At 63.5% G+C, this 113,099-nt stretch carries 102 protein-coding genes (1 of these 102 running past the window's edge); 47 read left to right on the top strand and 55 right to left on the bottom strand.

Annotation, left to right across the window (positions count from 1 at the left end; translation table 11 throughout):
- On the top strand, positions 1-136 hold the end of the coding sequence (locus AC1D0I_RS05825) for an aldehyde dehydrogenase family protein (RefSeq protein WP_477393647.1). The gene continues 1,304 nt to the left of window position 1, outside the view; 136 of the gene's 1,440 nt are visible here — the last part of the coding sequence; its start codon lies beyond the left edge, outside the window; the stop codon is at positions 134-136.
- 122 nt (positions 137-258) lie between these two features.
- On the top strand, positions 259-834 hold the full coding sequence (locus tag AC1D0I_RS05820; protein ID WP_477393645.1) for a DUF1349 domain-containing protein: 576 nt from the start codon (positions 259-261) through the stop codon (positions 832-834).
- Between the two features lie 21 nt (positions 835-855).
- Here AC1D0I_RS05820 and AC1D0I_RS05815 read toward each other — a convergent pair whose 3' ends face one another.
- The 4 genes from AC1D0I_RS05815 to AC1D0I_RS05800 all read right to left on the bottom strand — a co-directional run bounded on the left by AC1D0I_RS05815 (position 856) and on the right by AC1D0I_RS05800 (position 6,081).
- Positions 856-2,070 (bottom strand): glycosyltransferase family 4 protein, encoded by a 1,215-nt coding sequence (locus AC1D0I_RS05815; RefSeq protein ID WP_477393643.1) that lies wholly within the window; start codon positions 2,068-2,070, stop codon positions 856-858.
- A gap of 119 nt (positions 2,071-2,189) precedes the next feature.
- Positions 2,190-3,719: a mercuric reductase gene (locus tag AC1D0I_RS05810; RefSeq protein ID WP_477393641.1), complete on the bottom strand. Its 1,530-nt coding sequence runs from the start codon at positions 3,717-3,719 to the stop codon at positions 2,190-2,192.
- Complete coding sequence (locus tag AC1D0I_RS05805; RefSeq protein WP_477393764.1) at positions 3,709-5,040, bottom strand: glucoamylase family protein; 1,332 nt, start codon at positions 5,038-5,040, stop codon at positions 3,709-3,711. Before AC1D0I_RS05805 ends, AC1D0I_RS05810 begins: the two co-directional genes overlap by 11 nt.
- Positions 5,041-5,301: 261 nt before the next feature.
- Positions 5,302-6,081 carry a helix-turn-helix transcriptional regulator gene (locus tag AC1D0I_RS05800; RefSeq protein WP_477393639.1) on the bottom strand — a complete coding sequence of 260 codons (780 nt, stop codon included), beginning with the start codon at positions 6,079-6,081 and terminating at the stop codon, positions 5,302-5,304.
- Between the two features lie 160 nt (positions 6,082-6,241).
- On the opposite strand from AC1D0I_RS05800, the gene AC1D0I_RS05795 reads away from it, so the two are divergent.
- From AC1D0I_RS05795 to AC1D0I_RS05775, 5 genes are all read left to right on the top strand, one after another.
- Positions 6,242-8,371, top strand: coding sequence for a hydantoinase/oxoprolinase family protein (locus AC1D0I_RS05795; RefSeq protein ID WP_477393762.1), 2,130 nt, complete (start codon positions 6,242-6,244; stop codon positions 8,369-8,371).
- A 13-nt stretch (positions 8,372-8,384) separates the two neighbouring features.
- A complete protein-coding gene (locus AC1D0I_RS05790) occupies positions 8,385-10,589 on the top strand; it encodes a hydantoinase B/oxoprolinase family protein (protein WP_477393637.1) in 2,205 nt (734 codons plus the stop codon).
- Positions 10,586-11,071, top strand: a complete 486-nt coding sequence (locus tag AC1D0I_RS05785) for an acetone carboxylase subunit gamma (protein ID WP_477393636.1) — start codon at positions 10,586-10,588, stop codon at positions 11,069-11,071. Before AC1D0I_RS05790 ends, AC1D0I_RS05785 begins: the two co-directional genes overlap by 4 nt.
- Positions 11,072-11,148: 77 nt before the next feature.
- Complete coding sequence (locus AC1D0I_RS05780; protein ID WP_477393634.1) at positions 11,149-11,976, top strand: SDR family NAD(P)-dependent oxidoreductase; 828 nt, start codon at positions 11,149-11,151, stop codon at positions 11,974-11,976.
- 215 nt (positions 11,977-12,191) lie between these two features.
- Positions 12,192-13,505, top strand: coding sequence for an O-antigen ligase family protein (locus AC1D0I_RS05775; protein WP_477393632.1), 1,314 nt, complete (start codon positions 12,192-12,194; stop codon positions 13,503-13,505).
- Positions 13,506-13,894: 389 nt separating this feature from the next.
- On the opposite strand, the gene AC1D0I_RS05770 is transcribed toward AC1D0I_RS05775, so the two are convergent.
- Positions 13,895-15,160, bottom strand: a complete 1,266-nt coding sequence (locus AC1D0I_RS05770; RefSeq protein WP_477393630.1) for a polysaccharide biosynthesis/export family protein — start codon at positions 15,158-15,160, stop codon at positions 13,895-13,897.
- An 82-nt stretch (positions 15,161-15,242) separates the two neighbouring features.
- Entirely contained in the window at positions 15,243-15,920 is a 678-nt protein-coding gene (locus AC1D0I_RS05765; protein ID WP_184873244.1) for a sugar transferase, read from the bottom strand.
- 532 nt (positions 15,921-16,452) lie between these two features.
- On the opposite strand from AC1D0I_RS05765, the gene AC1D0I_RS05760 reads away from it, so the two are divergent.
- Entirely contained in the window at positions 16,453-16,797 is a 345-nt protein-coding gene (locus AC1D0I_RS05760) for an exopolysaccharide production repressor exox (protein ID WP_245331034.1), read from the top strand.
- Between the two features lie 17 nt (positions 16,798-16,814).
- Here AC1D0I_RS05760 and AC1D0I_RS05755 read toward each other — a convergent pair whose 3' ends face one another.
- The 6 genes from AC1D0I_RS05755 to AC1D0I_RS05730 all read right to left on the bottom strand — a co-directional run bounded on the left by AC1D0I_RS05755 (position 16,815) and on the right by AC1D0I_RS05730 (position 22,739).
- Entirely contained in the window at positions 16,815-18,659 is a 1,845-nt protein-coding gene (locus AC1D0I_RS05755; protein WP_477393628.1) for an ABC transporter ATP-binding protein, read from the bottom strand.
- An 8-nt stretch (positions 18,660-18,667) separates the two neighbouring features.
- On the bottom strand, positions 18,668-19,669 hold the full coding sequence (locus tag AC1D0I_RS05750; protein ID WP_477393626.1) for a phosphoenolpyruvate carboxykinase (ATP): 1,002 nt from the start codon (positions 19,667-19,669) through the stop codon (positions 18,668-18,670).
- On the bottom strand, positions 19,666-21,609 hold the full coding sequence (locus AC1D0I_RS05745) for a lasso peptide isopeptide bond-forming cyclase (protein ID WP_477393624.1): 1,944 nt from the start codon (positions 21,607-21,609) through the stop codon (positions 19,666-19,668). The genes AC1D0I_RS05750 and AC1D0I_RS05745 overlap by 4 nt, the downstream gene beginning before the upstream one ends.
- A complete protein-coding gene (locus tag AC1D0I_RS05740; protein WP_477393622.1) occupies positions 21,606-21,983 on the bottom strand; it encodes a lasso peptide biosynthesis B2 protein in 378 nt (125 codons plus the stop codon). The genes AC1D0I_RS05745 and AC1D0I_RS05740 overlap by 4 nt, the downstream gene beginning before the upstream one ends.
- Positions 21,984-22,107: 124 nt before the next feature.
- Positions 22,108-22,452, bottom strand: coding sequence for a PqqD family protein (locus AC1D0I_RS05735; RefSeq protein ID WP_477393620.1), 345 nt, complete (start codon positions 22,450-22,452; stop codon positions 22,108-22,110).
- A 134-nt stretch (positions 22,453-22,586) separates the two neighbouring features.
- Positions 22,587-22,739 carry a lasso peptide gene (locus AC1D0I_RS05730; protein ID WP_095082854.1) on the bottom strand — a complete coding sequence of 51 codons (153 nt, stop codon included), beginning with the start codon at positions 22,737-22,739 and terminating at the stop codon, positions 22,587-22,589.
- A 517-nt stretch (positions 22,740-23,256) separates the two neighbouring features.
- Between AC1D0I_RS05730 and AC1D0I_RS05725 the strand changes: the two genes are divergently transcribed.
- The 8 genes from AC1D0I_RS05725 (at position 23,257) to AC1D0I_RS05690 (ending at position 31,729) form a co-directional block, all read left to right on the top strand.
- Positions 23,257-24,387, top strand: coding sequence for a nucleotidyltransferase family protein (locus AC1D0I_RS05725; RefSeq protein ID WP_477393618.1), 1,131 nt, complete (start codon positions 23,257-23,259; stop codon positions 24,385-24,387).
- A gap of 90 nt (positions 24,388-24,477) precedes the next feature.
- A complete protein-coding gene (locus tag AC1D0I_RS05720) occupies positions 24,478-25,500 on the top strand; it encodes a glycosyltransferase family 2 protein (protein ID WP_477393617.1) in 1,023 nt (340 codons plus the stop codon).
- Positions 25,501-25,790: 290 nt separating this feature from the next.
- On the top strand, positions 25,791-26,195 hold the full coding sequence (locus AC1D0I_RS05715; RefSeq protein WP_477225205.1) for a hypothetical protein: 405 nt from the start codon (positions 25,791-25,793) through the stop codon (positions 26,193-26,195).
- Positions 26,196-26,346: 151 nt separating this feature from the next.
- The gene (gene exoK, locus AC1D0I_RS05710) at positions 26,347-27,210 is read left to right on the top strand and encodes an endo-1,3-1,4-beta-glycanase ExoK (protein WP_477393615.1); all 864 of its coding nucleotides are present in this window, start codon (positions 26,347-26,349) and stop codon (positions 27,208-27,210) included.
- A 67-nt stretch (positions 27,211-27,277) separates the two neighbouring features.
- Positions 27,278-28,609, top strand: a complete 1,332-nt coding sequence (locus AC1D0I_RS05705) for a UDP-glucose dehydrogenase family protein (protein WP_095082841.1) — start codon at positions 27,278-27,280, stop codon at positions 28,607-28,609.
- 67 nt (positions 28,610-28,676) lie between these two features.
- Positions 28,677-30,119 carry a GMC oxidoreductase gene (locus AC1D0I_RS05700; protein ID WP_477225207.1) on the top strand — a complete coding sequence of 481 codons (1,443 nt, stop codon included), beginning with the start codon at positions 28,677-28,679 and terminating at the stop codon, positions 30,117-30,119.
- A 14-nt stretch (positions 30,120-30,133) separates the two neighbouring features.
- Positions 30,134-30,583, top strand: a complete 450-nt coding sequence (locus AC1D0I_RS05695; protein ID WP_095082836.1) for a hypothetical protein — start codon at positions 30,134-30,136, stop codon at positions 30,581-30,583.
- 66 nt (positions 30,584-30,649) lie between these two features.
- Positions 30,650-31,729: a glycosyltransferase gene (locus tag AC1D0I_RS05690; protein WP_477393613.1), complete on the top strand. Its 1,080-nt coding sequence runs from the start codon at positions 30,650-30,652 to the stop codon at positions 31,727-31,729.
- A 64-nt stretch (positions 31,730-31,793) separates the two neighbouring features.
- Here the strand turns inward: AC1D0I_RS05690 and AC1D0I_RS05685 are convergent, their stop codons facing one another.
- Together AC1D0I_RS05685 and AC1D0I_RS05680 are read right to left on the bottom strand one after the other, a co-directional pair.
- A complete protein-coding gene (locus AC1D0I_RS05685; protein WP_477393611.1) occupies positions 31,794-32,816 on the bottom strand; it encodes a phosphoribosyltransferase in 1,023 nt (340 codons plus the stop codon).
- 53 nt (positions 32,817-32,869) lie between these two features.
- Positions 32,870-34,366, bottom strand: coding sequence for a lipopolysaccharide biosynthesis protein (locus AC1D0I_RS05680; RefSeq protein ID WP_477393609.1), 1,497 nt, complete (start codon positions 34,364-34,366; stop codon positions 32,870-32,872).
- Between the two features lie 186 nt (positions 34,367-34,552).
- On the opposite strand from AC1D0I_RS05680, the gene AC1D0I_RS05675 reads away from it, so the two are divergent.
- From AC1D0I_RS05675 to AC1D0I_RS05650, 6 genes are all read left to right on the top strand, one after another.
- Positions 34,553-35,761: a glycosyltransferase gene (locus AC1D0I_RS05675; protein WP_477393607.1), complete on the top strand. Its 1,209-nt coding sequence runs from the start codon at positions 34,553-34,555 to the stop codon at positions 35,759-35,761.
- Between the two features lie 25 nt (positions 35,762-35,786).
- Complete coding sequence (locus AC1D0I_RS05670; RefSeq protein ID WP_477393605.1) at positions 35,787-36,782, top strand: glycosyltransferase family 2 protein; 996 nt, start codon at positions 35,787-35,789, stop codon at positions 36,780-36,782.
- Complete coding sequence (locus tag AC1D0I_RS05665) at positions 36,782-37,723, top strand: glycosyltransferase family 2 protein (protein ID WP_477393603.1); 942 nt, start codon at positions 36,782-36,784, stop codon at positions 37,721-37,723. The genes AC1D0I_RS05670 and AC1D0I_RS05665 overlap by 1 nt, the downstream gene beginning before the upstream one ends.
- On the top strand, positions 37,713-38,663 hold the full coding sequence (locus tag AC1D0I_RS05660) for a glycosyltransferase family 2 protein (RefSeq protein WP_477393601.1): 951 nt from the start codon (positions 37,713-37,715) through the stop codon (positions 38,661-38,663). The genes AC1D0I_RS05665 and AC1D0I_RS05660 overlap by 11 nt, the downstream gene beginning before the upstream one ends.
- A 74-nt stretch (positions 38,664-38,737) precedes the next feature.
- Entirely contained in the window at positions 38,738-39,634 is an 897-nt protein-coding gene (locus tag AC1D0I_RS05655) for a UTP--glucose-1-phosphate uridylyltransferase (protein ID WP_095082814.1), read from the top strand.
- A gap of 235 nt (positions 39,635-39,869) precedes the next feature.
- The gene (locus AC1D0I_RS05650) at positions 39,870-42,263 is read left to right on the top strand and encodes a polysaccharide biosynthesis tyrosine autokinase (RefSeq protein ID WP_477393600.1); all 2,394 of its coding nucleotides are present in this window, start codon (positions 39,870-39,872) and stop codon (positions 42,261-42,263) included.
- A gap of 236 nt (positions 42,264-42,499) precedes the next feature.
- On the opposite strand, the gene AC1D0I_RS05645 is transcribed toward AC1D0I_RS05650, so the two are convergent.
- Together AC1D0I_RS05645 and AC1D0I_RS05640 are read right to left on the bottom strand one after the other, a co-directional pair.
- Positions 42,500-43,585, bottom strand: a complete 1,086-nt coding sequence (locus AC1D0I_RS05645; RefSeq protein ID WP_477393598.1) for an acyltransferase family protein — start codon at positions 43,583-43,585, stop codon at positions 42,500-42,502.
- Between the two features lie 91 nt (positions 43,586-43,676).
- Positions 43,677-45,584, bottom strand: coding sequence for a propionyl-CoA synthetase (locus AC1D0I_RS05640; RefSeq protein WP_477393596.1), 1,908 nt, complete (start codon positions 45,582-45,584; stop codon positions 43,677-43,679).
- Between the two features lie 114 nt (positions 45,585-45,698).
- Between AC1D0I_RS05640 and AC1D0I_RS05635 the strand changes: the two genes are divergently transcribed.
- Positions 45,699-46,496, top strand: coding sequence for a DUF2259 domain-containing protein (locus tag AC1D0I_RS05635; protein ID WP_477393594.1), 798 nt, complete (start codon positions 45,699-45,701; stop codon positions 46,494-46,496).
- A 301-nt stretch (positions 46,497-46,797) separates the two neighbouring features.
- Here AC1D0I_RS05635 and dhaK read toward each other — a convergent pair whose 3' ends face one another.
- The 14 genes from dhaK to AC1D0I_RS05565 all read right to left on the bottom strand — a co-directional run bounded on the left by dhaK (position 46,798) and on the right by AC1D0I_RS05565 (position 59,584).
- On the bottom strand, positions 46,798-47,784 hold the full coding sequence (gene dhaK / locus AC1D0I_RS05630) for a dihydroxyacetone kinase subunit DhaK (protein WP_477393592.1): 987 nt from the start codon (positions 47,782-47,784) through the stop codon (positions 46,798-46,800).
- Positions 47,785-47,829: 45 nt separating this feature from the next.
- On the bottom strand, positions 47,830-48,252 hold the full coding sequence (locus AC1D0I_RS05625) for a hypothetical protein (protein WP_477393590.1): 423 nt from the start codon (positions 48,250-48,252) through the stop codon (positions 47,830-47,832).
- Complete coding sequence (gene ptsP, locus AC1D0I_RS05620; RefSeq protein WP_477393588.1) at positions 48,249-49,865, bottom strand: phosphoenolpyruvate--protein phosphotransferase; 1,617 nt, start codon at positions 49,863-49,865, stop codon at positions 48,249-48,251. Before ptsP ends, AC1D0I_RS05625 begins: the two co-directional genes overlap by 4 nt.
- Positions 49,849-50,151 carry an HPr family phosphocarrier protein gene (locus AC1D0I_RS05615; RefSeq protein ID WP_184873274.1) on the bottom strand — a complete coding sequence of 101 codons (303 nt, stop codon included), beginning with the start codon at positions 50,149-50,151 and terminating at the stop codon, positions 49,849-49,851. Before AC1D0I_RS05615 ends, ptsP begins: the two co-directional genes overlap by 17 nt.
- A 22-nt stretch (positions 50,152-50,173) precedes the next feature.
- Complete coding sequence (gene dhaM, locus AC1D0I_RS05610) at positions 50,174-50,563, bottom strand: dihydroxyacetone kinase phosphoryl donor subunit DhaM (RefSeq protein WP_184873275.1); 390 nt, start codon at positions 50,561-50,563, stop codon at positions 50,174-50,176.
- Positions 50,560-51,162: a dihydroxyacetone kinase subunit DhaL gene (dhaL, locus tag AC1D0I_RS05605; protein WP_477393587.1), complete on the bottom strand. Its 603-nt coding sequence runs from the start codon at positions 51,160-51,162 to the stop codon at positions 50,560-50,562. The genes dhaM and dhaL overlap by 4 nt, the downstream gene beginning before the upstream one ends.
- 72 nt (positions 51,163-51,234) lie before the next feature.
- The gene (locus tag AC1D0I_RS05600; RefSeq protein WP_477393585.1) at positions 51,235-52,878 is read right to left on the bottom strand and encodes a dihydroxyacetone kinase subunit DhaK; all 1,644 of its coding nucleotides are present in this window, start codon (positions 52,876-52,878) and stop codon (positions 51,235-51,237) included.
- An 80-nt stretch (positions 52,879-52,958) separates the two neighbouring features.
- Positions 52,959-53,972: an ABC transporter ATP-binding protein gene (locus AC1D0I_RS05595; RefSeq protein WP_477393583.1), complete on the bottom strand. Its 1,014-nt coding sequence runs from the start codon at positions 53,970-53,972 to the stop codon at positions 52,959-52,961.
- Positions 53,965-55,077: an ABC transporter ATP-binding protein gene (locus tag AC1D0I_RS05590; RefSeq protein WP_457150033.1), complete on the bottom strand. Its 1,113-nt coding sequence runs from the start codon at positions 55,075-55,077 to the stop codon at positions 53,965-53,967. The genes AC1D0I_RS05595 and AC1D0I_RS05590 overlap by 8 nt, the downstream gene beginning before the upstream one ends.
- 2 nt (positions 55,078-55,079) lie before the next feature.
- On the bottom strand, positions 55,080-55,286 hold the full coding sequence (locus tag AC1D0I_RS05585) for a hypothetical protein (RefSeq protein WP_457150034.1): 207 nt from the start codon (positions 55,284-55,286) through the stop codon (positions 55,080-55,082).
- Positions 55,283-56,233, bottom strand: coding sequence for a carbohydrate ABC transporter permease (locus AC1D0I_RS05580; protein ID WP_095082780.1), 951 nt, complete (start codon positions 56,231-56,233; stop codon positions 55,283-55,285). Before AC1D0I_RS05580 ends, AC1D0I_RS05585 begins: the two co-directional genes overlap by 4 nt.
- A complete protein-coding gene (locus AC1D0I_RS05575; RefSeq protein WP_184873362.1) occupies positions 56,230-57,177 on the bottom strand; it encodes a carbohydrate ABC transporter permease in 948 nt (315 codons plus the stop codon). The genes AC1D0I_RS05580 and AC1D0I_RS05575 overlap by 4 nt, the downstream gene beginning before the upstream one ends.
- Positions 57,178-57,286: 109 nt before the next feature.
- A complete protein-coding gene (locus tag AC1D0I_RS05570; protein ID WP_477393582.1) occupies positions 57,287-58,618 on the bottom strand; it encodes an ABC transporter substrate-binding protein in 1,332 nt (443 codons plus the stop codon).
- A gap of 276 nt (positions 58,619-58,894) precedes the next feature.
- The gene (locus AC1D0I_RS05565) at positions 58,895-59,584 is read right to left on the bottom strand and encodes a PIG-L deacetylase family protein (protein ID WP_477393580.1); all 690 of its coding nucleotides are present in this window, start codon (positions 59,582-59,584) and stop codon (positions 58,895-58,897) included.
- A 28-nt stretch (positions 59,585-59,612) separates the two neighbouring features.
- Here AC1D0I_RS05565 and AC1D0I_RS05560 point away from each other — a divergent pair, with 28 nt between their 5' ends.
- The 5 genes from AC1D0I_RS05560 (at position 59,613) to nhaA (ending at position 66,536) form a co-directional block, all read left to right on the top strand.
- Entirely contained in the window at positions 59,613-60,503 is an 891-nt protein-coding gene (locus AC1D0I_RS05560; RefSeq protein ID WP_477393579.1) for a DMT family transporter, read from the top strand.
- A gap of 47 nt (positions 60,504-60,550) precedes the next feature.
- Complete coding sequence (gene hrpB, locus AC1D0I_RS05555) at positions 60,551-63,013, top strand: ATP-dependent helicase HrpB (RefSeq protein ID WP_477393577.1); 2,463 nt, start codon at positions 60,551-60,553, stop codon at positions 63,011-63,013.
- Between the two features lie 32 nt (positions 63,014-63,045).
- Entirely contained in the window at positions 63,046-64,371 is a 1,326-nt protein-coding gene (locus AC1D0I_RS05550) for an ActS/PrrB/RegB family redox-sensitive histidine kinase (RefSeq protein WP_457150039.1), read from the top strand.
- 85 nt (positions 64,372-64,456) lie between these two features.
- Entirely contained in the window at positions 64,457-65,020 is a 564-nt protein-coding gene (locus AC1D0I_RS05545) for an ActR/PrrA/RegA family redox response regulator transcription factor (protein ID WP_095082767.1), read from the top strand.
- A gap of 313 nt (positions 65,021-65,333) precedes the next feature.
- Complete coding sequence (gene nhaA, locus AC1D0I_RS05540; RefSeq protein ID WP_477393575.1) at positions 65,334-66,536, top strand: Na+/H+ antiporter NhaA; 1,203 nt, start codon at positions 65,334-65,336, stop codon at positions 66,534-66,536.
- A gap of 259 nt (positions 66,537-66,795) precedes the next feature.
- On the opposite strand, the gene AC1D0I_RS05535 is transcribed toward nhaA, so the two are convergent.
- Both AC1D0I_RS05535 and AC1D0I_RS05530 read right to left on the bottom strand, forming a co-directional pair.
- Complete coding sequence (locus AC1D0I_RS05535) at positions 66,796-67,296, bottom strand: MmcB family DNA repair protein (protein WP_477393760.1); 501 nt, start codon at positions 67,294-67,296, stop codon at positions 66,796-66,798.
- A gap of 177 nt (positions 67,297-67,473) precedes the next feature.
- Positions 67,474-67,980, bottom strand: coding sequence for a hypothetical protein (locus tag AC1D0I_RS05530; RefSeq protein WP_477393573.1), 507 nt, complete (start codon positions 67,978-67,980; stop codon positions 67,474-67,476).
- 759 nt (positions 67,981-68,739) lie between these two features.
- Between AC1D0I_RS05530 and AC1D0I_RS05525 the strand changes: the two genes are divergently transcribed.
- Positions 68,740-69,306, top strand: a complete 567-nt coding sequence (locus AC1D0I_RS05525; protein ID WP_095082764.1) for an NADPH-dependent FMN reductase — start codon at positions 68,740-68,742, stop codon at positions 69,304-69,306.
- Positions 69,307-69,519: 213 nt separating this feature from the next.
- On the opposite strand, the gene AC1D0I_RS05520 is transcribed toward AC1D0I_RS05525, so the two are convergent.
- The 3 genes from AC1D0I_RS05520 to cueR form a co-directional block, all read right to left on the bottom strand.
- Positions 69,520-69,810, bottom strand: a complete 291-nt coding sequence (locus AC1D0I_RS05520; protein WP_477393571.1) for a hypothetical protein — start codon at positions 69,808-69,810, stop codon at positions 69,520-69,522.
- Between the two features lie 88 nt (positions 69,811-69,898).
- Positions 69,899-70,240 carry a hypothetical protein gene (locus tag AC1D0I_RS05515; RefSeq protein ID WP_477393569.1) on the bottom strand — a complete coding sequence of 114 codons (342 nt, stop codon included), beginning with the start codon at positions 70,238-70,240 and terminating at the stop codon, positions 69,899-69,901.
- Between the two features lie 99 nt (positions 70,241-70,339).
- Positions 70,340-70,762, bottom strand: a complete 423-nt coding sequence (gene cueR / locus AC1D0I_RS05510) for a Cu(I)-responsive transcriptional regulator (protein ID WP_477393567.1) — start codon at positions 70,760-70,762, stop codon at positions 70,340-70,342.
- A 224-nt stretch (positions 70,763-70,986) separates the two neighbouring features.
- On the opposite strand from cueR, the gene AC1D0I_RS05505 reads away from it, so the two are divergent.
- A complete protein-coding gene (locus AC1D0I_RS05505; RefSeq protein WP_095082750.1) occupies positions 70,987-71,604 on the top strand; it encodes a L,D-transpeptidase in 618 nt (205 codons plus the stop codon).
- Between the two features lie 196 nt (positions 71,605-71,800).
- Here the strand turns inward: AC1D0I_RS05505 and AC1D0I_RS05500 are convergent, their stop codons facing one another.
- The 6 genes from AC1D0I_RS05500 to AC1D0I_RS05475 all read right to left on the bottom strand — a co-directional run bounded on the left by AC1D0I_RS05500 (position 71,801) and on the right by AC1D0I_RS05475 (position 79,686).
- Positions 71,801-72,370, bottom strand: coding sequence for a NifU family protein (locus AC1D0I_RS05500; RefSeq protein WP_095084295.1), 570 nt, complete (start codon positions 72,368-72,370; stop codon positions 71,801-71,803).
- Between the two features lie 192 nt (positions 72,371-72,562).
- Positions 72,563-73,054: a universal stress protein gene (locus AC1D0I_RS05495; protein ID WP_095082749.1), complete on the bottom strand. Its 492-nt coding sequence runs from the start codon at positions 73,052-73,054 to the stop codon at positions 72,563-72,565.
- Positions 73,055-73,158: 104 nt separating this feature from the next.
- Positions 73,159-74,226, bottom strand: coding sequence for a tryptophan--tRNA ligase (gene trpS / locus AC1D0I_RS05490; RefSeq protein WP_477393565.1), 1,068 nt, complete (start codon positions 74,224-74,226; stop codon positions 73,159-73,161).
- Between the two features lie 119 nt (positions 74,227-74,345).
- The gene (murJ, locus tag AC1D0I_RS05485) at positions 74,346-75,953 is read right to left on the bottom strand and encodes a murein biosynthesis integral membrane protein MurJ (protein WP_477393564.1); all 1,608 of its coding nucleotides are present in this window, start codon (positions 75,951-75,953) and stop codon (positions 74,346-74,348) included.
- A 46-nt stretch (positions 75,954-75,999) separates the two neighbouring features.
- Positions 76,000-78,801, bottom strand: coding sequence for a [protein-PII] uridylyltransferase (locus AC1D0I_RS05480; protein WP_477393562.1), 2,802 nt, complete (start codon positions 78,799-78,801; stop codon positions 76,000-76,002).
- A gap of 33 nt (positions 78,802-78,834) precedes the next feature.
- On the bottom strand, positions 78,835-79,686 hold the full coding sequence (locus tag AC1D0I_RS05475) for a glycosyltransferase family 25 protein (RefSeq protein ID WP_477393561.1): 852 nt from the start codon (positions 79,684-79,686) through the stop codon (positions 78,835-78,837).
- A 14-nt stretch (positions 79,687-79,700) separates the two neighbouring features.
- Between AC1D0I_RS05475 and AC1D0I_RS05470 the strand changes: the two genes are divergently transcribed.
- The 4 genes from AC1D0I_RS05470 (at position 79,701) to AC1D0I_RS05455 (ending at position 83,618) form a co-directional block, all read left to right on the top strand.
- On the top strand, positions 79,701-79,889 hold the full coding sequence (locus AC1D0I_RS05470; RefSeq protein ID WP_477393559.1) for a hypothetical protein: 189 nt from the start codon (positions 79,701-79,703) through the stop codon (positions 79,887-79,889).
- A complete protein-coding gene (locus AC1D0I_RS05465) occupies positions 79,886-82,249 on the top strand; it encodes a heavy metal translocating P-type ATPase (protein WP_477393557.1) in 2,364 nt (787 codons plus the stop codon). Before AC1D0I_RS05470 ends, AC1D0I_RS05465 begins: the two co-directional genes overlap by 4 nt.
- Positions 82,250-82,292: 43 nt before the next feature.
- Positions 82,293-82,685, top strand: coding sequence for a CopM family metallochaperone (gene copM / locus AC1D0I_RS05460; protein WP_477393555.1), 393 nt, complete (start codon positions 82,293-82,295; stop codon positions 82,683-82,685).
- A gap of 87 nt (positions 82,686-82,772) precedes the next feature.
- On the top strand, positions 82,773-83,618 hold the full coding sequence (locus AC1D0I_RS05455) for an aldo/keto reductase (protein WP_477393553.1): 846 nt from the start codon (positions 82,773-82,775) through the stop codon (positions 83,616-83,618).
- Here AC1D0I_RS05455 and mutS read toward each other — a convergent pair whose 3' ends face one another.
- Complete coding sequence (gene mutS / locus AC1D0I_RS05450; RefSeq protein WP_477393552.1) at positions 83,619-86,348, bottom strand: DNA mismatch repair protein MutS; 2,730 nt, start codon at positions 86,346-86,348, stop codon at positions 83,619-83,621. It abuts the gene before it with no gap.
- A gap of 213 nt (positions 86,349-86,561) precedes the next feature.
- Here mutS and AC1D0I_RS05445 point away from each other — a divergent pair, with 213 nt between their 5' ends.
- Positions 86,562-88,841 carry an NADP-dependent malic enzyme gene (locus AC1D0I_RS05445; RefSeq protein ID WP_477225242.1) on the top strand — a complete coding sequence of 760 codons (2,280 nt, stop codon included), beginning with the start codon at positions 86,562-86,564 and terminating at the stop codon, positions 88,839-88,841.
- Between the two features lie 248 nt (positions 88,842-89,089).
- On the top strand, positions 89,090-90,181 hold the full coding sequence (locus AC1D0I_RS05440) for a sensor domain-containing diguanylate cyclase (RefSeq protein ID WP_477393550.1): 1,092 nt from the start codon (positions 89,090-89,092) through the stop codon (positions 90,179-90,181).
- A 31-nt stretch (positions 90,182-90,212) separates the two neighbouring features.
- On the opposite strand, the gene AC1D0I_RS05435 is transcribed toward AC1D0I_RS05440, so the two are convergent.
- Positions 90,213-90,926 carry an antitoxin Xre/MbcA/ParS-like domain-containing protein gene (locus tag AC1D0I_RS05435; protein WP_477393548.1) on the bottom strand — a complete coding sequence of 238 codons (714 nt, stop codon included), beginning with the start codon at positions 90,924-90,926 and terminating at the stop codon, positions 90,213-90,215.
- A gap of 383 nt (positions 90,927-91,309) precedes the next feature.
- On the bottom strand, positions 91,310-92,302 hold the full coding sequence (locus AC1D0I_RS05430) for an adenosine kinase (RefSeq protein WP_477393547.1): 993 nt from the start codon (positions 92,300-92,302) through the stop codon (positions 91,310-91,312).
- A 306-nt stretch (positions 92,303-92,608) separates the two neighbouring features.
- On the opposite strand from AC1D0I_RS05430, the gene AC1D0I_RS05425 reads away from it, so the two are divergent.
- Both AC1D0I_RS05425 and AC1D0I_RS05420 read left to right on the top strand, forming a co-directional pair.
- On the top strand, positions 92,609-93,493 hold the full coding sequence (locus AC1D0I_RS05425; protein ID WP_477393545.1) for an EamA family transporter: 885 nt from the start codon (positions 92,609-92,611) through the stop codon (positions 93,491-93,493).
- Positions 93,494-93,869: 376 nt separating this feature from the next.
- Entirely contained in the window at positions 93,870-94,580 is a 711-nt protein-coding gene (locus tag AC1D0I_RS05420; protein ID WP_477393543.1) for a sulfate transporter family protein, read from the top strand.
- Positions 94,581-94,587: 7 nt separating this feature from the next.
- Here the strand turns inward: AC1D0I_RS05420 and AC1D0I_RS05415 are convergent, their stop codons facing one another.
- The 6 genes from AC1D0I_RS05415 to AC1D0I_RS05390 all read right to left on the bottom strand — a co-directional run bounded on the left by AC1D0I_RS05415 (position 94,588) and on the right by AC1D0I_RS05390 (position 99,182).
- Positions 94,588-95,586 carry a proline racemase family protein gene (locus tag AC1D0I_RS05415; RefSeq protein ID WP_477393541.1) on the bottom strand — a complete coding sequence of 333 codons (999 nt, stop codon included), beginning with the start codon at positions 95,584-95,586 and terminating at the stop codon, positions 94,588-94,590.
- Between the two features lie 12 nt (positions 95,587-95,598).
- Positions 95,599-96,402, bottom strand: coding sequence for an isocitrate lyase/PEP mutase family protein (locus AC1D0I_RS05410; RefSeq protein WP_457150061.1), 804 nt, complete (start codon positions 96,400-96,402; stop codon positions 95,599-95,601).
- Positions 96,403-96,483: 81 nt separating this feature from the next.
- Positions 96,484-97,338 (bottom strand): hypothetical protein, encoded by an 855-nt coding sequence (locus AC1D0I_RS05405; protein ID WP_477393539.1) that lies wholly within the window; start codon positions 97,336-97,338, stop codon positions 96,484-96,486.
- Between the two features lie 95 nt (positions 97,339-97,433).
- A complete protein-coding gene (locus tag AC1D0I_RS05400; RefSeq protein ID WP_477393537.1) occupies positions 97,434-98,096 on the bottom strand; it encodes an HAD family hydrolase in 663 nt (220 codons plus the stop codon).
- Positions 98,096-98,581: a dUTP diphosphatase gene (dut, locus tag AC1D0I_RS05395; RefSeq protein WP_477393535.1), complete on the bottom strand. Its 486-nt coding sequence runs from the start codon at positions 98,579-98,581 to the stop codon at positions 98,096-98,098. The genes AC1D0I_RS05400 and dut overlap by 1 nt, the downstream gene beginning before the upstream one ends.
- A gap of 130 nt (positions 98,582-98,711) precedes the next feature.
- Complete coding sequence (locus AC1D0I_RS05390; RefSeq protein WP_477393758.1) at positions 98,712-99,182, bottom strand: Lrp/AsnC family transcriptional regulator; 471 nt, start codon at positions 99,180-99,182, stop codon at positions 98,712-98,714.
- A 115-nt stretch (positions 99,183-99,297) separates the two neighbouring features.
- Here AC1D0I_RS05390 and AC1D0I_RS05385 point away from each other — a divergent pair, with 115 nt between their 5' ends.
- From AC1D0I_RS05385 to AC1D0I_RS05375, 3 genes are all read left to right on the top strand, one after another.
- A complete protein-coding gene (locus AC1D0I_RS05385) occupies positions 99,298-99,546 on the top strand; it encodes a DUF6356 family protein (RefSeq protein ID WP_457152761.1) in 249 nt (82 codons plus the stop codon).
- Positions 99,547-99,561: 15 nt separating this feature from the next.
- Positions 99,562-100,362: a class II glutamine amidotransferase gene (locus tag AC1D0I_RS05380; protein ID WP_477393533.1), complete on the top strand. Its 801-nt coding sequence runs from the start codon at positions 99,562-99,564 to the stop codon at positions 100,360-100,362.
- Positions 100,363-100,704: 342 nt separating this feature from the next.
- Positions 100,705-102,078: an amidase gene (locus AC1D0I_RS05375; RefSeq protein ID WP_477393532.1), complete on the top strand. Its 1,374-nt coding sequence runs from the start codon at positions 100,705-100,707 to the stop codon at positions 102,076-102,078.
- On the opposite strand, the gene AC1D0I_RS05370 is transcribed toward AC1D0I_RS05375, so the two are convergent.
- A complete protein-coding gene (locus tag AC1D0I_RS05370) occupies positions 102,072-103,145 on the bottom strand; it encodes an NAD(P)/FAD-dependent oxidoreductase (RefSeq protein WP_477393530.1) in 1,074 nt (357 codons plus the stop codon). The genes AC1D0I_RS05375 and AC1D0I_RS05370 overlap by 7 nt on opposite strands.
- Before the next feature lie 117 nt (positions 103,146-103,262).
- Between AC1D0I_RS05370 and AC1D0I_RS05365 the strand changes: the two genes are divergently transcribed.
- The 3 genes from AC1D0I_RS05365 (at position 103,263) to AC1D0I_RS05355 (ending at position 106,477) form a co-directional block, all read left to right on the top strand.
- The gene (locus AC1D0I_RS05365; protein WP_477393528.1) at positions 103,263-103,859 is read left to right on the top strand and encodes a TetR/AcrR family transcriptional regulator; all 597 of its coding nucleotides are present in this window, start codon (positions 103,263-103,265) and stop codon (positions 103,857-103,859) included.
- A complete protein-coding gene (locus AC1D0I_RS05360) occupies positions 103,856-104,785 on the top strand; it encodes a haloalkane dehalogenase (RefSeq protein WP_477393526.1) in 930 nt (309 codons plus the stop codon). Before AC1D0I_RS05365 ends, AC1D0I_RS05360 begins: the two co-directional genes overlap by 4 nt.
- A gap of 99 nt (positions 104,786-104,884) precedes the next feature.
- Entirely contained in the window at positions 104,885-106,477 is a 1,593-nt protein-coding gene (locus AC1D0I_RS05355) for a peptide chain release factor 3 (protein WP_477393524.1), read from the top strand.
- A gap of 159 nt (positions 106,478-106,636) precedes the next feature.
- On the opposite strand, the gene AC1D0I_RS05350 is transcribed toward AC1D0I_RS05355, so the two are convergent.
- From AC1D0I_RS05350 to AC1D0I_RS05340, 3 genes are all read right to left on the bottom strand, one after another.
- Positions 106,637-107,107 carry a VOC family protein gene (locus AC1D0I_RS05350; protein WP_477304904.1) on the bottom strand — a complete coding sequence of 157 codons (471 nt, stop codon included), beginning with the start codon at positions 107,105-107,107 and terminating at the stop codon, positions 106,637-106,639.
- Between the two features lie 39 nt (positions 107,108-107,146).
- Complete coding sequence (locus AC1D0I_RS05345; RefSeq protein WP_477393522.1) at positions 107,147-107,674, bottom strand: SRPBCC family protein; 528 nt, start codon at positions 107,672-107,674, stop codon at positions 107,147-107,149.
- A gap of 73 nt (positions 107,675-107,747) precedes the next feature.
- Entirely contained in the window at positions 107,748-108,092 is a 345-nt protein-coding gene (locus AC1D0I_RS05340; protein ID WP_184877243.1) for an ArsR/SmtB family transcription factor, read from the bottom strand.
- A 197-nt stretch (positions 108,093-108,289) separates the two neighbouring features.
- Between AC1D0I_RS05340 and ilvD the strand changes: the two genes are divergently transcribed.
- From ilvD to AC1D0I_RS05325, 3 genes are all read left to right on the top strand, one after another.
- Positions 108,290-110,134: a dihydroxy-acid dehydratase gene (ilvD, locus tag AC1D0I_RS05335; protein WP_477393520.1), complete on the top strand. Its 1,845-nt coding sequence runs from the start codon at positions 108,290-108,292 to the stop codon at positions 110,132-110,134.
- Between the two features lie 150 nt (positions 110,135-110,284).
- Entirely contained in the window at positions 110,285-111,577 is a 1,293-nt protein-coding gene (locus tag AC1D0I_RS05330; protein ID WP_477393518.1) for an amidohydrolase family protein, read from the top strand.
- 178 nt (positions 111,578-111,755) lie between these two features.
- A complete protein-coding gene (locus AC1D0I_RS05325; RefSeq protein ID WP_457152730.1) occupies positions 111,756-112,679 on the top strand; it encodes a DMT family transporter in 924 nt (307 codons plus the stop codon).
- Positions 112,680-112,685: 6 nt separating this feature from the next.
- On the opposite strand, the gene AC1D0I_RS05320 is transcribed toward AC1D0I_RS05325, so the two are convergent.
- Positions 112,686-113,099: phosphotransferase family protein (locus AC1D0I_RS05320; RefSeq protein WP_477393517.1), on the bottom strand; the 414-nt coding region annotated here is incomplete at its 5' end.

Here is a 113,099-nt window from a genome sequence, read left to right as displayed (position 1 = left end):
TCTGCCGACGGCGGGTGTCGACTTCCATGTCCCCTTCGGCGGCCGCAAGGGGTCGAGCTACGGCCCGCGCGAACAGGGCCGCTATGCCATGGAATTCTACACCACGGTGAAGACCGCCTATACGTTCGCAGGCTGATTGGCCTCCGCCGATCACGCCGGGCTGATCGGCCACTTCCGATCATGCCGGGCTGATCGGCCACCCGGGCCGATCATGCCGGCGACGCGGCAACATCAAGAACACCGGACCGGCGCGCGGCGATGACATTGCGAGACCTGACCTGGCTCAATCCGCCGCCGCACCATGCCATCGACGGCGATACCGTTCGTGTGCGCACCGGCAAGGAGACCGATTTCTGGCGCGAGACCTTCTATGGTTTCTGGCGCGACAACGGCCACTTCCTCTACAGTAAGGTCGAGGGCGATTTCACCGCCGAAGTCACGGTCGAGGGCCGCTACGAGGTGCTCTACGACCAGGCCGGACTGATGGTCCGGCTCAGCGAAACGCACTGGATCAAGGCCGGCATCGAATACACCGACGGCGTGATGTATTTTTCCGTCGTCGTCACCAACGATGCCTCGGACTGGTCGCTGGCCACCATTCCAGCCAGCCCGCACGGTGTGCGGATCCGCTTGACCCGTCATGCCGAGACGATCCGCGTCCAGTATCTCGATGCTTCCGATGGCCGCTGGAAGCCCGTGCGGCTTGCCTATTTTCCGATCTCGAAGGCGGTCGATGTCGGCATGATGTGCTGTTCGCCGCAACGCGAAGGTTTTGAGGTCACATTCTCCGGTTTTTCGGTCGGCCCGCCGATATCGCGGGAACTGCACGACTAAAACCGCCCTTCGGCGCCTCAATCACCCGCCAGCCTCGTCCAGTCCCAGTCCTTTGCGAACGGCGTCGCGGATGGCTTGCGGGCCGAACCTGGCCCATGCAGCCTGATGCGCGCGCATGCGCTGATTTGCTCTGCGTTCAGCGTCCAGGCAAAGTCCCACCGCCATCTCGGCTAGCGCCTCATCGCTGTCCGACAGCAGCAGCTCCTGGTTCTCGACAAAGCCAAGCCCCTCTGCGGCCAGCGGTGTCGCGATCACCGGCACGCCCCAGGCCATCGCCTCCAGGATCTTGATGCGCGTGCCTCCGCCTGCCGCAAGCGGGATGATGGTGAGATGCGCCCTGGACAGCAGCGGCGCCATGGTTTCCGGGTCTTCGACGAGCTCCACGCCAGGCAATCCGGCCAGCGCCCGCACTGCAGGCTTCGGCCTGCGCCCGGCAATAATCAGCGTCGCCGCCGGAAAAGCCGCCTGGATACGAGGAAATATGATGCCGGCTAATCTCTTGGCGGCATCGACATTTGGCGGATAGTCGAGATGGCCGACGAACAGGATCACCGGAAAGCCATTGTCGGCCGCAGCCTCGGCGGGCAGCGTTTCGGGGATATCGCTGACGTGGGGAATTCCGTTCGGAACCACATCGACCGGCACTCTGTGCGAGAAAAGGATCATCAGCCTTGCGCGGTCCTCGTTCGAGCACACCCAGACCCTGTCGACCAAGGAGAGCGCCTTTCCTTCGAGGCGCCTGATGGCAATGGCCGTGGCAAGCCTGGCCGCGGCGGACCGCGCCTTGTCGGCGCGATGCAATTGTCCCGCCAGGTCGGACTCGACATTGTGCATGTCGAGGATGAGCTGTTTCGTCAGGGGTCTCAAAGGCTGCAGCAGCTTGAACAGGCCTATGCCCTCGACCACAATTGTGTCCGGGCGGAAGTCTCGAACGAGGGCCTCGAGCCGCTTCAGGGCAGAGCGCGAAATGCGATGTTCTGCCCTTATGCGCCACCAGCCGATCGAGCCGGTGCGAGCTTCACCGTCGATCGATAGGGCTTCGATGCGGATCGGCGGATCGACGGCTTCCACAGCCTGCGGCCGCACCGACGCCAGGCAGACGGGTCCGAACGCCGCTGCCGCCACGGCATTGCGGTGGTTGCGCAGATCCGTGCCGGACTGCGGCGGAAAGGCCGGATCGTGCGACACGACCAGCACACGCCGTTCGGCGCTCCGAGGCTCTGTTCCAGACGGCATTCCAGACCGTTCCGCAATCACAAAAGGGGTTCGACTTGTTTAGCTGAACGGCGCTTTCGTCAAGCGCGTGATCCGCTGGGATGTCCGGTGCAAGCTTCATGCCGACGGCCCGCAAGGGGTCACCGCCTGGACCACGCCAGCCAGCGCGCCGACAACCGCTTCCACAGCGAGGTGAACCGGGTTCGCCGGTAGGCGTCTCCGGCCATCTTTATGCCTTGTGCCTGCGTCGGGAAGGGATGGATGACGTCGGCCAGCGCGTGCAATCCCATACCGGATTTGATGGCGAGCGACACCGCATTGATCATCTCGCCGGCATGGCTGGCGACGACCGTGGCGCCCAGAATGCGGTCGGACCCTTCCTTGACGTGGATTTTGACAAAACCCTCTTCCTCGCCGTCCATGACCGCACGCGCGACGTCGTGCATCAGCACCGTATAGGTCTTGACCGGGATGCCATCCTGGCGCGCCTGTGCCGGATAGAGGCCGACATGGGCAATTTCCGGATCGGTATAGGTGCACCACGGCACGACCAGCTGGCTCACCCTCTTGCGCCCGAGGAACAGGGCGTTCTGCACCACGATGCGGGCCGTTGCCTCCGCGATATGGGTGAATTTGTAGTCGAGACAGACATCGCCTGCCGCATAGACGCGCGGATTTGTGGTCCTGAGATAATCGTCGACCTTGATGCCGTTGGCATCGTATGCCACCCCGGCGTTTTCCAAGTCGAGACCGTCGACATTGGGCGAACGGCCTATGCCGGTGATGATCTCGTCGACGGAAATCGTCGTCGTGTCGTCGTCCCGCAGCAGGTCGGCGAGCTTCTTTCCGCCTGCCGTCCGTACCGCCACAACCTCGGTGTTGAGCCGAACCTCGACCCCTTCGCGCGCCAGCGCATCCGAAAGGACCTGGGCGGCGTCGCGCTCTTCGCCGGGCAGGAACATGGGGTCCCGCTGGGCCAGGATGACTTTCGCACCCAGCAGGCAGAAGGCCTGCGCCGCCTCGCAGCCTAGCGGTCCGCCGCCGATGACCAGAAGCCGTGGCGGGCAGGCCGTGAGGTTGAACACGGTCTCGTTGCTGAGATATCCGGCTTCAGCCAGCCCCGGAATTGTCGGCAGGCTCGCACGGGCACCTGTCGCGACCAGCGCCTTCTTGAAACGCAGCGTCTTGCCGGCGACAATGACCGCGTCCGGTCCGGCAAACCGCGCTTCGCCGAAAAAGACATCGATGCCTTCCGAGGCGATGGTCGCGGCCGAATCGGCGCGGCTGATCCGCTGCCGGATTTGCCGCATGCGCCGCATGGCCCGCTGGAAGTCGACGTGAAGACGCTCCGGCGTGTCGCCGCCAAAACTTTCGGCATCGCGCATATCGGCATAGAGCCTGGCCGTGCGGATGACCGACTTGGACGGGATGCAGCCGACATTGACGCAGGCGCCGCCGATCAGGTTGCGCTCGATCAGCGCGACCTTTGCGCCGAGGCCGGCCGCGTCGCGGGCGGCGGTCAGCCCGGCCGGCCCGGCGCCGATGACGACGAGGTTGTAGGGACCGTCCGGCCCCGGATTCTTCCAGTGCGGTGGATGGGCGTGCTGGATCAGCTCGATGTCATTGCGGTCGACAGGGAAGGCGGCAGCACTGGTCCGGTCAGGCGTCATCGCCGTGATCCCTCGACAGCCATCCACCCGTGAAGCCCGCCTTGCGCAAGCCTCGACGGATGTGCTGGTTGGAGCGCATCAGTTTCCAGACCAGGCGCGAACGGTGGTTCTCGATCATCATCACCACAATGCCCTGGTCCAGGCCGTAGTGGCCTTCCGACACCCAGCCGTTGCGGCCGAATTTTCGCCGGTTCGCCAGTGTCGGGTTGAAGCCGCTCGGCAGCCGGAAATTGTCGACCACCTCGGGGTAGCGATCCCCGAGATGGCGCAACGCCGCCAGGCAGATCTCCGGCGCGAACGGCAGTGACGCGGGATAGGACCATGGGGCGATCGTCCCGTCATCCGGCCCGAACGGAGCGCCACGCGCGGCATAGCCGGAAAACCGGCGACGCTGACGCTCTACGCTGGTACGAAAGCCGCCCGGTCCGTCGCCTGCCGAAAGTCCCCACAGGTTCTCGTCGTAGCCGCCATAGCCATAGGGGTTGTGCCGCGCATAGTCGCGGTGGAGGTAGGTCGAGCGGCGGCTGTTTTCGAAATAGTCCGAATTCTTCTCGCGCATGAAAGCGTCGCGGATGCCGGCGAAATCGATCCAGGCATGCGAGAACTGGTGCATGAACAGCGGTCCGCCATAGAGCACGTCGTAGCCGTAGATGTTCTCCCACTGGTAGGTGGCCGTCCAACCTTCGTAGCTGTCGCCGGAGGTCGGGCTGTCGGGCGAGGCCATCGACAGCACATAGAGGATCGTCGCTTCGTTGTAGCCTTCCCAGCCATAGTGGAGAAAGCCGCTCTTCGGCTTCCAGCCCTGCCGCAAGGTTGGACTGCTGCCTTGCGCCCACCGCCAGTCGACACGCCGGTAGAGTACCTCGGCCAGCCGGCGGATTTCGGCTTCCTCGTCATCGTCACCGGAGAAATAGGCGCCCGCCACCAGCACGCCGGCGATCAGCAATGCCGTATCCACCATCGACAGTTCGCAGCGCCAGACGCGCAGGCCGGTCCGCATGTCGAGAAAGTGGTAGTAGAAGCCTTTGTGGCCGGTGACGTCGTCGCCATTGCCTTGCGAGGAGGTCGAGAAGAAGCGCAGTGCCGCAAGGTTCAGCTTCACCGCCGCGTCGCGTGTCATCCAGCCTCGCTCGACGCCAATCGGATAGCAGGACAGGGCGAAACCGACGACCGCGATGCTGGCCGGTGAATTCGGCCGCGACGTATCGGCGACCAGCCCATTTTCGGGGTTCACGTTCTCCAGGAAATAGTCGAAGGCCGCACGCTGGTAGCGATCCAGAAGCTCGTCATCGGACAGCGCGGCGGGTTCGGCCCTAAGCAAACGATGCACACTCCAGCCTGACCGCCGCAGGTTCCGCCGGGCAGGTCATCGCGCATGCCGAACTGTCACTCGGTGTCATGGCTTTCCCATATCTTTCTTGCGTTCTCGTCGATTCGGACGTTGGCAATCATACGCGTGTTGCGCTCCCTTCGTTGCCCCCGTCACGCAGAATTGTAGCTGTATCCGCCGACGCAGGGAATGGTCCGATGGATGGCGCTGTCACATCGCCACCGACGGAAAGGCACGTCGACGCAGGAGCATCTATCGGTCCACCTGGTGCTGGAAGAACTGCAGGAACAGTTCCCGCTCGGTGGTGATGTCGAGTTTTTCGTAGATGCGGCGGCGATGGTTCTTCACGGTGCCGACGGTGATGCCGAGGCGCTCGGCGATGTTCGCCGTCGGGTGGCCGGCCAGGATCAGCTGGACCAGTTCCCGCTCGCGCAGCGACAGCTCCGGCCACAGGCTTGCCGGGATGGTCGGCTCTTGCCGGGGCGAGGCACCGGGGCCGGTCGGCGCCGAGGTGCGGGAGAACTCGGTTCCGCGCGCCTTGGTGTCGAGCGCATGCAACGCCTCGAACACCGGCAGCCGCTCGTCCAGCAGGGCGATCTCACTGTCCTTGAAGGTGGTGGTCGAGCGGTCGAGGAAGATGCCGAGGCACCAGTCGCCGCCATCGGCCAGCATGATGCCGACCTCGTCGCAGATTTCCGACTGCGCCAGGAAGCCGGCAATATACTGGCCGCGCTTGGCCGCGTCGTCGGCAAGCCGCTTCAGCGGCATGATACCGAGCCTTCGCTCGCGTCGCCACGAGGCGTAGAAGGGGTCGAACACGTAGTAGCTGGCGAGATAGCGCTGCACCATCTCGTCCGAGAAGCGCCGGTGCTTGACGAATTCCGGTGTCTGCGTCGCTGAATAGCGCGTCACGGTGACGAGGTCGTGCGCGATGTCCGCGCCGATCAGGTCGATCAGGCAGTCGACATGCCTGTCCGTGCCGGTGGCGGCGATCGCTTTGGCGAGCGGCGCCCAGATGGTCCCCATGCGCATGCCCTTTTCTCGGCGATGTCGGTCAGCCCGTCATTGTGTCTTTAGGCATATGGCGCGAGGCCACCCGTCGAATCTAGCCTAGCGACAACTTAGACCAGATTCCGAGGCGACCGTGACCCAGCCCAACCTCACCGGCCCCATCGTTGGCAATCAGCCGATCATTGGCAATCCAATTGTCATCGGTATCGACGCCGGCGGCACCATGACCGACACGATCCTTGTCGATCAGGACGGCCACTTCAAGATAGGCAAGTCGGCGACGACGCCGAAGAACGAAGCCGAAGGTTTCCTCGCTTCGGCCGAGGACGCGGCGGACGCCTGGGGCATCTCGCTGGAGCAGCTGTTTTCCGGCGTCAACGTGGTCCTCTATTCCGGCACCGGCATGCTCAACACGCTGCTGTCGCGCACCGGGCGCCGGCTCGGCCTGATCACCACCAAGGGCCTCGAGGACATGATCCTGATGGGCCGCGGCCTGCAGGCCTGGGCCGACTATTCCTATGCCGACCGGCTGCATGCGGTCACCCACCATCATCCCGATCCGTTGGTGCCGCGCCGCCGTACCCATGGCGTCACCGAACGCATCGACCAGTTCGGCGACATCGTGCTGCCGCTCTACGAGCATGAGGTCGCGGTGGCGGCGAAAAAGCTGATCGCCGACAAGGTCGAGGGGATCTGCATCATGACGATCTTCTCTCACGTCAATCCGGTGCACGAGAAGCGCATTGCCGAGATCTGCCGCGAAGAGATCGAAAAGGCCGGCGCCGAGATCACCGTTTACACCAGCCACGAGGTTCGTCCGGTCATCCGCGAACAGTCGCGGCTTAACTCGGTGCTGATCGAGGCCTACGCCACCTCGCGTGGCCGCAAGCAGCTCAAGGGGATCGAGGACGTCTCGAAGAAATACGGTTTCAAATATGGCGTGCAGACGCTGCTCTCCTTCGGCGGCCTGACCTCGATCAATCATCCGCGCCTGCATGAAACCATGATTTCAGGCCCGATCGGCGGCATCCTGGGTGCGGCCTATGTCGGCAAGCTGATCGGTAACGACTCGCTGATCTGTTCGGACATGGGCGGCACGTCCTTCGACATGGGGGTCATCACGCGCGGCCAGACGCGGATCGAGAACGAGCCGCTGATGGATCGTTTCAAGCTCAACGTGCCGACGCTGCATCTCGACACCATTGGTGCGGGCGCCGGCATGATCCTCAAGGTCGATCCGCTGACCAAGAAAGTCAGTCTCGGACCGGAAAGCGCGGGCTCCGATCCCGGCCCGATCTGCTTCGCCAGGGGCGGTACCGAGCCGACCATCGCCGATTGCGACGCCATTCTCGGTCGGCTGAACCCGTATTACTTCCTCGGCGGCAAGGTCGTGCTGCAGGTCGAGAAGGCCCGCAAGGCTTTCGAGGAAAAATGCGCCAACGTGCTCGGCGTTGGTGTCGAGGAGGCCGCCGAAGGCATGATCGACATGCTGGAGGCCGACGCCAACAACGCGCTGCGCCGCGTCATCTCGGGCCAGGGCATCCATCCGTCGGAATTCACGCTGCTGTCCTATGGCGGCTCTGGCCCGCTGCATCTGGCCGGCTGCTCCAGGGGCATCGGCTTCAAGGACATCATCACCTTCCAGTTCGCCGCCGCCTTCTCCGCCTTCGGCTGCACAACGGCCGATTTCATGCGCCGGCATTCGGTGTCGACGCAGCACGACATCCCCTCCCGTGCCGACGAGGCGACGCTTGCCGCATTCGGCGCCAAGGTCACCACGGTCTGGAACGATCTGACCAAGGCGGCGGTCGACGAGATGATCGCCGACGGACATGCGCGCGAGAAGATCAGGACCGTGCCGTTCCTGATGATGCGCTACACCGGCCAGCTCGAGGACGTCGAAGTGATGGCGCCGCTCGCCGAGGTCAACTCGGCCGACGACATGCGCAAGGTGCTCGACGAGTTCGAGGCGGTCTATGCCAAGGTCAACCACCGCGTGTCGCGCTATGGCGAGGCCGGCTTCACCATCACCGAGCTTGGCCTGATCGCCACCGCCGACAAGGTCAAGCCGGTGCTGCTCAAGCGGCCGCTCGGTGCCTCCAATCCGGCTGCCGCCCACAAGGGCGTGCGCGAGGCCTATATCGGTGGGCGCTGGCACAAGGCCAACCTCTACGAGATGGATCTCTTGCAACCCGGCCATGAGGTGATCGGGCCCGCCATCATCGAACATCCCGCCACGACGCTCGTCGTCCACCCGCAAGATCGCGTCCATGTCGATGAATGGACGCTGCTGCACTACACCCACGCTTGAGAGGGCGATCGCCATGTTGGACAAACCTGCCTCGGCCCTGCGCCTTCGCGAAAGACTGCTCGATTCCGAGCGGTTGATGGAAGAGACCGGCTGCTATGACGGCATCACGGAACTCACGCTGCGCAACCAGGATCCGCTGAAATTCGAGACGTTGCACACGAAGCTGCGCGCGTATTGCGTCTCTGCACGCGAAATGGCCCGCCGCATCTCGGCCTCGCCTGGCGTGCGCGAGGTCGGCGAAATGGTGGTCGCCATCTACACTCCCGAGGGCGACGCCATCGCGCTGTCCAACGGGATAATGGTGCATGTCCACACGATGAGCCGCTTCATCAAGTGGATGATCAAGAACAATTACGAGGAAAACCCGCGCATCCGCGAAGGCGATATCTTCGCCAACAACGATGCCTTCATCGGCACCGTGCAGGTGCCCGACGTCATGGACGTGGTGCCGATCTTCCATGAGGGCACGCTGGTCGGCTGGGCCGGTGCCGTCTGCCATGAGCTCGAGGCCGGCGGCATCACGCCCGGCGGCGACGTCTGCCTGGCGCAGGAGCGCTTCACCGAAGGCCTGTTCGTCTGCGCCGAGAAGATCGGCGAGAATGACGAGATCCGCCGCGACTATGTCATCCGCTGCGAGCGCAATCTGCGCATGCCGATCTACTGGGTGCTGGACGAGAAGGCCAAGGTCGCCTCCTGCATCGACATGCGCGAAAGCGTCAAGCAGCTGATTTCCGAGATCGGCCTCGACTATTGGATGAAGGTGTCGAAGGAGTTCATCGAGGAAGGCCGTCGTGCCCAGCTTGCCCGTACCCGCCAGCTGACCGTGCCCGGCATCTATCGCGGCCACACCTTCTATGGCCACGTCACGGCAGGCAAGCCCGGCTTCCAGCTGCTCGGCGATCCGGACTGGCTCTACAACATCCCGATCGAGATGGAGATCACCACCGACGGCAAGATCACCATGGACTTCGAGGGCACCCAGCCCTGGGGCTACCATTCGATGAACTGCACGCCGGCCGGCATGGATGGCGGCATGTTCGTGACCTTGACCCAGCACATGAATTTCGAAGGCCTGGTCAATGACGGCGCCTGGATGGCGACCGAGCTGAAACTGCCGCACGGCACCTGGACCAACCCCGACAACGAGATGGTGGCGACAGCCACATCGTGGGCGCTGCTGCTGCCGGCCTATGGCGTGTTCCAGCGGCTGCTGTCGCGCAGCTTCATTGCCCGTGGTTTCGTCGAGGAGGCATTCGTCGGTCAGGTCAACAGCCCGATGATAGAGATGGGCGGCGAAAGCCAGTACGGCACGCCGTTCGGCATGGCGCATTTCGAATGCGCCGCTGCCGGCTCCGGTGCGCTCGCCATCAAGGACGGTCTCGACACCGCCTATGTCGGCTGGAACCCGGAATCCGACATGGGCAACATCGAGGTCTGGGAACAGTCGATGCCGATGGTCTATATCGGCCGCTCGATCGTGCCGAATTCCGGCGGCGCCGGCAAATATCGCGGCGGCTGTTCCTTCGTCTCGACCTGGCTGATCAACAAGACTTCGCATCTACGGCTCCACACCTCGGAACACTCCTCGCGTGTGTTCGACAATGGCGGCATGTGCGGCGGCTATCCGGCGCCGACCTGTCAGAAGCACCGCGCCGTGCGCAATTCCAACATCCATGAACTGGCGGCCAGGGGCGAACCGCTGGCGCATGCGCCAGGCATCGACCCCCATGAGTCGGACTATGAGAAGAATATTGGCGGCGACCATGTCGTGGTCGAGGGCCCCTACATCACCTCGCCGCACAAGGAGGGCGATATCTTCAGCCATTCCTACAATGGCGGCGGCGGCTACGGCGACGTGCTGGAGCGCGATCCGATCAAGACGGCCTGGGATGTCGAGAACGGCTTTCTCACCCGCGAAGCGGCGGACAGCGTGTTCGGCATCGTGCTGAAGGACGATGAAGACGGTTATCCCACGGCCGATATCGATGCGACCGTGACGCGTCGCGCCGCCATGCGCAAAGAGCGTCTGGCGAAAGCAATCCCGGTGGCGGACTGGATCGCCACCGAGCGAGGTCGGGTCGAAAAGGCCGACTTCGCGCCGGAGGTGAAGAAGATGTACGCCAGCGCGATCAAGCTGTCGTCGCGCTTCACCAAGGATTTCAGTGATTTCTGGAACGTCGACGCCAGGTCGATCTTCACGCCGGGAGCAAAGCCATGACCTCGTACGGCAAGGAAGTCATCCGCGATCTGGCTGCCGGCCAGCTGCCCTGGCCGCAGACCCGGCGCATCATGAGCGCCTACAAGGACGATGACCGCTTCTTCAAGATGGTCGCCGTCTATCAGGATCGCGTCGCCTGGAAGGATACGATCCTGCTGCCGGTCTCGGATCACCTGTTCATCTGCCAGAGCGGCGATGAGCGGATAACCCGCTGCGAGTGCGGCCACTCCTTCGGCGACTACCGCAAGAACTGGAAGCTCAACGCCGCGATCAACGTGCGCAACACCGAGCAATCCCTGCGCGAGATCTATCCGAACAGCGATCTTCCCGATCCCGAATGGATGGAAATCCGCGAATTCATCTGCCCGCAGTGCGGTACCTTGCACGAGGTCGAGGCGGCGGCGCCGGGCTATCCGATCGTGCATGATTTCGAACCCGATCTCGAAGGCTTTTATCGCGAATGGCTGGGCAAACCACTTTGACGACACTGATCTTGTGAGGCGCATCGCAGGCAAGGTAGCCTGGTTGCCCGCACCGAATTGTCTGGAGACCATGCCTGATGACAAACCTTTCCGGCCGCAGCGCGATCATCACCGGCGGGTTTTCCGGAATGGGCTTTGCCATTGCCACGGCACTCGCTGAGGCTGGCGCCAATGTCGCCGTCGGCTCCTACATCGCGCCCGCCGGCGCCGACAAATCCGATGCCGCCTATTATCCCGGCGCCGACGAAATCGTGCGCGTGCGTTCGGCTCTTGCCGCCCATGGCACCAGCGTTCACGCCGCCCATCTCGACGTGCGCGACAGCGACGTCACCAACCGATTCGCGGCGGAAGCCGAAGCCGCTATCGGCCCCGCCGACATATTGGTCAACGCCGCCGGCACCACCGCCGAGCAGCCGGTCTGCGGCCACTCCGACGCGCTGTGGGACAAGATCGTCGACACCAATCTGACCGGCGCCTTCCGCGTCACCCGTGCCGTGCTGCCCGGCATGATCGGGCGCGGCTGGGGCCGTATCGTCAACATAGGCTCGACCGCCGCCTCCGTCGGCTGGAAGGACAACCCGGCGTATTGCGCTTCCAAGGCCGGCCTGCTCGGCCTGACCCGCTGCGTGGCGCTGGAAGGGGCGGCGCATGGCGTCACCTGCGTCATGATCAGCCCGACCTGGGTCGAGACCGAACTGATGCGCCGCAACGTGGCGCAGGTCGTCGAGCGCGAAGGCAAGGGGCGCACGGCGGAGCAAGCCATGGCCGAAATCGCCAACGGCAACCCGCAGCAGCGCCTGCTGCAGCCACAGGAGATCGCGGCTCTCGCCGTATTCCTTTGCTCGGATCTGGCCAAGGGCATCACCATGGAGAACATACAAATCACCGGCGGAGCACTGTGGTAGCGCTCATCCAGGCAGCTATGGCCGACAAGCGCCGGCCTGATCTCGGCAATCGCCTCGCTGTAAGACAAGGTGACCGGATTTGCCATTGAGCGCAGGGCGCGATAGGTTATATTGCACTGCACAATGGAGACGCCGTTTATTGCACGCCCTTGTTTGCGGATATGCCGACTGGCCCACGGCCTGCCGGCCTTGGGTCGCGCCGGCGGGACTCTGAGATGAAGATTCCAAAGTCCCTGCTGGTCGATCCCGAGAAGAATTCGGTCTATGGCAGTTTTGCCGTTGCCGTCTCGATCTGGGCGTTTTCCTATTCGGTCATTTTCGGCCAGATCCTGATTCTCGCCTACTACGCGGTCTGGCTGCCGCTCATCCTGGTCGACTACCGGCGGTTCCTGCGGCACCTGTCCAGTGCCTGGCTCCCGCTGCTGTTTGCCGCCTATGTCTGCTTCTCGGTCTTCTGGTCACAGGCGCCCGGCATCACCGCGAGGACGTCGATCCAATATTTTTCCCATATTGCCTGCGCCTACGTCGCGGCGCGCACCGTCAGTGTGCGCACATTGACCATAGGCGCCCTAATCGGGATATTTGTCGTCCTGCTCTATTCGCTGCGGGTCGGAAACTATTCCGAGGACGTTCTCGACGGGACCTACAACTTCGTCGGCGCTTTCGCCTCCAAGAACCAGATTGGCTTTGTCGCCTCGCTCGGCATCTACTTCTGCGTCGTTTTCGTTGCTTTTTACAGGCGCGGCTGGCGGAGCGTCATCCTGGCGGTGCCTATCGTGCTATTGTCGGCCTATCTGCTCGTCATTGCGCATTCCGCCACCTCGATGGCCTCGATACCGGCGGTCCTGGCGCTGGTCGCGCTTCTTACAATGAGCAAGCTGCTGTCGCGGCGCTATCGGCGGGTGATCTTCCTGATCGGCGCCGGCCTTCTGGTCGTGGTCGCCTTCGTCGCCTTGAATCTCGGGCTCATGGACTTCGTCCTTGGCCTCTTCGGCAAGGATTCGACGCTCACCGGGCGGACGTATCTGTGGGAACAGGGCTGGAACGCCGTGCAAAAAGCACCGATTCTCGGCCTCGGCTATGCTGCCTATTGGGTGCAGGGCTTCGCCGAAGCCGAGCGGCTGTGGAACGAATTCTACATCACCACCCGCACCGGCTTCCACTTCCACAACACCTATATCGAAGCCCTCGTCGAACTCGGCTTCGTCGGAGCGACGCTGGTCTCGCTGATCATGCTGCGCACACTCTACGGCCACGTCTCGGCGGTGATCTTCAAGGCATGGCAAGCGGATTCGGTGATTCTCTTCGGCGTGATGGTGCTGCTCCTGATCCGCTCCTTCGTCGAGGTCGAGATTCTCAACCCCTACATCATGGGCTCCTTCCTGATGTATTTCAGCTTCTTCAAGCTGGCGCGGCTGCCGGTCACCCGCACACGGTGGAGCCCCGCCTTCGAGCAGGCCGAGGCGGCCAAGAGAGAGGCCGCCTGGCCCCGGCATGTGAATGGTCCGGCGGCCGCCAACCCGTCCTGAGCGGCGCATGACGCTCAAAACTGCGCAGCGGTTTTGACATGCATCAAAAACAAAGGCTTCAAGCGCGTCGCACAAATCCCTTCAAACACGACGCGCTTTATCGTTTCGCAGGCTGAAGCCGGGCCAAGGGGGCTTCGCCTGGGAGCCTTCGCCCAGGCGGGCCTGGCGCAAGGCAGGATCCATCCCTGGCGGGAAGGATCGAAACGGCGGATCGTGCCAGGGTTTCCGGGGTCTGCTGGCTAGAACAATTCCAGGAAAAGTATGAAACGGTTTTCCCGGGAAAAGCGCGTAGCGCCTTGCCTCAGGGAATTGCGTCAAAGCAAAGAGTTAGGGCAGTTCGCCGTTTCGGTGAAACGGTGAACTGCTCAAGGGGTCTACTGGCTGGGGGTCTACTGGCTGGTCAGCGGCGCCAGCTTGACCTTGATCACGTCGCCGGGCAGCACCGGCGTATCTTCCTTCGCCGAGATTTCGCTGCTCTTGCCGTCGACGACCCGCACCAGTGCGTAGAGCAGGCTGGGTTGCTGGTCGGTGTCGCTGGCGGACCTCATCGAGGGATCGCTGGCCTGGGCCATCAGGCCTTTCTGCATATTCACCTTAAGCGCGGCCTCGTTGAGGTCGGCTTCGGTCTGCTGCCGGTCGGTGGCGAGATTTGAACTCAAGGTGTTCTGGGCATCGATGGCGTCCTGCGTCGCCTTGCTGATCGCCTGCTTGGCGGTGAGGATGGCCGTTTCGTAGTCCAGGATCTTGCCCTGCAAGTCGGCGACGGACTGCCGCGAATCCAGCAGCCGGGCGTTGGCGATCAGGCCTTTCTGCGCCAGCGGGCCGATGCTGGTGAGCTGCTGCTGTGCCAGGTCGACCTGCTGCTGCTGGTTGACGATCTTCTTCTGCAGCGACTCGATTTCGGACTGCAGAACCCCCTTCAGATCGCTGAGCGCCTCAAGCTTCAGCTTCAGCGCCTTTTGGTCGGACGTCAGGATCGTCATCTCGTCCGCGACGATGGCTGGCAGTCTAGGATCGCCCTCGGCCTCCTTCGGCACTTCGAAACTCGCCTTGCCGGCCATATCGGCGTCGATACGGGCGCGCTTGACGAGCAGCCGAATGCGCTGGTCGTCAGAGATATCGAAATTGCCCTTGGCGGTGACCAGGTCCTTGCCAAGCTGCGGGCCAAAGTCGGCGTTTCGCCTGATCCCCCCGGCGACACTGATGGCCTTCAGCACCGTCAGCTCTGGCACATAGGGAAATTGGCCGGGGTTCTGGACTTCGCCCGAAATGTAGAATGGCCGGTACTGCGCCATTTCGACAGAGGCTTCCGGCTTGTCCGAAAGAGCGAGCTTGCGCTGCAATGCCTGGCCGATTGCCGCTGCGATTTCGGACGTGGTCTTGCCGGATGCCGGAAGCTCACCGGCGAACGGCACCGACAGCGTGCCGGAAGGGCCAACCGTGTACTCGCCATTCACCGCCGACCAGTCACGGAATGTGCCTTCGACCGTCTGCCATTCGGCAACGCGGATGGTGAGCTTGTCCTGCGATCCGAGACGGTATTCGTCGGCCGCGGCGATGTGGGGGATGACCAGCGACATGGCAAGGCATGTGGCCAGCAAACGCGCCCGCCGCAGCCGGCCGGAAACCGGGCCGCTGCGAAGGGCTTTAAACATATCTGTTTTCAACTGAACGTTCCGATCCGCTTTAGCCCCATCGCCCGATGATGCTTGCCGCGAAAGCCTGGCATCGCGGCGGTCAGTAAGAGCCGCGTGACATCCAGACGGCGGGGACTGTCTTGATGATGATGCGAACGTCCTCGAACAGCGACCAGTTCTCGACATAGTGGCGATCGAAGGCGACGCGGCTGTCATAGGAGACGTCGTTGCGACCGCTGACCTGCCACAGACCGGTCAGGCCCGGGCGGGATTTCAGATAGTAGACGGCGGAGGTGCCATAGATCTCGAGCTCGTCGCGCACGACCGGACGCGGCCCGACAAGGCTCATGTCGCCCTGCAGGATGTTGATGATCTGCGGCAGCTCATCGAGGCTGAGTTTCCTCAAGACCGCTCCGACGCGGGTGACGCGCGGATCGTTCTTCAGCTTGCGGGTCGCCACCCATTCCGCGTTGGCGTCCGGGTTTGTGGCCAGATAAGCGGCCAGCACCTTGTCGCCATCGGGGACCATGGTGCGGAACTTCAGGCACGGAAAAATCCGTCCCCCGCGTCCGATTCGCCTGTGGCCGTAGAAAATCGATCCGCCGTCGGAAAGTTTGACGAGCAGAGCGATCATGACAAACAGCGGGCTGAGAGCGATCAAGCCAATCAGTGATCCGGTGATATCGAAGCTGCGTTTGAGCAGGCCGCCGATCGGCGGCGGAAAATCGATGTCGACCTGCGAAAAGCCCGCTGTGGCCGACTTGGCAACGTCCCTCATGCCGTAAACTCCATGCGTGAACGAATGGTTCGCCGCAAGATACCAAAAAAATGTTGCAGCGCAACACACAATTTACCAACCGGTTGAAATAGTCGCGTCATGAATTGACTAAATAATAAGCTAGCCATGCACAAATTTCGGGATATTTAGCACATTTGTGACAATAAATGGGCAAACCCCGAAAAATAAAGGCCTTTTTGGGGCGGTTCTTAGGCGGGCTGTCCTGCGGGGTAAGGCACGGAGCACAATAGTGCTTTAGCGGAGCTCGATACTCAAGGCAAATCCCGTAAAATACTACTTAATATTGTTTCTTTTACTCAAGAATGGCGATCATTCGAGGTCCGTTCAAATCCCCTTGCGTGCATTGCAGCATGGCCGAATCGATCGCAAAAGCTCAATCAAAAATATCCGGAGTTGCCCTTGCCGCCTACTGCTCGCCTTAATAGAATTGCAAATTATACCTGTCACAGTGGCGACAGGTAGAAAAGGCCGGAAGCAACCGGCCGAGAGCGGGCGACCTTAACAAGCCCGCATGACAAGGGACGGCGCTCGGGTGGGGCAATCGTTATATAGACCCGAGCCGGTTTATGGGCTGTTGGGTATGGCACTTCCAAAATTCATCGTCGGGATGATTTTCGCTCTTTCAATCGTCGTTGCCTGGTCCTGGCTAGGCGGCGCTTCGATCGGTACGACGCTGATCCGCGTGATCATCTGCGCAATTATCATTCAGGCGGGCTACTTCGTCCTCGTCTATGCCATGATCGCCAGGAGCCCGCCGACGCCGGCCGACATGGCTCGCGACGCGGAGAGAAAGCTGAATGCGCCCGAGGTGGCCGAAGGCGAGAAGCTGGGCAGCGCCAGGCGAAGCCTGCACTAACCAGAAGCCTGGCAGCCTCACGCAACGTTAGCGGGTTGGCTCTCRGACTGTTCGCCCAAAAGCATCCGCGACAATCGGCTGCCGGCTTTTTCCTTCAGCCGCTGATATTGCCCGACTTCGACAACGCGGCCGTTTTCCATCGCCACCACCCAATCGGCGAAGGCGATCATCGACGGCCGGTGCGCGATGGTCAGGATCGTCATCGTGCCGCGCAATCCGTCAATCGACTGGGCGATCAGCGACTGGTTCTGCCAGTCGAGCGCGCTGGTGGCCTCGTCCAGGATGAGCAGGGACGGCTTGCGCAGCAGCGCGCGCGCAAGCGCAATGCGCTGGCGTTCGCCGCCCGAAAGCCGCACGCCGCGGTCGCCGACCACCGTCTCGAGCCCGATGTCGAGCCGTTCGACGAAGTCGCCGGCGTGCGCCGAGCGCAGCGCGGTCCACAGATCGTCATCGCTGGCTTGCGGCGCGGCAAGGCGCAGGTTCGCCGCGATCGTGTCATGCAGCAGGAACACGTCCTGCGGCACATAGGCCACCCGATCGCGCCATCGACGGCGGTTGCCGGCATCGATCTCGACGCCATCGACGAACATCGTGCCGGCGGTCGGCTCGAGCAGGCCGAGCAGCATGTCGGCGATCGTGCTCTTGCCCGAGCCGGAGGGGCCGATCAGCGCGGTGACCTTGCCGGCCGGCAGGCCGAAGGTGATGTCCCTGACGACCATCTTGGCCGGGTCGTCGCCATAGCCGAAACAGACGTCCCTGATGTTGAGCCCGGTTGCCAGCGACAGCTTGCCGCCTTCACCGGCTTCGGCAACGCCCGGCTCGCGTTCGGCGTCGAAATGCGCCTGCATGACGCGCATCGCCGTATAGGCGGGCAGATTGATCAAGACCTGCTGGGCCTGCGTCTGCATGTCCATGAAGCGCGGCGCGATGCGCATAAAAACCAGCAGCAGGACGACGATCTCGGCCAGCGACAGGTTGAAGCGGACCAGTGCCACATAGATGAACAGGCTCAAACCAACGACGCTCGCCACCTGGAACACCGCGGTGCCGATCGTGCTGTTGCGCACATAGTCGACATTGTCGGCCTTCATCTTCTCGAGCGTCGCTTGCAGCTGTGCGAAATAGGTCGCCTCGACATTCAGGCTCTTGGCCACCTTGATGCCGCCCAGGAATTCCGAAACCGTCCGGTACTGATCCTGGCGATTGGCGGTCAGAACCCGGCCAAAGGCGGTGGCCCGCGATCGAAATGGCTGCAGGGCCACGAACATCACGATGCCGATAATGACCGCAAACAGCGTCATCACCGGCGAGATGAACACTGAAACCAGCAGATAGCCGGCCAGGAGCACGGCGATCTGCACCAGCATCAACAGCGAGAAGGCAGCGCCCTGGACGCGGTCGATATCGCCGGTCAGGGCATGGTCGAGATCGGAACTGCGCATGCGCGTGAAGACGCCCCAGCGTGCCTTGCCGATGCTCTCGAACAGGTTCATGCGCACGCGGTTGATGAAATCGAACAGCAGTTTGGCCATGTAGACCGACTTGAAGCGGTTGAACGCCGCCTGCACGGCAACAAGCCCGACCAGCAGGCAAAGCACGGTCGTCAGTTGCAGCGTTCCGTCCGGCACCAGCCAGCGTACGAAATCATTGTTCGGCAGCTTGACCGCAAAATCCTGGTCGGGGCGTCCGACCAGATGCAGCAGCGGCACCAGCAGCAGGATGGAGATGCCTTCGGTCAGGCTGCCAAGGATCAGGAAGAGCAGCGCCGTCCAGGTTCGCCGACCGCCGATCTGGGCAATGGCGGCGCCGAATGCGGCAACGTCTCGAAACAGCGACAGGCGAAGGATTGAGGACTTCGACATGATTGCGCTCACGGCCGCCAACGACCTGTCGTCGGATCTCCAGCCGCCAGATCCCTTTCGATCAGGTCCACGGCCTCACCGATCCTGTCGAGGCCCGTCGGGACTTCGAGGCGGCGAACGCCGACATGGTCCGCCAGCCGCGCGCATTGCCGAAGATGCACTTTTGCAAGATCGCTTGGCAGGGCCGCGCGGCCGAACCGCGTCACATAGGAGAATTTGATGATGGCCGGCAGGGCGGCGATGCCGGGCAACGGCGTGATGGCGGCCTTTTCGCCGCGCTCGAGGATATAAATCCTGGTCGCAGGCACCCTGTTGCCGGAAAAGGCGCCATTCAAGCGATGCTGCATCTTGTCGATTGCCGGATGCACTTGCGGCCGCACCTCGGCTTCTCCGAGCGAGATCGCCGCCGCGGCGTCGGCTGCCAGCTTGATCTGCGGAAAACCCGGAACGATCATCGGCTGATCCGGATTGGCGAGATCCAGCGCCACCACGTCATCGGTAAGCAGGTCATGTCCGGCCCGGATCATCGCGCTTGCCGTCGTCGACTTGCCGGCGCCCTTGTCGCCCATGAAAATGGCGCTCGTGCCGGCGACGGCAATGGCACTGGCGTGCAGGACGAGCAGGCCGCGCCGATGCAGCAGCAGCGCCATCACCGGACCCAGCAGCGGAAACGCGATCAGCATGTCGTCGACGCCGGGCGCCGGCTCGACGTCGATGCGGCAGCCATTGCTGATCAGGAATGCGCCGACGGCCTGCCATGCGAGATATTGCCGGTCCGCCTCGAAGCGAAACTCGGTCGCGGCTTCCAAGCCGGGTTTTGGCAGGTCGATCGGGCCGACGGCGATCACGACGTCCGCCGCCCCCGGCGCCGCCGGCTCCAGTTCGGGCAACGCCACCTCGGACGCGATGGTCAGGCCATAGGCGCGGTAGAAGCGGCGCTCTCTCGCGGTCCGGCCATCCGGACGGGGATGATCGCTGTATGCGGCGAGCGGCTCGTTGCGCAGCATCATGCGGGGCTCCCGCTGTGCTGGAGCTGCCGCAGCCAGAGCGACAGCGATGCCGAGCGCCAGACATACTGGACATCCAAAGGCGCCGCCCGATCGGGCTGGCGCTGCAGCCGCGCATAGGCAGCACTCACCTGGGGCAGATTGACGTAGGGCGCGATGCGGCTCGCATCCGAGATCAGCAGCTGTTCCAGGAGGTCGCGGTGGTTGCGCAGCATGCCGTTGACGAGATTGGCGGTGAAGTCGATCTTGTCGCGCCGCCACTGAACCGCCGCCGGCAGCACGCCTTCCATGGCGCGACGCAGCACATAGCGACCAAAGCCGTGGCTGAGCTTTTCCTCACCGGGCAGGCCCAGGCAGAACTCGACCAGCGGCTTGTCCCAGAGCGGATAGCGTGGCTCGACGCCGAAATTGGCGGCAGCCTTGTCGAGAACCTCGAAAGCATGCGGGACATAGCCATTCGACAGGATCCAGCGATGGCTCAAGGCGTCGCTGGCCTGGACGCCGGGCGGCATATATCCGGCGCGGTGAAATCGGTCCACAAGCTCGGTGCGCCTGGCCAGATCCGGATTGATCAAGTCGCGCCAGCCGCGGCCGCGCCGCGCCTGCGCCGGCCTGCGTATCCTGTTCAGGGCGCGATTTGCCAAATGTCTTAGCTTCGCGATCCGCCAGGCCGGCCCGTAGAGGGTCAGGAACTGGAAATACAGGCCCAGCGTGCTGTCGCCATAGGTGTCGGAGGCGCTGCGGATCTCACGCCACAGATCCATCCATCTGCCGGCGTTGGCGAGCTCATGCAGATGGCCATGACCTTGTGAAACGACCTCGTCGCCGCCATGGCCGTCCAGCAGCACCTTGATGCCCTTTGCGCCGGCAGTCCGGTAGATGCCGCGGGTTAGCGTCAGGCCCGGCGCCAGGAACGTCCCTTCCTGCTCTTCCAGCACCCGTTCGAACTCGGCGAATGGCGCATAGTTGCCGACTGGAATCAGCGTTCCGTCGACCTTCTGCTGATCCAGCACCGCATCGATGAACGGGCGCTCGTCCATCGACGAGCCCTTTTCGAAAATTAGCGAGAAGGTGGGCAGCCTCGGCTTGCGCTCGGCGGCGTTCTGCAGGCCGGCGACACAGGCGATCGAGGAGGAATCGAGGCCGCCGCTCAGCATCGCGCCGACCGCCGAGGTTCCCCGCATGCGATTGCGCACCGATTGCGAGAACAGATGGGCGAATTCCTCAGGCGCATCCGACCGTATCGGTCGTTGCGACGGCTCGATCTGCCAGTAACGGCGCAGCACCACTTGTTGGCCGGTGACGGTTAGGCTGTGGCGCGCCGGCAAGCTGAAGATGTCGCTGTAGGGTGTCGCCTGCGGGTCATCGGGAAGCCCGGCCAGAAACCCGGAGATCTGGTGCTCGGAGACATGTCCGCCAACCCCCTCGACGCCAAGGATCGGCCCGATCTCCGACGCAAAGGCAAAACGCCGATCCGCCGCATGGTAGTAGAACGGCTTGACCCCGAAATGGTCGCGCGCGCAAAACAGCAGCTGCCGCTCGGCATCCCAGATGGCGAATGCGAAATCGCCTTGCAGATGCACGGGGCAGGCTTCGCCCCAACGCAGATAGGCCCGCATCAGCAAGGTCGCATCGGCGACCGACCTGTCGCGGATGCCCAGCCTGGCCAGCAGTTCGTCGCGGTTGTCCAGCCGGCAATCGGCGGTGATGGCGAGCTTGCCGTCGGCCATCGTCAGCGGACCGGGGGCGGCTTCATCGGTGGTGTTGAGCCAAGCGTGGCCAAGCGCGATGCCGGTGTCCAGCCACCACGAATTTCCGTCCGGGCCACGATGGCGCATGCGCGCCAGCATCTGCTGGATATCGGCCGCCGCGACCGCCGGTGTGTGCCCCCGGGCCGCTGCCACGTGCCCCTGTCGAAGCAGAATTCCGGCCACGCCGCTCATCGGCTGCCGTGGTCGACCAGATGGGCGAAACCGTCGATCGATCCGCCAAGCACAATATGATTGTCGCTGACCAGCCAGGCATGCGCCTTGAGTTGCTCGCCCGTGCCGCGTTCGATGCCGATGCGTATCTTCGAGGCATTGCCCTGTCGAGCAAGCATGTATTGACCCGAAAGCGCCTGGGTCAGGCACGTGGCGTTGGGAACGAAACGGGCCGCCGCGGCAACCCCCCAGGCGACGCGTCGCAGTTCGCCCATGCTGGCGCACTGTCGCGCATCAAGCCGCGTCACCAGGCTGCGAACACGGTTGTAGGACAACAGTGTCAGCCCCAGCCGAACCGCCGCGACCACCAGCAGGCAGCGGCTAAGGAAGATCATTTCCGAGCCGCTCAGGGAGAGAATGCCAAACAGGCTTCGCCGGCCTTGCCGGCGCCTTCTCTGCTGGGGGCTCCTTTCGGTCGCGGGTTCCTGCCGCAAAACCATGGCCTTATGCGGAACCTGCTTAGACAAGTTCCTCATGATCAAGCCTCGCAAGCCCGTTATCGGCCAGGCCCTTCAGCAGTGCCTTGACGTCGGCCTGGCAGCGCTCCGGGTCGACGTTGTAGCGCGCAAGCACCGCACTGCGGATCTCCGCAATCGACCTGGGCTCCTGGATCAAATCCCAGATGAAGGCGCCGACGCCGTTCAGGCTGTAATAGATGTTGGATTTCAGATTGAGGAGCGCTAGGCCATCGCCGAACTCGCAAGCCACGGCATCCTTGGTCGCACTCACACGAGCGTGGTCGGCTGAATATCGGTCGGCCAAATCCTGGTCGGCCAACTCCTGGCCGGATTGCTTCCAGTTCATCCCAAAACCTCGCTTACACTACGCTTCGGCAGTTCCAGGCAATAAAAGGGGAGTCGGAGGCATGGCCCCCGACTCTCTTATTTTTTTAAACCCAGAGACCCAACGTCATCACTCTGGAGTAACTGCGATAGGCTTCAGGAAAACGTCAGGTCGCCGATCGGCGTATGCGCGGGGAAAGACGCGTCGATCGCCGTGCTGCCGCCGCCGCCCTGGGTGATGGTTTCGATCGAACCATGCACCGTCAGGCTTGGCGTCTCGTATTCTTGCTTTTCAACATTCTGTTCCATTTTACTCTCCAATATGGACTGGAAACGGCTTGTCGAGTGCCGTCAGCACTTGCATGCTGCAGCGCAATAGCTGCATGGCAGCATTTATGAGTCAAGCCTGATTTACCAGGCATTAATCAATTACGGGTTGCGCGAGCACCTTATGTGTGGGTCATGCCTAAAATATGACGTCTTCTAGACCGATTCCCTATGTTTGGCGACCATGTTGATGCCGATTCTTTAAGCATTTGATTTTGCTTGAATAAAACATTTGCCAAATGCTTTTATTTTAGGCATCCCTAATAGGGTGAACTGAGCCGGCAAATCTATGGTGAGGCAGCCTGAAAACGCCTTGTTAGGGGCGGTATTTCAACAGCGGTTTTGACCGGCTTTTCAGAAGTGTCGGTAAACGCTCAGGTTGCAAAATTCTGCACTGCAAAAGGAAAGGCTTTACGCCATCAAGGTTTTTGGTGATGCTTGCTTCGCAGTTGCAGCATACGCGCCGCGCAAATCGCTTTTTTGGGAGACTGTGCGCTAGATGGCCTTGCCGGATGGTTCATATGAACGACTGCGCGCCGCCGATTGTGCCGACGAGGTTGCCTATGTGCGGGCCTGCCTGCGGTTGTATTTCGCCGGGGCAGGAGCTACCGCGGGCGATGTATCGATGCCCGGCCTTGGCGGCGCCAATGTTGCCGACATCGCCAGGCTGAACAAGGTCGCGACCTTTGTCCTCAAGGCCCTGTCACGCGCGCCTGTCAGTGACAGACCGCCCGAGCTTTTCCATTGGCTGGACAGCTACCGCAGGAGGACGGTTTCGATGAACGCGTCCTGCATCATGGACTCCATGGCGATCCATGAGGTGCTGCGCGAAAGCCGGATCGATTTCGTCTTTCTGAAGGGTCCGTTCCAGCAGCAGCTTCTCTACGACGACCACTTCATGAAGCCCTCGGGCGATGTCGACATTCTGGTCTCGCCGGTCGGCTATTTCAAGGCGCGGGATGCGCTGCGCTCGATCGGCTATGAGGTCGCCGGCAAGTCGCGCTCCGTCTGGTGGGTTCGCTTCCTCGGCGAACAGCATATGACGCGCGGCGACGGACCGAGGCCTTCCACTGTCGATCTCCACTACCGCCTCCAGCAGCCCGGCTCGCCGAGCCCGCGCGACGCGGACGGGTTTCTGCGGCGAAAGCGGCAGGTCGAAATCGCCGGTGGGACGGTGCCGTTCACCTCGGCCGCCGACACGCTGCTTTTGTCCTGCATCAGCGTCGCCAAGGCGCTGTTCAACCGCGAACCCTGCGCGGGCTATGTCTGTGACGTTCGCGCCAGCGCCGGCCGCCTCGACGAGGCGGACCAGCGGCATGTGCTCGATGCCGCGGTAGCGCAGGGGCTGGACGATACGCTGCTGCTTGGTATACGCGCAGCCGATGTACTGCTCGGCGGTGCCGGCACGCTGCTGTCGGAGCGTGCGACGCGCATCCTGTCGCGCATCGGCAACGAGGACCTGCTCAACATGGTCATGGCGCCGTGGCTGTCGTCGCTTCGGTGGCCGCAGCGGCGAACGGTGCTGTGGGAACTGTGCGGTCGCGCGCCGGTCCGCTATCTGGCGGAAGCCGGTTGGGCAGCGTCCGCCGACATCAGCCGCCGCATCTTTGAACGGCCGGGCGGTCGTTGAATGAACACAGATCTGGCGCTGATGGCAATCGGGCATCGAACGGGTACGGGGCGAACTCAAATCGATATCACCTGTACGAGAGGCTAATCCATGTCGATGACGAAATCCCAGGTCTGCGTGATCATCGCGGCCAAGAACGCGGCCGCGACAATCGCCGTCGCCATCGCGTCCGCGTTGCGCGAACCGGAAGTGGCGGAAGTCGTCGTCGTCGACGACGCCTCCACCGACGACACCGCGGCAGTCGCGCGATCCGCCGACGACGGCAGCGGCCGGCTTGCGGTGATGCGCCTCGATGTCAATCGCGGCCCCTCCTACGCCCGCAACTCGGCGATCGCCAGTTCGAGATCGCCGTTCATCAGCATTCTCGACGCTGACGATTTCTTCCTCGAAGGCCGGTTTCGCAACCTGTTTGCTGGCGCCGACTGGGATTTCGCGGCGGACAACATCATGCTCATCAGGGATGATGCAACCGGCGACGCGACGAAAATCGTCGCCCCGCAATTTGCCGCGGATCCGGAATTCCTCGATTTCGAGCGCTTCGTCGAAGGCAATATCTCCCGGCGCCGCGTGCAAAGGGGCGAACTGGGCTTCCTCAAGCCGGTGATCAGCCGCGCCTTCCTCGATCGCCATGGGTTGCGTTACGACGAGAGCCTGCGGCTCGGCGAGGATTATGAGCTCTATGCCCGCGCTGTCGCCTGCGGGGCGCGCTTCAAGGTCATCCGCTCGTGTGGCTACGGCGCCATCGTCCGCGCCGATTCGCTCAGCGGCCGTCACAAGACGCAGGACCTGAAGCGTCTGGCCGATGCCGATCTCGCGCTGCTGGCGATCGACAGTCTGCCTGAAGGCTCGAAAGCGGTGCTGAGACGGCACGAGCGGCACGTGCGCGACAAATACCGGCTGCGCAATTTCCTCGACGTCAAGGCCGAGCGCGGGCTGGCATCGGCAGCGGCCTACGCATTTGCCAGCCAATCCAACCTCATCCCCATCGTCCAGGGCGTGGCGTCCGACAAGCTCGAGGCCCTGTTTCGTCGCGTCGGCCTTGTGTCCAGGCACAAGCACGTGCCGCCATTGCGTTTTTTGATGGCTGGCACCAGCACCGGCAAGGAGCGGTGAAACTGTCCGTTTCGTCCGGGTTGACCCGCCGGCGACAAGCTCATCGCGCAAACCATTTCGGTCGGATTTATGAGTTTACGAACTGGGTGGTTGCCTCGCGGCCCAGACGATGGCAGTCTATGTTGCGGTGCAGCAAATTGGACGACCAGCCGAACTGGCCCCCGATCGGATTGGTCTGATGTCTCTCCCTCGCAGGAGCAGGACAAAGCAGTATGAGTTTTTTGAGCCCCGGCTGCGGGGATCGGCCAGAAGCCCGGCCCATAGGCCGGCGATGACAGGAATCTGAGTTCATGGCTTCGATATTCGGTTTCAGATCCAGGGATCCGGCCCGTGACCGGCAGACCGATGGTTCACGCCTTGATCGCCTGGCAAAGCTGTTTGAGCAGATCGCGGTCGAGATCGAGGCCGAGAGAGCCGGGTTGGAGAATCGCTATCGGACGAAGGCGACCAACGCCGCTTTCCTGGTCGAAGCGATGGAGAACGGTTCCACCTCAGACCGCCGGTCATCCGAAGTCAGCGCACTGACGAAGTCGATCCTGAATTGCGAACGCCGCATCGCGGAGCTGTCGCGCCAGAACGGCATGATGAAAGAACTCCGTCATTCGCTGGATACGGTCTTCGACGAGAATGCGGCGTCCGATTCGGCCACCGCTGCCGCCGAGTACACCAGGCCGGCGGGCGCTGGCAGAGGTTGAAAGTGAAGGTTCGCAATTGCTGCAACAGATTTGATGCGAGGCAGGACAAGGTCAGGGGAGGGTCAAGCAGGAGGTCAAGGTTGGCCCGTTCAGGAAGTGGTTCGAACGTCGACTTTGGGTTGGGGATGCACAGCACAAAGGTGAGTTTGGTATGAATTCGAATCCGAAGACTACGTCCACCATCGCAACCGGCGGAACGCCGTTCACAAGCCAGACAGGACAAGCCGGCCTCAAGCGGCTGAGTGCGATCAGCGAGTTGCTGCTCGTCGCTCTTGGGAGCTTGGTGACGGCTCCCGCCCTCGCCCAGGACATTCAGTCGTCGCCTTCATTCGTCGATGATTTCGCCAGCTTCGATCGTGCACGCTGGTATGTTTCCGACGGTTGGTCGAACGGCAGTCATCAAAACTGCACCTGGTCGAAAGGCCTGGTCGCGCTGTCCGACGGCGTGCTGTCGCTCGGCTTCGAAAAGCAGAAGCTGAAGGACCGCGACTACGCCTGCGGCGAGATCCAGACCAAGCAGCGCTTCGGTTACGGCACCTATGAGGCGCGGATAAAGACCGACACCGGCTCCGGTCTCAATGCGGCTTTCTTCTCCTATATCGGACCGTCCGACAAGCAGCCCTGGGATGAGATCGACTTCGAGGTCCTGACCAAGGACACCTCCAAGGTGCAGGTCAACGCCTATATCGCCGGCAAGGGCAACAATGAGAAGCTGGTCGACGTGGCGGGCGGCACCGACAAGGCCTTCAACGACTATGCCTTCGTCTGGCAGAAAGATAGCTTGCGCTGGTATGTCAACGGCCAGCTGGTCAACACGATCACCGATCCGGCGAAATTGCCGACGCATGCCCAGAAGATATTCTTCAGCCTTTGGGGCAGCGACAAGATGACCGGTTGGATGGGAGCGTTCGCCGATCCAGGCCGCAAGCTCACGCTGCAGATCGATCGCGTGGCGTTCACGGCCTTGGGCGAGCCCTGTCAGTTTCCAGAATCGCTGGCATGCAGCATAAAGTAGTTGGGAAAGTCGATTTGAACTGGCCGGGCCGAGAGCGGTCCGCTGCCTTGCATGGGAATGAACTCGAATGAATTTGACGGTCTTTGGAATTGGCTATGTCGGTCTCGTGCAGGCAGCGGTGCTTGCCGAAGTCGGGCACCAGGTGGTGTGCGTCGACATCGACGCCAACAAGGTCGAGCGGCTCAACCAGGGGTTCGTTCCGATTTTCGAGCCGGGGCTCGAAAGCCTCGTCAAGGAGAACCATGCCGCTGGCCGCATCAAGTTCACCACCGACGCAGCGGCCGCGGTCAGGCACGGCGAAATCCAGATGATCGCGGTCGGCACGCCGCCGGGCGAGGATGGTTCGGCCGATCTCAAATATGTGCTTGCGGTCGCCGAGACCATCGGCCGTGAGATGGACACCCCCAAGATTATCGTTGGCAAGTCGACCGTGCCGGTCGGCACCTGCGAAAAGGTGAAGGCCAGGGTCGCCGAGACGCTGAAGAAAAGAGGGCGCGAGGACCTGTCCTTCGACGTCGCTTCGAATCCGGAATTCCTCAAGGAGGGTTCCGCGGTTGCCGATTGCATGAAGCCCGACCGCATCATCGTCGGCACCGACAGCGAGGGCACCGAAGCGGTGATGCGCGAGCTCTACGCTCCCTTCAACCGCAACCACGAGAAGATGATCGTGATGGACGTGCGCAGCGCCGAATTCACCAAATACGCCGCCAATTGTATGCTGGCGACCAAGATCAGCTTCATGAATGAGATGGCCAACCTGGCCGAGCAGCTCGGCGCCGACATCGAGGAGGTCCGCAAGGGCATCGGCAGCGACCCGCGCATCGGCTATCACTTCATCTATCCGGGGCTTGGCTATGGCGGCTCGTGCTTCCCCAAGGATGTGCGCGCGCTGATCAAGACCGCCGAAGGCGTCAAGTTCGACGCCAAGCTGCTACGCGCCGTCGAGGAGCGCAACAACGAGCAGAAATCCGTCCTGTTCGACAAGGTGAACCGCTATTTCAAGGGCAATCTCAAGGGCAAGACCTTTGCGTTGTGGGGGCTGGCCTTCAAGCCCAACACCGACGACATGCGCGAGGCGCCCGCCCGCACGCTGATGGAGGCGCTGTGGAACGCCGGTGCCAAAGTACAGGCCTATGACCCCGAGGCGATGCAGGAATGCCAGCACATCTACGGGCTGCGCGACGACCTGTTGTTGTGCGGCACCAAGGAAGCCGCGCTGCGCGGCGCCGATGCGCTGCTGATCGCCACCGAATGGAAGAGTTTCCGCGCGCCGTCCTTCGACGCGATGAAGGATGCGCTGACCACGCCGATCATCTTCGATGGCCGCAACCTCTATGACCCCAAGGTCATCGCCCGCCACGGCATCGAATACCACTCGATCGGCAGAATGGCGGCATGAGGCCGGGAGCGAACAGCCGGAAGCGGTATTCGGCGGGTGCGCCCGGCGCGGCAAGGAGTTGTGGCTGATGGTGCTGGACGTAAAGCCCGAGCAAATCACCAGCGATCATTTCGATCTCGTCGCGATCGGTTCCGGCTTCGGCTCGGCCTTCTTCCTGCACGAGTTCGCCAAGCGCCGAAAGGCACGCGTCCTGGTGCTCGAATGGGGCCGGCACAACACCCATGAATGGCAGCTCCAGCAGAATGCCAACACCGACATCGACGACGAGACGACCTACAAGACCAATTCCGACAAGCCGTGGAATTACACCATCGGACTGGGGGGTGGAACGAACTGCTGGTTCGCGCAGACGCCAAGGTTCCATCCCAATGACTTCAGGCTGAAAAGCACCTACGGCATCGGCAATGACTGGCCGATCAGCTATGACGACGTCGAACCGTTCTACTGCGACGCCGAAGACATCATGTCGATCTCCGGCGATCCCGACATGGCGGCGATGCTGCCGCGCTCGAAGCCGTTCCCGCAACCGCCGCATCGCATGTCGACGCCGGACCGGATGATGAAGGCGGCGCAGCCCGGTCAGCATTTCGTCATGCCGACGGCGCGGGCGCGAGTGCCGACCGCGCAGCGCACCTCATGCTGTGCCAACCTGCGCTGCTGGCTGTGTCCGGTCGACGCCAAATTCACCGTCAACAACGGCTTGATGCATGTCTTCGAGCATCCCGACATTTCGGTTTGCCTCGGTGCGGAGGTACGGCGGCTCGATCATGTCGGCGGCACGGTCCGCTCGGTCACGTTCATGCATGACGGCAAGGAATACCAGGTCAGCGGCGACCTTTTCATTCTCGGTGCCAATGCCATCCAAAGCGCGGCGATCATGCTGCGGTCCGGCCTGGGCGGCGAATTCGTCGGCCGCGGCCTGCACGAATCATACGGCTGGAACTTCGAGGTCTATCTCGACGGTGTCGACAATTTCGACGGCAGCACCATCACCACCGGCCTGAACTTCGGCCTCTATGACGGTCCGCACAGATCGGAGCATGCGGCGGCACTGGTCTATTTCGAGAACCGCTGGCAGCACGGAATGCGTGCCGAAAAGGGGCGGCTGCGCCAGGCGCTGCCGCTCGTCGTGGTCACCGAAAACCTGCTCGACCACGAAAATTTCGTCACCCTCGACGAAGACGACAACGCCTTCGTCAACTTCAAGGCGCCGTCGGACTACGCGGTCAAGGGCATGGCCCGCGCGCTGGAGAAATTGCCTGACCTTCTGGCTCCGCTGCCGGTCGAAAAGCTATTCGATCGCGGCATCCGGCCAACCGAATCGCACGTCCAGGGCACGCTGAGGATGGGAACCGGCCCGGCCGATTCGGTCATCGACAGCGACATGATCCATCACCAGTTGAGAAACCTGGTTGTCGTCGGCACCAGCACCTATCCGAGCTGTTCCTGCGCCAACCCGAGCCTGACCGCCGCGGCCCTCTCCCTGAGGGCGGCGAGCCGCATGGCGTGAGAGGAGGGCATCTGATGATCGAAGTTTCCAGACGCTCGGCCTTGGCCATCGTGGCCGGTGGGGTGGTGTCGACGGGCGTCGCCTTTGCCGCCGTCAGCTCGTTTTCCGATGAGGACCTGGTGCGCGTCACCCTCGAAAAATACCTCGGCAGGCTCAACATCCGCATCGAGCATCTGCAGCAGTTCGTGCTGGAGTTCCGCAACCGGAACCCGTGGATATTTCCCAGTGACAAGCTTAGCGACGCCGTCACCCTGGTCGAGGAGCTTAAATTGGGCGCCGTCCGCCGCCTGCTGCCCCAGGAGAAGCGGGAAGATCTGATCCAATTCGATCGCTGGGTCATCGCCGAATTCCATATGCTGACGGACTACGCATGGCGCAGTTCGCCCAATGACCCGATCCGGTTTACCGGCTGGCAATCCTGTACCAATCCGTTCGCGAATCTGGAGCCGCCGAAGCTTGCCTGACGTCGAAAGCGAGGCGCCGCCGGTTGCCTCGGAACGAAATACGATATGCGACAAGGAGCCCGATCCATGAAAGTCCTTTTTGCAGGTGGCAGCGGCTATCCACCCGAGTTCAGCGGCGGCGTTCAGTCGAGCACCCACCATCTGGCCGAACAGTTGATCGAACATGGCCATGAAGCCGCTGTGCTCGCCGCCCTGTTCGGCGATGGTGTCTTCGGCTTGAAGGCGCGCGCCAAGATGAAGCTGTTGCGGCAACCGGCGGTCATCGACAGCTATCCCGGCTATCCGGTGGTGCGGGCCTGGTTTCCCTGGGAGGCGGCGGCCTTTGCCGTCGACAGGCTGAAGCCGGACGTGGCCGTGGTCCAGTGTCACAAATCGGTTCCGATCGGCAAGGCGCTGCAGGCGGAGGGCGTGCCTTTGGTCGTCTATCTCCGCAACGTCGAATTCCATGAACTGGGCGGCGACCTGCGCGAGCTGCGTTCCGCGCTTTACATCGCCAATTCCGAGTTCACCGCGCGCACCTACAAGAACGAGTTCGACATCAACGCGACGGTGATCCCGCCGACCATCAATCCGGCGCATTACAGCACGCCGACGACGGGCCAGTTTGTCACGCTGATCAATCCCTATGAGGAAAAGGGTTTCGAGCTTGCGGTGCGCATTGCCGGCGCCTGCCTCGAGATACCGTTCCTGTTCGTCGAAAGCTGGAAGCTGGAAGACGATCATCGGGCGCGGATCGAACAGACGATCGCACCTTTGGGCAATGTTGTGTTGGAGAGCCGCACCAGCGACATGAAGACGGTCTACGGCCGCACCAAGATCCTGCTTGCTCCCAGCAAATGGGAAGAGGCATGGGGCCGCGTCGCGTCGGAAGCCCATTGCAGCGGAATCCCGGTTGTCGGCTCGCGGCGTGGCGGCCTGCCCGAGGCGATCGGCTCAGGTGGCGTGGTGCTCGACTACGATGCACCGCTCGCCGACTGGGTCGCGGCCGTCAGGCGGCTGTGGAACGACAGCCAGGAATATGACCGGGTCTCGGGCCTCGCGCGCAGCTTCGCCGGGCGGCCGGAACTGGAACCCGACCGCCAGTTCATCACCTTCTTCTCGATCGTGGACAGGGCGATACAGCAGCGCGCGCGGCAAGCCGCTTAACCCAGGCTCGCGGCGTCAGCCGCGTAGCAACCAACTCGCGGCAAGCCTCGCAGCGTCGTGTGGATCAGGCCGGGCGTTTGACCCGGCTCTTTAGCGTCTCGTAACCGCGCGCGCCGAGCAGGGCGCGGGCAAGAGTCTTGGCGGCGCTTTTGCGGCCCTCTTGCGAGTTGATCTGCCGCAGCCTTGCCGGCAGGTTGCGGGCCGCCTGGCCGAGCGCCGGCAGCGACAGCGCATCGGGAAAGCTCACCATATGCGTTTCGACGCACAGCACCGGCTTGCCAGACAGTTCGGTGATCTTCAGCGCCTGCTCGTGCTCGCTTTCGATGAACAAGATGGCATCGGATTTGCGGTAGAAATCGGCCTTGAAACTGCCATGCGCGCCAAGCCGCTGCCGCTCCGCCTTGCTCGGCAGATCGAGCATGATCAGCCGGTCGTATTTGATCTCGTGTTTGGCGAGCCATGCCTCGGTCAGCTCGCGATATTTCTCCAGCCGGCTGGTGACCAGCCAGCCGATCTTGTGTGTCGCAACATGGAGAGGCCGCGCCTCGCTGAGGAATTTCTCATAGGCCGGCCCATCGTCGTTTTCGGCTTCGGTCGGATCGAGGCACAGCACGCCGTCAATGTCGACGCAGCACTGCGCCAGGAATTTGTGATGCATGAAATTCCACTGGAACATGCGCGGATGCGGCACGACCTCGAAGACGACATCGGTTTCCTGATGTTGCGGCTGCAGGCCGAACACCGCGGCAAAGGTGAAATCGGCCTTGATGCCAGCCGTCTCGATGCGCGAGCGTGCATCGCGCATGGCGTTGCCGCCGGCGACGCTGTCGTCGATCACCAGCACCTTGCGCATTTCGGAGACCTTGCGGTCGAGTGCCGCCCGGCGCTTGGTGATGCCCGACGTGTAGATCCGCCCGGCCAGGAAGCTGTCCAGATCGGTCATCGGGATGTTCGCCGCCAGGCTCACCAGCGTCGCCGCGAGCACACCGCTTCTGGGAACGCCGACGACCAGGTCGATGTCGCGCGGCAGCCGGTGCAGGCCCCTGACGATGGCGTCGTTCATGTCGGAAATCGATCGGTAGTGCATAGGGTCAGACCTGGTCCTGGAGTGAATGTCCGCACCTGTCGAGGTCGCGCAAACTATTGCGCCTCGCGTGGTGCTGCTGCGGGCAGCCTTGCCGGCAGCATCTTCAAGGCCTCGCGCAGGGCTTCGCGGCCGGATGCGAATGCCAAGGCGACGACGATGGTGATCAGATAGGCGAGAACGGCGCCGCTGGCCAAGCCAATGACATGCTGCTGAGGCAGCAGCGGCTTGATGAACCAGATGGCGGCCAGCGCCAGATGGGCGCCAAGCACGAACGGCGTTGCCGCACGCAGCACGTGGTGCGCCTGGAGCGGACCGCTCTTGCCGACATAGAGCCACAGGAACGGCGTCCTCAGATACTCGCTGATCGCATAGGCAATCGCCACGCCCAGCGCGCCATAGGGCAGGCCGAGCGCGAAGGCCAGCACCGACGTCACGGCCGTTATGATGCCCCAGCGCATGAAATCGCCGGAGCGGCCCTGGCTGACGAAAAGCCATCCCGCCGGATTGTTGAGCGGCTGCAGCAGCCCGGCAAAGCCGAGCGCCAGGAAAATGTCGGCGCTCGCGCGCCATTGCTCGCCGAGCACGAAGGGGATCAGCACGTCCGACATCGCGGTGGCGAAGGCGACGCCGGGAAGCGCCACCAGCAGGATCAGCGGCATGACGCGCAGATAGGCACTGCGGTAGCGGTCCGGCTCGTCCTTCAGCCTGGACAGCGCCGGAACCATCACCTTCGACAACGGATTGGTGATCTGGCTCAGCGGAAACAAAAGCAGCTTGTAGGCGCGGTCATAAAGGCCGAGCTGGGCTTCGCCCCAGTATTTGCCGATCAGCACATTGTCGAGGTTGCGGGCAAAGAAATTGGCGAAGTTGAAGCCGGTGATGCCGGCACCGAAATGGATCAGTTCGCTGATTCCGGCGACCTTGCGCGGCAGGCCGGGACGCCAGCGCGAGCTTGCCCAGTAGCAGAGCGTCGGCAGCACGGAACCGGTCAGCGTGCCGGCAAACAACGCCCAATAGGAGCGGTCGATGAAGGTCCAGGCGATCGATACGGCGAGCCCCACGACGGCGCTGGCGACGTCGATGACGGCCAGCCGGCCGAACTGCATGCGGCGCGTCAAAAGCGCCAGGTGCTGCGCGCCCAGCCCATAGGCCATGATCTGCAGCCCGAACGCCGCCACCAGGCCGGCCACGCGCGGCTCGCCGTAGAAAGCGGCGACCAGAGGGGCGGCACCTGCGAGCACGCAGGCCAGAATCGCGCTGACGGCCACATTGATCCAGAAGAGGTAGTTCACTTCCTCATGCCGGATGCCGCTCTTCTGGATTGTCGCCTGGGTCAGGCCGAAATCCTGGAACAGCGCGATGAAGGCCAGCACCGGCGCGCACATCGCCACGACGCCGAAATCCTGCGGCGACAAAAGCCGCGACAGCACGATGACGGATATGATCTGTGTCGCGACGCGCACCGATTGCGCCATGGCCGTGACAACCGCGCCGCGCCCAACGGATTTGCGCAGGGAGCCTTCCGGCGGATCGAATGCATTGGCTTCCAAATTCAGGATTCCTGACTTTTGTGCGGATTTCCGACCCCGAAAAAATCCACCACCTCCGCCAACGACAAACTACGGCAATAATTTTGCAGTGCAACAGAAAAGGTGGATCGTTGCGCCAAAAATGTTGCGATGCAGCAAGAGCTGTACTAGGTTCTCCTTGGGTGGGCCAACAGCGGTCGAGTTTTCATGCTGCATGTCTTGTACCTTGTGCACGACGTCTCCGATCCGGCCGTGCGCCGGAGGATCATAATGCTCAGGGCAGGTGGGGCCGAGGTCACGTTGGCCGGCTTCCGTCGCACCACAAATCCGATTGCGGATATCGAGGGATTGCGGCCGATCGACCTTGGCGCGACGCGTGACGGGCGATTCGGCCAGCGGCTCGCGGCGGTCACCAAGGCGGCGGTTTCGATCGGCTCCAGGCTTGGCGGCATGCCCAGGCCCGATCTCATCATTGCGCGCAACCTGGAAATGCTTGCGCTTGCCCGTCGCGCCAGATCCGCCTTCGGTGCATCGGTTCCGATCGTATACGAGTGCCTCGACATTCATCGCCTTGTGCTTCGCAAAGATGTCCTGGGCAAGGCGTTGCGCGCCGTCGAACGCTTCCTGGCCAGGGACGTGAAGCTGCTGGTGACCAGTTCGCCTGCCTTCATCGCCAATTACTTCAAGCCGTTCGGACAGGTTGCGGCGCCGATCGAACTGGTCGAGAACAAGTATTTCGAGGCAGCCGCGATTCTGCCCGGCAGCCCTGAAGCGCCCGTTAGCCCTGAAGCGCCCGTTAGCCCTGAGGCGGTTGAGAGTCCCGTCGGACCGCCATGGCGAATCGGCTGGTTCGGCGCGCTGCGCTGCCGCCGCTCGCTCGAACTGCTGGCCGATTTCTCCCGCCGGATGGAAGGACGAGTCGAGATCGTGCTGCGGGGCCGTCCGGCTCTATCCGAATTCCCGGATTTCCATGCCTTCGTCGAATCAGAGCCGTGGCTCTCGTTTGGCGGGCCCTATCGCAACCCGGAGGACATGGCGTCGATCTATGGCGACGTCCATTTTTCCTGGGCGATCGATTTCTTCGAAGCGGGACAGAACTCCGAATGGCTCCTGCCCAACCGCCTCTACGAAGGCTGCCGCTTCGGCGCGGTGCCGATCTCGATGGGCGACACCGAAACCGGGCGGTTCCTCAGCAAGCAGGATATCGGCATTCTCTTGCCGGAGGCTTCGCCCGAGGCGCTCGAAGCGACGCTTGGCAAGATGGATGAGCATCGTTTCGCCGGGTTGAAGGCGCATGTTCTTGCCCGCAACCCGAGGATCTGGAGCTACGACCGCAGCGATTGCCGGGCGCTTGTCGAGCGGCTGCGCAGCCTGACCGCCGTATCGGGTTCATTTGCAGCCGAGGCGTTGGCATAAGATGGCTGAACATGGACAGAGGCTGATGACGCAGACTAAAAAAACTTCATCCAGCCTGATCGTTATTCCGTGCCTGAACGAAGCGGCCCATATCGGTGTGCTGCTCGATCAACTGCGTCCCGCCGCGGCAAGGCTTGGCGCCAGGATCATCGTCGCCGACGGCGGCAGCACCGACGGCACGCTGGCTATCGTCAAGGACATCGCAAGCAAGGATCCGCGCGTTATCCTGCTTCACAACGAACGGCGCATCCAGAGCGCGGCGATAAACCTCGCCGTCGGTACCTTCGGCGAAGGAGCAGACTATCTCATCCGCATCGATGCGCATGGCGGCTATCCCGACGACTATTGCGACCGGCTGGTTGAGGAGGCATTGGCCACCGGAGCGGATTCGGTTGTCGTTTCGATGCTGACCAGCGGCAGCAGCACCGTGCAGAAGGCTGCCGCGGCGGCGCAGAATTCCAAGCTCGGCACCGGCGGCTCCAAGCACCGGCACCGCTCCGCCGGAGAGTGGGTCGATCACGGCCATCACGCGCTGATCAGGATATCGGCGTTCGGTTCTGTCGGCGGCTATGACGAGACATTCAGCCACAACGAAGATGCCGAACTCGACTACAGGCTGAGACAGGCCGGCTACAAGATCTGGATGAGCGGCAAGACGCACATGATCTACTACCCGCGCACCTCGCTCAGCGGCCTCTATTTCCAGTATCTCGGCTATGGTCGCGGCCGCGCCAAGAATGTGCTGAAGCACCGCGTCATCCCGAAGGTCCGGCAGATGGTGCCGCTCCTGGTGTTTCCGGTCGTGCTGCTGGCGGCGCTCTCATTCGTGCACTGGCTGGCGGCGGTGCCACTGCTCCTGTGGGCCTCGGTGTGCCAGGGTTACGGCCTGTGGACGGCCATCCGCCAGCGCAATGCCGACATCGCGCTGGCCGGCGTCTCGGCGATGGTCATGCACCTTGGCTGGTCGATCGGCTTTTGGCTGCAGCTTCTCGGCCTCGGGTCGCGGCGCGGGGTGGCGTGATGGCCAAGAAGCTCAGCATTGACATCGGCGTGTGCACGTTCCGGCGGCCGGAGCTGGCCGACACCCTGCGCTCGCTCGACGGCATGCAGATGCCGGCCGGGTTCGATATCAGCATCATCGTCGCCGACAATGACGACACGCCGACCGCCCGCGACCTGGTGACGGCGCTGTCGCGGGAATTGACGGTGCCGGTCCGCTATCAACATTGCCCGGCGCGCAACATTTCGATCGCTCGCAACGCTTGCCTCGACGCCAGCACAGCGGATTTTGTCGCTTTCATCGACGATGACGAGACGGCCACGGCGCGCTGGCTGGCCGAACTGGTCGCGACGGCGCAAGCCAGCGGAGCGGCCGCCGTGCTCGGCCCGGTCCGGGCGCGTTATCGCGCGGATGCGCCGGACTGGATGCAGCGCGGCGATTTCCATTCGACCTTGCCCGTCTGGGTGCGCGGCGAGATCCAGACCGGCTACACCTGCAACGTTCTGCTCCGCATGGGATCAGACAGCCTGCGTGGCCGCCGCTTCAGCTTGGCACGCGGCCAGACCGGCGGTGAGGACACCGAATTCTTCGACCAGATGCACAAAGCGGGCGGCCGCATCGCCTTTTCGCCCGACGCCTGGGTCGACGAGGTGGTGCCGCGCTCGAGGGCGGCGTTCGACTGGCTCGGCCGCCGTCGTTTCCGCGTCGGGCAGACGCACGGGCATCTTCTGGGGCGCAACGCGCGCGGCATCGCCCTGGTCAAGCAGGTTGGCCTGGCGTCGGCAAAGGCCATCTATTGCTTCGCCTCTGCGCTTCCGGTCGTCGTCAGCCCGGTTCGAAGGAACCGCAGCGTGCTGCGCGGCATTATGCATATCGGTGTCGTCAGCGGCCTTGTCGGCATCCGCGAAATCCGTCTCTACGGCCAGCCTTCGCCGCAGGAAGGGGGCAAGCGTGCAGCCTGACGTCAGCTTTGTCATCGCCGCCTATAACGCCGAGGCGACCCTCGACCGGGCGATCACGAGCGCCATCGCGCAGAAAAACGTCAGCGTCGAAATCATCGTCATCGACGACAAGTCGCGCGACGCGACGCTCGACGTGGCGCGGGCCTATCCGCAAGATATCGTTCGCGTCGTCGCCCTGGCCAGCAATCGCGGTCCCGGCGGCGCCAGGAATGCCGGGCTCGATGTCGCCCGCGGCAGATGGATCGCGGTTCTCGATTCCGACGACGCCGTTTTTCCCGACCGCATCGCGGCCATGATCGCCCGCGCCGAAAAGGCGGGCGCCGAGATCGCCGTCGACAATTTGCAGGTCATTCGCGAGGACGGTGTCGTCGAGGACGCGATGTTTCCAACGCGCTATCTGGAGGATTTGAGCGAAATCTCGCTGGCCAGCTACATCGCCGGCAACGTCGTTTTCGAATCGAAATTCAATCTCGGCTACCTCAAGCCGATCTTCCAGCGCGCGTTCCTGAACGAAAACGAGCTTCGCTATGATGAAAAACTGAGCATCGGCGAAGATTACATCCTGCTCGCCAACGCCTTGGCCAAGGGCGGCAAATGCGTGGTCGAGCCGACGACCGGCTATGCCTATCATATCCGCAGCGGCTCCATCTCCCGGGTGCTCGAGCTTCACCACGTCGAAGCGATGCGCAAGGCAGATGCAGTGTTCGCTCAAACCCATTCGATGGACGAGGCCGCGCAAGTCGCGTTCGCCCGGCGCAGCCGCAGCCTGCGCAAGGCCGCATCGTTCCTGTCTATGGTTCAGCACATCAAGGCGCGGTCCCCGCTCAAGGCGATCCGGACTGCGCTCAGCGACCCGGCGGCGGTCAGGCATATGGGCATGCCGATCGCCGTGCGGTTGCGAAGAGTAGCGGCGCAGTTTGCCGTTGGGGTGGGGAGGTGAAGATGCAGGCACATGAAGGGATTTTTCGTGGCTTGTGAATGGACTGAAGTCGATCTCCTCAGAAGGAATTTGCGATGAAGAAAATCAGGAAGGCCGTGATACCGGTGGCAGGACTTGGAACAAGGTTCCTGCCGGCGACCAAGTCGATGCCGAAGGAAATGCTCCCCGTCGTCGACAGGCCTGTCGTGCAATATGCGGTGGACGAGGCCTTCGAGGCGGGCATCGAGCACATTGTGTTCGTCACCGGCCGCAACAAGGCGGTGATCGAGGACTATTTCGACCTGCATCCGGAATTGATCGGAACCCTGGAGCAGACCGGCAAGAAGACCCAGCTGGAGGCGCTCGAAAGCATGCTGCCGGTGGCCGGCGCCACCTCCTTCATCCGCCAGCAGTCGCCGCAAGGCCTCGGCCATGCCGTCTGGTGCGCGCGCGAAGTCATCGGCAACGAGCCCTTCGCCTTGCTGCTGCCGGACATGGTGTCGTTCGGTGGCCGCGGATGCCTGGCCGAGATCGTCGATCTCTATGCTGAAACCGGCGGCAACGTCATCGCCGTCGAGCGCTGCGATCCGACCGAGACCAACAAATACGGCATCGTCGGCCGTGGCGCCGATATCGGCGGCGGCTTCGAGGTGACGGCCATGGTCGAAAAGCCCGCGCCTGCCAACGCGCCGTCGAACTTCTACATCAACGGCCGCTACATCCTGCAGCCCGAGATTTTCGCGCTTCTGGGCAATCAGCAGCGCGGCGCCGGCAACGAGATCCAGTTGACGGATGCCATGGTCCGGCTGTCGCGGGATCAGGCGTTCTTCGCCCAGCCGTTCAAGGGCCGCATGTTCGACTGCGGTTCGAAGGAAGGGTTCATCCAGGCCAACATCGCCTTCGCGCTGGCGCGCGACGACATGAAGGGCCCGATTTTCGAGATGCTTCAGGAGTTCGTCCGGTCGCATGAACGCCAGGAAGAAGCCGCATAATGCCCATGTTTCGGGAGCATTTACAGATGGCYGGCGACGCGGGGCGATAGCTCCCGCRCCGCCTGGCACGAAGTTTGCGTTTTGTTGCGCAATGCTCCCGATCTTCGCGGCTGTGCAAGCCACGGCATGATCCCGAAAGATGACCACCGGTTTTCGGAAAAGATCATGCTCAAACGCTGAGATGGATCTCCATCCCGATCATCGGGATGGAACAGGCTCTGGAATTGGACCGAAGATGAATTATGCCAACTTTCCTCTCGACAAGAGGATGCCATTGCCGAATTCGGACGCAGGAGACGGCGAAGACTTCATCGACATCGAGCGGCTGCTTGGCATGGCCGCACGGCAAGCCAAGGTGGTTGCCGTGTGCGCCGTCATCGGTCTCTTTCTGGGCCTGCTCTATCTGCAGACCACGCCGCCCCAATATCAGTCGGTCTCAAGCGTGCTGATCGACGAGGGCTTGAACAAGATCGTCGATGACATCTCGGCGGCGTCGACAACCATGCAGACCGATTCCGCCATCCTGAGCCAGATCGAGATCCTGACCTCGACGCGGCTTGCCGCCGTGGTCGTCGACAAGCTGAAGCTCGACCAGAACGATGCCTTTCTGAATCCGCCTGTATCGGCTCTGGCAAGGGGCGTCGGTCTGATCCGGGGCCTGATCCAGTATGTTCGCCCGAGCCCCGTCATGCCGGGCGTCGGTGACATCAGCAAGCTCGACCCCGCCGCCCGCGATGCGCTGATCGCCACGTCCCGTCGCGACTACGCGATCCTCAAGCTGCAGAACGAGGTGCGGGCGGAGCGCACGGGGCGAAGCTACGTCATCGCCCTTGGCTATCAGTCGACGGATCCGGCGCTCGCCCATGCGATCACCAAAGCCTATGCCGATGCCTATCTCGCCGATCAGCTCGATGCCAGCTTCGACGCCACCGAGCGGGCGGCGGTCTGGCTGCAGGGCCGGTTGACGGAATTGCGCGAGAGCTCGCAGGCGGCATCGCTCGCGGTCGAGAAATTCAGGGCCGAACATGGCCTGGCCGCCAACAGCGATGGCCAGTTGATGAGCGACAAGCAACTGTCCGATCTCAACGCCCAGCTCATCGTCGCGCAGGCTGACACCGCACGCGCCAGTGCCCGCTACCAGCAGTACAAGGCGATTGTCGAAAGCGGCTCCGACAACGCTTTCAAGGATGCCGCCATATCAAGCGACCAGCCGAGCAGCTCGGTCATCGCGGCGCTCAAGACCCGCTACCTCACAGTCTCCAAGCGGCTGCAGGACGTCGAGGCGAATTTCGGCGCCCAGCATCCGCAGGCGTTGGCGCTTGCCAAGGAGAAGGCCGACATATCGACGCAGATCTTCGGCGAACTGAAGCAGCTGACCGAAAGCTATCGCAACGAATATGAAGTGGCGCTGGCGCGCGAGACCGCGCTCAGGGCCAATGTCGCGGCCGCGCAAGGCAAGAGTTCCGTCGACAACCAGACGCAGGTCAAGCTGCGGGAACTCGATCAGCAGGCGACGGCGCTCACCACGCTCTATCAGACATTCCTCGGCCGCTACGAGGAAGCCGCGCAGCAGCAATCCTTCCCGGTCGGCAAGATCCGCATCATCTCCGACGCCTCGATGCCGCTCACCGCGTCAAGCCCACGCACGATCATCGTGATTGGACTTTCGCTGGTGCTTGGCACGCTGATGGGCGCCGGCTTCGGCGGCCTGAATGAATTCAACGAACGTTTCTTCAGGACCGGCGAGGAGGTGCGCGACCGTGTCGGGCTGAAATTCCTCGGCTATCTGCCGACGATCGGCGGCAAGCTGAGCAAGGAAGAAAAGCCGGGCGATACCCAGGTGGATGCCAACACCGCCAGATCGCTGTCGTCCGCCGAAAGGCGGGCGCGCATGCGGGTGAGCATCGATTCGCCTGCGTCGATGTTCTCCGAAACGCTGCGCAGCGCCAAGATCGCCTTCGACGTCGTGATGGAAGGGCAAGGCAGCCGCGTTATCGGCATCGTCTCGGTGCTTCCCGGCGAGGGTAAGTCGACGGTTGCGGCAAATCTCGCCGGATTGCTTGCCGCCAACGGCGCCAAGACGCTGCTCATCGACGGCGACCTGCGCAACCCCGGCCTCAGCCGTGGTCTCGGCATGGAAGCCGAGCAAGGTTTGATGGAAGCCGTGGTCAACGGCCAGGCGTGGCAGTCCGTTGGCAAGATCGACCGGCAGACGAAGCTGGCCATCATCCCGGCCGTGTCGCGCGGTCACTTCTCGCACACCAGCGAACTTCTCTCCTCGGCCGGGATGCGGCGCTTCATCGATAACGCCAAGGAGACCTTCGAATACATCGTCGTCGATCTGCCGCCGCTCGGACCGGTGGTCGATGCCAAGGCATTCGCGCCGCTGGTCGACGGGTTTGTGCTCGTCACCGAATGGGGGCGCACGCCCCGCGCGATGGTGAGGTCGATGCTGGAATCCGAACCCTATGTTGCCAACAAGATCATCGGGGCGGTGCTGAACAAGGTCGATCTGAAGAAGCTGGCCAAATACGGATCATTCGGCGGCTCCGAGAAATTCTTCGACAAATACTCGACCTACTATCTGGAAAAGTCGGAAGTGCGCAGCAAGGCAAAGGCAACGGTCTGACGGTGTTCGAGTAGACCCTTTCGAAAGCGCATTGCGTTGAAACAGGGCCGGTCGACGCGCCCTGAATCTTTGCTTTATGCATGCCCCGAACGCCGCGCGCTTTGGGTGATGCATTAGGAGCGGGTCAGCCTCCAGAAGCACATGGTCAACCTTCTTCGCGGTGGCAGTCGGCCGTCCGCTCTGGAAGGCCGCAGTGCCGAGCCGGGCCTCGGAGGCCTGCGGATGAACAGTCGCGACTACGCGGCCTTGAGCCGATAGCGGAAAACGGTGTGGTCGAGCAGCAGCCGGATGCGTGGTTCGGCCTCGGTCGCAACCAGCCAGCTTGCCGCGATCATCGTCGCGCCGACGATCACCATCGAGAAGAGATGCGGCAGTCCCGTACGGACCAGGACGCCGAGCAGGGCCGCGCCGACGACGTCATGCAGGAGGTAGAGCGGATAGGTCATCAGTCCGATCCGGCGCCAGCCGCTCCAGGAGAGGTCGAGCCGAAGCGACCACGCCATCAGTGCGACCCCACCGAGGAAGATGAGGATCGGCGGCGCGAACGGCATCTCATGCCCGACCTTCAGGATGTGAACGTCGACCGAACTGGCGATCTGCAGCACGCCGCCGCCCAGGAACAGGGCGCAGAAGGCAAGGCGAGCCGTCGTCACCGCCTTGAAGCGCATCAGCCACAACATGACGCCGGTCGCGAAGAAAACGCCGTGATGCACCAGCAAAAGGTCGAGCGTGCGTGTCTCGGCAAGGTCGGCCCAGCCGAGTGGGTAATAGAGGCACCAGAAAAGCGTGCTGACCAGCCCGATGGCGACGGCCACCATTTCCATCTGATGGAAGCGGCCAAGCCGCAGCAAGGTCCAGACGATGGCATAGAAGGCGATCTCGATGCCGAGCGTCCAGTAGACGCTGTCCACCCAGGGTGCGTAGGGAACGAACAGGCCGGTGCGAACCAGCCTGTCGACGGCATCGGTCGGCCAGATCAGGCCGACGATCAGAAGCACGACCGCGGTGACGGGTGCGCAGATCCAGACCGCAGGCGCCAGTCGTTTCACCCTTGCTTCGAAAAACCGCAGCGGCGTCGATCTCTCGGCGCTGAAGGCGATGACGAAGCCGCTGATGACGAAGAAGATCTGGACGCCGACCCAGCCGGATTCGACCCAGGCGCCTATCGCCGGCTGCGCTGGAATACCGCCTGTGGCGCGTGCCGAAACGCCGTCCGGAAACGCCCACACCCAGAAGCCGTAGTGATAGACCATGACCATGACGGCGGCGAGGAACCGCAGGATGTCGACGCCGCCAAATGTGATTTTCTTCTGCTGAGCCATACCGCCTCGCCGGATGGCCCCCCGATCAGGGGTGTAAGGTGGATTGCTGCATTGCACAACAAAAGATTGCGCGCCTCCCTCGCCGATTTTCCTAAACGCCGATCCCTCGCTCCTTCAGGGCGGCGGTGATTTCGTCGAGAATCAGCGGATCGTCGATGGTTGCCGGCATCGTCCATTCTTCCTTGTCGGCGATCTTCTGCATGGTGCCGCGCAGGATCTTGCCCGAACGTGTCTTGGGCAGCCGCTTGATCGTCACCACCGTCTTGAAGGCGGCGACTGGGCCGATGCGTTCGCGCACCAGGCCGACCACTTCGCTTTCGATGGCACCGGTTTCGCGTGAAACGCCTGCATTGAGCACCACGAAGCCAAGCGGCACCTGGCCCTTCATGGTATCGGCGATGCCGATGACGGCGCATTCGGCGACATCGGGATGGGCGGAAAGCACTTCCTCCATGGCTCCGGTCGACAACCGGTGGCCGGCGACATTGATGATGTCGTCTGTGCGCGCCATGACATAGAGATAGCCGTCCTCGTCGACCATGCCCGCATCCGCCGTCTTGTAGAAGCCGGGGAACTCGTCGAGATAGGCTTGGCGGAACCGCGCATCGGCATTCCATAGCGTCGGCAGGCAGCCGGCCGGCAGCGGCAGCTTGACCACCACATTGCCCAGCGTGCCGCGCGGCACTTCGTGACCGGCATCGTCAAGCACACGAATGTCGTAGCCCGGCATCGGCACGCCGGGCGAGCCATATTTCACCGGCAACAGGCCCAGGCCGGCGGGATTGATCGTCATCGGCGAGCCAGTTTCGGTCTGCCACCAATGGTCGACCACCGGCACGTTGAGCTTCTGCTCCGCCCATTTGATGGTTTCGGGGTCGGCGCGCTCGCCGGCAAGGAACAGCGTGCGGAATTTCGACAGGTCGTATTTCGGAATGAATTCGCCCTTCGGATCCTGTCCCTTGATGGCCCGAAACGCGGTCGGCGCGGTGAACAGCGCGACGACGCCATGCTCTGATATCACCCGCCAATAGGTGCCGGCATCGGGCGTGCCGATCGGCTTGCCTTCGAACAGCACGCTGGTGCAGCCATGCAGCAGCGGCCCATAGACGATGTAGGAATGGCCGACCACCCAGCCGACGTCGGAGGCTGCCCAGAATACCTCGCCCGGCTTGACGCCGAACTCGTTTTCCATCGTCCATTTCAGCGCGACCATGTGGCCGCCATTGTCGCGCACGATGCCCTTGGGCTGGCCGGTCGTGCCCGATGTGTAGATGATGTAGAGCGGGTCGGTCGCAAGCACCGGAACGCAGTCGACATTGGCGCCGGCTGCCCGTTCGCGGGCGACGGCATCGGCATAATCGATGTCGAAATGCTCCTTCAAATCGCAGCGCAGCTGGTCGCGCTGCAGGATCAGGCAGCCGTCTGGCTTGTGGCGGGAAATCTCGATCGCTCTGTCGAGCAATGGCTTGTAGGCAACGACGCGGCCCGGCTCCAGCCCGCAGGAGGCCGAGATGATCAGCTTCGGCTTGGCGTCGTCGATGCGGGTGGCAAGCTCATGCGAGGCAAAGCCGCCGAAGACGACCGAATGCACGGCGCCAATGCGGGCGCAGGCCAGCATGGCGAAGGCGGCCTCCGGCACCATCGGCATGTAGATGATGACGCGGTCGCCCTTGCCGATGCCGCGGTTCTTCAGCACCGAGGTCAACGCGACCACCTCGCGCTTCAGCTCGGCATAGGTGAACCTCTTGATCGTTCCGGTGATGGCGCTGTCATGGATCAGCGCGATCTGCTCGGCGCGTCCGCCCGCGACGTGGCGGTCGACGGCGTTGTAGCAGGTATTGCAGGTCGCACCGGTAAACCAGCGGCCGCAGACGCCAGCATCGGCATCGAAAACCGTGTCATAGGGCGAATACCAGTCGATGGCATCGGCCGCCTCCGCCCAGAACTTTTCCGGATCGCGTTTCCAGCCGTCATAGACCTCGTGATAGCGTGAAGTCATCCGACACCTCCCCAGGAATGTTTTTCTTCCCACCAGATAGCGCGCTCTAACCTTGGCCGCAAATGTGCGCCATTGTGCGGCCGGCATCGATCTGGCGCTTGGGGGCAAGCTGCGATGAAATTGCGATATCGGATTGGAGCGGCCGTGCTGGCGGCGCTGTCATTGACGGCCGCGTCCGCCGCCTGGGCTGGCGATGCCTCGGCACGGCGCATTATCGGCTTTTCGCCCGACGGCAACTATTTCGCCTTCGAGCAATATGGAACGCTCGACGCCGGCGCTTCGAACTCCGGCTATTCGCAGATCGACATCATAGACACCCGTACCGACGCCTTCGTCGGCGGCAAGCCGATCCTCGTCGTCGACGAGTCCGAGGAGGCGACGCTGACCCTCGAACAGGCAAGGGCACAAGCCGCCGCCAAGGCGGCGCCCATCCTTGCCAAATATGCCATCGCATCGCGCGGCGAGCAGACGGCTTCCGACAAGTTCACCTTTCCCGATGAGATGGTTGCCTACAACGACATTTCCCGCCTCGAGCAGGTGTCGCAGAAATGGCTTTCGCCGCTCTATGACCAACTCGACATTTCGACCATCCAGCTCGACCAGATCCTGGCCGGCAGCACCACCGACTGTTCAGCGAGTTTCGACGCCACGCAGCAAGGCGACATATCGGGCAAAGCGCTCGGCTTCCGGCTGACGCTGCAAGGGCAGGCCGGCAAGCCGTTCAAGGTCTTGCACGAGGACAAGACCGTGCCGGGGTCGAGGAATTGCCCGACCTCCTACAGCCTGTCGGAATCCTACGAATTCACCCCGGCCGGCAAACCCGCCGTCATTGTGGTGCTGGTGCAGCGCTTCAGCCAGGGCTTCGAGGGCCGCGACCGCCGCTTCATTGCGGTGACCGGCCAACCGCGCTGACAAAGTCGATTGCCCTAGATCGGCAAAGCCACAAGCATGAGGCCGATGCCACCGAAGATCAAAATGGCTGTCGCCAGGGCTTTTCTGTGACGTTCGAAGCTCGTCGGAGCCCGCTCCCAATTGTAACGCATACGCTATCTCCCGAAGGCCCGAGGAGTCTTTACCTTACTTAGGGGAAGAAAAGCAACGGTCTGGCGCGGACGGCCCGTGTGCCCCCGCATCGCGAAGAAGACTATTTCTGGGACGATACCCTGCTGGAAGCCGGCGGCGGGCGCGTTCCAGTCGCCGGCTGGCAGGAAGTCTACATGCCCCAGCGCAGYGCCGCCGTATGCACCGGCGCATCCCAGAACGCGGTCGTTTCCGCGTCGAGCATGGTCAACGTGATCGAGCAGCCGGCCATGTCCAGGGAGGTGACATAGGAGCCGACCAGAGAACGGGTCACCGTCACGCCATGCTTCTCGAAAATCCGCCGCGCGCTATTGTACATCAGATAGAGCTCCATCAGCGGAGTGCCGCCAAAACCGTTGACGAACAGCAGCGCCGGGCCCTTGGCTCCGTCGCCGAGATCGCCAAGGATCGCGGCACAAATTTCCTCGGCAATGGCATCGGCGCTTTTCAATGTGTCGCGTCGCCGTCCGGGCTCGCCGTGGATGCCGACGCCGAACTCCATCTCGCCGTCGCCGATGTCGAAAGTCGGCTTGCCGGCGGCCGGCACGGTGCAACTGGTCAGCGCCACGCCCATCGAGCGGGTAGCAGCGTTGACGCGTTCGCCCAACGCCTTCAGCGGCGCCAGCGCCAGGCCATGCTCGGCCGCCGCGCCGACGATCTTTTCGACCACCAGCGTGCCGGCGACGCCGCGCCGGCCGGTCGTGTAGGACGAATTCTCGACGGCGACATCGTCATTGGTGACGATTTGCACGACGCCTTCCGACATTTCAGCCGCCATCTCGAAGTTCATCACATCGCCCTCATAATTCTTGACGATGAACAGGCAGCCGGCGCCGGTGTCGACGGCCTCCGCCGCCGCCAGCATCTGGTCCGGCGTCGGCGAGGTGAACACCTGGCCGGGGCAGGCGGCGTCGAGCATGCCGTGACCGACAAAGCCGCCATGCAGCGGCTCGTGGCCGGAGCCGCCGCCGGAGATCAGCGCTACTTTGCCAGGCCGCAAGGTCTTGCGGCGGACGAATTTATGTTCCTCGCCAAGCACCAGGATGTCGGCATGGGCGGCAACGAAGCCGTCGAGGCTTTCGGTCAGCACTGTGTCCAGCGAATTCATAAATTTCTTCACGGCCGTCTCCTCCCGAAATGGGCCTTGTTGAACCGCTCTGACGGATCAGCCACCCTTGCCGGTGATGCTGGTGATCTTCTGGATAAAATTATTCACTGCCCGATCGAGCGCTGCGTTCTGCTTGTCGTCGCCGAAATCGGGCACGATGAGTGAAACATGCCGTGTCTTGCGCATGCCTGCCGCGACAGACATTTTTCCCGGATGCGCCTGATGGTAGGCGGCAAGAAACTGATCGCGCTCGGCGGGGCTGAAATGGCAGACGGAAAAGATCGAAGGCAAATGCTTTGACGGTATCGGGATCGAATAGGCCGGGCTGGAAATCTGTGTGACGAAGCTGCGGTGCTTGCCAAGCGCATCGGCAAGCCGCTGGCGCATGCCGGACGGTCGCTGGTCGATGACATGCGACAGGATCGTCTTATAAGCGCGGATTGCCTCTTCGGAACCGGCTTCAGGCATTTTGTCGATCATGCCGGCTGCGCCTCGATCGTAACATCCGCGATCGCCGCCTTGGCCATGGCGAGTTGCGCCGGAGCGACGGACAGATCGCGCAGGCCGGCCTCGAGCAGCGACGGGATCGCGGCCGGGTCACCGCCGGCGTCGCCGCACAGGCTGACCGGGATTTCCTCGCGCAGGCCAAACGCGGTCACCGCAGCGATCAGCCGCAGCACGGCTGGATGGCGGACCGAATTGAGGTGCGCCACCAGAGCGTTGTCGCGGGCAGCCGCCATGACATATTGGGTCAGGTCGTTGGAGCCGATCGAGAAGAAGGCGGCCTCGGCAAAGGCCTCGGGCACGATCGCCACCGAAGGCACCTCGACCATGATGCCGAGCGGCGGCATCTGTTGCGCGATGCCGCGCGCGGCAAGCGCTGCCTGCTCTTCGGCGAACATCGCTGCTGCCTGTCTGTATTCCTCCACAATGGCGATCATCGGGAACATCACTTTCAGACTGCCATGGACGGCGGCGCGCAGCAGTGCCCGGATTTGTACACGAAACACTTCCGGCCGCGCCAGCGACAGCCTGATGCCGCGCAGGCCGAGAAACGGATTGCCTTCCTCGACGGTGAAGCCGGGCACTGGCTTGTCGCCGCCGGCATCGACGGTGCGGATCGTCACCGGCTTGTCGCCGGCCCATTCCAGCACCTTGCGATAGGCGCGATACTGCGTTTCCTCATCGGGCAACGTCTTGCCGAACAGGAATTCGGTGCGCATCAGGCCGACACCGTCGCAGGTGGCGATGTCGATGCCGTCGACGTCGGACGGGTCGGCGATGTTGACCTGCACCCGCACCGCTATGCCGGTCCTGGTCACCGCCGGCCGCGCCAGAAAAATCCCGGCCCGGTCGCGGCGCGCAGAGAACAACGACGACGATTGGCGAAAGGCGTCGATCTCGGCCTTGGAAGGCGACAGCACGATGCCGCCATGTTCGGCATCGAGCAGCGCGATGCCGGCAAGATTGGCGGGCGCGTTGCCAAGATCCATCGCCCCAAGCCCCACAACCATGGGTACGCCGCGCGAGCGCGCCAGCATGGCGACATGGCTCGCCGTGCTGCCCGCCTTCAGCGCGATGCCGCCACCGCCACTCCAGTCGGTTTCGAGAAAACGCGTCGGCGCGATGTCCTCGCCGTAGAGGATGGCGCCGGATGGTGCTTGCACCCCACCATCCTCGGTCAGCGCGCGCAGCACCTGGTCCTTGATGTCGCGTATGTCGGCCGCACGGGCGCGGAAATACTCTTGATCCGAGGTCTCGTAGCCAGCGATTTCCACATCCAGCGCCTGTCGCCATGCCGCATCGGCGGGGTGTCCAGAGGCAATCGCAGCAAAGGCCGGGCCGCTCAACGCGTCGTCCTCCAGCATGGCGATCTGAAATTCGAGGATGTCGGCGGCATCACCGTCAGCGATTTTGATCAATCCGGCGAGACGGCCCGTCGCGACATCGATTGCGGTCTCGAGCGCGGCCTTCTCGTCGGCGGCATTTTCCTTGCAGGCGTAGGCAATGGCAATCTGGTCGAGGTCAAACAGCGGTCCCTCGGCATAACCGGCCGAGGCCGAAATGCCTTGCAGCCTAAGCGGTTCGGACATGGTCCGCGCCTTCGTCGAAATCGCGCCGCACCAGTTCGACCAGCGCGTCGACCGCATCATTGGCGCCGTCGCCGCTGGCGCGAATGTGTAGCACCGTGCCCTTCGGCGCCTTGGTGGCCATCACCTTGACGATGCTCTTGGCGTCGAACCATGGCCCGTTGGCGGCCAGTGCTATTTCCACCTCGGCGGCGAAGGTCTTGGCGAGCTTGGTGAACTTCACCGAAGGACGCGCATGCAGACCCACCTCGTGGGTGATCAGGACGGTCGCTTCGGCGGATGCGGACATGTCTTTTAAAGTTCCCGTTCGTTCACGACGGCGACAATTCGTGCGCCGTCGCCACCACTTCGCGCAGCGAGGCGCCGCCGGACGCCTCGGTCGCCGCCATCACCGCGCCTTCGACGATCGGCGCGTTACAGACGATGATCTTCTGCGCACGCGGCTCGCCGATCATCTCCACCGCCATTTCGCTGTTGGTCTCGGCGCCGCCGAGATCGACCAGGATGGCGACGCCGGCTTCCGACCAGGCCCTGTCGATGGCGCTCATGATCGCCTCGACATTGGTGCCGAGCCCGCCATGGCCGTTTCCGCCGCACCATGCAAGCGGCACTTCGTCGCCCACCATCTGCCGCACCATGTCGGCCGTGCCCTCGGCTACGAGCGGCGAATGCGAAACGATGACGATGCCGACATTGCTCATGCGCTTTCCCCGACGGTTGCCGCCACTGTTCGCACCAGAAGCGCGGTCGAACGCGCGCCGGCATCCATATGGCCGATCGAGCGATCGCCAAGGAACGAGGCGCGGCCACGCAGGGCCTTCATCGGCACGGTCGCTTCGGCGGCCGCGTCGGCGCTATCGGCGATCTCCGCCGCCGTCTTTCCCTGAAGCAGCGCCTCATGCACAGGCTGCAGCACGTCGAGCATCGTCTTCTGCCCGACCTGCGATTTGCCCCGCGCCGCCACGGCTTCGATGGCCTTGCCGAAAGCCAGGGTCAGATTGGCGCGATCGGGCGCGGCGGAAATCTCCTTGCCGAGCGCCATGAACAAGGTGCCGAACAGCGGACCCGAAGCGCCGCCGACCGTCATCACCAGCTTGCTGCCGATCGCCTTGAGTGCCTCGGGCAGCGGCTTGGCGGCAAACGCCTCGGCCTCGCTGCGTACCGCCTCGAAGCCGCGCTTCATGTTCAGCCCGTGGTCGCCGTCGCCGATCGCCTGGTCCAGCGCTGTCAACTCCTCGGCGTGAGCGGCAATCGTATCTGCGGCCGCCACGATCAGCCTGGAAAGGTTCAACGCCGCCATGTCAGCCAAATTCCTGGTTCCTACCCTGCCGGCAGTAGCGAAAGAATTTTCATTCGACAACTGAAGCATGCGTCAGGCCGCTGCAAGCAGCGCGGCTGCGGCCGCAAAGGCCTCGGCCACCGCATGGGCGCCGGGGTCGGCCACGCCCTGCAGCTTGCTGCCGACATAGGCGGACCGCCCGGCTTTCGCCCGGTCCATGGCGGACGTGGCCTCGGCACCGCGTCGAGCCGCTGTTGCCGCTTCCTCCAGGCCGACGGCGTCGAGCGCTTTCAGGGCAGGCTCGAGGGCATCGATCATGGTGCGGTCGCCGACTTCTGCGCCGCCATAGAAAGTCATCCGTTCGAGACCGGCAAGCAGCGCCTTGGCCACGTTGGCGCCGCCGTCCAGGGCCTGCGCCGCCGCGGTGAAGAAGATCGACAGCAGCACCCCGCTGGAGCCGCCCATGGACGCGCTCAGAATGTCGCCCACAGCGCCAAGGGTGGCCGCGGGATCGGCAAGTGGCAGCGTATCAAGCCGCTCGAGCACGCTGCGCGCGCCTGTCGCCACCGTCGAACCGGTGTCGCCGTCTCCCGCCTTGGCGTCCAGCCCGTTCAAAGTGCCTTCGAGCGCGATCAGCCTTTCACAGATGGCGGCGACAAGCCGTCGGGTGCGAGCATCCTGGCTGGGTTTGCGCGCCGCGCCTTCAGCAGCTGGTTTCGCGATGGGCACGACAGAGGGCGATACAACAGGCTTTGCCGGCATCCAGGCGTGCGGAGCAACCGGCGCCAGCAGGGCTTTCTCGCGCACGGCGTCGAGCCGGATCAGCGACAGCGAGAAGCCGTTCATGTTGAGCGCCGTCATCAGCGGTCCTGGGCCGATCGTGAGCTTGATGGTCTTGGCCACCGGCGAAGCAAGCACCGCATTGGCGACAAGCGACATTTCGAGCGGCGGCACGGAGCCGAGATTGTTGATCAGCAAGGCATGGCTGGCCGCAGGATCGAGCCGTGCCGCAAGCCGCTCCGCCATGATCGCGACCAGCCTGTCGGCGCTTTGCACGGCAATCCGCTCGACGCCCGGCTCGCCATGAATGCCGAGGCCGAGCTCGCCATCGTTTTCGCCAAATCTGTCTTCGTGCGGCTGGCCAGGGATCGAGCAGGACGACAGCGACATGCCGAGCGACACGATGTCCTTCGCTGCGGCTCGCGCGGCCGCCGCGATATCAGCCAGATCGTGGCCGGCTTCCGACAGATGGCCTGATATCTTGTGCACGAACAAGGTGCCGGCAACGCCGCGCGGCTGGGCGATGTCGGGGAGCGCGATATCGTCGGCGACGATCACCATCTCGACGCGAAAACCTTCGGCGCGCGCCTTCTCGGCTGCCAGGCCGAAATTGAGGCGGTCGCCGGTGTAGTTCTTGACGATCAGCAGGCAGCCGGCCGGGCCGGTGACCGCGCGAATGGCCGCCAGCACCGCCTCGACGCTTGGCGAGGCAAAGATCTCGCCCGAGACAGCGGCCGTCAGCATGCCCTTGCCGACGAAGCCGGCATGTGACGGCTCGTGCCCGGCGCCGCCGCCTGAGACGACGCTGACGTTGGTCTTGTCCCAGTCGGCGCGCAGGACGACCTTGACCTCGGGATAGCCGTCGAGCCGCGCGAGGTCGCCTGCGCCAATGGTCCGCAAGAGGCCGTCCAGCGCCTCGGTGACGATCGTTTCCCTGCGATTGAAAAAGTGCTTCATCGAATTCGTCCAGTCACTTGTCTGCAGTCATCAATCAGAAGCCGGTGTTGACCCCTTGGCAGGGAAACACCGAAAACCGTTCATATCAGCCTTTGTCCGTCGGCACCAAAATAGAGCGGCGACCGGTAGCGGATCACCACCCTGTCGCCTTGCCCCAGATCCGTTTCGGGATCGGTCAGCGTCACCAGCTTCCTGGCCCCCACCGTCACATGCAGGTGGTTCTGGTCGCCAAGATGCTCGACCCAGTCGACGACGCCGTCGGCATGGCCATTCGCGGCCTTCTCGATCGACAGATGTTCGGTGCGTGCACCGATCGTCTTGGTGCCGGCCGGTGCGCCGCCATCGGGCAGCAGCCCGGTTGGCAATAGATTGATCGCCGGCTGGCCGAGCCTGGCCGCGACATGCAGGTTTGCCGGCTCCGAATAGATCGTACGGGGCGAGCCGATCTGCACCAGCACGCCATCGGCAAGGATGCCGATGCGGTCGGCCATCGTCATCGCCTCGATCTGGTCATGCGTGACATAGAGCATGGTGGCGCCGAGTTCGGCCTGGATGCGTTTCAGTTCGAGCCTGAGATCCGCCCGCAACTTGGCATCGAGCGACGACAGCGGCTCGTCCATCAGATAGATGGAAGTCTTGCGCACCAGCGCACGGCCGATGGCGACGCGCTGCATTTCGCCGCCCGACAGCTTGGTCGAGCGATTGGCGAGCTTGTGGTGGATGCGCACCATTTTCGCCACTTCCTCGACCCGGCGGCGAATCTGCTCTTTCGGCATCCTTCGTGCCGGCGAGCGCAGCGGGAAGGCAAGGTTGTCGAACACCGACAAATGCGGATAGAGCGAGTATTGCTGGAACACGAAGGCGGTGTCGCGCTCGGCCGGCGACAGCGTCGTGGCATTGTGGCCGCCGATTTCGATCGTGCCGGCATCCGGCCGCTCCAGCCCGGCGATCAGCCGCAGCGTCGTCGTCTTGCCGGCGCCGGTCGGCCCGAGCAGCACGACGAACTCACCATCGGCGATGGTGAGGTCGAGACCGTTGACGGCGACATGGTCGCCAAAACTCTTGCTCACATTCTTGATGTGCACGTCAGCCATGCTGTGCCCTCCGCTCCGAGGCGGCATCGTGGATCGCGGTTCTCACCGCGCGGCCCGATCCTTTCTCGAACAGTGACAGCCGCGCGCTGCTCAGCGTCAGGCCGACATGGTCGCCGGTCGAGAGCCGGATTTCGGCTGGCACGCGGGCCTTGATGATGCCGTCCGCCGTCTCCACCGCGACGATCTGCGTGGTGCCGAGATATTCGGTGCCATAGATGGCGCCACGCAGCTTGGAGTTGTCGTCGAAGCGGATATGTTCCGGACGGATGCCCAGCGCCATGTCGGCCGGGGCGATATCCTCGCGCACTTCCGGCACCGCGACCTTCGCGCCCTGGACGATGATTTCCTTCACGCCCTTTGCCAGTCCACCGCCGAAGCCCAGGAAATTCATCGGCGGCGAGCCGATGAAATCGGCGACGAACATGGTCGCCGGCCGGTCGTAGATCTCGCGCGGCGTGCCGAACTGTTCGATGACGCCATGGTTCATCACCGCGATCTTGTCGGCCATCGACATCGCTTCCATCTGGTCGTGCGTGACATAGACGGTGGTGGCGTGGATGCGGTTGTGCAGTTCGCGCAACTCATGGACCATCAAATCGCGGAACTCGGTATCGAGGGTCCCGAGCGGCTCGTCCATCAGGAAGCACTTTGGCCGCCGCACGATGGCGCGGCCGAGCGCCACCCGCTGGCGGTCGCCACCGGCGAGGCCTGAGACGGATTTGTTGAGCAGATGGTCGATGCGCAGAAGCTTGGCCGTCTCTTCGACGCGCTGGCGAATCTCGGCTGACGGCATGCCTTGCGCCAGCAGCGGGAAGCCGATGTTCTTGCGCACGTTCATGTGCGGGTAGAGCGCGAACAGCTGGAAGACGAAGGCGATGTCGCGCTCGCGCGCCCGCAGCATGGTGACGTCGTCTCCGCCAAGCAGGATCTGCCCGCCTGTCGGCAGTTCGAGCCCGGCGATCATGCGCAGCGTCGTCGTCTTGCCGCAGCCCGACGGTCCGAGCATGACGAAGAACTCGCCATCCTCGACGACGAAGTTGGAATCCTGCACGGCGACGAAATCGCCGAAGGCCTTTCTCAGGTGCTGAACGCGAATTTCGGCCATGGCTATTCCGGGAACTTCGAGACGATGATGAACATCACGGTGCCGGCGAGCATGGTGATGAAGGAATAGGTGTAGAGCGACAGCGCGAAGGGCTGGAACAGCATCAGGAAGCCGAGGGCGATCAGCACCGTGGCGATGTTTTCCATCAGCCCGCGCCTGGCCCAGACCGGCCAGCGCGATTTGCGTTTCTGAGGGCTGGTCAAGCTCATTTGCGCACCGCGCCGAAGGTGATGCCGCGCAGCAATTGCTTGCGAAGCAGGATGGTGAAGACGAGGATCGGCACCAGGAAGATGGTCGTGCCGGCCGCCACCGCCGGCCAGTCCTGGCCGCCTTCGCCGATGATGGTCGGGATGAAGGGCGGCGCGGTCTGCGCCGTGCCCGAGGTCAAAAGGGCAGCGAAGGCATATTCGTTCCAGGCGAAGATCAGGCAGAAGATGGCGGTGGCGGCAATGCCGGTGGTCGCTTGCGGCAGCACGGTGCGCCAGAAGGCCTGCAGCCGCGTATAGCCGTCGATCATCGCCGCCTCCTCATATTCGCGCGGGATCTCGTCGATGAAGCCTTTCAAGAGCCACACCGCCAGTGAAACATTGACCGCTGTATAGAGCAGGATCATGCCGAGCGCGGTGTCGGACAGGCCAAGCTCGCGGTACATCAGGTAGATGGGAATCGCGACGGCGATTGGCGGCATCATGCGCGTCGACAGGATGAAGAATAGGAGGTCGTCGGCGAGCGGCACCTTGAAGCGCGAGAAACCATAGGCCGACAGCGTGCCAAGGAAGACGGCGCAGAAGGTCGAGCCAAAGGCGATGATCAGCGAATTGACGAAGCGCGGCAGGAAGTTGGACGGGCCGGCGATCACCATGTTGCGCTTGCGCGTGGTCTCGTCGCAGAAGCCCGTCGCCGGACCCAGCGAGTTGATGTATTCCGGCGTCTGCCGGGTGCGCGTCGTGAACAGGTTGCAGTAGCCCTCAAGGCTCGGCTGGAACAGCAGTTTCGGCGGATAGGCAATCGAGTCCGGCGGCGTCTTGAAGCTGGTGGCGAAGATCCACAGCAGCGGCACGATCGAGATCAGCGCGTAGGCGATGATGATCGCGCCGGCGATGCGCTTCGAATTTGCCGAAGGTGCGACGACCGAGTGGGCAGTGGTCAGGCTCATCTCTGCTTCACCTTGTTGAGCGCCTTGACGTAGATGTTGGCGAGACCGAACACCGCGACGAACAGGATGATGGCGAAGGCCGAGGAATAGCCCGTCCGCCAGCTCTCGAAAGCCTGGCGTTTCAGCGTGATCGAGGCGACCTCGGTGGTCGAGCCCGGCCCGCCGCCGGTGAGCAGATTGACCATGTCGAACATCTTGAAGTTCTCGATGCCGCGAAACAGCACCGCCAGCATGATGAAAGGCAACGCCATCGGCAGTGTGATCGACCAGAACTGCCGCCAGTTGGAGGCGCGGTCGACCTCGGCCGCCTCATAGATGTATTCGGGGATCGAGCGCAGCCCGGCGAGGCAGATCAGCATCACGTAGGGCGTCCACATCCAGGTGTCGACGATGATGATCGACCATGGCGCCAGCGACACGTTGGAGAGCATCTGGATGTTTGTTGGCGGGATGCCGGTGACGAAGGAAATGGCATAGGCGAACAGGCCGATCTGCGGCTCGTAGAGGAAGCGCCAGAAATTGCCGACCACCGCCGGCGACAGCATCATCGGAACCAGGATGAGGGTCGTCCAGAACGCGTGGCCACGGAACTTTCTGTCGATCAGCCACGCCAGCGTGAAGCCGATGAGCGTCTGCAGCAGGATGGTCCAGAACACGAAATGCGCCGTCGTCTGCATGGCGATCCAGATATCCTTATCGGCGAGGATGCGCTGGTAGTTGGCAAAGCCGAGATTCTTCACCACCTCGTTCGGGCGGTTGGCCCGAAAATTGGTGAACGACAGATAGATCGCCCAGAACAGCGGGAAGATGTTGATGGCGAGCAGCAACAGGATCGTCGGCGAGATGAACAGCCAGGCGAGGCCCTTGTCGCTGATGCCCCGGACCTTGCGGGCCAACGGCTCCGGGGTCGCCCGGGCAACGTTCTCCGCGGTCCGATTGAGCATGGTCAGTCCTGCTTCGGTCACTTGGGTCGTCTCTGTCATGGAATTTATCTGAACTGCGTCCCGTGCCAAGGTGGCACGGGACGCCTGGGCCTAGCTCGGGAGGAGCCTGTTACATCTTGCCGTCGTCCTGGAAGACCTGCGTCCAGTCCTTGACCAGGCCGTCGAGGGCATCCTTGGCCGAACCCTGGCCGGCAACGACATAGTCATGGAAGCGCTTCTGCGACGCCTGCAGCAGCGGCGCATAGCTGGGCTCGGCCCAGAAGTCCTTCACGATCGCCATCGAGTCGAGGAAGGTCTGCGCATAGGGCTGGCTGGCCGGGAACTTCGGGTCCTTGACCACCGCATTGAGGCAGGAATAGCCACCGAGCGACCACCATTTGGCCTGCACATCCTTGTTGGCGAACCACTTGATGTATTTCAGCGCCGATTCCTGCTTGTCGGAATAGGACACCACGGAGATGCCCTGGCCGCCGAGCTGGGCGAACTGATCGCCGTCAGGCCCCTTGGGGTTGACGAAGTAACCGATCTTGTCGCCGCCGACATTCTCGTCCTTCTGCAGGCCCGGCCATGTGAAGGCGAAGTTCATGTGCATCGCCACCTGGCCGGATTTGAAGGCATCGACGCCTTCGCCCATGTAGCTGTTCGAGGCGCCCGGAGGGGTGCAGCAATCATAGAGCGCCTTGTAGAACTCCAGCCCCTTTACCGACTTGTCGGAATTGACGAAGCCTTCCATTTCGTAGGGCTTCTTCGGGTTCTCGTACTGGAAGCCGTAGCTGTAAAGCACGTCCATGGCGCCCATGGTGATGCCTTCCGAGCCGCGCTCGGTGTAGATCGAGGCGCCATAGACGGTCTTGCCGTCGACCTGCCGCTTCTGGAAGAACTCGGCAATCTGCTTCAGCTGGTCGAAGGTGGTCGGCGGGCCGAGATCCCAGCCATACTTCTCCTTGAATTCCTTCTGCAGCTCCGGCTTGGAGAACCAGTCCTTGCGATAGGTCCAGCCGACGACGTCGCCCATGGCCGGCAGCGCCCAGTAGTTCGGCGTGTTCTTCGGCCATTCCGAATAGCCGACGACGGTTGCCGGCACGAAGTCGTCCATGCTGATCTTCTCCTTGTCGAAGAAGTCGTTCAGCTTGACGTAGTGGCCGTTCTCGGCGGCGCCGCCGATCCACTGGCTGTCGCCGATGATCAGGTCGCACAGCTTGCCGTGCGAGTTCAGCTCGTTCAGGAAACGGTCGGCATAGTTGGTCCACGGCACGAATTCGAATTTCATGCCGATGCCGGTTTCCTTGGTAAAATCCTTGGACAGTTCGACAAGTGCGTTCGCCGGGTCCCAGGCGGCCCAGCACAGCGTCAGGTCTTCAGCGTGCGCGACATTCGAGACGGCTGTCGACGCTGTAATCGCCGAGGCCAGTCCCAACGCCAGTTTCAAGCTCGATTTCATGCCTTCCTCCCATTTGCGAAACGCGTCCGGATGACGGTTTCAAGAGCTCCAAACCCCTCTCCTCAGGGGCCCAAACATGGCGGCGCGGCAGCGCTGCAGATGTTTAGTAATTTGTTTAGTGATGCAATTTTTACTAAACAACGCAAGCGAATTCGTTGCTGCGCCGCAGCATGGTCGCGGCGATGCCTGAAAACGTTGGGAAAAGCATGGATCGCGGGTCCGATTGTGGAAGTCGCGCAGGCCGGGCCCGGCCAGACTCGAAGGTCGTCTCGGCTCTCAGTCGACCCGTTTGGTGCTCACCATGACCGGCCGGATCGCCGGTGCCGGTGGCAGCAGCGCCCGGATGTCGGCGAAGGGAAACACAGGCTCGAAGCGGAAGGCCTCGGCCAATGAACCCAGCGCGCCGTTGCACTGGCCTGAACGAAAAAGGTTCTGCGTTCGGGCGCCGTCGACGAAGCGCTCCGGATCCTGCGACTGATGCATGCGGATCGCCTTAGCCTTGACGTCGGCATGCGCGGAAATATCGATATAATGCGTCGGCGAAAAACCGGTGCCGCCGAGCGTGTCGGCATGCAGCACCGGCACCGCGAACGAAGCCGCGATGCGCACGCCGTCCGACAGCGCGCGGTGGTCGCCATGATAGTCGTTCGGCGCATGGGTGATCGCCAGGTCCGGGCCGACCTCGCCGATCAGCGCTTTCAGCGCCGCGATCAGCACCGCATCGGCCACCAGCGCGCCGTCCGGGAAGTCGAGAAAACGTGGCGTGACCCCAAGCAGGCCTGCCGCTCGGCTCGCCTCCTTGCGCCGCGCCCGGGCAAGCGCGCCGGGATCGCCCTTGCCGCCCTTGGCCCCATCGGTGGCTATGGCAAAAGTGAGTTCTGCGCCTTGCGCGGCATAGGCGGCCATCGTACCGAACATGAAGATCTCGATGTCGTCCGGATGCGCACCGAGCGCCAATATCTTCAAGCCACTCTCTCCCCGGAAATCAAAAAAAGTGACGAACGGAATCCTGCTCGCCCTGATCGCCTATGCAAGCTATTCGGGCAGCGATGCCGTTGTCAAAAGCCTCGGCGGACAGTTCACGGTATTCGAGATCGGATTTTTCACGACGCTGTTTGCCGGCTTCTTTCTTTTCTTCACGCGGCCGGCGGGCGAGCGCTGGCGTGACTTCTGGCGCACCAGGCGGCCCTGGGCGGTGCAGGCGCGCGCCTGGGCGGGCATCGCGTCCGGCGTGCTCAGCGTCTACGCTTTCACCACCATCCCGCTGGCGGAAGTCTATGCGCTGGTCTTTCTTGCGCCGCTCTGCGTCACCATCCTGTCCACCGTCATCCTCAAGGAGAAGGTCGGTCCATGGCGCTGGCTGGCGGTGGTCGCCGGTTTTGCCGGTGTCATGCTGGTGGTGCGACCAGGGTTTCGCGAGCTCAATCTCGGCCATCTTGCCGCCTTCGGCGTTGCCTTCCTCGCCGCCGCCAGCGTCATCCTGATGCGCTCGCTGGCACAGCAGGAAAAGCGCACGACCATGTTGGGTGTGCTGATCGGCTACGGCCTGTTGTTCAACGGCGTTGGGGCCGCCGCCACCTCATTCACCGTTCCGGACGGCAAGCAGCTGGTGTGGCTGGTGATGGCGGGTGCCTTCACCGCTTGCGGGCAGCTGCTGCAGCTGCTGGCTGTCAAATATGCGCCCGCCAACCGGATCGCGCCGACGCATTATTCGCAGATCGTCTGGGCGGTCATCCTCGGTGCGTTGTTCTTCCAGGAATACCCCGACTGGCTGTCGCTGGTAGGCCTCGCTGTCGTCGGCGGGTCCGGCCTGCTGACCATGGTGCGCGAGGAAGCGCGGCTCGGCACGGTGCGCTGGAACCCGTTTTCGCGCACCCGGCTTTGAACCTGTCCCGGTTGCACGGCGACCGCGACCGCTGATATGCGGACGCGATGACGACAAAACCCTTGCCGGAGCTTCCCGTATCCGCCGTGCTGCCGGCGCTGAGTGAAGCGCTGGCCGAACGCAACAGCGCCGTGCTGGTGGCGCCGCCCGGCGCCGGCAAGACGACGCTGGTGCCGCTGGCGCTGCTCGGTGCGCCTTGGCTGGGGGCCGGCAAGATCGTCCTGCTCGAACCGCGCCGGCTTGCCGCCCGCGCCGCCGCCCGCCGCATGGCCGAATTGCTCGGCGAGGAACCCGGCGCCACCGTCGGCTACGCCATGCGCATGGAGAACCGCACCTCGGCCAAGACCAGGATACTGGTCGTCACCGAAGGCGTGCTGGCGCGCATGATCCTCGATGACCCCGAATTGCCCGGCGTCTCGGCTGTGATCTTCGACGAATTCCACGAGCGCTCGCTCGATGGCGATTTCGGCCTTGCGCTGGCGCTCGATGTGCAAGGCGCGCTACGGCCGGATCTGCGGGTGCTGGTGATGTCGGCGACGCTCGACGGCGCCCGCGTCGCGAAGCTGCTGTCCGACGCATCGGTGATCGAGAGCGAGGGCCGCGCCTTCCCAGTCGACATCCGCTACGACGAGCGTCCGGCCGGCGTTGCCATCGAGGACGCCATGGCCAGGGCGATCCGTGTGGCGCTTGCCGACGAAAGCGGCAGCGTGCTCGCCTTCCTCCCCGGCCAACGCGAGATCGAGCGCACCGCCGAGCGGCTTGCCGGCAAGGTTGGCGCCGACACCGATATCGTGCCGCTCTACGGCATGCTCGACGGCAAGGCGCAGGACGCTGCGATCAAGCCGGCGCCTGCCGGCCGCCGCAAGGTGGTGCTGGCCACCTCTATCGCCGAAACCTCCATCACCATCGACGGCGTGCGCGTCGTCATCGATTCCGGCCTGTCGCGGCTGCCACGCTACGAGCCGGCCAGCGGCCTCACCCGGCTGGAAACCGTGCGCGTCAGCAAGGCGTCCGCCGACCAGCGCGCCGGCCGTGCCGGGCGCACGCAGCCAGGCGTCGCCATGCGGCTGTGGCGGGCCGAGCAGACCGCGGCGCTCCCCGCCTTCACGCCACCGGAAATCCTCGAGGCCGACCTTTCCAGCCTGTTGCTCGACTGCGCCGCCTTCGGTGTCGCTGATCCCATCAGCCTCGCCTTCCTCGATCCGCCGCCCGCTCCGACGCTCAACGAGGCAAGGCTGCTGCTGCGCGCGCTGGATGCCGTCGACGAGGCCGGCCGCCTGACGGAGGCGGGCATGGCGATGCGCAAGCTCGCTCTGCCGGTGCGGTTGGCGCATATGGTCGCCGAGGCCGCCAGGAGCGGCCATGCCGACGAGGCGGCCATGCTTGCCGTGCTGCTGACGGAACGCGGGCTTGGCGGCGACGGCGCCGACCTGGAGCGACGGCTGATGCGCTTTCGCTCTGAGCGATCGCCGCGCGCAACGGCGGCGCGCCAGCTTGCCGAACGGCTGGCGAGACAGGCCAGCGGGGCGAAGAGCGGCGGGACTGTTTCCGCCGGCACGCTTCTGATCCACGCCTGGCCCGACCGCGTCGCCAAGGCGCGCGGCGAGCGCGGCCGTTTCGTGCTGGCCAACGGTTCCGGCGCCATGCTCGACGCTGCCGACCCGCTGGCCGGCGAGCCATTTCTGGTCGTCGCCGACCTGCAGGGCAAGGCGCAGAATGCGCGCATCACGGCGGCGGCGGCAATCGGCGAGGACGATGTCCGCACAGCACTTGCCGACAGGATCGAAACGCGCAGGCAAACCAGCTTCGACCGTGACAAGCGCGCCGTGCGTGTGCGCGAGACCGTGCGCCTTGGCGCCATCACCCTTTCCGAGCGTATGCTGCCGCCGCCAACCGGCGCTGACGCCGATCGCGCCATCCTTGACGCCTTGCGCGAGCATGGGCTGTCGCTGCTGACCTGGGGCAAGGAGGCGCAAACGCTGCGCCAGCGGCTCTCCTGGCTGCATCGCGGCCTCGGAGCGCCGTGGCCCGATATGTCGGATACCCCCCTCATCGAGCGCCTCGACGACTGGCTGCTGCCGTTCCTGTCCGGCGCGGCATCCTTTGCCGCCATCGATCCGGGCGTCGTCGCGGCGGGGCTGGCCACTCTCGTGCCGCATGACTTGCAGCGCAGGATCGAAGCGCTGGCGCCAACCCATTTCGACGCCCCGTCGGGCAGCCATGTACCGATCCGCTATGACGGCGAATGGCCGGTGCTGGCTGTGCGCGTGCAGGAGCTGTTCGGCCTCGACCGCCATCCTTCCATCGCCGGCGGCACCGTGCCGCTGACACTCGAGCTCTTGTCGCCGGCGCACCGGCCGATCCAGACGACGCGCGACCTGCCCGGCTTCTGGCGCGGCTCCTGGGCCGATGTGCGCGCCGACATGCGCGGCCGCTATCCCAAGCATGTCTGGCCGGAAAATCCGCTGCTCGCGGCCGCTACCGCCCGCGCCAAACCGAGAGGTACCTAGCGTTCACCGTCCCGCGGCTGTAATCCATCACCATGATCAACGTTTTGCGTTCGCCCGATTTCCAGCAGAGCCAGAGACTGCGCCTCAACACGCTGATCAGGCTGCGCTGGCTTGCCATCGTCGGTCAGAGCGTGACGGTGCTCGTCGTCGCCTATGGCCTGAAGTTTCCGCTGCCGGTCAGCCTTTGCTTCGCCCTGATCGCCTGTTCGGCCTGGATGAACCTGTTTCTCGCCTTTCGCTTTCCGGCGGCGCACCGGCTCACCCCGCTCGCGGCCTTCGGCATCCTCATCTTCGACAGCCTGCAGCTTGCCGGCCTGCTCTACATGACCGGTGGCCTTACCAACCCGTTCTCGCTGCTGATGACCGTGCCCGTCGTCATTTCGGCCACCTCGCTGCCCCTGCGCCTGACCGCAATCCTCGGCGGACTGGTGATGACGGCGGCGACCTTGCTGGTCTTCGTCCATCTGCCGCTGCCCTGGCATGAAGGCGCGCCGTTGGAGATGCCCTTCATCTACGTCGCCGGCATCTGGATGGCGGTGCTGTCCTCGATCGCCTTCACCGCCATATATGCTTTCCGGGTGGCTGCCGAAGCGCGGCTTCTGGCCAATGCGCTTGCCGCCACCGAACTGGTGCTGCAGCGCGAGCAGCACCTGTCGGCGCTGGACGGGCTGGCTGCGGCCGCCGCGCACGAGCTTGGCACGCCGCTCGCCACCATCACGCTTGTCGTCAAGGAGATGGAAAAGGCGCTCGGCAACGATCCCAAATACGGCGAGGACGTCAAGCTGCTGCGCTCGCAGAGCGAGCGATGCCGCGAGATCCTCAAGCGCCTGACCAGCCTTTCGTCCGAGGGCGAGGCGCATCTTTCCCGGTTGCCGCTGACCTCGCTGGTCGAGGAGGTCACCGCCCCGCATCGCGACTTCGGCATCTCGATCAAGCTTCGGCCTGGCGAGCGCATCGGCCCCGAACCGGTCGGGCGCCGCAATCCGGGCGTCATCTACGGCCTTGGCAACCTGGTCGAGAACGCCGTCGATTTCGCCCGCAAGAGCGTCACCGTGAGCTGGAGCTGGGACGACACCACTGTGGCCTTCTCGATCATCGATGACGGGCCGGGCTTTCCGGCCGAGATCATCGACCGTATAGGCGAGCCCTATATGTCGACGCGCCAGGGCACGGAAGCCGGCGGTGGCCTGGGGCTGGGCCTGTTCATCGCCAAGACGCTGCTCGAACGCTCCGGTGCAACGCTTGATTTCCGCAATTCGAGCGGCCTGGGCGAGGGCGCCGTGGTACAGATATCGTGGCCGCGTGGCGTGTTCCTCAATCCGGAAATCACCTCGGCCAGCATGTTCGACACCGCCTGAGAGCCTTGCAAGGGTTCGAAAAATTGGACAATCAGGCTCAGGAACTATATCTGCGTGGAATTAAGGCAGCAGGAATTTTGAGACCATGACAGGCGACGAAAACATTGGCGCAATGGTGGAAGGCGAGGACACCTCGCTGCTCATCGTCGATGACGACAAGCCGTTCCTCACGCGCCTGGCCCGCGCCATGGAAACCAGGGGCTTCGTGGTCGAGACGGCCGAGAGCGTCGAGGAGGCGGTCGGCAAGGCGCGCGCCAACCCGCCCGCCTATGCCGTAGTCGACATGCGGCTCGGCGACGGCAACGGTCTCGACGTGGTTGCCGCCATCCGCGAGAAGCGCGACGATTCCCGCACCATCATCCTGACCGGCTACGGCAACATCGCCACCGCGGTGACAGCGGTGAAGCTCGGCGCCGTCGATTATCTCTCCAAGCCGGCCGATGCCGACGACATCTTCGCCGCGCTCACCCGCACGGCGGGGGAGCGGGCAGCGCCTCCGGAAAACCCGATGTCGGCCGATCGCGTCCGCTGGGAGCATATCCAGCGCGTCTATGAGATGTGCGAGCGCAACGTCTCCGAGACCGCGCGCCGGCTCAACATGCATCGCCGCACCTTGCAGCGGATCCTGGCCAAGCGCGCGCCGCGTTAAGATTCCCGCAATACGCGGGGCAAATGGCTTCGGATCAATGACGGTTTCCAACTCGTGGCCGAGGCCGCCAATTGTCGAAGTAAGCTCCGCCCCTCATTGCCCTTCCGGGCATTTCTCCCCGTATCGTGACGGGGAGAAAGGGGCCGGCCGCAAAGCCGGTGCCTTTCTTGCAACCCTGATAAATTGGCGAAACCATTGATGACAGCGTCCTCTCCCCGTCACTATACGGGGAGAGGATGCCGGCAGGCAGGTGAGGGGCGGCGCCAGCGCTCGGAAAATGACGCCGGCCAATAGGCGGCACGACGGAGGCGACATGCAGGACTTGAAGCAGCGGCCGGTTTCCGTCTTCCGCGAATTTCTCGATAGCGAGGCGGCCGGCGGCATCGTCCTGATGGCGGCGGCCGCACTGGCCCTGATCGTTGCCAACTCGCCGCTCTCCGAAACCTATTTCTCCGCTCTCCACGCCTATCTCGGCCCGCTCAGCGTCTCGCACTGGGTCAATGACGGGCTGATGGCGGTGTTCTTCCTGCTCGTCGGGCTGGAGATCAAGCGCGAGGTGCTGGACGGCCAGCTCTCGACCTGGCCGCGCCGCGTCCTTCCCGGCATCGCCGCAGCCGGCGGCATGGTGGTTCCAGCACTCGTCTACGTCGTGATCAACCGTAACAATGCCGCCGCACTGTCCGGCTGGGCGATCCCGACCGCCACCGACATCGCCTTCGCGCTCGGCGTGCTGTCGCTGCTTGGCAGCCGTGTGCCGGCCTCGCTGAAAGTCTTCCTTACCGCGCTTGCCATCATCGATGATCTCGGCGCCGTCATCATCATCGCCATCTTCTACAGCAGCGGCCTGTCATCAGCTTATCTTGGTGCCGCCTTCGCCGTCATTGCCGTGCTCGTCGTGCTCAACCGCATGCGGGTGATGACGCTGCTGCCCTATCTCGCGCTCGGTGCGATCCTGTGGGTGCTGGTGCTGAAATCGGGCGTCCATGCCACGCTTGCCGGCGTGGCGCTGGCGTTGACCATTCCGCTCGAACGCTCCGCCGGGATCCGCCACGATCTCGACCATTCGCCGCTGCACCGGCTCGAGCACGGCCTGCACAGGATCGTGCCCTTTGTCGTCATCCCGATCTTCGGCTTTGCCAATGCCGGCGTTTCGCTCGCCGGCCTGAGCTTTGGCGCGCTGGTCGAGCCGTTGACGCTCGGCGTCGCCGCTGGCCTTGTCGTCGGCAAGCTGGTCGGCGTCTTCGGCTCCTCGGCACTTGCCATCCGCTTCGGCCTTGCAGACCTGCCGGCCCATGCCGGCTGGGTGCATTTGATCGGCATCTCGCTGCTGTGCGGCATCGGCTTCACCATGAGCCTGTTCATCGGCCTGCTCGCCTTCGCCAGCGACGCCGCACTCCAGGACGCGGTCAAGGTCGGCATCCTCGCCGGCTCCTTCATCGCCGCCCTCCTTGGCGCCGCCGTGTTGTTGAGGGCGCCGGCGGCGGCGGCGAGTGGGGTGGACGAGAGCGACGAGTAGAGGCGGTCGGTTTCGCTTCGAGGCTGCGCTTTTCTGTCAGTCTTGGCGCTGCCCCTCATCTGCCTGCCGGCATCTTCTCCCCGTGAACGGGGAGAAGGGGCTGGCCGCGGCGCGGCGCTCTTTCTTGCAGCGTTGGGGGTTAGCGAAATCGTCGGCGAAAGCGTCCTTCTCCCCGTCACTATACGGGGAGAAGATGCCGGCAGGCAGATGAGGGGCATCGCCAACGTTGGCAGTACTTGGTCCTGTGGCCCGTTCGCCGCTACTCGCTCTCCCCCTCCAGCGCCGGTACCGACACGCCGGCAAGCTCGGCCGCCAGCAGCCGCGAGGCGCCGGCTCGCGCGATCCGCAGCATCAGCGCCTTGCGCGTTGCCGCCGCCATGCGGTGCTCCGGCGCATTGCGCAGGATTTCGGCGCCGTAGCCGTCGGAGAGGATGAAGCCGCACTCCTCGGGAAAGATCTCCGAGGGCACGCCGGGATGGGTGGCGAAGAAGAAGCGGTCGGAGTGCAGCCGGTAGTCTGGCCATTTGCGGTCGACCCGGAAATCCTCGATCGACGACTTGATCTCGATGATCCAGATGTCGCCCTGCCGCGTCAGCGCGACGAGGTCGGCACGGCGGCCGGTGGCCAGCGACAGTTCGGGCAGCACATGCGCCCCCATCTCCATCAAAAGCCGCTGCACGCCGCGCCGTACCAGCATGGCGCGCTCGGACTGGCGGCCGTCGACAAGCGGGTTTTGCAGAATCGGCGAGATGATAGGTATGGCGGCACCATGCCAGATTTTGTTCACGGTTTGAACCTATTTTATGGAGGCGATTATCCGGTGTCACGCCCGAAATGATCGCGGTCGGGATAAAATTGCTGATTGCTTGGGAACCGTTCTATGACGCCGATGAAGAGGTTGTGGAGCGCATCGTTCGAGATATGTTGGCAGCGGCACCTACAAAACTCTCGGATGGTTCGGATTCCGCGTCATTTCGATGATGTGGCCGCTCATAATATCAATGGTCGAGATGAAGATGAACCGCGCCATGCCGGGTGGCAGCGGGCGCTCCTCCTGAAGGTCGTCCGGGCTATGACGGAATATGCGCCTCTGAAGACCAAGCGCCTCGCAGAAAGTCCGAATTTCAGGCGTGTCAAACGTGGTGGGCCGCGCCCAGTGCGCAAATCGATTACGAATTTTCCCGATGGTCGCAATATCTTTGCGGAATTCCTTCGAATAAAAGCCCAATAAATAGCCAACATCGCACTTGGTGCCTAGTGTACCAAGTGGCTTTCCTGGGTCAAACAGTTTGTCTGTTGTGTCCTTATCTTGCCGCAGATGAGCAAGAATTAATTCCGTTAACTTATCTTCTAGAAACGAAGCGGCCACTATTGCCTGTGTTCGCTCGGAGGCATTTTGCATTTCATTCCAAATAGCTTTCGCCTCTGGCGTATCGATTTGCATGGTGCCCCCATCAATGCCGTAGCAGCCAATGCTGCTACCGCGGATGAGTCAAGGCTTCGCCTCTTTCCGTTGGCGCCGCAGAAGCTCTTTTATCTTCGGCGCATGAGCGATCTTATCCACTGCGGCGTCGCTGCGGCAACAAAGATTGCCACCCGATAGACCCTCGCGAGGTCAGGGAGACGAAAGACGGCTATTACGTCAGGTCGCCTCGCCCCGCATGAATGAGCCACAAGAGCCGGAGTGGTTTATCCCTAGAGAGCGTGCCCAAGCCTCCCCCGATGACCGCTACCATCTCTGTGAGCATTTAATGACGTTCTATCGAACGATCATTCCCCATATGAAGTTCGAGGCCTACCAGAGATACAGRTGGCGGTGTTTCTTCGTGCCCAAGGGCACGAGTTCAATCGAGRAAGGCCGMTAGAAGSTCKTCAGGTGTTTCGTTGGTAGAGGCGCTACGATGAATGTCGGCCTAGCCAATTCCCCCCGGCCCTATGGGAGTGGCCGGTACGGTCGGGGTGCTTGGTGTTGGGGTAGGCCGCACCGGCCACTGCGGGATCAGGCTTTTGGGATCGTCCCCCGCACTGCCCAAGCTATAGGCACATTAGCGATATCTCAACTAAGACTGAAGTCCCAGACACGCCCTGCCCAGCCGTAGGGCAGCCGCTACCCACGATACGCGTGCATTGATCGGCCTTGGGGTGTACCCTTCAGGACTGCGCTGCCAGCCGCATACTGGCTTTCTCCCGAGGAGGCATTCTTATGACCGCGTACAAAGTCGGTTATCTCATTGGCAGCCTCGCCAAGGGCTCAATCAACCGGAAGCTGGCCAAGGCGCTCGTGAACTTGGCGCCAGCCGAACTCTCGATGGCCGAAATCCCGTTCAAGGACCTGCCGCTGTACAGCTACGACTACGACGCGGATTTCCCTCCGCCGGCAAAGGCATTCAAGGAAGCGCTCGCCGGGATCGAAGCCGTGTTGTTCGTCACGCCCGAATACAACCGCTCAATCCCAGGTGGGCTCAAGAACGCGATCGACTGGGCGAGCCGACCCTACGGCCACAACTCGTTCACCCGAAAACCGTCGGCGGTCATCGGCACCTCGCCGGGTTCGATCGGCACCGCGCTGGCGCAGCAAAGCCTTCGCGGCGTTCTTGGCTTCTGCAACTCCCCGCAGATGAACTCGATCGAGGCTTACATCCAGTTCAAACCCGGCCTGATCACCGATGAAGGCGAGGTCACCGACGCCGGGACCGAGGAGTTCCTGCGCGACTACATGCTGCAATTCCACGGCTTCATCACTCGGGTCTATACCGCCCTGGCCACATAGGTCACAGGATACCGCGCGGCTGGAGGCCCCAGGCCGCGAATCCATAGATTGGAGAATGCCCTCCTTTCCATGCCGATACCGGTCCGGTAGCTTATCTGGATGGACGTTCTGGATTGGTTGGCCCGCTGGTATGAAGCACAACCGCTAAGCTAGGGGCGTCCGATGAGCGAGAAAGCTGATCTTATGATCTAACCCGGATGCACCCAAAAGAAGTCAGGCATTGGTCCTTGAAAGCCTGAACTTGTGGAGCCTATCGTCGGTTCCATGGGGACGGGTGACGCGACATCGAACAGCAACGAAGGCGAACAGCTGTGGGCCTTCGACCTTGACGCTCTGCGCGAGGCCTTCGGAAAGTCTGTCCAGGAACATAAAATCACGGCGGATGATTGGGCGGAACACGCCAATCAGTTCCTCGAAAAACAAAGAGATCGTCCGCGCGAACCAACTTGATTGGCCGCCGCCCGTCTCCATCAAAAGCCGTTGCACGCCGCGCCGCATCAGCATGGCGCGCCCGGACGTCTGACAGACCCACTATCGGCCAATTGAGAGGCAGTCCTCAATCATCCAGCCAGTATGCTCGAAAACAGCCAAATTAGGGCGCGATCCCACGCCGCCGTTTGGCGTCGAATTCCATCTCGGACAGTGCCTGGGGTGAGTTGTTCCCGGTGACATCTGGCACGATGGTGTACCCTTCCGCGACCAACTGCAGGCACATTTCCTGGTAGTGCCTTTTGAAGCCGTTCTTGATCTTGTTCCGCGGATACCGCCGCCCGTGCATGCATTCCTGGCTCAGGATGTCGGAATACCGCAGGGCGCTGGCCATTCTTACTTTTTCTTCGAAGATCGGCTTGTAAGGCTGTTTGTCCTTGGACCAGCATCGTCCTGCCGACGCGACCAGCGCCGCGGCCACCAGGCCTGCCAGGAACTTCCCCACTCAGGTCCCTTCCGACCAAGGAGATGTGCATTAGCCCCGGTTAATATTACGGCAAATCCTACTGGTTTCCAAATGATGCTCCCGCTGGACGCATAGCGCCTATGCGGCCGTCGTAGCATCCTTGGCGCTGGGCAGCGCAGCCCCGGCCATGTCATCCAGGATCGGGCAGTCCGGCCGGTCGTCGCCGTGGCAGGCGTGGATCAGCGTCTGCAGGGTCGAGCGCATCGACTGCAATTCGCGCACCTTTTCCTCGATCGCCCTGACATGGGCGGCGGCGATCTCGCGCACGTCGTGGCTGGCGCGGCTCCGATCCTTGTAGAGCGCCATCAACTGGCGGCAATCGTCGATGGAAAAGCCGAGGTTGCGCGCGCGGCGCAGAAAGGCCAGCCGGTGGATGTCGTCACCGGAATAGTCGCGGTAGCCGTTGGCGGCACGTGCAGGGGCGATCAGGCCGATCTCTTCATAGTAGCGGATGGTTTTGGCCGGCAGGCCTGAATGGTGGGCGGCGTCACCGACGTTCATGACGATTTTCCTTGATTTTTAAGTGGCTTACGGACGGGGCCATTGATTTTGCTTCACAATCCTGTGAGGCCTGTTGCCGAAATGCCATAGTAATGCGCCTACCAGCACGTAAGTCCCTGCATATAGGCATCGGGTGCTTGGCAAGCAAAGAAAATGCCAGCATGAATGATCGTGAAGCGGCCGACTCGTGCTGCTGACGTTGGGGCGGGGCACCGGATCATCTTATGCGCATGAAGTCGTTTGCAATCGTCGCCGCATTGGCGCTTTCCACTGCTATCGCCGGTTGCAGCAGCATCGGCATGCGGATTTTCTCCAACGACTACGGTGCGGTCACCGACGCCGGTTACCAGCTGCCGCGCATCCCGATCGAGAAGGTGCCGATGAGGTATCATCGGCAGGAGGTGGACTACGACACCAAGGAAAAGCCGGGCACCATCATCGTCGATACGCAGAACAAGTTCCTCTACTTCGTCGAGGGTGATGGCCTGGCGATGCGCTACGGCATCGGCGTGGGTCGCGAAGGCTTCGAATGGCACGGCACCGCCCACATCGCGCTGAAGCGCGAATGGCCGACCTGGACGCCGCCTTCGCAGATGATCCACCGCCAGCCGGAACTGGCCAAGTTTGCCGGCGGCATGGAGCCGGGCCTGAAGAACCCGCTCGGCGCCCGCGCCATGTATCTGTTCAACAAGGGCGGCGACATGGGCTATCGCCTGCATGGCAGCCCGGAGTGGAATTCGATCGGCAAGGCAATGTCGTCAGGCTGCATCCGCCTGATGAACCAGGACATTATCGACCTTTATGACCGCACCTCGGTGGGCGCCAAGGTCATTGTTCTTTAGGCCATGATCCCGAAAACCGGTACCGGTTTTCGGCAAAATCATGATCAGATACAGACGCCATTCATGCGCGGACCGTCTAGGCAACAACGGACGTCCCAAACAGAAAACCGGGCAATTCGGCCCGGTTTTTTGTTTTTTGCGCCCGTTTTTTGCGTTTTATCGAATCTGTTTTGCCGGCAAAGCGTCCGGCGGACAATCAGGAAACCTGCTCGACCTGCTGCACTTCCGGCACGAAGTGGCGCAGGAGATTCTGGATGCCGTGCTTCAGCGTCGCCGTCGATGACGGGCAGCCTGCGCAGGCGCCCTTCATGTGCAGGAACACCGTGCCGTTCTCGAAGCCGCGGAAGGTGATGTCGCCGCCATCCTGGGCGACCGCAGGGCGCACCCGCGTGTCGAGCAGTTCCTTGATGGTGATGACGAGTTCCTCGTCGGCCTTGTCGTAGAACTCACCCGTCAGGCTGGTCTCGGCGGCAGGGCCGGCTTTGACCATGACCGGCGCGCCGGACATGAAATGCTCCATGATGGCGCCGAGAATCGCCGGCTTCAGATGCTGCCAGTCGGGGCCGTCCTTGGTCACGGTTATGAAGTCGTAGCCGAAGAAAACACCGGTAACGCCGGGAATCTCGAACAGCCGGCCAGCCAGCGGCGAGGCGGTGGCGGCGCTGTCGGCATCGCGGAAATCGGCGGTGCCTTCCAGAAGCACTTCCTTGCCGGGCAGGAATTTCAGCGTCGCCGGATTTGGCGTCGATTCGGTCTGGATGAACATGGCCGTCTCCGTGCCCATTTCGGGCAACCAGTTTGGAATAGTTCTAAATAGGCTCTATTGGCTGGACATTCAAGCGAAACGCATCGCCGGAACAGCTGGCTGGCGGAATGTTTTTGCGACCTGCGATGCGCTTTGAGGTGCGATTCAGGTCTGGCCGCTTGCAGGTCGGCATCACCCGAATATCGATACATCTCAGGCGAGGCTGTCGATCTCCTCGTCCGACAGGTTTTGCGGCACCACGGTCACCGGGATCGGGAAGGCGGCACCCTTGCCGGCCACGGCGCCGACCAGCGGTCCGGGACCTTCCTTGCCGGCGCCGGCGGCCAGCACCAGGATGGCGATGTCCTGGTCCTCCTCGATCAGCTTGTGGATCTCTTCGGTCGGCTTGCCTTCGCGCACCACCATCTCCGGCTCCATGCCGAGCTTCTGGCGCACCTTGTTGGCATAACCGTCGAGCGCGGCGCGCGCCGTGGCGTTGGCCTCTTCGCGCATGATCTTCTCGACACCCAGCCAGTGCTGGAAATCGTCCGGCTCGATCACATAGAGCAGCACCAGCATGCCGTTGGTACTCTGCGCCCGCTTCGAGGCGTAGGCGACGGCGCGCTCGCATTCCGGCGTGTCGTCGATGATCGCCAGGAATTTGCGGCGATGGCCGGCTTCGCGGCTGAGGCGTTTGGAGACCATGTCTACGTACTCGGTGTCATTGCGGCCGCAATCTGCCACTGCCGCAGACCGGCGGCAAGCCGCCGGCCTTATGCCAGTGTGGTGCAGTGCACCCGATGTTGGGATCAGCCCTGCAGCAGCCCGATGATGTCGCGCACGGTTTTCATCGTTGCCTCTGCGAGCACGCCGGCGCGCTCGCCGCCATCCCTCAGCACCGCGTCGACATAGGCGCGGTCATCGGAAATGCGGCGCATCTCGCTGGCGATCGGCGCCAGCTTCTCCACCGCAAGGTCGGCCAGCGCCGGCTTGAACACCGAAAACTGCTGGCCGGCGAACTCTTTCAGCACGTCTGCCTTCGACATATCGGCAAGACCAGCATAGATGCCGACCAGGTTTTCCGCCTCGGGCCGGCTGGCCAGCCCGTCCAGCTCGCTCGGCAACGCTTCCGGGTCGGTCTTGGCCTTGCGGATCTTCTTCGAGATGGCGTCGGCATCGTCGGTCAGGTTGATGCGCGACAGGTCCGACGGATCCGACTTCGACATCTTCTTCGAGCCGTCGCGCAGTGACATGATGCGCGCCGCCGGCCCGCCGATCACCGGCTCGGTCAGCGGGAAATAGCCGTTGACGGTCTCCTCGCCGACCTGCATCTCGACGCCGACGCCAAGGGCTGCGATGCGGTCGGAAAAGTCGTTGTTGAATTTTTGCGCGATGTCGCGGGTCAGCTCCAGGTGCTGCTTCTGGTCCTCGCCCACCGGAACGTGGGTGGCGCGATAGAGCAGGATGTCGGCAGCCATCAGGCTCGGATAGGCAAGCAGGCCCAGCGAAGCGTTCTCGCGGTCCTTGCCGGCCTTGTCCTTGAACTGCGTCATGCGGTTCATCCAGCCGATGCGCGCCACGCAATTGAAGATCCAGGCGAGTTCTGCATGCTGCATGACCCGCGACTGGTTGAAAACGATGTGCTTCTTCGGGTCGATGCCCGAGGCCAGGAACGCCGCGGTGATCGACCGCGTCTGGTCGGCGAGGTCGTCATGGACGAGCTGTGCCGTCAGCGAGTGCAGGTCGACGACGCAATAGATGCAGTCGGAGGTTTCCTGCAGGGCGACGAATTTCTTGATGGCGCCGAGATAGTTGCCGAGATGCAGATTGCCGGTCGGCTGGACGCCGGAAAAGACGAGTGGCTTGAAGGCGGTCATGGTTGTTCCCTTGGCTTGTGGAGGGCCGTTTCGCGCGCGGCGAAAGTCTTGCGACGGCGCGCTTATGGACGAACACGACGATCCGATCAAGACCGGTTTTGCCGTCGAGTTATCCGGCCCTACTCGTCCGGGGCGGTCTTTGGGGCCGGAGGCGCCGCTTTCCCCGATCCCCGCTTGACGTTGCGCCGGATCATGCCGAAATCGGCGCCGCCGGTGGCGAAGGCGGTGATGAAGTAAAGCAGCGCCCCGCCGGCGACGAGCGCCAGAAGCGTCGTCGCCTTGACGACCAGCGGCGCACCCCGGCCGAGCCTGAGGGCGAACCAGTGTTCGGCAAAATAAAGTGCCGCCCCCATCACGATCGCCGACAGCACCAGCCGCGGAATGCGTTTCATCAGCGGCACGTCGCGGCCCCAATGGCCACGCCGGATCAAGACGCCGAGCAGCATCAGGGCGTTGACCCAGCCGGCGACAGCCGAGGCGACGGCGATGCCGGGCGCGCCCATTTCCGGAAACAGCGTCAGCGCCGTGGTGACGTTCACCGCCACCGAGATGGCGGCAAACATCATCGGCGTGCGGGTGTCCTCGCGGGCGAAATAGCCGGGGGTGAACGCCTTGATAAGCACGAAGGCCGGCAGGCCGAGGCCGAAGATCGCCAGGATCGCCGCCACTGTCGGCGTCGAGTTGTTGGCGGCAAAGGCGCCGCGCTCATAGACCAGCCGCACGATCGGCTCCGACATCACCCACAGTGCCACGGCGGCCGGCAAGGTGAGGAACAGCGTGAACTCGACCGAGCGGTTCTGCAGGTTGGCCGCTTCGATCAGGTTGCCCGACTTCAGCGCCCGCGACAGTTCGGGCAACAGCACGATCGCGACCGCGACGCCGACCACGCCGAGCGGCAGCTGGTAGATGCGGTCGGCATAGGCGAGCGAGGACACAGCGCTGTTCTGCGCCGAGGCGATCGCCGTGCCGATCAGCTGGTTGATCTGCGTGATGCCGCCGGTGATCGCCGCCGGCAGCGCCAGGATCAGCAGCCGCTTGACCGCGGGCGTCATTTTCGGACGGCGGAAGCCGATCGAGATGCCGGCATGGCGCACCGCCACCCAGACGATCGCCAGTTGCACCAGTCCGGCGGCCAGCACGCCCCAGGACAGCCCGTAGCCGACGGTGAGCGCGTCGGAGCCCTTGTACCAGGCATAGGCGAGCACGCCGATCAGGATGATGTTGAGAAACACCGGCGCCACCGCCGCCGCGAAATAGCGGCGCAGCGAATTCAGCATGCCCGCCATCATGGCGCCCAGCGACATGCAGATCAGGTAGGGGAACATGATCGTCGCCAGCGTCACCGTGGTGTCGAATTTTCCCGGTATGCCGGCAAAGCCTGGCGCCACCAGGTAGCGCACGATCAGCGGCATCGACAATTCCATGACGATGGTCAGCGCCAGCAGCGCCGTGAACAAGACGCCGAACACTTCCTCCGAGAAGCGCTTGGCGCCTTCGGTGCCGTGTGTCTCGATCTCCTTGGCGAACAGCGGCACGAAGGCGGCGTTGAAGGCGCCCTCGGCGAACAGCCGGCGAAAGGTGTTGGGAAACTGGAAGGCGGCGTTGAAGGCGTCGGCGACCGGTCCGGTGCCCAGCGCTGCCGCCATCAGCATCTCACGCCCGAAGCCGAGCGCGCGACTCATCAGCGTGCCGGAAGCGACCGTTGCGAATTTCTTGACGAGGCTCATGCTTTTGGGAACTGCCTGCGGAATTGGGACAAAGTGATGGTCGCTGTCACTCGGCGGCGGCCTTGGCCTTGCCGCCACGCTCGGGCGCGACGCCTTCAAGAGCCGCCATCAGCCTGTTGCGGATGGTGGCGATGCGGGTCGGGTTGTCGATCTTCTGGCCGGTGAGGTCGGTGACGTAGAAGGTGTCGATGACCTTTTCGCCGAAGGTGGTGATGTGGGCCGATGCGATGTCGAGCGACAGGTCGGATAGCGTTCCGGTGATCTCCGACAGCAGGCCCGGCCGATCCAGGCCCTCGACCTCGACGACCGAAAAACGGTTCGACAGTGCGTTGCGGATCTCGGCGCGCGGCGGGATTCTGAACACCTTGGCGCCGCGCCGCGGCTTGGTCCGTTTCTCGATCATTTCCGGCAGCCAGCTCTTGCCCGACAGCACGTCCTCGATCAGCCGGCCGACGCGCTCGGCACGCCGGCGCTCGTCCTCGTCGCGGTCGAATTCCCTTGAAATCAGGATCGTGTCCAGGGCCCGGCCGTCCGACGTGGTGAAGATCTGTGCGTCGACGATGTTGCCGCCGGCTCCGGCGCAGGCCCCGGCGATGACCGAGAGCAGGCGGGGATGGTCCTGCGCCAGCACGGTGATTTCGGTCACCGCCTCGAACTGGTGGGTCTTGACCATGGTGGCGAGCTTGTTGCCCGAAGCGTCCGCTTCGCGGATGAACTCGGCATGGCGCAGCTGATCGGCGAGATCGACGGTCAAAAGGTAATTCTCGTAGTGCAGGGCGACATAGCGCTTGCGGGCCTTGTCCGACCAGTTGGCGAGCGCCTCGGCCAGACGCTCGCGCGCCGCCGCCGTCCGCTGCGCGCGCGACACTTCCGAAAAGCCGCCGGTCAAAAGCAGTTCGGTCTCGTAGTAGAGCGTGCGCAGCAACTGGCCCTTCCAGCCGTTCCACACACCGGGTCCGACGCCCCTGATGTCGCAGACGGTGAGGATCAAAAGCAGCTTCAGCCGCTCGACCGATTGCACGATCGCGGCGAAATCCTCGATGGTCTTGCGGTCGTTGAGGTCGCGGGTCTGCGCCGTCATCGACATTACGAGGTGGTTCTCGACCAGCCAGGCCACCGTTTCGGTATCGGCTGGTGACAGCCCCATATGCGGGCAGATGCGCCGGGCGATCCTGGCCCCGGCCTCGGAATGATCCTCCGGCCTGCCTTTGGCGATGTCGTGCAGCAGCACGGCGACATAGAGCGCCTCGCGGCTCTTCTTCAGGCCCGGCATCAGCGTGTGGGAGAGGGGATGGACTTTCTCGCCATCGCCGCGCTCGATCTCGGCCAGTACGCCGATGCAGCGGATCAGGTGCTCGTCCACCGTGTAGTGGTGGTACATCGAGAACTGCATCATGGCGACGATCTTGCCGAAATCCGGGATCAGCTTGCCGAGCAGCCCGGCCTCGTTCATGCGCCGCAGATTGAGTTCGGCATTGCGGTCCGAGGTCAGGATGTCGAGGAACAGCCGATTGGCCTCCTCGTCGCGCCGCAGCGACTTGTTGACCAGGCCGAGCGAGCGCGTCAGCAGCTTCAGCGCATCGGGATGGAACTCCAGACCGTGCTTGTCGGCGAACCAGAACAACCGCAAGAGATTGACCGGATCGCGCTCGAACACCTGGTCGTCGGCGACGTTGATGCGGTGGTTGTCGACGATGAAATCGGAGGTGCCGGCAAGCTTGCGCTTGCGTCGCGAGAAGGTGAGGAAGATGCGGTTGAAGCCTGGCACGTGCTTGGCTTGCTCTTCCTCGAGCGCGGCGCAGAAGATGCGGGTCAGGTCGCCGACATCCTTGGCGACGAGGAAGTAGTGCTTCATGAAGCGCTCGACCGCCGACAGGCCGGGATGGCTGGTGTAGCCGAGCCGCTCGGCAATCTCGCGCTGGATGTCGAAATGCAGCCGTTCCTCGGCCTTGCCAGTGAGGAAATGCATGTGGCAGCGCACCGCCCACAGGAAATCCTCGGCCTTCTGGAACTCGCGATATTCGCCCTCGGTGAAGACGCCCTTGTCGACCAGTTCCTCGCCGGTGCGCACCCGGTAGAAATACTTGCCGATCCAGAACAGCGTCTGCAGGTCGCGCAGGCCGCCCTTGCCGTCCTTGACGTTGGGCTCGACGAGATAGCGGCTTTCGCCGGCCTTGGCATGCCGGTCGTCGCGTTCGGCAAGCTTGGCCTGGACATATTCGGGGCCGGTCGTGCGCACCACCTCATGGTCGAAGCGCAGCATCAGCTCGTCATAGAGCTTGAGCTCGCCCCACAGGAAACGCGCCTCGAGGATCGAGGTCCGGATGGTGACGTCGGTGCGCGACAGGCGCAGGCATTCGTCGATGTTGCGGGTGGCGTGGCCAACCTTCAAGCCCAGATCCCACAGCATGTAGAGCATGTACTCTACGGTCTGCTCGCCCCATGGCGTCTGCTTGTAGGGCAGCAGGAACAGGAGGTCGATGTCAGAGCCGGGCGCCAGCGTGCCGCGGCCATAGCCGCCGACGGCGACGACGGCCATGCGCTCGGCCGAGGATGGATTCTTGACCCGGTAGACATGCGTGACGGCGAAATCGTAAAGCGCCCGGATGATCTCGTCCATGAGGTGCGACAGACGCGCCGCACAGGCACGGCCGCCGCCGTCGTCCCTCAGCATGCGTTCGGCAATGGCGCGTCCGTCCGCCAACCGCCCCTTGAGAAGCTGTAGCACGCCGCTGCGCGCGGCCTGTCCGGAGCCGTCCCCGGCGGTGGTCGCGGTCAGCGCCGTCATCTCGCGGCGCAAGGCTTCGCCGTCGATCAGTTCGTCGAGTTTCAGGGAGATTTTCGCCATAGGTACCGGTTGGCCTCGCCTTTTCGGCGGCGTCTATAGCGCCTTTTCGCGCTTGTGGGTATGGGCAGGACGGACACGTTCGCCGTGGCGATAGAACGCTATGAGCCTGTTTCTCTGCTTCAGCAGGCAGAGGTCGACGATCCTGCTCAGCAATTTCCTGGCCTCAGCCCCGATTCTCATCGTCAGCGTCTTGGTCGTGCGCGACCCGGATTGGACACCGGCAAGCCACTGGTCCCGCCGTTCCTCAAGAAGCAGGCTCGGCAGTGCGGCGGCCCGCAAGAAGCGTTCCTGCGCGCACAGGGCCGGAATCAGCTGATAGATCGCCTTGCCGGGTGAGGGGGCGAATCTTGGATTGAAGATGACCTGGTCGACGGGACTGCTGAGCTCCGCGGTGCCGTCGATGAGATCGCGCGCCGCCTGCCTCGAGAGTATGTAGCCGGCCGCGCCGACGTGAGCTCCGTGCAGTCTGGACGTGGAAAAGCCGTGCCCGGCCGGAGAGCGCCGCCATGCGAGCCGGGTCTTCTTGAAGAACGTCTCCAGCTTGACGATCTCGGCATCAGCCGGGATCCAACTGGCGTCGGCAAGCATCGCGCCGGCATTTTCCGAAAAGACGACATCGTCTTCAAAAACGACGCCGTAGGCATCGTCGCCATCGGCGATCTTTGCCCAGCAGGCCTTGTGGCTGAGGAAACAGGCGATCTCGGTATTGGTCAGATGCAACTGCGTCAGCGGATTGAGCCGCATCGGTGTTTGCGGGAGCTCGGATCTGTCCTGGGCGTCGACCGCCGCGACGCGTTCGAAGTCAATGCCGATACGGGCAAACTCCGACGTCATATGCGCGAGCCGGTCCTGGGACCGGTCGAGGTTTATAACCAGGCACTTCATTGGAAATGGAATCGATGCATTTGGATGCGTTTGGATTGTCGATCGGCGGGTCCATAGCACAAGAAGCCGCCGCGCATCCGACTTTCTTGATGGTGGCCGGCGCCGGCGACGGCATACTGAAAAAGAAAATTTTGCCCTTGACCTTCCAGTTACTGGAAGCACTACCTCCGCATCTCGACGAGGCATCGAGGCATTTTGAATGACGCATTCAGACCACCATCATCATACGCATGACGGCTGCTGCGCGGCGAAAGCCGCGGCCGGGGAGGCGGCCGTGGTGCGGGATCCTGTCTGCGGCATGACCGTCGACCCTGCGACGGCCAAGCACTCCGTCCGTCATCAAGGTCGGGACTTCTACTTCTGCTCTGCCGGCTGCAAGGCGAAATTCGAGGCGGAACCGCAGAAATATCTTGGCGACAGGGCCGCACCGCCGCCGATGCCCAAGGGCACGCAATACACCTGCCCGATGCATCCCGAAATCATCCGCGACAAGCCCGGCTCCTGCCCGATATGCGGCATGGCGCTGGAGCCGATGGGCGTGCCCACTGGTGATGAAGGACCAAATCCCGAGCTGGTCGATTTCACCAGGCGATTCTGGGTCAGTGCCGTGCTGTCGCTGCCGCTGCTGTTCATCGCCATGGCGCCGATGCTCGGCCTGACGTTCGAGGTATTTGTCGACGACCGCACAATGGCCTGGCTGGAACTGGCATTGGCCAGCCCCGTCGTGCTGTGGGCGGCGCTGCCCTTCTTCCATCGCGGCTGGGATTCGCTCGTGAACCGCAGCCCCAACATGTGGACGCTGATCTCGCTCGGCGTCGGCGCGGCCTATCTCTACAGCGTCGCAGCCACGCTGTTCCCGGACATTTTTCCGCATCAGTTCCGCAGCCACGGTGGTGCGGTGCCGGTCTATTTCGAGGCCGCCGCCGTCATCGTCGCGCTGGTCTTCCTCGGCCAGGTGCTGGAATTGCGCGCCCGTGAAAAGACCGGGTCGGCGATCCGCGCTTTGCTTGATCTCGCGCCGAAGACCGCGCGGCTGATCGGTTCCGACGGCTCCGAAGGCGACGTGCCGCTCGACGCGGTCAAGGTGGGCGACCGCCTGCGTATCCGTCCCGGTGACGCCGTGCCGGTCGACGGCACCGTGTTGGAAGGCCGTTCCTCCCTCGACGAATCGATGATCACAGGCGAACCGTTGCCGGTCGAAAAGGCCGAAGGCGATACCCTGACCGCCGGCACGCTCAACAAAAACGGCTCGCTGATCCTGCGTGCCGAGCGGATCGGCGCCGAGACCACGCTGGCGCGCATCGTCGAACTCGTCGCCAAGGCGCAGCGCTCGCGCGCCCCGATCCAGGGGCTTGCCGATCGCGTTTCCTTCTACTTTGTCCCGGCTGTGGTGCTGGTCGCGATCGCGGCTTTTGTCGCCTGGGCAGTTCTTGGCCCCGAACCCAGCCTGATCTTCGCCATCGTCTCGGCGGTGTCGGTGCTGATCATCGCGTGCCCCTGCGCGCTCGGCCTCGCCACGCCGATGTCGATCATGACCGCCACCGGGCGTGGCGCCCATGCCGGCGTGCTGATCAAGGAAGCCGCCGCGCTCGAACGCTTCGCTTCCGTCGACACACTGATCGTCGACAAGACGGGTACGCTGACCGAAGGCCGGCCGAAACTGACCGATGTCGTTGCCGCAAACGGCTTTTCCGAAGACGAATTGCTGGCCCTTGCCGCCGGCCTGGAAAAGGGCTCGGAGCATCCGCTGGCTGAAGCCATCGTCGAAGGCGCGGGCACGCGCGGCCTGGAGATCGCCGATGCCAGCGGCTTCGAGGCCGTCACCGGCAAGGGCGTTTCCGGCACTGTGTCGGGAAAGAAGGTTGCGCTCGGCAATGCGGCGATGATGACCGATCTCGGCATCGACACCGCGTCCGTCTCCGCCAGGTCCGAAACGCTGCAGACCGAAGGCAGGACCGTGATGTTCGTTGCCGTCGGCGACAAACTGGCCGGCATCGTCGCTGTCGCCGATCCGGTCAAGGCGACCACCGCCGAGGCGATCAGGGCCCTGCACTACAGCGGACTGAGGATCGTCATGGCGACCGGCGACAATGAGCGCACGGCAAAAGCGATCGCCAGGAGCCTCGGCATCGATGAGGTTCGCGCCGGACTGCTGCCGGAACAGAAGGCAGCCCTGGTCGAAGAGCTGCGTGCCAGGAGCAAAGGCGTCGCCATGGCCGGCGACGGCGTCAACGACGCCCCCGCCCTTGCCGCCGCCGATGTCGGCATCGCCATGGGCACCGGCGCCGATGTCGCCGTCGAAAGCGCCGGCATTACTTTGGTCAAGGGCGACCTCAACGGGATCGTGCGGGCGCGTACGCTCGCCCAGGCGACGATCCGCAACATCCGCCAGAACCTGTTCTTCGCCTTCCTCTACAACGTGCTCGGCGTACCCGTCGCCGCCGGTGTGCTCTATCCGCTCACCGGCACGCTTTTGTCGCCGATGCTGGCGGCGGCGGCGATGAGCCTGTCCTCGGTGTCGGTGATATCCAACGCATTGCGGCTGAGAGCGTTGAAACTCTGAGCAAAGCCCCCAAATACGAAACCCACTCAACAGGAGACCATGAATGACCTTGGCTAAAAAACTCGTCCTTTTGCTGATGGCTGCCGGAATGCTGCTTGCCGTCTTCCTCGAAAGCGTTCCGGCGCAGAGCGAAGAGATGAAACACGACATGGGTGCCATGTCGGCGGATGCGACCAGCCCTTCGACCGAAGGCTACAAGGCGGCGATGGGCAAGATGCATGCCGACATGATGGCGTTGCAAAATACCGGCAATGCCGATGTCGATTTCGTCCGTGGCATGATCCCGCACCATCAGGGTGCCATCGACATGGCCAAGGTCGAGCTTGCCAACGGCAAGGACCCAGAGATCCGCAAGCTGGCCGAGGGGGTCATCGCCGCGCAGGAAGCCGAGATCAAGCAGATGCAGGGCTGGCTCGCAGCCCATCCGGTGGAGTAAGCCTTTCGCGAAGCTAGGATTCGGCGAGAACTCCCTCTGGATTTCCCGCCGAGCCTGTATTGCGATCCGCCCTCAACTGGAGCCGCCATGCCGTCGACGATCAGAACCACCACGCTGCCTTCCGGCGAAGCCGTTCAGGTGCTTGGTCAGGGCACGTGGAAAATGGGCGAGGATATCAGCCGCCGCGCCGATGAAGTCAACGCCCTCAAGCTCGGCCTCGACCTTGGCATCACGCTCATCGATACCGCCGAAATGTATGCCAGCGGCGGTGCCGAGGAGGTAGTCGCCGAGGCCATCGCCGGGCGCCGCGACGAAACGTTCCTGGTTTCGAAAGTGCTGCCGTCAAACGCTTCGCGCACCGGCGTGCAGCGCGCCTGCGAAAACAGCCTGAAGCGCCTGCGCACCGACCGCATCGATCTCTATCTGCTGCATTGGCCCGGCAGCGTGCCGCTGACTGAAACCGTAGCGGCCTTCGAGGCGCTGAAAGAGGCCGGCAAGATCCGCCACTGGGGCGTCAGCAATTTCGACACCGACGAAATGGAAGAACTGGTCGGCTTGCCCGACGGCGGCAACGTCCAGACCAACCAGGTGCTCTACAATCTGGTCCGGCGTGGCCTCGAATTCGATCTGGCGCCCTGGAGCCGCCAGCGCGGCATCCCCTTGATGGCCTACTCACCGGTCGAGCAGGGCGCGCTGGCACGCAATACCAGGCTTGGCGCCGTCGCGGCCCGCCACGATGCGACCCCGGCGCAGATTGCCTTGGCCTGGGTCATGCACCAGGAGGGTGTCATCGCCATTCCCAAGGCCAGCAGCCAGCAGCATGTCCGCCAGAATTTTGCAGCGCTCGACATCGAACTGACGACGCAGGACATCGCCGAACTCGACCGCGCCTTTCCGCCGCCGACCCGCAAGCACGGTCTGGAGATGATTTGACTACTTTCCCGCCAGCACCTTCAGCCGATACAGCGCCTCAAGCGCCTCGCGTGGCGTCATCTCGTCGGGGTTGATGTCGCCGAGTGCGGCACCCAGAGCATCGTTCTTGACCGGCTTCGGCGCTTCGCGCTTCACGGCCACCGAAAACAGTGGCAGGTCGTCGACCAGACGGTTGGTCTTGCCCGAAACCTCGCCCTCCTCCAGCTGGTGCAGCACTTCCTTGGCCCGGTCGACCACTGCTTCCGGCAATCCGGCCAGTCGTGCCACCTGCACGCCATAGGAGCGGTCGGCGGCACCCTTGCCGACCTCATGCAGGAAGACGACGTCGTTTTCCCATTCCTTGACCCGCATGGTGACGTTGTGCAGCCGCGCCAGCTTGCCGGCCAGCGAGGTCATTTCGTGGAAATGGGTGGCGAAGATCGCCCGGCAGCGGTTCTTCTCGTGCAGGTATTCCACCGCCGCCCAGGCGATTGACAAGCCGTCGAAAGTGGCCGTGCCGCGGCCGATCTCGTCGAGGATCACCAGCGCACGCTCGCCGGCCTGGTTGAGGATCGCCGCCGTCTCGACCATCTCGACCATGAAGGTCGAGCGGCCGCGCGCCAGATCGTCCGAGGCGCCGACACGCGAGAACAGCCGGTCGACGACGCCGATATGGGCCGATGCCGCCGGCACGAACGAGCCGGTTTGCGCCAGGATGGCGATCAGCGCGTTCTGCCGCAGGAACGTCGACTTGCCGCCCATGTTGGGGCCGGTCAAAAGCCAGATCGCGCCATTCTTGGCGCTGCCCTCGGGCGACAGGTCGCAATCATTGGCGACGAACGGCCCTTCGCCGGAGCGCCGCAGCGCCTGCTCGACCACCGGATGCCGGCCGCCCGAAATTTCGAAGGCAAGGCTCGAATCCACCACCGGCCGGCACCAGGCTTCGCTCTCGGACAACAGTGCGAGCGCCGCCGACACGTCGAGCACGGCCAGCGCATCGGCGCCGGCGCGGATCTTTTCGGCCTCGCCGACCGCTTCCGCCGTCAGCGCCTCGAAGGCTGCAAGCTCGATGCCGAGCGCCCGGTCGGCGGCATTGGCGATCTTGGTCTCCAGTTCGGCGAGTTCGGTCGTCGTGAAGCGCATGGCGTTGGCCATGGTCTGGCGATGGATGAAGCGCGCCTTCGCGCCGTCGCTGCCGGTCATCACCGCATGATGGTTGGCGGTCACCTCGATGTAATAGCCAAGCACATTGTTGTGCCGGATCTTCAGCGAACGGATGCCGGTCTCGTCGATTAGCGAGCGCTCCAGCCCGGCGATGACCTTTCGCGATTCGTCGCGCAACGCCCGCATCTCGTCGAGCTCGGCGTGGTAGCCGCCGCGAACGAAGCCGCCGTCACGCTTGAGCAGCGGCAGTTCATCGCCAAGCGCCTGCGTCAGGTGCTGGGAAAGCGCCCTGGGCAGCGCCTGGATGGCGCCCAGCGCCGCCGTGAGTTCCTGAGGCAGGGCGGTCTCGCCGAAGGTCCCGGCGATCGCACCGGCCGCTTCGAAACCGGCGCGCAGTGCGCCAAGGTCGCGCGGCCCGCCACGGTTCAGCGCCAGCCGGGACAGAGCGCGCGGCATGTCGGCGACGCTCTTCAGGCTTGCCCGCACCGCTTGGCAGAGCCGCGTTTCGGAGCGGAAGAAGGACACCGAGTCCAGCCTGGCGCCGATCGCCGCCGGATCGGTCAACGGCGCCATCAGCCGGTCGGCCAGCAGCCTTGCTCCGCCGCCAGTCACCGTGCGGTCGATCGCCTTGAACAGCGAACCTTCGCGGCTGCCGGACAGCGTGCGCAGCAGTTCCAGATTGCCGCGCGTCGCCGGATCGATGAACAGGGTCGAGCCCTGCTCCTCGCGCTCCGGCCGCGACAGCGGCGGACGCTCGGCCTTCTGCGTCTTCTCGACATAGGCGATGGCGCCCGAGATCGCCGACAGTTCGGCGCGCGAAAACGCCCCAAAGCTGTCCGGCGTCGCCACGTCGAAGAAACGGGCGATGCGCCCCGTGGCCGAGGCCGAATCGAACAGCGAGGGCGGCTGCGGATTGGCGACGCGGCCGAGCACGTCGAAGACCGGTTTCAGTTCGGCATCGTAGAACACCGGCTCGGCAACGATCAGCTCGCGCGGATCGACGCGGAAGATGTCGGCGAGCAGCCGGTCGGCGGTGGTCTCGGCGACGCGGAAAGCCCCGGTCGAGATATCGATCCAGGCCAAGGCAAAAGAGTGGTCCGCCCCACCTTTCACCCTTCCCAACGCCATCAGGAAACTAGATTCCGACGGCGCCAGCAATTTGTCCTCGGTGATGGTGCCCGGCGTCACCAGCCGCACCACGTCGCGGCGTACCACCGATTTGCCGCCGCGTTTCTTGGCTTCGGCCGGATCCTCGATCTGCTCGCAGACGGCGACGCGAAAACCCTGGCCGATCAGCTTCTGCAGATAGTCGTCGGCGGCATGCACCGGCACGCCGCACATCGGGATGTCGTGGCCCTGGTGCTTGCCGCGCTTGGTCAGGACGATGCCCAGCGCCCGGCTCGCCTTCTCGGCGTCGTCGAAGAACAGCTCGTAGAAATCACCCATGCGGTAGAACAACAGCGAATCCGGGTTCGCCGCCTTGATCTCGATGAACTGCTCCATCATCGGCGTGACGGCGGCAGCGGCTGTCGGCAGGGGCGCCATCGCCTCGGGGGCGTCCGGCTCGTTCGGGCTATGCATGTTCATGCGCGGCACGCTAGCAGATGTGGTCGCGCGGTTTAATGCCGGCGCCTCGAAAAACAGGGGACGACTGACACGGCCAGATGCCCGCAATCGCCAGCACCAGCGCGATTCCCGAACTCTGGCGGTTTACACGCGGCGGTGCGTGGTCTTAATTCGGAACCTCACAAAGCACCCGCCCTAACGATGTGCTGCACCGGCGAGGAAATCAAAAGCATCATGGCCAAAAAAACCGAGAACAACGGTCCGTCCGTCAGTGCGCAGGAAGCGCTCGAATTCCACGCCATGGGCCGCCCCGGCAAGCTGGAGGTTGTCGCCACCAAGCCGATGGCGACGCAGCGCGATTTGAGCCTCGCCTATTCGCCGGGCGTCGCGGTTCCTGTTCTGGCCATCGCCGAGGACCCCAGCCGCGCCTTCGACTACACGACGCGCGGCAACATGGTCGCCGTCATCTCCAACGGCACCGCCATCCTTGGCCTCGGCAATCTCGGCGCGCTGGCCTCCAAGCCGGTCATGGAAGGCAAGGCGGTGCTGTTCAAGCGCTTCGCCGATGTCGATTCCATCGACCTCGAGGTCGACACCGAGGACGCCGACGAGTTCATCAACTGCGTGCGCTTCCTCGGCCCCTCCTTCGGCGGCATCAACCTTGAAGACATCAAGGCGCCGGAGTGTTTCATCATCGAGCAGCGCCTGCGCGAACTGATGGACATCCCGGTCTTCCATGACGACCAGCACGGCACCGCCATCATCTCGGCCGCCGGCCTGATCAACGCGCTGGAGATCACCGGCCGCGACATGAAGACGACGAAGATGGTCTGCAACGGCGCTGGCGCCGCCGGCATCGCCTGCATCGAGTTGATGAAGGCGATGGGCTTCGCGCCCGAAAACATCATCCTGTGCGACACCAAGGGCGTCGTCTTCCAGGGCCGTACCGAAGGCATGAACCAGTGGAAGTCGGGACATGCGGTGAAGACCGAGGCGCGCAGCCTCGCCGAGGCGCTCGACGGTGCCGACGTCTTCCTCGGCCTCTCCGCCAAGGGCGCGCTGACCACTGCCATGGTGCAGTCGATGGCCAAGAACCCGATCATCTTCGCCATGGCCAATCCCGACCCGGAAATCACGCCGGAAGAAGTCGCCGAGATCCGCACCGACGCCATCATGGCGACCGGGCGTTCGGACTATCCGAACCAGGTCAACAATGTGCTCGGCTTTCCCTACATCTTCCGTGGCGCGCTGGATGTGCGGGCCACCACCATCAATGACGACATGAAGATCGCCGCCGCCCAGGCACTGGCAGCGCTGGCGCGCCAGGATGTGCCCGACGACGTCGCTGCAGCCTATCAGGGCAACCGGCCGAAATTCGGCCCCAACTATATCATCCCGGTGCCGTTCGACCCGCGCCTGATCTCGGCCATCCCGATCGCGGTCGCCAAGGCGGCGATGGATTCCGGCGTCGCCCGCAAGCCGATCCTCGATCTCGACCGCTACGCGCAGGAGCTGTCCGCCCGCCGCGACCCGATCGCCTCGACCTTGCAGCGCATCTACGACCGTGTGCGCCGCCAGCCCAAGCGAATCGTCTTTGCCGAGGGCGAGGAGGAGCAGGTGATGCGCGCCGCCGTCTCCTATGTGAACCAGCGGCTCGGCACCGCCATCCTGCTCGGCCGCGACGACGTCATCAAGGAGAACGCCAAGCACGCCGGCATCGACCTCAACAAGCAAGGCATCGAGATCATCAATGCCCGGCTATCGCGCCGCAACGGCATCTACACCGACTATCTCTACGAGCGCATGCAGCGGAAGGGCTTCCTGTTCCGTGACTGCCAGCGGCTGATCAACAACGACCGCAACCACTTCGCCGCCTGCATGGTGGCGCTGGGCGATGCCGACGGCATCGTCACCGGTGTGACCCGCAACTATTCGACCGCGCTCGACGACATCCGCCGCGTCATCGACGCCAAGCCCGGCCACCGCGTCATCGGCGTTTCGATCGTGCTGGCGCGGGGCAGGACCGTGCTGGTCGCCGATACCGCCGTGCACGACATGCCGAACGCCGAGCAGATCGCCGACATCGCCGAGGAGGCGGCAGGCTTCGCCCGCCGCATGGGCTACGAGCCGAGGCTTGCCATGCTCGCTTATTCGACCTTCGGCCATCCGCAGGGCGAGCGCTCCGAGCGCGTCCAGGAAGCCGTGCGCATCCTCGACAAGCGCCGCGTCGATTTCGAGTACGACGGCGAGATGGCCGCCGACGTCGCGCTCAATGCGCGGGCCATGTCGCAGTATCCGTTCATCCGCCTCACTGGTCCAGCCAATGTGCTGATCATGCCGGCGTTCCACTCGGCCTCGATCTCGACCAAGATGCTGCAGGAACTCGGCGGCTCGACGGTGATCGGCCCGCTGCTGGTCGGGCTGAACAAGCCGGTCCAGATCGTGTCGTTGAACGCCAAGGATTCAGACATCGTCAACATGGCCGCGATTGCGGCGTATACAGCGGGGGCTTGAGCGGCGGACGAAAGCCCCGTGAACGCCTTTCGAGTGATGCTAGGCCCAGGCCCTGGTCGAGGGCCGCACCACTCCACCTGAATGTGTGCAATCGCAGGAATCCCGCGATTCAAGCCGAATTTATGGGAAAATCGCTGCGATCCATAAGATATTGATAATATCCGGTTGTTATACCAGAGAGCTGTCATCGATGTGCCAGAGGGGCATTTTGGACAGACCGGGGTGGTGACAATCATGGATTTGCAGCCGTGAAGCACGATACGATTCCCGCATCCGTGGTCGGCGAGCGAGCTTATCACGACGAGCGCCTTGACGCGCTGCTCAGCATTACCGGCCGCATGGACGGCTACCTCTACCGCTGCCGCAACGATGCGTCCTACACCATGCTCTACATCAGCGACGGCGTTCTCACCGTCAGCGGCTATCCGCCAACGGATTTCGTGCACAACGCCGTGCGCGACTACGTTTCGGCCATCCATCCGGACGACCTCGCCTCGGTCTATGCCGCCGTCGACGCCGCGCTCGAAGCGCGCTGCAACTGGAACGTCGACTACCGCATCGTGCCGAGTGCCGGCGAACCGCTGTGGGTCCGCGAGATCGGCGGCGGTGTCTGGGACGACGCCGGCGAACTCGAATTCCTCGAAGGTTTCGTCGTCGACATCAGCGACCGCAAAGTTGTCGAGGACCTCAATTCCCAGCTGCTGCTGGATCTGAAGACCGCCAACGAGGAGCTATCCGCGCAAAAGCGCGAGATCGAACTGGCCAAGCAGCAGAGCGACCATTCGGCCAACCACGATCTGTTGACGGACCTGCCCAACCGGCGTGCCTTCCACAACGAGCTCAAATCGGTGGTCGCCCGCTGCGGCGCCACCGGCGAGGCCGCCGGTCTTCTGTTCATCGACCTCGACCGCTTCAAGGAAGTCAATGACACGCTCGGCCATGAGGCCGGCGACGCGCTGCTGCAGCGCGTCTCGAGCCAGCTTCGCTCGATCCTGCGAAGTGCCGATTTCGTCGCCCGGCTTGGTGGTGACGAGTTCGCCTTCCTGTTCTCGGGCGCCGCCGATCTGGCACGGCACAAGGCCGTGCGCGTTGCCGAACGCATCCTGGAAAGGTTGCAGATCAAGGTTCCCACACCGGATGGCGCCATCCAGGTTGGCTGCACCGTCGGCGTAGCCATGTATCCGGCGGAAGCCGCCGATTCCGAAGCGCTGGTCGCGCTCGCCGACCGGCTGATGTACATCGGAAAAAAGAGTGGCCGCAACCGGTTGGTCACCGCCACGGAAATGGCGTCGCAACAGCCATCGTCCGCGCCTCGTCCCTCAATCCGCAGGACTGCCTAGGCACGTCTATCAAGGGCGTGCACCGAAGCGGTCAAGCCGGCGCGAACACGCGTGCGGCCTCGACGACCTGCTCGATCTGATCCTGCCGGAGCAGGTCGATCGGAACGCGGCCATCGAGTTGTGCCGACGGGCGTGTCAGCCACAGCCAGGCCAGCCTGGGATTGCTGATCAGGGACAGCACGTCATGGATGCCCGCGACCGGCCTGCCGTCGACGAACTGCGCCAGCGGGAAGACATGCTTGCGACCGCCCTTGCGCAGGGCGATGACCTCACCCCGCCTTTGCCAGCGATGCAGGGTCGAGCGGGCGATGCGCATGTTCTCTTCCAGATAGGTCGATCCGGCGACGCGGCCGGCCCAGTCCTCGATCAGCATCGATTCGAGGTCGTCGGCGCGCGACGACGGGGAAGCAGGTCCATCGAAATCCACGGGGGATGCCGGCGGCAGCCCCGTCGCGCCGCCTGTGCCCGCCTCGCTGCGGCGCGCGGCTTCCGCCGCCAGCGCGCGGACGAATTTCGATGCAAGGCCGGGAAGGTCGGCATGGATGGCGTCGATGGCACGCTGATGCTTCGGCGACAGCAAGGTGACGGCGGAAGCTATGCTGCCGGCGATCTTGCCGACCGAGACCATGGTGGGTCTGTTGATGGCCTCGTCATAGTGGGCAAGCGCACGTTCGACGTGCTCCGCGACCATCTCCGCGAAGTCGTCCTGCTTGATGCTGGTTGCCTGGATTTGAAATCTGTTCATGCATCTGTCTCTTGGGCCGGGCGCTCCTCCCACAGCTGCGGCCGATTGTTGAACGGCTACAGCGGAGAGCGGAGTTCGCGGCGGCAACAGATGCAGCGGCCCGACAGCATGCTGTCTTGCATTTTATGACACCCCAACTGACTGCAGGCGTCCCGAAATGTCAGTCCCAGGTCGCCTCGATTGCGTGTAGGAGGGATGTATGACAACCGCGCGACGGTGAGAGGCGGTCGGCCTTCCCTTCTCCCCTTGTGGGAGAAGGTGGATTGGCGCGCAGCGCCAAGACGGTTGGACGGAGTGTTGCCAGTACCAAGCTGGAACACCCCTCATCCGGCCGAGCTTCGCTCGTCCACCTTCTCCCACAAGGGGAGAAGGGAAAACCTAACCTACAGCAACCCGGCCTGCTCAGCCTCGCGGCGCAGGTTCTGGCGCGGGCGTGGGCCGATCTGCTGGATCACCAATCCGGCCGCCAGTGAGCCAAGGTCGCCGCAGGCCTTGAGGTCGCGGCCTTGCGTGTAGCCGTGCAGGAAACCGGCGGCATAGAGGTCGCCGGCGCCCGTCGTGTCGACCAGTTCCTTGATCGCGGTCGCCTGGATGAGCACGGTCTCGTCGCCGCGCACGATGACCGAGCCTTTTTCCGAGCGCGTCACGGCGGCGATCCGGCAATCCTTGCGGATCTGCGCCAGCGCCTCGTCGAACGACGATGTCTGGTAGAGCGACTTGATCTCGTGGCTGTTGGCAAAGACGATGTCGACGGTGCCCGAGCGCATCAGGTCGAGGAACTCGTCGCGGTAGCGATCGACGCAGAACGAATCGGAGAGTGTCATCGACACTTCGCGGCCTGCCGCGTGCGCCAGCTTGGCCGTCTGCCGGATCGCTTCCTTGGCCCGCGGCGGGTCCCACAGATAGCCCTCGAAATAGGTGACCTTGGCGCCGGAAGCCTTGTCGGCCTCGACATCCTCCGGCCCGAGTTCGATGGCGGCGCCGAGATAGGTGTTCATCGAGCGCTCGCCGTCGGGGGTGACGAAGATCATCGAGCGCGCCGTCGGTGGCTCGCCCTTGAGCGGCCTAGTATCGAAGGCGACGCCCTGCGCATGGATGTCGTGCGCGTAGATTTGGCCCAGCGCATCGTTCGAAACCTTGCCGAAGAAGGCGGCGCGGCCGCCGAAGCTGGCGACGCCGGCCGCCGTGTTGCCGGCGCTGCCGCCGGACGCTTCGATGGCCGGGCCCATGCGGCTGTAGAGCAGTTCGGCGCGCTGGGTGTCGATGAGGTTCATCGCGCCCTTGATGATGCCGTTGGTCTCGAGGAAGTCCTCGTCGCACTGGGCGATGATGTCGACAATGGCATTGCCGATGCAAAGCACGTCATAATCCGGCATCAATGTCTCCGCCAAAAACCCGAGCCGGCTTCTTGCCATGCCCGGGCGGGTCTACAGCAAGACTCCGAAAATTGGCAACCGATTTTCTGTCGTTGCCGGCGTGGCGGCGATGACCGTTCCCTTGCAGAGGAAGGCGCGGAGCCGCGGTTCTTGCAAATCAGGTGCGCCTCCGCGACGAGGCGCTATGACAATTCGACCGTGGCCGAAGCATTTCGTCGCGGCGCTGCTTACAAGCCTGGCCAGCCGATCATTTTTCTAAGGCGAGCCACCCCCATGCCTACAAAAAACAGGCCGACAAGCAACGATATGACCACCGACCTGACGCTGCTCGCCGTGCTGGCGGTGCTTTGGGGCGCCTCCTATACCTTCATCAAGATCGGAGTCGAGACGATCCCGCCGGTCACGTTCATTGCCGCGCGCACACTGATTGCCGGCGGAATCCTCTTCGCCATCATACGCTGGCGCGGGCTCGCCATGCCGGGCGATGCTGCAAGCTGGCGCCGCTTCGCCTTCCAGGCATGTCTCAACAGCGTCGTGCCGTTCACGCTGATCGCAGCCGCCGAGCGCTCGGTTGACGCCGGTCTCGCCACCATCCTCAACGCGACCTCGCCGATCTTCACCTTCCTGCTGACCGCGCTCATCACCCGCCACGAGCCGGTCACGTTTCGCAAACTGATTGGTGTCGGCGCCGGCATTGCCGGCATCTGCCTCATCATCGGCACCGAGGCGTTGGGTGGTCTCGGTCATGAGCTCTGGGCCCAGTTGGCAATCGTCGCGGCGACGATCTGCTATGCCGGTGCGGCGATCTTCGGCCGTGGCTTCAAGGGCCTCGACCCAATGCTGCCCGCCGCCGGTTCGATGCTGTGCGGCGCCATCATCCTGGTGCCGCTCAGCGTGATGGTCGACCAGCCATGGACGCTCGCGCCATCGACGGCGTCGATCCTGGCCTTGCTCGGCCTGTCGGTGTTTTCGACCGCGCTGGCCTTTGTCATCTATTTCCGCCTCATCCACACGCTCGGCTCGGTCGGCACCACCTCGCAAGCCTATCTGCGCGTGCCGATCGGCGTCGGCATCGGCGCCGTCTTCCTCGGCGAAAGCCTCGGCCCGACGGCATGGCTGGGAATGGGTTTTGTCGTCGCAGGCGTCGCAGCCATGACCATCCCGATTCGAAAGCCGGCGCTCGCGCGATAGGCAGGGCAATCGCTTCGAAAATAGTCTCCGACTTGTGGCGAAGACCACCAATCGTCGAAGTCGGCGCCGCCCCTCATCGCCCTGCCGGGCACTTCTCCCCGTATAGTGACGGGGAGAAGTGGCTGGCCGCAACCTTGGCGTCTTTCCTGCGTCTTTGGGAATTGGCGAAACCATCGACGAGAGGGCCCCTCTCCCCGTCACTATACGGGGAGAGGATGCCGGCAGGCAGGTGAGGGGCAGCGCCCACGTCCGGAAGGGGGGTGGGGCGAGTTCGAAACCTGAAACGATTGCCTTGGTCCGAAGTGATCCGCGCTTGTGGCGGGCGGGCGGGCCGCCTATCTCCGGACGATCCGTTCGACGTGAGGTTGGAAGCACCGTGATCTCTGACGCCGCCCGCGCCGCCGCCGGCCAGTTGTTCTCGCCTGAACTCCGTTCGGTGTTCATCAAGACGCTCGGGCTGACCTTGCTGGCGTTGGTGGCCTTGTGGTTCGGCCTCATCAGCCTCGCCGAGTGGCTGGCCCTGCCGTGGCTCCAAACGCTGTTGCCCGGCATGCCGTCTTGGGCCGGCTGGCTGGGCGGCATCATCGCCGCCATCGCTCTTGCCTTCGGCATGGCGTTGCTCATCGCCCCGGTCACGGCGATCATCGCCGGCCTGTTTCTCGACGACATCGCCGAAGTCGTCGAACGCACCGACTATCCCGGCGACCCGGCTGGACGCGCCATGCCGGCGCTGCGGTCGCTGGTCTTGTCAGCCAGGTTCCTGGGCGTCGTCATCCTCGGCAACATCGTCGCCCTGCTGCTCCTCCTGGTGCCGGGCGTCAACATTGCCGCCTTCTTCATCGTCAACGGCTATCTGCTCGGGCGTGAGTTCTTCGAATTCGCCGCCATGCGTTTTCGCCCGGAAGAAGAGGCCAGGGCCTTGCGCAGGCACTATGCCGGCACGGTGTTCATCGCCGGGCTGGTCATATCAGCCTTCCTCGCCGTGCCGCTGCTCAACCTGGTGACGCCGCTTTTTGCCGCCGCCATGATGGTGCATCTGCACAAGGCGATTGGCGGGCGGGAAGCGGCTCGCGTCTCGCGGGGGTGAGCTCTGTTCAGCGCAACAGGAATCCGCGCCCCAACTCATCATCGGCTTCGACGATGAAATCTGCTCGCCCGGAATAGTAGGCGCGGCCGCCGACGCGGGCGATGATTGCTTCGTGCGGGCCAGCCGTCGCCGTCCGCACCACCGTCCCGGAAAAGCGCGAGCCGGCGATGCTTTCGAATGTGCGCGTCTGCCCGATGTCGATCTCGCCCTTGGCATGCATGGCCGCCAGCCGGGCGGTGACGCCGGAGCCGGTCGGCGAGCGGTCGACCTCGGCCTCGGCAAAGACGCAGACGTTCTTGGTCACGTCGCCGGAAAACGCGTCGCGGCCATCGGTCAGGATGGTGCCATAAAGGAAGGCAAGGTCGGCATGGTCGGGATGCGACAGCGGCAGCTCGGCCTTGAGCCTGTTGGTCAGCGCGGTCGCCGCATCGACGAAATCGCGCACACGGTCGCGGCCGAATTCCAGCCCGAACTGGTGACAGTCGGCCAGCGCGTAGAAGGCGCCGCCATAGGCGATGTCGAAGCCGATCGTGCCATAGCCTTGCAGCTCGATCGCCTGGTTTCGTGCGAACAGGAATGCCGGAACGCTTTCGAACGAGACAGCACCGGCCTTGCCATCCCTGACCTCCACCGAAGCGACGACCAACCCGCACGGTGCCTCGATGTTGACGGTCGTCACCGGCTCGCGTTTCGTCACCAGCCCTTCGTCGACGGCGTAGCGGCCGAGTGCGACGATGGCGTGGCCGCACATGGTCGAATAGCCTTCATTGTGCATGAACAGCACGGCGAGGTCGGCGCCGGGCAGATCCGGCTCGACCAGCAAGGCGCCATACATGTCATAATGGCCGCGCGGCTCGAACATCAAAATCTTGCGCAAATGATCGAGATGGTCGCGCACATAGGCGCGCTTTTCCAGGATGGTGCCATTCGGGATATCCGGGTAGCCGCCGGTAACGATCCTGAGTGGCTCGCCGCCCGTATGCATGTCGACGACAGTCAGCGTCATGCGACAGGCCTCTTAATCTGGGGATTTGCCAAACAAGGCCTGCAATTTGCCGAACGGCATGGCGGCGCGGGTGAAGCCGAACGTGCCGTCCTGCTGGATCTCGCGTGCCGCCGTTTCCAGCATGCCATAAGCGAAATTGGTCAACCACGGCCCGAGCGAAATGCGCTTGACGCCGGCCGTGGCGAGATCGGCGACGGTGAAGCCGGGCCTCGCCATGACGTTGACCGGCTTGCTGACCGCCGAGCAGATCGTGCGCACCATCTCTATATCGCCGATGCCTGGCGCATAGAGCACATCGGCGCCGGCCTTCTCGAAGGCCTGCAGCCGCTTGATGGTGTCGTCGAGATCGGACCTGCCCCACAGGAAGTTCTCGGCCCGCGCGGTGAAGACGAAATCGCGCTTCAACGCCCGCGCCGCCTCCACGGCGGCCGCGACGCGCTCGACGGCGTGCGAGAAATCATAGATCGGCTTGTCCGGATCGCCGGTGTGATCCTCGATCGAGCAGCCGGCAAGGCCTGCCGCTTCGGCCGCGAAGATGGTTTCGGCGGCGCGCTCGGCGCTGTCGCCCTTGCCTCTCTCGAGGTCGGCCGAGACCGGCAGGCTGGTCGCCGCCGTCACGTCGCGGCAATGGTGGATCATCGCCTCGAAGGTCACGGCGCCGTCCGGCAGGCCGCGCGAAAAGGCAAAGCCGGCGCTGGTCGTCGCCAGCGCCTTGAAGCCGAAAGAATCCAGCAGCTTCGTCGTGCCGACATCCCAGGGATTGGGCATGACGAAGGTCGAGGCATGCAGGTCACGAAAGATCTTGCCCTTGTCCATGGTAATTCCCCCCATCATGTGCGGCGTGGCGGAAAGGATTCTATCCTGCCCTCCCTGGCCGGGCAAACGAATGCCATTGGTTCAGAAGCGTTTGGCGTTCTCTCCTGCCAATTTTTCCAGCGCGTCGGAGTCCTTGGCGTAGTGCGGGGCCTTGGTGTCCCAGTGGTAGGTGACGGAAATGTCCTGCGACGCAGCCGCGGGCGGCGCGTCATCGCAGCTTTCGCCGTTCGGCACCGTGGCATCGGTCACCGTCACCTTGATGGCGGCAAAAGGCCGGTCGTCGGCGATGGCCTGGAAGGCCACGTCCTGCTTGCGGCTGTAGCTGCACAGGTTTTCATCGAACGTATAGATCATGTCGATCAGTTCGAACTTGTCGCCGCGGACCATGATCAGCGGCGTGGCCACATAGTTCTGGTTCGAATTGAAATGTGCGCTCATGGTGATGAGGATGTCATCGTTGGCGCTGACGGAAAGCTTGCCGGGTTCGCGGAAATAGGTGCCACGGTCGACCGCGACATTGACGGCGTCGAGCAGCTTTGGCTTGGCCGAAGTGTCGTACAGCGCCAGCACCGCATAGCCTTCGGCACTGTCGGGAGAATCGCCAAGGTCGAACAACATTGCCAGCCGGTCCTTGCCGCCAGCCTTGATGGCCAGCACCGCGGCATTTGAAAAGCCTGATGTCTCGGGCGGCGAACCGCCGCTGTCAGGTCCCTCGATGTGGCGCATGTCGATCGGCAGCCCACCCTTGTAGAAGCCGTCCTTGTCCACGGCGAGATCGGGGATGACCATCCTCGCCAGGTCGAGATAGGTGACGTCCTGGTGGCCGGGCAGCGCGCTGCCGAGTTCCGGAAAGCTGACGGCTTGCGCGCCGGCGGCTGTCCAGAGAAATGGCAGCAGCGTCAAGGCGAGGAGGAAGCGAAGCAGGTTCGTTGTCATAGGCGCGCCTTGGTCTGTCGGGCGCGCGGAACGTAGCATAGCGGTCCGGGACGTCCAATCCGTCCGTCAAACCCGGCAGATCGGTGGCCGGCAGGTTAGTGGATCGGCACCAGCCCGGCCAGCTCGCGCATGTCGTTGAACAGGATGCCGCCGGCCTGGATCAGGCCGTCGCGGTCGGAATAGGGGTCGCGATGATAGGAAAACACCCGCATGCCGGCGGCAATGCCGGCTTGCGTGCCGGCGACGCTGTCCTCGATGACGACGCAGTCGGCGGGCGCGAAGCCCATCGTCTTGGCCGCATGCAGGAACAGGTCGGGGAATGGCTTACCGCGCCCGACCATCGTCGAGCTGAACATCGCGTGTTCGAACAGCGACAACAGCCCGGTCTGGCCGAGTGTGATGTGCATCTTCGACACCCTGGCCGAGGTGGCGACGCAATAGGCGATGCCGGCTGAGCGCACGGCTTCGACAAACTCGCGGACGTAAGGGATCGCCTCGACCCCGTGGGCGAACAGATCCGGCAGGCCGGCATTCCAGCGGTCGACGAAATCGGCGCCGAGGCGGACACTGGCCTCCTCTTCAATCTGTTTTTGCACCGACGCCATGCTGCGGCCGGAAAAATGCTTGCGGCAATATTCGAAGCTCGTCGGATAGCCGGCGGTAACAAGCCATTCGGCGAGGCGTCGATTGGCGAGGTTCTCTGTATCGACCAGGATCCCGTCGCAGTCGAAGATGACGAGTTTTGGCAGTTCGGGCATCAGGCGGTGCCGGTCGATCCGAACCCGCCCGAACCTCGCGCCGTGCCCCCAGCCAGGCTGCGCTCTTCCACGGCCGCCTGCGTCACCGCTGCGAAAACGATCTGGGCGATGCGCATGCCGCGCGTCACCGCAAAATCCTCGTCGCCGAGATTGATCAGCAGCACCTTCACCTCGCCGCGATAGTCGCTGTCGATGGTGCCGGGTGTGTTGAGGACGGTAAGACCATGCTTGAAAGCAAGGCCGGAGCGTGGCCGGACCTGGCCTTCCATGCCTTCGGGRATTTCCAGGATCAGCCCGGTCGGCACCAGAGCGCGTTTTCCMGGCAGGATCAGCAGCGGCCGGTCGTCGGGCACCGCCGCGCGCAGATCCATACCGGCCGCGCCGGGGCTTTCATAGGCGGGGAGAGGAAGTCCTTCACCATGCGGCAACTTGACGAAGCCGACGGTCGGACCGATGACGGAGGGATTTTGAAGGGCTGCGCGCATAAAATCGATCCTATCGGCGCGAACGACGATTCAGTCAACTCAGGTCTAGCGCTATCAACGGCTTTCTTTCGGGCATCACTATGGCCTCCGGCATCCAGGTCAGTCCGACATCACCTGAATCCGAGCAGACCTAGCGCAGTTCCATTGGAACCACGGTGGTCTCCTTGATCTCCTCCATCACAAAGGAGGCCGAAACGTCCGACAGCGCCACCTTGGCGATCAGCCGCTGGTAGAGCCGGTCATAGGCCTTCACGTCGGCGACCCGGGCGCGCAGCACGTAGTCGAGGTCGCCCGACATGCGATAGACGCCGGTGATCTCGGGAAAGCCGGTCACCGCCGCCCGGAACTTCTGCAGCCAGTCCGGGTCGTGGTTGGACGTGCGGATCAGGACGAACACCGAGAGGCCAAGCCCGAGCTTTTCGGCATTGACCAGCGCCACGCGGCCGGTGATGACGCCGTCCTCCTCAAGTCGCTTCACCCGGCGCCAGCAGGCATTGCGCGACAAGGCCACCCGTTCCGACAGCTGGTCGACCGACAGCGTGCCGTCGCGTTGCAGTTCGGTGAGCAATTTTCGGTCGATTTCGTCGATTTCCAGCACCATGTGGGATGTTTGTCCCATGGAGTGCCCAAATACAAGGACATTTTGAGACCAATGAACCGGCGAAGCGTGTCAGGATACTCATATCAAGAACACCAAGCGCTGAAAGGGGAACAGCATGTCGCTCGCAACGATCTTCACCTCTCATCCGGCCAAGGTCGGTGAAACCTATTTCGGCCATATGGCCTTTGCCGCCTGGTTCTCGTCGCGGTTGTTGATGGCGGCGGGTGCCGCGCTCGTTCACGCTTTCTTGCCATTTCTGTTCGAGACTACCGCCAGCCGAATCGTCCGCGAGCTTTACGAGCGGACGCACAACAGAGGCTCGCACGGGACCAAGGAGCCAGCCGCTCTCATGGATCGTGCCTAGGGGACGACAGAAGCGATGTGCCGGTGGGCGGCCTATCTTGGTGAAGCGGTCTTTCTCGAAGATATCCTCACGGCGCCCTGTCACTCGCTGATTGCCCAGAGCCATTGCGCCCAGGAAGCGAAATCGCCGACCAATGGCGACGGCTTTGGTCTTGCTTGGTATGGCGACCGGCCGGAGCCGGGTCTCTATCGCGATATCCTGCCGGCATGGTCCGACCCCAATCTGAAGAGCCTGTGCCGGCAGATCAGGTCGGGCCTGTTCCTGGCGCATGTGCGGGCCTCGACCGGCGGCGCCACCAGCCGCATGAACTGCCATCCCTTCATTTCGGACCGTTGGTCGTTCATGCACAACGGCCAGATCGGCGGTTTCGAGAAGATCCGCCGGGCGCTGGAAAACTCGCTGTCCGACGCCGTCTTCGACCAGCGCGAAGGCACCACTGATTCCGAATTGTTTTTCCTCCTGATGATCGACGAAGGATTGGCCACCGATCCTCAAGGCGCCGTCTCGCGCGCCACCAGCCGCGTGCTTGAAGCCTCGCGCCGGGCCGGCCTCGAGCCGGTGCTGAAACTCACCGCCGCCTTCTCGGACGGGCAGGCGCTGCATGCGGTGCGCTATGCCACCGACGCTCACGCCCCGACGCTCTACACCTCCGTTTTCCGCAAAGGCGGCGGCCGCTGCATTGTTTCCGAGCCGTTCGATCGCGAGGGCGGCGACTGGCAGGCGATCCCGCCATCGAGCTTCGTCACCATGAGCAGGGATGGTATCGCCATCCGTCCCTTTGCTCCGGCCACCGCGAAGCTGGCGCTGGTCGTGTAGGCCTTCGGCTTTCCAGCTTTGCGGCACCATCCGCGTTACTTCGCGCCCCCCTCTGTCCTGCCGGACATCTCCCCCACGAGGGGGAGATTGGCAGCTTCAGCGCTTCGCTCAATCTTGCAACGTTGGAGATTTGCGAAAGCCGTCGTGACATCCAATCTCCCCACCCGTGGGGGAGATGTCCGGCAGGACAGAGGGGGGCGCCGTAGAGCGCCGACCCAACAAAACCTATCGGTGCAATTCCGATCAAGCGCAGCCGATCCTCCAATGCTCAACTCCGCTTGAAGTCGCGCCACGGTCGGCCATCTTGATCCGGACACGCGCGGCCAAGCCGGAGCATTGATCATGGACATCGTCTTTTCCTCAACCGTGGCGCTGGCCACCGCGATCGCCACTCGAAAAGTCTCTGCTGTCGAGGCGCTCGACGCATATCTGACGCAGATCGACAGCCACAATGGGGCGGTCAACGCCGTCATCTCGCTCGACCGGGAAGGCGCCCGCGAGCGCGCCAAAAACGCGGACGCAGCTCAAGCGCGCGGCGCGGCGCTCGGGCCGCTGCATGGCGTGCCGTTCACGCTGAAGGACATGCACGAGACGGCAGGCATGAAGACCACGGTCGGTTTTCCCGCCTTCGCCGATTATGTCGCCAAGCGGGACAGCCCGGTCGTTGCCAGGCTCAAGGCGGCCGGCGGCGTGCTAATGGCCAAGACCAATGTCGCGACCATGTTGGGAGACTGGCAGTCGGACAATCCGCTGTTCGGCCGCACCGGCAATCCGTGGAACCTCCAGCGCACGGCGGGCGGCTCCAGCGGCGGTGCGGCGGCGGCGCTTTGCTCAGGATTGACGCCGTTCGATGTCGGCTCCGACATGCAGGATTCGATCCGGCTGCCCGCCGCCTTTTGCGGCGTCTATGGCCTCAAACCGACCGAGCATCGCGTCTCGCTGGCCGGCGCCTTCCCCGATCCCAGCGGCGCCGCGCGCAGCGTGCGGCTGATGTCATGTCTTGGCCCGCTGGCGCGCAGCGTGGAAGATCTGGCCTTGATCCATCAAATCATTGCCGGCCCGGACGGAAACGACACCGATCTTGCGCCGGTGCCGGTCGAAGGCATGCCGATGCTCGACCCCAAGGCATTGCGCATCGCCTTCGCACCGACCTTTCCAGGGTTGCCAGTGGCCAGCGAGATCAGCGCCGCGGTCGAAAGTCTGGCAAGGCGGCTGCAATCGGGAGGGGCGACCGTCGAGGAAGCGAAACTTCCAAAACTCGACCTGCACGACGATCTCAAGCAAGGCGGCGCGCTGATCGGCATGATGATGGAGGCCGCGCAGCCGGAGCCGCCGGAGGAGCCGACACCGGTCTCGCGCTGGTTCGAGGCGCTCGCCCGCCGCGACAAATCCATTCTCGCCTGGGACCAGTTCTTCGAAACCTGGGATGCGCTGCTTTGCCCGGTCGCCATGACGACGGCCTTCCCGCATTGCGAGCCGGGCGCGCCGATCCAGGTCGACGGCAAAGAGCAGAGCTACTGGATGCTGCCGGCCTATGGCGCCGTATTCAACTACAGCGGCCATCCGGCACTTTCGCTGCCGTGCGGACTGGACCGCTACGGTCTGCCGATCGGCCTGCAACTGGTCGGCAAACGCTGGTCGGAATCGCGGTTGCTCGGCATCGCCAAGGCAATCGAACCGTTGACCGGCGGCTTCAGTCGACCGCCCGGCTATTGAGCGAAGCGCGACAGCCCGTAGGGCGCCAGCAGCGGGTCGCGCTCGCCGTCGAGGATTTCGCGGGCGGCGAACAGGCCGACAGCCGGCGCCAGCGTGATGCCCGAATGCATGACCGCGACGTAGAGGCCGTCCATGCCCTCGGCGCGGCCGATGATCGGAAAACCGTCGATCGGCGTCGGCCGATAACCGACGGTATGGAAATCCAGCTCCAGTTCGTCGCCGCCGTGCAGCATGGCTTTCAGGGCCGCAAACAGGTCGCGGGCGGTGATTTCGGCATCCATGCCAGGGTCGGCACCGCCAAAATCCGAGCCGGCGATGATGCGGCCCTCCGCCGTCTGGCGCATGTGTAGCCGCTCGGCCAGCACCAGCCCGTTGAGCAGTTTTGCATAAGGCCGCGAATGGACGATCAGCCCGGGCGGTGTCTCGATCGGCAGGTTGATCCCGGCCGTCGCGGCGATTGGCGGTGACCCGACGCCCGCCGCGATCACCACCTCGTCGGCGGCTATCAGGCCATGCGATGTGTCCACGCCGGTGATCTGGCCGCCGGTCTGGACCAGCGCCGTCACCGTGCTGGATATGATCCGCGCGCCGCGCCGTTCGGCGTCCGCCAGCAGCGCCTTGGTGGCTGCCACCGGTTCGGCGACACCCTCTTCGGCGACATGCAAGGCGACATCCGGCAGCTCGGCGAGATTGGGCTCGAGGCGCGCGACGCCGGCGCGGTCAACGCGCTTGATACCGTAGCCCCAGGCGGAGTGCTGGGCCGCGTAGGTTTCCATTGCGGCCGCCGACAAATCCCAGCACAGGCCGCCGCACCAGCTGAGCGGAATTTCGGGCAGGTCCCGCGCCAGCCGCGTCCATTCGGCCATGGCGCGGGTGCGCAGCCGGAAATATGGCTGCGGATTGCCCCAGCTGGCATTGATCCAGGCAAACGAGTTCGGCGTCGCTACGCCGCCGGGGCCGCCGTCGGCAATAACCGTCACCTGCGCCCCCGCTCTGCTCAGATGCCAGGCGATGGAGGCACCGATGATGCCGGCGCCGATAACGATTACTTGTTTCGCCGCAGTCATGCTTGCTCCTCTGCCTCGTGACCCATGAGGGCACTGATTCCAGTGCCATCCCCATGGTCGCTTGCCAACACCAAATACGTCACTTGACATAAATACGTACGTACGTATGATTTCATCATGGCTAGACAATCACTCCGCGAAAAACTCCTCGACGCTGGTTTCCGGACCATATGGAATTCAGGCTATGCCGCCGCCGGCGTGCGCGACATTGTTGCCGCGGCCGATGCCCGGCCGGGTTCGTTCACCAACCATTTCGCCTCCAAGGAGGAGTTTGTCGGGGAGGTGCTCGACCGCTATTTCACCTATGTCAGCGGCCTGGTCCAAGCAGCCCTTGCGCAGGACGGGACGCCGCCCGTCGGCAGGCTGCGTCGCTACCTCGATGTCATCACCTCGAAGCTCGAAGCGCATGACTGGGCGCGCGGCTGCATGATCGGCAATCTCAGCCTCGAAACCGCAGTGCACAGCGAACCGCTGCGCCTGCGGCTTGTCGCCATCTTCGAGCGCTGGCGCCAGCCATTCGCGGCCTGCATCGCCGAGGGCCAGGCGGCCGGCGACATCCCCCGGGCTTTCGATGCCGACGACCTCGCCGACTTCCTGCTGTCGTCCTGGCAAGGCGCCATGCTGCGCATGAAGGTCGAGCGCAGCCCGGCGCCGCTCGAGCGCTTCAAGAAAATCATCTTCAGCACAGTCTTTGCAAAGGAGCCGACCCAATGAGTTTGAATGCCGACAAGCCGCAATCCGGCTCCACCGCGCTGCGGCGCGAGGAAATCGCCGTGCTTGATTCGACCATGTCCTATGTCGAGGCCGGTGCGGCCGGTCCGACCGTGCTGTTCCTGCATGGCAATCCGACCTCATCCCACATCTGGCGCAACATCATCCCGCAAGTCGCGCCGCTAGGGCGCTGCATCGCACCGGACCTGATCGGTTACGGCCAGTCCGGCAAGCCCGATATCGATTATCGCTTCTTCGATCATGTGCGCTATCTCGACGCCTTCCTCGATGCGCTCGACATCAGGGAAATGGTGATTGTTGCGCAGGACTGGGGCACGGCACTTGCCTTCCATCTCGCGGCGCGGCGGCCGCGCAACATTCTCGGCCTCGCCTTCATGGAATTCATCCGGCCCTTCGAGTGTTGGGAGGATTTTCACCAGCGTCCGCAGGCGCGCGAACTGTTCAAGGCGCTGCGCACGCCGGATGTCGGCGAAAAGCTGGTTCTGGAAGATAATGTCTTCGTCGAGAAAGTGCTGCCGGCCTCGGTGTTGCGCACAATGAGCGACGAGGAGATGACGGCTTACCGGGCGCCGTTCCCGACACCGCGATCGCGCAAGCCGGTGCTGCGCCTGCCCAGGGAATTGCCGATCGAGGGTCAGCCTGCCGACGTCGCCGCCATCAGCGAGCACGACCATCGGGCGCTGCGGCTTTCCACCTATCCGAAACTGCTGTTCGCCGGCGATCCAGGTGCGCTTGTTTCGCCGCAAGCCGCAGGCGAATTCGCCGCCGGGCTGAAGAACTGCCGGTTCATCAATCTCGGACCCGGCGCGCACTATCTGCAGGAAGACCATGCCGACGCGATAGGCGAGGCCATTGCCGGCTGGCTTCCAGAGATCGTTCCGGCGAGCCACATGGCCGAGTTGGCCTGAGCGCGCCACGCCAGCCGGCGGCGTCAGCGCCGCCGGACCGGTCGACAGCCCGGCACTGCGCTGCTAGAAGCCCGGCCTGTCACACGGAAATCCTGAAGAATGCCTGAAGCAATAGAAGAAGAAGTGGCGCGCCGCCGCACCTTCGCGATCATCGCTCACCCGGACGCCGGCAAGACAACGCTCACCGAAAAGCTGCTGCTGTTCGGCGGCGCCATTCAGCTTGCCGGCGAGGTCAAGGCCAAGAAGGATAGGATCCAGACCCGCTCCGACTGGATGAAGATCGAGCGCGAGCGCGGCATTTCGGTCGTTACTTCGGTGATGACGTTCGAATATGAGGACAATGTCTTCAACCTGCTCGACACACCCGGCCACGAGGATTTCGCCGACGACACCTATCGTACGCTGTCGGCCGTCGACAGCGCGGTCATGGTCATCGACGCCGCCAAGGGCATCGAGCCGCGCACGCTGAAACTGTTCGAGGTTTGCCGGCTGCGCGACATTCCGATCATCACCTTCGTCAACAAGATGGACCGCGAAAGCCGCGATCCGTTTGAGATTTTGGACGAGATCGAACAGAAGCTGGCGCTGGATACCGCACCGATCACCTGGCCGATCGGTCGCGGCAAGACGTTTTCCGGCACCTATCACCTGGCGCTGAATGCGGTGCGCAAGGGTGACGACGAGAAGGAACGCACGCCGGTCAACGGTCCCGATTCCAACCGCGTCGCCGGCCTGTTGCCGGAGAACGAGCGCGAGGCCTTCATCGAGGAGCTGGAACTGGCGCGCGAAGCCTGCCGTCCGCTCGACATCGACGCCTTTCGCGAGGGCCATCTGACTCCAGTCTATTTCGGCTCGGCGCTGCGCAATTATGGCGTCCGCGACCTGATCGAGGCGCTTGGCGCCTTTGGGCCGCCGCCGCGCGCGCAGGAGGCCGATGCCCGCAAGGTCGAGGCGACCGAGGACAAGATGACGTCCTTCGTCTTCAAGATCCAGGCCAACATGGATCCCAACCACCGCGACCGCATCGCCTTCGTCCGCGTCTGCTCGGGCAAGCTCGAGCGCGGCATGAAGGCCAAGCTGGTGCGTACCGGAAAGCCGATGAGCCTGTCGGCGCCGCAGTTCTTCTTTGCCCGCACCCGCGTCACCGCCGACGAGGCGTTTGCCGGCGACGTCGTCGGCATCCCCAACCACGGCACGCTGCGCATCGGCGATACGCTGACCGAGGGCGAGGAAATTCTGTTCCGAGGCGTGCCCAACTTCGCCCCGGAAATCCTGCGCCGCGTCCGCTTGGGTGACGCGATGAAGGCCAAGAAGCTCAAGGAAGCGCTGCACCAGATGGCCGAGGAGGGCGTCGTGCAATTGTTCTCGCMCGAGGATGGCTCGCCGGCCATCGTCGGCGTCGTCGGCGCGCTGCAGCTCGACGTCCTGAAGGAGCGGTTGAACTTCGAATACACGCTCCCGGTCGAGTTCGAGATGTCACGCTTTTCGGTCTGCCGCTGGATATCGGCCGAGGACAAGGCCGAGGTTTTGCGTTTCATCGAGGCACATCGCGGCGACATCGCCCGCGACCTCGACAATGATCCCGTGTTCCTCGCCCAACACGCCTTCTCGCTGAACTACGAAGCGGAACGCTGGAAGGCGATCCGCTTCGCCACGATCAAGGACTATCAGGTTCGCGACAAGGCGGCTTGAAGCGCCATCTTGCCTTCTCCCCTGTGGAGAAGGTGTCGCCGAAGGCGACGGATGGTTCCAGGGAACGCCAAGGTCTCACTCCGCTGGAACACCCCTCATCCGTCTCGGCGCTGCGCGCCGATCCACCTTCTCCCACAAGGGGGAGAAGGGGAAGTCCGCTCACCCTCTGGCTGCTTCTTCGATCTTGGCGATGTCGATCTTGCCCATCTGCATCATCGCATTCATCGCCCGGCCGGCCTTGGCCCTGTCCGGATCCTGCAGCAGGCGCGGCAGTTGTTCCGGCACGACCTGCCAGGAAACACCGAACTTGTCCTTCAGCCAGCCACAGGGTCCTGGTTCGCCGCCACCCTCTGTGAGCCTGGTCCAGAAATGATCGACTTCTTCCTGCGTCTTGCAGTCGATCGATAGTGAGATCGCCTCGGTGAACTTGTATTGTGGTCCGCCGTTGAGCGCCAGGAACGGGACGCCGTCGAGTTCGAACGAGGCCACCAGCACCTTGCCCTCATCAGCGTGACCCTTGGGCCAACGCGTCACGCTCAGCTCCTTCGAATTCTTGAAGATGGACATGTAATGGTTCATGGCCTCCTCGGCCTGTCCGTCGAACCAAAGGAAGGTGGTGATCTTTTGCATGGTCTTCTCCTCGTTTTCTGTTGGGGGATGAAGGACGCGTCAGGCGGCGCCTTTGGCAGCGTCTTGAAGCGAAGCGAGATAAGCGTCGAGCTGGGCATAGCTCTCGGCCATGCCGCGGGTCATGCCGGTGCCGAGCGCGCCGTCGCGGGCCGCTTGCGAAGCGTAGAGCACCGTCTGCGTCAGAAGCGTCTTCCCGCTCTGTTCGGTGAAGATCACCGTCCCGATGGTTTCGCCACCGGTCCAGTCCTCGTCGAACAATTCGGTGGCGACGATCCTGGCTGGACGCACGATTTCGCGATAGGCGCCGCTCATGCCCATGCTGCGGCCATCGCGGTGCTGCCAGACGTAGCGTGTGGCGCCGCCAACCCTGAGGTCGATTTCGCAGACCGCCAGCCGCCAGCCATCGGGGCCGTGCAGCCAGCCCTTCAGCAACTCGGGTATCGTCCAGCAGTCGAAGACCATCGGCCGCGACGCATCGAAGATGCGGGTGATCTGGACCTCGCGGTCGCTGGGCGTGGTCACCGTCAGTGTGGCGACGGTCGAACCGGGCAAGGTTGTGGTGCTCATGATGATCCTCCTCATGTTTGCCAAAGGACGTGCGGCAGGCCGGTGATCCGACACAGGCCGCGATGTTTTCGCGCTATTGGTCGGTGCTGTCGGGGGCTTTCTCGGCCTTCATCGCGCCGAGCAACGCGTCGAGGCGCTGGAAGTTGCCCTCCCAGATCTTTCGATAACGCTCCAGCCAGTCATTGGCCTCTGCCAGCGGTTTTGCTTCGAGCCGGCACGGCCGGCGCTGTGCGTCGCGGCCGCGTGAAATCAGTCCGGCGTTTTCCAGCACCTTGAGGTGCTTGGAAATCGAGGGCTGGCTCATCGCGAAAGGCTCGGCGAGTTCCATCACGGATGCTTCGCCCTGGATGAGCCGGGCAAGAATGGCGCGGCGCGTCGGATCGGCGAGTGCGGCAAACGTGGCGTCCAGTTGGTTCATCGGATGTCCATAGCCAAAAGGGTATATACCTGATTGGCTATATACAGGCGAACACCGCTCGTCAACCGCCCATCCGGATTTCGTGGCGCATTGCAAAATTGTGGCCAGACCAGGCTTGCCCGTCTATAACGCCTGCGGTCCGAATTCAGCGCCGCCACGCTCCGCATGGAGCGCAGCAAGCCAGCCAAGGAAAATTCATGCCTGCCTATCGTTCCCGCACCACCACCCATGGCCGCAACATGGCCGGCGCTCGCGGCCTCTGGCGCGCCACCGGCATGAAGGATTCCGATTTCGGCAAACCGATCATCGCGGTGGTCAACTCCTTCACCCAGTTCGTGCCGGGCCATGTCCACCTGAAGGACCTCGGCCAACTGGTCGCGCGCGAGATCGAGAAGGCCGGTGGCGTCGCCAAGGAATTCAACACCATCGCCGTCGATGATGGCATCGCCATGGGTCATGACGGCATGCTCTATTCGTTGCCGTCGCGCGAGCTGATCGCCGATTCCGTCGAATACATGGTCAACGCGCACTGCGCCGACGCCATGGTCTGCATCTCCAATTGCGACAAGATCACGCCCGGCATGCTGATGGCCAGCTTACGCCTCAACATCCCGACCGTCTTCGTCTCCGGCGGACCGATGGAAGCCGGCAAGGTGGTGCTGGCCGGCAAGACGCAGGCGCTCGACCTGGTCGACGCCATGGTGGCGGCCGCCGACGACAAGATCTCCGACGAGGACGTCAAGGTCATCGAACGTTCGGCCTGCCCGACCTGCGGTTCCTGCTCGGGCATGTTCACCGCCAATTCGATGAATTGTTTGACCGAGGCGCTTGGCCTGTCACTGCCGGGCAACGGCTCGACGCTGGCCACGCATGCCGACCGCAAGCGCCTGTTCGTCGAAGCCGGCCACCTGATCGTCGATCTCGCCCAGCGCTATTACGAGCAGGACGACGAAACCGCGTTGCCGCGCAACATCGCCTCGAAGGGTGCCTTCGAAAACGCCATGACGCTCGATATCGCTATGGGCGGCTCGACCAATACCGTGTTGCACATCCTGGCCGCCGCGCATGAAGGCGAGATCAACTTCGATCAGGATGACATCGACGCGCTGTCACGCAAGGTGCCGGTGCTGTGCAAGGTGGCTCCTGCCAAGGCGGATGTGCACATGGAAGACGTCCACCGCGCCGGCGGCATCATGGCGATCCTCGGCCAGCTCGACAATGCCGGCTTGATCAACCGCGATCTGCCGACCGTGCACACGCGCACGCTGGGTGAAGCGCTCGACCATTGGGATATTTCGCGCTCGACCAGCCAAAGCGTGCGCGATTTCTTCCTCGCCGCGCCTGGCGGCGTGCCGACGCAGGTTGCCTTCAGCCAGGACCGCCGCTGGGACGACCTCGACCTCGACCGCGAGAAAGGCGTCATCCGCTCAGTCCAGCACCCCTTCTCCAAGGATGGCGGCCTTGCCGTGTTGAAGGGCAATCTGGCGCTCGACGGCTGCATCGTGAAGACCGCCGGCGTCGACGAATCGATCCTGAAGTTCACCGGCCCGGCCCGCGTGTTCGAAAGCCAGGACGCCAGCGTCAAGGCGATCCTGGYCAACGAGATCAAGGCCGGTGATGTCGTCGTCATCCGCTATGAGGGGCCGCGCGGCGGTCCCGGCATGCAGGAAATGCTCTACCCGACCAGCTATCTGAAGTCGAAGGGCCTGGGCAAGGCTTGCGCGCTGGTCACCGACGGCCGCTTCTCCGGTGGCACCTCCGGCCTGTCGATCGGCCATGTCTCGCCGGAAGCCGCCGAGGGCGGTTTGATCGGCCTGGTGCAGGAGGGCGATACGGTCGAGATCGACATCCCGAACCGCATCATACGACTCGCCGTCAGCGATGCTGAACTCGCCAGCCGCCGGGCAGCGATGGAGGCCAAGGGGATTGCTGCCTGGAAGCCCGAGGAAAAGCGCAAGCGCAAGGTCACCACAGCCTTGCGCGCCTACGCCGCGATGGCGACCAGCGCTGCCAAGGGCGCGGTCAGGTTCGTGCCGGAGTAGGGCTGAAGAGCGGCGAGGTCGCAGCATCTCCCTTGGTCCCCGTGTCTATACGGGGAGAAGGTGCCGGCAGGCGGATGAGGGGCAGCACAAGCGCTGCAGATTTTTTGCCGCCACGATAGGATGCTGATTCTTCAAGCGGGATGACGACGGATGGATTTCGACCTTATCGTTCGCGGCGGCAAGCTGTCTGATGGCAGGGTCGCCGACATCGGCATCGTCGGCGAGACGATCGCGGCGATCGAGCCGAAGCTCGATGTCACCGCCGGCACGGCGATCGATGCCAGCGGCAATCTGGTCTCGCCGCCCTTCGTCGACCCGCATTTCCACATGGATGCAACGCTCTCCTACGGCATCCCGCGCATCAACGCGTCGGGTACCCTGCTCGAAGGCATCTCGTTGTGGGGCGAGCTGAAGCCTCTGTTGACCCATGAAGCCGTGCGCGACCGCGCGCTTGCCTACTGCGACTGGGCGGTGTCGATGGGTCTGCTTGCCATCCGCACCCACGTCGATGTCTGCGACGACAGGCTGCTGGCGGTCGAGGCCCTGCTCGAGGTCAAGAAGACGATCGCCCCGTATATCGACCTGCAATTGGTCGCCTTTCCGCAGGACGGGTTTTATCGCTCGCCGACGGCACGTGAAAACACCATCCGCGCACTCGACAAGGGCGTCGACATCGTCGGCGGCATCCCGCATTTCGAGCGCACCATGGCCGATGGCACGCGCTCGGTGACAGAGCTGTGCGAGATCGCGGCCGGGCGCGGCCTGATGGTCGACCTGCACTGCGACGAGACCGATGATCCGCTGTCGCGCCATATCGAACAGCTTGCCTATGAGACCCAGCGTCTTGGCCTGCAGGGCAAGGTTGCCGGCTCGCATCTCACCTCGATGCATTCGATGGACAATTACTATGTCTCGAAATTGCTGCCGCTGATCGCCGAGGCGGGCGTTTCGGCGATCCCCAATCCGCTGATCAACATCATGCTGCAGGGCCGCCACGACACCTTCCCCAAGCGCCGCGGTATGACCCGGGTCAAGGAGATGCAGGCGCTGGGCATCCGTGTCGGCTGGGGCCAGGATTGCGTGCTCGATCCCTGGTACTCGCTCGGCACCGCCGACATGCTCGACGTCGCCTTCATGGGCCTGCACGTCGCCCAGATGTCGAGTCCGGCCGACATGGCCCGCTGCTTCGACATGGTCACCAATGTCAACGCGTCGATCATGGGGCTCGGTCATCTCGGCCTGGCGGTAGGCAAGCGCGCCAGCCTGGTCATCCTGGATGCCGGCAATCCGATCGAAGCCCTGCGCCTGCGCGCCGAACGCCTGTGCGTCATCGCCAGGGGCAAGGTGGTGGCGCAGCGGACGAAGCAGGACACCAGGCTGTCCATCCCTGGCAGACCAGCTCTGGTGAACCGCAGGCACCGGACGCCGCATCAGACCCAATAGAACAGGCCAGACCCAGCTGATTCCCGGTTCTGGCCTTGCGGATTCCCGGATTTCTCCTCGTCAAAGCAGGCGCTTCAGTCTACGACGCGGCTCTAAATCAAAGGGATAGAGCATGATGTCGTCAGAAAACCGCTTCACACTTTTCGGCATCATGCTCTAGGGAGGAATCGGGATCGGCATGACGCAGCCCGTGGCGCAGAATTCCACAATCAGGAACGTGCTCCTGGCCGGCATCCTTTTAATGCTGGCCGGCGATTTCCTGTTTGCGCTGAACGATGCCATGGGCAAGTGGCTGGTCGCCAGCTTCTCCGTCGGCCAGGTGGTGCTGATCCGTTCCATCGGCGCGTTCTTCGTGCTTGGCCCGATGATCGCCCACCAGGGCACGGCCAAGCTGTTTCATATGGAGCGCCTGGAGCTGCAGCTGCTGCGCGTGGTGATGACAACGCTCGACACGGCACTGTTCTATGCCGCCGTCGTCTACCTGCCGCTTGCCGACGTGATGAGCTTCTACATGGCCGGACCGATCTATGTTGCGGCACTCTCGCATTTGTTGCTTGGCGAGAAGGTCGGCTGGCGCCGCTGGATGGCGATTCTGCTCGGCTTCTGCGGCGTGCTGATCATGCTGAAACCGTCCTCGGCGGCATTCTCGTTGTCATCGAGCTTCGCGCTCGCCGGCAGCATTGCCTTCGCCTTCGCCATCATCCTCAACCGGCGCCTGCGCGGCACCAGTGACACCAATCTGGTGACATGGCAGACCATCGGCACGATGGTGGTCGGCGGCGTGTTGACCATCGGCGCCTGGCAGACCCCGTCGGCGCTTGATTTCGGCGCCATGCTGCTGCTCGGTATCGTTTCATGCGGCGCGCATCTGATGATCACCAGGGCGCTCAAGCTGGCGCCGGCCTCGACGCTGGCGCCGCTGCATTACACGCTGCTCCTGTGGGCGGTGGTGTTCGGGCTGGTGTTCTTTGGTGACGTTCCCGGTCCGCGCATCCTGATAGGCTCAGGCATCGTCGTTCTCGCCGGCCTGTTCATCTTCCACCGCCAGAAAGTGGTCGACACCACGGTGCCGCCCGAAAACGTGCCCAAGGGCGTCAATTAGGTTCTCCTAACCCAGGCGTATCGCCGCCAGGTGCCGTGAAAACTCCGGCGTCTCCATCAACGCCTTGCAGCGCACGAACCGCCCGTCGGCATAGGCGCGGAAATCGTCGACCGGATTGTTGTTGGCGAGCTGGATCAGCCCCCACAATGTCCACAACAGGTCGCACATCGCCTTGTAGATGACGATGCGGCCGCGCTCGGCCGCCCTCGCCTCGCCGCCGAAATAGGCGCGCATCATCTCTTCGTCCTGCGCCGTATCGAATTTTCCTTCCACGCTGAGGTCGCCGAGATCCCAGAGCGGATCGTTCATGCCCGAATATTCCCAGTCGACGATCCACATCCGCTCGCCTGTATCGAGAAAGTTCTCGCACAGCGGATCGCAGTGGCAGGCAGCGAGAGGCAAGGGATGGGCGGCCAGCGC

The sequence above is a fragment of the Mesorhizobium sp. P2_D1 genome (assembly GCF_056404455.1).
The sequence above is the reverse complement of the archived record's forward strand: the minus strand, read 5'-3'. Positions and strand labels throughout refer to the sequence as shown.

What these genes read in the sequence shown, in the direction of transcription:
- AC1D0I_RS05820 (WP_477393645.1), top strand. Translation starts at nt 259, where the DNA reads ATGACATTGCGAGACCTGACCTGGCTCAATCCGCCGCCGCACCATGCC.
- AC1D0I_RS05815 (WP_477393643.1), bottom strand. Translation starts at nt 2,070, where the DNA reads ATGCCGTCTGGAACAGAGCCTCGGAGCGCCGAACGGCGTGTGCTGGTC.
- AC1D0I_RS05810 (WP_477393641.1), bottom strand. Translation starts at nt 3,719, where the DNA reads ATGACGCCTGACCGGACCAGTGCTGCCGCCTTCCCTGTCGACCGCAAT.
- AC1D0I_RS05800 (WP_477393639.1), bottom strand. Translation starts at nt 6,081, where the DNA reads ATGCGCATGGGGACCATCTGGGCGCCGCTCGCCAAAGCGATCGCCGCC.
- AC1D0I_RS05790 (WP_477393637.1), top strand. Translation starts at nt 8,385, where the DNA reads ATGTTGGACAAACCTGCCTCGGCCCTGCGCCTTCGCGAAAGACTGCTC.
- AC1D0I_RS05785 (WP_477393636.1), top strand. Translation starts at nt 10,586, where the DNA reads ATGACCTCGTACGGCAAGGAAGTCATCCGCGATCTGGCTGCCGGCCAG.
- AC1D0I_RS05780 (WP_477393634.1), top strand. Translation starts at nt 11,149, where the DNA reads ATGACAAACCTTTCCGGCCGCAGCGCGATCATCACCGGCGGGTTTTCC.
- AC1D0I_RS05775 (WP_477393632.1), top strand. Translation starts at nt 12,192, where the DNA reads ATGAAGATTCCAAAGTCCCTGCTGGTCGATCCCGAGAAGAATTCGGTC.
- AC1D0I_RS05770 (WP_477393630.1), bottom strand. Translation starts at nt 15,160, where the DNA reads ATGTTTAAAGCCCTTCGCAGCGGCCCGGTTTCCGGCCGGCTGCGGCGG.
- AC1D0I_RS05765 (WP_184873244.1), bottom strand. Translation starts at nt 15,920, where the DNA reads ATGAGGGACGTTGCCAAGTCGGCCACAGCGGGCTTTTCGCAGGTCGAC.
- AC1D0I_RS05760 (WP_245331034.1), top strand. Translation starts at nt 16,453, where the DNA reads ATGACAAGGGACGGCGCTCGGGTGGGGCAATCGTTATATAGACCCGAG.
- AC1D0I_RS05750 (WP_477393626.1), bottom strand. Translation starts at nt 19,669, where the DNA reads ATGATGCTGCGCAACGAGCCGCTCGCCGCATACAGCGATCATCCCCGT.
- AC1D0I_RS05745 (WP_477393624.1), bottom strand. Translation starts at nt 21,609, where the DNA reads ATGAGCGGCGTGGCCGGAATTCTGCTTCGACAGGGGCACGTGGCAGCG.
- AC1D0I_RS05740 (WP_477393622.1), bottom strand. Translation starts at nt 21,983, where the DNA reads ATGATCTTCCTTAGCCGCTGCCTGCTGGTGGTCGCGGCGGTTCGGCTG.
- AC1D0I_RS05735 (WP_477393620.1), bottom strand. Translation starts at nt 22,452, where the DNA reads ATGAACTGGAAGCAATCCGGCCAGGAGTTGGCCGACCAGGATTTGGCC.
- AC1D0I_RS05730 (WP_095082854.1), bottom strand. Translation starts at nt 22,739, where the DNA reads ATGGAACAGAATGTTGAAAAGCAAGAATACGAGACGCCAAGCCTGACG.
- AC1D0I_RS05725 (WP_477393618.1), top strand. Translation starts at nt 23,257, where the DNA reads ATGGCCTTGCCGGATGGTTCATATGAACGACTGCGCGCCGCCGATTGT.
- AC1D0I_RS05720 (WP_477393617.1), top strand. Translation starts at nt 24,478, where the DNA reads ATGTCGATGACGAAATCCCAGGTCTGCGTGATCATCGCGGCCAAGAAC.
- AC1D0I_RS05715 (WP_477225205.1), top strand. Translation starts at nt 25,791, where the DNA reads ATGGCTTCGATATTCGGTTTCAGATCCAGGGATCCGGCCCGTGACCGG.
- exoK (WP_477393615.1), top strand. Translation starts at nt 26,347, where the DNA reads ATGAATTCGAATCCGAAGACTACGTCCACCATCGCAACCGGCGGAACG.
- AC1D0I_RS05705 (WP_095082841.1), top strand. Translation starts at nt 27,278, where the DNA reads ATGAATTTGACGGTCTTTGGAATTGGCTATGTCGGTCTCGTGCAGGCA.
- AC1D0I_RS05700 (WP_477225207.1), top strand. Translation starts at nt 28,677, where the DNA reads ATGGTGCTGGACGTAAAGCCCGAGCAAATCACCAGCGATCATTTCGAT.
- AC1D0I_RS05695 (WP_095082836.1), top strand. Translation starts at nt 30,134, where the DNA reads ATGATCGAAGTTTCCAGACGCTCGGCCTTGGCCATCGTGGCCGGTGGG.
- AC1D0I_RS05690 (WP_477393613.1), top strand. Translation starts at nt 30,650, where the DNA reads ATGAAAGTCCTTTTTGCAGGTGGCAGCGGCTATCCACCCGAGTTCAGC.
- AC1D0I_RS05685 (WP_477393611.1), bottom strand. Translation starts at nt 32,816, where the DNA reads ATGCACTACCGATCGATTTCCGACATGAACGACGCCATCGTCAGGGGC.
- AC1D0I_RS05675 (WP_477393607.1), top strand. Translation starts at nt 34,553, where the DNA reads ATGCTGCATGTCTTGTACCTTGTGCACGACGTCTCCGATCCGGCCGTG.
- AC1D0I_RS05670 (WP_477393605.1), top strand. Translation starts at nt 35,787, where the DNA reads ATGACGCAGACTAAAAAAACTTCATCCAGCCTGATCGTTATTCCGTGC.
- AC1D0I_RS05665 (WP_477393603.1), top strand. Translation starts at nt 36,782, where the DNA reads ATGGCCAAGAAGCTCAGCATTGACATCGGCGTGTGCACGTTCCGGCGG.
- AC1D0I_RS05655 (WP_095082814.1), top strand. Translation starts at nt 38,738, where the DNA reads ATGAAGAAAATCAGGAAGGCCGTGATACCGGTGGCAGGACTTGGAACA.
- AC1D0I_RS05650 (WP_477393600.1), top strand. Translation starts at nt 39,870, where the DNA reads ATGAATTATGCCAACTTTCCTCTCGACAAGAGGATGCCATTGCCGAAT.
- AC1D0I_RS05645 (WP_477393598.1), bottom strand. Translation starts at nt 43,585, where the DNA reads ATGGCTCAGCAGAAGAAAATCACATTTGGCGGCGTCGACATCCTGCGG.
- AC1D0I_RS05640 (WP_477393596.1), bottom strand. Translation starts at nt 45,584, where the DNA reads ATGACTTCACGCTATCACGAGGTCTATGACGGCTGGAAACGCGATCCG.
- AC1D0I_RS05635 (WP_477393594.1), top strand. Translation starts at nt 45,699, where the DNA reads ATGAAATTGCGATATCGGATTGGAGCGGCCGTGCTGGCGGCGCTGTCA.
- AC1D0I_RS05625 (WP_477393590.1), bottom strand. Translation starts at nt 48,252, where the DNA reads ATGATCGACAAAATGCCTGAAGCCGGTTCCGAAGAGGCAATCCGCGCT.
- ptsP (WP_477393588.1), bottom strand. Translation starts at nt 49,865, where the DNA reads ATGTCCGAACCGCTTAGGCTGCAAGGCATTTCGGCCTCGGCCGGTTAT.
- AC1D0I_RS05615 (WP_184873274.1), bottom strand. Translation starts at nt 50,151, where the DNA reads ATGTCCGCATCCGCCGAAGCGACCGTCCTGATCACCCACGAGGTGGGT.
- dhaM (WP_184873275.1), bottom strand. Translation starts at nt 50,563, where the DNA reads ATGAGCAATGTCGGCATCGTCATCGTTTCGCATTCGCCGCTCGTAGCC.
- dhaL (WP_477393587.1), bottom strand. Translation starts at nt 51,162, where the DNA reads ATGGCGGCGTTGAACCTTTCCAGGCTGATCGTGGCGGCCGCAGATACG.
- AC1D0I_RS05600 (WP_477393585.1), bottom strand. Translation starts at nt 52,878, where the DNA reads ATGAAGCACTTTTTCAATCGCAGGGAAACGATCGTCACCGAGGCGCTG.
- AC1D0I_RS05595 (WP_477393583.1), bottom strand. Translation starts at nt 53,972, where the DNA reads ATGGCTGACGTGCACATCAAGAATGTGAGCAAGAGTTTTGGCGACCAT.
- AC1D0I_RS05590 (WP_457150033.1), bottom strand. Translation starts at nt 55,077, where the DNA reads ATGGCCGAAATTCGCGTTCAGCACCTGAGAAAGGCCTTCGGCGATTTC.
- AC1D0I_RS05585 (WP_457150034.1), bottom strand. Translation starts at nt 55,286, where the DNA reads ATGAGCTTGACCAGCCCTCAGAAACGCAAATCGCGCTGGCCGGTCTGG.
- AC1D0I_RS05580 (WP_095082780.1), bottom strand. Translation starts at nt 56,233, where the DNA reads ATGAGCCTGACCACTGCCCACTCGGTCGTCGCACCTTCGGCAAATTCG.
- AC1D0I_RS05575 (WP_184873362.1), bottom strand. Translation starts at nt 57,177, where the DNA reads ATGCTCAATCGGACCGCGGAGAACGTTGCCCGGGCGACCCCGGAGCCG.
- AC1D0I_RS05570 (WP_477393582.1), bottom strand. Translation starts at nt 58,618, where the DNA reads ATGAAATCGAGCTTGAAACTGGCGTTGGGACTGGCCTCGGCGATTACA.
- hrpB (WP_477393577.1), top strand. Translation starts at nt 60,551, where the DNA reads ATGACGACAAAACCCTTGCCGGAGCTTCCCGTATCCGCCGTGCTGCCG.
- AC1D0I_RS05550 (WP_457150039.1), top strand. Translation starts at nt 63,046, where the DNA reads ATGATCAACGTTTTGCGTTCGCCCGATTTCCAGCAGAGCCAGAGACTG.
- AC1D0I_RS05545 (WP_095082767.1), top strand. Translation starts at nt 64,457, where the DNA reads ATGACAGGCGACGAAAACATTGGCGCAATGGTGGAAGGCGAGGACACC.
- nhaA (WP_477393575.1), top strand. Translation starts at nt 65,334, where the DNA reads ATGCAGGACTTGAAGCAGCGGCCGGTTTCCGTCTTCCGCGAATTTCTC.
- AC1D0I_RS05530 (WP_477393573.1), bottom strand. Translation starts at nt 67,980, where the DNA reads ATGCAAATCGATACGCCAGAGGCGAAAGCTATTTGGAATGAAATGCAA.
- AC1D0I_RS05525 (WP_095082764.1), top strand. Translation starts at nt 68,740, where the DNA reads ATGACCGCGTACAAAGTCGGTTATCTCATTGGCAGCCTCGCCAAGGGC.
- AC1D0I_RS05520 (WP_477393571.1), bottom strand. Translation starts at nt 69,810, where the DNA reads ATGCTGATGCGGCGCGGCGTGCAACGGCTTTTGATGGAGACGGGCGGC.
- cueR (WP_477393567.1), bottom strand. Translation starts at nt 70,762, where the DNA reads ATGAACGTCGGTGACGCCGCCCACCATTCAGGCCTGCCGGCCAAAACC.
- AC1D0I_RS05505 (WP_095082750.1), top strand. Translation starts at nt 70,987, where the DNA reads ATGCGCATGAAGTCGTTTGCAATCGTCGCCGCATTGGCGCTTTCCACT.
- AC1D0I_RS05500 (WP_095084295.1), bottom strand. Translation starts at nt 72,370, where the DNA reads ATGTTCATCCAGACCGAATCGACGCCAAATCCGGCGACGCTGAAATTC.
- AC1D0I_RS05495 (WP_095082749.1), bottom strand. Translation starts at nt 73,054, where the DNA reads ATGGTCTCCAAACGCCTCAGCCGCGAAGCCGGCCATCGCCGCAAATTC.
- trpS (WP_477393565.1), bottom strand. Translation starts at nt 74,226, where the DNA reads ATGACCGCCTTCAAGCCACTCGTCTTTTCCGGCGTCCAGCCGACCGGC.
- murJ (WP_477393564.1), bottom strand. Translation starts at nt 75,953, where the DNA reads ATGAGCCTCGTCAAGAAATTCGCAACGGTCGCTTCCGGCACGCTGATG.
- AC1D0I_RS05480 (WP_477393562.1), bottom strand. Translation starts at nt 78,801, where the DNA reads ATGGCGAAAATCTCCCTGAAACTCGACGAACTGATCGACGGCGAAGCC.
- AC1D0I_RS05475 (WP_477393561.1), bottom strand. Translation starts at nt 79,686, where the DNA reads ATGAAGTGCCTGGTTATAAACCTCGACCGGTCCCAGGACCGGCTCGCG.
- AC1D0I_RS05470 (WP_477393559.1), top strand. Translation starts at nt 79,701, where the DNA reads ATGCATTTGGATGCGTTTGGATTGTCGATCGGCGGGTCCATAGCACAA.
- AC1D0I_RS05465 (WP_477393557.1), top strand. Translation starts at nt 79,886, where the DNA reads ATGACGCATTCAGACCACCATCATCATACGCATGACGGCTGCTGCGCG.
- copM (WP_477393555.1), top strand. Translation starts at nt 82,293, where the DNA reads ATGACCTTGGCTAAAAAACTCGTCCTTTTGCTGATGGCTGCCGGAATG.
- AC1D0I_RS05455 (WP_477393553.1), top strand. Translation starts at nt 82,773, where the DNA reads ATGCCGTCGACGATCAGAACCACCACGCTGCCTTCCGGCGAAGCCGTT.
- mutS (WP_477393552.1), bottom strand. Translation starts at nt 86,348, where the DNA reads ATGAACATGCATAGCCCGAACGAGCCGGACGCCCCCGAGGCGATGGCG.
- AC1D0I_RS05445 (WP_477225242.1), top strand. Translation starts at nt 86,562, where the DNA reads ATGGCCAAAAAAACCGAGAACAACGGTCCGTCCGTCAGTGCGCAGGAA.
- AC1D0I_RS05435 (WP_477393548.1), bottom strand. Translation starts at nt 90,926, where the DNA reads ATGAACAGATTTCAAATCCAGGCAACCAGCATCAAGCAGGACGACTTC.
- AC1D0I_RS05430 (WP_477393547.1), bottom strand. Translation starts at nt 92,302, where the DNA reads ATGCCGGATTATGACGTGCTTTGCATCGGCAATGCCATTGTCGACATC.
- AC1D0I_RS05425 (WP_477393545.1), top strand. Translation starts at nt 92,609, where the DNA reads ATGACCACCGACCTGACGCTGCTCGCCGTGCTGGCGGTGCTTTGGGGC.
- AC1D0I_RS05415 (WP_477393541.1), bottom strand. Translation starts at nt 95,586, where the DNA reads ATGACGCTGACTGTCGTCGACATGCATACGGGCGGCGAGCCACTCAGG.
- AC1D0I_RS05410 (WP_457150061.1), bottom strand. Translation starts at nt 96,402, where the DNA reads ATGGACAAGGGCAAGATCTTTCGTGACCTGCATGCCTCGACCTTCGTC.
- AC1D0I_RS05405 (WP_477393539.1), bottom strand. Translation starts at nt 97,338, where the DNA reads ATGACAACGAACCTGCTTCGCTTCCTCCTCGCCTTGACGCTGCTGCCA.
- AC1D0I_RS05400 (WP_477393537.1), bottom strand. Translation starts at nt 98,096, where the DNA reads ATGCCCGAACTGCCAAAACTCGTCATCTTCGACTGCGACGGGATCCTG.
- AC1D0I_RS05390 (WP_477393758.1), bottom strand. Translation starts at nt 99,182, where the DNA reads ATGGTGCTGGAAATCGACGAAATCGACCGAAAATTGCTCACCGAACTG.
- AC1D0I_RS05385 (WP_457152761.1), top strand. Translation starts at nt 99,298, where the DNA reads ATGTCGCTCGCAACGATCTTCACCTCTCATCCGGCCAAGGTCGGTGAA.
- AC1D0I_RS05380 (WP_477393533.1), top strand. Translation starts at nt 99,562, where the DNA reads ATGTGCCGGTGGGCGGCCTATCTTGGTGAAGCGGTCTTTCTCGAAGAT.
- AC1D0I_RS05375 (WP_477393532.1), top strand. Translation starts at nt 100,705, where the DNA reads ATGGACATCGTCTTTTCCTCAACCGTGGCGCTGGCCACCGCGATCGCC.
- AC1D0I_RS05370 (WP_477393530.1), bottom strand. Translation starts at nt 103,145, where the DNA reads ATGACTGCGGCGAAACAAGTAATCGTTATCGGCGCCGGCATCATCGGT.
- AC1D0I_RS05365 (WP_477393528.1), top strand. Translation starts at nt 103,263, where the DNA reads ATGGCTAGACAATCACTCCGCGAAAAACTCCTCGACGCTGGTTTCCGG.
- AC1D0I_RS05360 (WP_477393526.1), top strand. Translation starts at nt 103,856, where the DNA reads ATGAGTTTGAATGCCGACAAGCCGCAATCCGGCTCCACCGCGCTGCGG.
- AC1D0I_RS05350 (WP_477304904.1), bottom strand. Translation starts at nt 107,107, where the DNA reads ATGCAAAAGATCACCACCTTCCTTTGGTTCGACGGACAGGCCGAGGAG.
- AC1D0I_RS05345 (WP_477393522.1), bottom strand. Translation starts at nt 107,674, where the DNA reads ATGAGCACCACAACCTTGCCCGGTTCGACCGTCGCCACACTGACGGTG.
- AC1D0I_RS05340 (WP_184877243.1), bottom strand. Translation starts at nt 108,092, where the DNA reads ATGAACCAACTGGACGCCACGTTTGCCGCACTCGCCGATCCGACGCGC.
- AC1D0I_RS05330 (WP_477393518.1), top strand. Translation starts at nt 110,285, where the DNA reads ATGGATTTCGACCTTATCGTTCGCGGCGGCAAGCTGTCTGATGGCAGG.
- AC1D0I_RS05325 (WP_457152730.1), top strand. Translation starts at nt 111,756, where the DNA reads ATGACGCAGCCCGTGGCGCAGAATTCCACAATCAGGAACGTGCTCCTG.